This is a genomic window from Vibrio sp. FE10, from assembly GCF_030297155.1.
In the GTDB taxonomy this organism is placed as follows: domain Bacteria; phylum Pseudomonadota; class Gammaproteobacteria; order Enterobacterales; family Vibrionaceae; genus Vibrio; species Vibrio apostichopi.
Window position 1 is genome coordinate 576,716 of sequence record NZ_AP028067.1, and the last position, 115,343, is coordinate 692,058.

98 protein-coding genes, 3 tRNA genes, 3 rRNA genes, 1 pseudogene and 1 other annotated feature (2 of these 106 running past the window's edge) are annotated in these 115,343 nt (G+C 44.6%); of the genes and pseudogenes, 75 read left to right on the plus strand and 30 right to left on the minus strand.

Going from position 1 to position 115,343, the window contains the following annotated elements; all coding sequences use genetic code 11:
- From lgt to QUF19_RS02605, 4 genes are all read left to right on the plus strand, one after another.
- On the plus strand, positions 1-703 hold the 3' portion of the coding sequence (lgt, locus tag QUF19_RS02590; RefSeq protein WP_161686305.1) for a prolipoprotein diacylglyceryl transferase. 119 nt of this gene lie to the left of the window's left edge; 703 of the gene's 822 nt are visible here — the last part of the coding sequence; its start codon lies off the left edge, out of view; it ends in the stop codon at positions 701-703.
- 9 nt (positions 704-712) lie between these two features.
- A complete protein-coding gene (locus QUF19_RS02595) occupies positions 713-1,564 on the plus strand; it encodes a thymidylate synthase (protein WP_286295593.1) in 852 nt (283 codons plus the stop codon).
- Between the two features lie 124 nt (positions 1,565-1,688).
- Positions 1,689-3,077: a winged helix-turn-helix domain-containing protein gene (locus QUF19_RS02600; RefSeq protein ID WP_286295594.1), complete on the plus strand. Its 1,389-nt coding sequence runs from the start codon at positions 1,689-1,691 to the stop codon at positions 3,075-3,077.
- A 217-nt stretch (positions 3,078-3,294) separates the two neighbouring features.
- Positions 3,295-3,771 carry a hypothetical protein gene (locus QUF19_RS02605; protein ID WP_286295595.1) on the plus strand — a complete coding sequence of 159 codons (477 nt, stop codon included), beginning with the start codon at positions 3,295-3,297 and terminating at the stop codon, positions 3,769-3,771.
- Between the two features lie 299 nt (positions 3,772-4,070).
- On the opposite strand, the gene QUF19_RS02610 is transcribed toward QUF19_RS02605, so the two are convergent.
- Positions 4,071-5,216: a Na/Pi symporter gene (locus QUF19_RS02610; RefSeq protein ID WP_102434701.1), complete on the minus strand. Its 1,146-nt coding sequence runs from the start codon at positions 5,214-5,216 to the stop codon at positions 4,071-4,073.
- Positions 5,217-5,605: 389 nt separating this feature from the next.
- On the opposite strand from QUF19_RS02610, the gene nhaR reads away from it, so the two are divergent.
- Positions 5,606-6,496 (plus strand): transcriptional activator NhaR, encoded by an 891-nt coding sequence (gene nhaR, locus QUF19_RS02615; protein ID WP_017106778.1) that lies wholly within the window; start codon positions 5,606-5,608, stop codon positions 6,494-6,496.
- 101 nt (positions 6,497-6,597) lie between these two features.
- Complete coding sequence (locus QUF19_RS02620; RefSeq protein ID WP_009848443.1) at positions 6,598-6,891, plus strand: ArsR/SmtB family transcription factor; 294 nt, start codon at positions 6,598-6,600, stop codon at positions 6,889-6,891.
- Between the two features lie 227 nt (positions 6,892-7,118).
- On the opposite strand, the gene rpsT is transcribed toward QUF19_RS02620, so the two are convergent.
- Positions 7,119-7,379, minus strand: a complete 261-nt coding sequence (gene rpsT / locus QUF19_RS02625; RefSeq protein ID WP_012603273.1) for a 30S ribosomal protein S20 — start codon at positions 7,377-7,379, stop codon at positions 7,119-7,121.
- Between the two features lie 250 nt (positions 7,380-7,629).
- Between rpsT and murJ the strand changes: the two genes are divergently transcribed.
- The 6 genes from murJ to ispH all read left to right on the plus strand — a co-directional run bounded on the left by murJ (position 7,630) and on the right by ispH (position 15,501).
- Positions 7,630-9,192, plus strand: coding sequence for a murein biosynthesis integral membrane protein MurJ (gene murJ / locus QUF19_RS02630; RefSeq protein WP_353505920.1), 1,563 nt, complete (start codon positions 7,630-7,632; stop codon positions 9,190-9,192).
- A gap of 70 nt (positions 9,193-9,262) precedes the next feature.
- Positions 9,263-10,198: a bifunctional riboflavin kinase/FAD synthetase gene (gene ribF, locus QUF19_RS02635; RefSeq protein WP_016799151.1), complete on the plus strand. Its 936-nt coding sequence runs from the start codon at positions 9,263-9,265 to the stop codon at positions 10,196-10,198.
- 63 nt (positions 10,199-10,261) lie between these two features.
- Positions 10,262-13,120 (plus strand): isoleucine--tRNA ligase, encoded by a 2,859-nt coding sequence (gene ileS / locus QUF19_RS02640; protein WP_065113194.1) that lies wholly within the window; start codon positions 10,262-10,264, stop codon positions 13,118-13,120.
- Between the two features lie 161 nt (positions 13,121-13,281).
- Positions 13,282-13,782: a signal peptidase II gene (gene lspA / locus QUF19_RS02645; RefSeq protein WP_004739521.1), complete on the plus strand. Its 501-nt coding sequence runs from the start codon at positions 13,282-13,284 to the stop codon at positions 13,780-13,782.
- Positions 13,783-13,976: 194 nt separating this feature from the next.
- Positions 13,977-14,408 (plus strand): FKBP-type peptidyl-prolyl cis-trans isomerase, encoded by a 432-nt coding sequence (gene fkpB / locus QUF19_RS02650; RefSeq protein WP_017080268.1) that lies wholly within the window; start codon positions 13,977-13,979, stop codon positions 14,406-14,408.
- Between the two features lie 136 nt (positions 14,409-14,544).
- Positions 14,545-15,501: a 4-hydroxy-3-methylbut-2-enyl diphosphate reductase gene (gene ispH / locus QUF19_RS02655; protein ID WP_029222310.1), complete on the plus strand. Its 957-nt coding sequence runs from the start codon at positions 14,545-14,547 to the stop codon at positions 15,499-15,501.
- A 132-nt stretch (positions 15,502-15,633) separates the two neighbouring features.
- On the opposite strand, the gene btsR is transcribed toward ispH, so the two are convergent.
- From btsR to QUF19_RS02670, 3 genes are all read right to left on the minus strand, one after another.
- On the minus strand, positions 15,634-16,365 hold the full coding sequence (btsR, locus tag QUF19_RS02660; RefSeq protein WP_017106772.1) for a two-component system response regulator BtsR: 732 nt from the start codon (positions 16,363-16,365) through the stop codon (positions 15,634-15,636).
- Between the two features lie 104 nt (positions 16,366-16,469).
- On the minus strand, positions 16,470-18,140 hold the full coding sequence (locus QUF19_RS02665) for a sensor histidine kinase (RefSeq protein ID WP_102434703.1): 1,671 nt from the start codon (positions 18,138-18,140) through the stop codon (positions 16,470-16,472).
- Between the two features lie 284 nt (positions 18,141-18,424).
- The gene (locus QUF19_RS02670; RefSeq protein ID WP_286295596.1) at positions 18,425-19,918 is read right to left on the minus strand and encodes a carbon starvation CstA family protein; all 1,494 of its coding nucleotides are present in this window, start codon (positions 19,916-19,918) and stop codon (positions 18,425-18,427) included.
- A 376-nt stretch (positions 19,919-20,294) separates the two neighbouring features.
- On the opposite strand from QUF19_RS02670, the gene QUF19_RS02675 reads away from it, so the two are divergent.
- A complete protein-coding gene (locus QUF19_RS02675) occupies positions 20,295-20,645 on the plus strand; it encodes a DUF2799 domain-containing protein (protein WP_102434705.1) in 351 nt (116 codons plus the stop codon).
- A gap of 136 nt (positions 20,646-20,781) precedes the next feature.
- Here the strand turns inward: QUF19_RS02675 and murQ are convergent, their stop codons facing one another.
- Genes murQ through QUF19_RS02695 form a run of 4 tightly spaced genes read right to left on the minus strand, consistent with a single transcriptional unit; the run spans position 20,782 to position 25,337 of the window.
- Positions 20,782-21,702: an N-acetylmuramic acid 6-phosphate etherase gene (gene murQ / locus QUF19_RS02680; protein ID WP_286295600.1), complete on the minus strand. Its 921-nt coding sequence runs from the start codon at positions 21,700-21,702 to the stop codon at positions 20,782-20,784.
- A 45-nt stretch (positions 21,703-21,747) separates the two neighbouring features.
- On the minus strand, positions 21,748-22,860 hold the full coding sequence (locus QUF19_RS02685) for an anhydro-N-acetylmuramic acid kinase (protein WP_286295601.1): 1,113 nt from the start codon (positions 22,858-22,860) through the stop codon (positions 21,748-21,750).
- Positions 22,860-23,741, minus strand: coding sequence for a glucosamine kinase nucleotide-binding domain-containing protein (locus QUF19_RS02690; protein WP_286295603.1), 882 nt, complete (start codon positions 23,739-23,741; stop codon positions 22,860-22,862). Before QUF19_RS02690 ends, QUF19_RS02685 begins: the two co-directional genes overlap by 1 nt.
- Before the next feature lie 3 nt (positions 23,742-23,744).
- A complete protein-coding gene (locus QUF19_RS02695; protein ID WP_102434709.1) occupies positions 23,745-25,337 on the minus strand; it encodes a sodium:solute symporter in 1,593 nt (530 codons plus the stop codon).
- 247 nt (positions 25,338-25,584) lie between these two features.
- On the opposite strand from QUF19_RS02695, the gene QUF19_RS02700 reads away from it, so the two are divergent.
- The 4 genes from QUF19_RS02700 to tyrA all read left to right on the plus strand — a co-directional run bounded on the left by QUF19_RS02700 (position 25,585) and on the right by tyrA (position 29,999).
- Entirely contained in the window at positions 25,585-26,433 is an 849-nt protein-coding gene (locus tag QUF19_RS02700) for a MurR/RpiR family transcriptional regulator (RefSeq protein WP_353505924.1), read from the plus strand.
- Between the two features lie 11 nt (positions 26,434-26,444).
- A complete protein-coding gene (gene nagZ / locus QUF19_RS02705; protein ID WP_099167402.1) occupies positions 26,445-27,434 on the plus strand; it encodes a beta-N-acetylhexosaminidase in 990 nt (329 codons plus the stop codon).
- Positions 27,435-27,680: 246 nt separating this feature from the next.
- On the plus strand, positions 27,681-28,754 hold the full coding sequence (locus tag QUF19_RS02710; RefSeq protein ID WP_286295606.1) for a 3-deoxy-7-phosphoheptulonate synthase: 1,074 nt from the start codon (positions 27,681-27,683) through the stop codon (positions 28,752-28,754).
- Between the two features lie 117 nt (positions 28,755-28,871).
- Entirely contained in the window at positions 28,872-29,999 is a 1,128-nt protein-coding gene (gene tyrA / locus QUF19_RS02715) for a bifunctional chorismate mutase/prephenate dehydrogenase (protein WP_017072892.1), read from the plus strand.
- Between the two features lie 163 nt (positions 30,000-30,162).
- On the opposite strand, the gene QUF19_RS02720 is transcribed toward tyrA, so the two are convergent.
- From QUF19_RS02720 to ettA, 3 genes are all read right to left on the minus strand, one after another.
- Complete coding sequence (locus tag QUF19_RS02720; RefSeq protein WP_286295608.1) at positions 30,163-31,173, minus strand: M23 family metallopeptidase; 1,011 nt, start codon at positions 31,171-31,173, stop codon at positions 30,163-30,165.
- Between the two features lie 48 nt (positions 31,174-31,221).
- Positions 31,222-31,590: a PilZ domain-containing protein gene (locus QUF19_RS02725; RefSeq protein WP_004735041.1), complete on the minus strand. Its 369-nt coding sequence runs from the start codon at positions 31,588-31,590 to the stop codon at positions 31,222-31,224.
- Between the two features lie 90 nt (positions 31,591-31,680).
- Positions 31,681-33,348 carry an energy-dependent translational throttle protein EttA gene (gene ettA, locus QUF19_RS02730; RefSeq protein WP_017110510.1) on the minus strand — a complete coding sequence of 556 codons (1,668 nt, stop codon included), beginning with the start codon at positions 33,346-33,348 and terminating at the stop codon, positions 31,681-31,683.
- A gap of 264 nt (positions 33,349-33,612) precedes the next feature.
- On the opposite strand from ettA, the gene sltY reads away from it, so the two are divergent.
- Together sltY and trpR are read left to right on the plus strand one after the other, a co-directional pair.
- Positions 33,613-35,562, plus strand: coding sequence for a murein transglycosylase (gene sltY / locus QUF19_RS02735; protein WP_286295612.1), 1,950 nt, complete (start codon positions 33,613-33,615; stop codon positions 35,560-35,562).
- A gap of 173 nt (positions 35,563-35,735) precedes the next feature.
- Positions 35,736-36,029, plus strand: coding sequence for a trp operon repressor (gene trpR / locus QUF19_RS02740; RefSeq protein WP_017110512.1), 294 nt, complete (start codon positions 35,736-35,738; stop codon positions 36,027-36,029).
- Positions 36,030-36,191: 162 nt separating this feature from the next.
- Here trpR and yjjX read toward each other — a convergent pair whose 3' ends face one another.
- The 6 genes and pseudogenes from yjjX to QUF19_RS02770 form a co-directional block, all read right to left on the minus strand.
- Complete coding sequence (gene yjjX, locus QUF19_RS02745) at positions 36,192-36,713, minus strand: inosine/xanthosine triphosphatase (RefSeq protein WP_286295615.1); 522 nt, start codon at positions 36,711-36,713, stop codon at positions 36,192-36,194.
- Positions 36,661-39,054: pseudogene (locus QUF19_RS02750) on the minus strand (putative bifunctional diguanylate cyclase/phosphodiesterase). The gene yjjX and the pseudogene QUF19_RS02750 overlap by 53 nt, the downstream one beginning before the upstream one ends.
- Before the next feature lie 318 nt (positions 39,055-39,372).
- Positions 39,373-40,548: a prephenate dehydratase gene (gene pheA / locus QUF19_RS02755; RefSeq protein ID WP_017106762.1), complete on the minus strand. Its 1,176-nt coding sequence runs from the start codon at positions 40,546-40,548 to the stop codon at positions 39,373-39,375.
- A gap of 12 nt (positions 40,549-40,560) precedes the next feature.
- Positions 40,561-40,682: a sequence feature (Phe leader region), on the minus strand.
- Positions 40,683-40,792: 110 nt separating this feature from the next.
- Positions 40,793-41,128 (minus strand): ribosome hibernation-promoting factor, HPF/YfiA family, encoded by a 336-nt coding sequence (gene hpf / locus QUF19_RS02760; RefSeq protein WP_004735034.1) that lies wholly within the window; start codon positions 41,126-41,128, stop codon positions 40,793-40,795.
- 409 nt (positions 41,129-41,537) lie between these two features.
- On the minus strand, positions 41,538-42,962 hold the full coding sequence (locus tag QUF19_RS02765) for an MltF family protein (protein ID WP_339375377.1): 1,425 nt from the start codon (positions 42,960-42,962) through the stop codon (positions 41,538-41,540).
- Between the two features lie 157 nt (positions 42,963-43,119).
- Positions 43,120-43,848 (minus strand): outer membrane protein assembly factor BamD, encoded by a 729-nt coding sequence (locus tag QUF19_RS02770; RefSeq protein ID WP_102434718.1) that lies wholly within the window; start codon positions 43,846-43,848, stop codon positions 43,120-43,122.
- A gap of 137 nt (positions 43,849-43,985) precedes the next feature.
- Between QUF19_RS02770 and rluD the strand changes: the two genes are divergently transcribed.
- From rluD to QUF19_RS02825, 11 genes are all read left to right on the plus strand, one after another.
- Positions 43,986-44,960, plus strand: coding sequence for a 23S rRNA pseudouridine(1911/1915/1917) synthase RluD (rluD, locus tag QUF19_RS02775; RefSeq protein WP_009848467.1), 975 nt, complete (start codon positions 43,986-43,988; stop codon positions 44,958-44,960).
- A gap of 2 nt (positions 44,961-44,962) precedes the next feature.
- A complete protein-coding gene (pgeF, locus tag QUF19_RS02780; protein WP_286295627.1) occupies positions 44,963-45,703 on the plus strand; it encodes a peptidoglycan editing factor PgeF in 741 nt (246 codons plus the stop codon).
- A gap of 142 nt (positions 45,704-45,845) precedes the next feature.
- A complete protein-coding gene (gene clpB / locus QUF19_RS02785) occupies positions 45,846-48,419 on the plus strand; it encodes an ATP-dependent chaperone ClpB (protein ID WP_102434720.1) in 2,574 nt (857 codons plus the stop codon).
- A gap of 606 nt (positions 48,420-49,025) precedes the next feature.
- A 16S ribosomal RNA gene (locus QUF19_RS02790) occupies positions 49,026-50,580 on the plus strand.
- A 78-nt stretch (positions 50,581-50,658) separates the two neighbouring features.
- Positions 50,659-50,734: transfer RNA gene (locus QUF19_RS02795), tRNA-Ala, on the plus strand.
- A 328-nt stretch (positions 50,735-51,062) separates the two neighbouring features.
- Positions 51,063-53,956: ribosomal RNA gene (locus QUF19_RS02800) — 23S ribosomal RNA — on the plus strand.
- A gap of 97 nt (positions 53,957-54,053) precedes the next feature.
- A 5S ribosomal RNA gene (rrf, locus tag QUF19_RS02805) occupies positions 54,054-54,169 on the plus strand.
- The 16S, 23S and 5S rRNA genes sit together here with 3 tRNA genes alongside, the layout of an rRNA operon.
- Positions 54,170-54,236: 67 nt before the next feature.
- A tRNA-Asp gene (locus QUF19_RS02810) sits at positions 54,237-54,313 on the plus strand.
- Positions 54,314-54,348: 35 nt separating this feature from the next.
- A tRNA-Trp gene (locus QUF19_RS02815) sits at positions 54,349-54,425 on the plus strand.
- A 602-nt stretch (positions 54,426-55,027) separates the two neighbouring features.
- Positions 55,028-55,867: a penicillin-insensitive murein endopeptidase gene (gene mepA, locus QUF19_RS02820; protein WP_286298810.1), complete on the plus strand. Its 840-nt coding sequence runs from the start codon at positions 55,028-55,030 to the stop codon at positions 55,865-55,867.
- Between the two features lie 276 nt (positions 55,868-56,143).
- Positions 56,144-56,452: a hypothetical protein gene (locus QUF19_RS02825; protein ID WP_286295629.1), complete on the plus strand. Its 309-nt coding sequence runs from the start codon at positions 56,144-56,146 to the stop codon at positions 56,450-56,452.
- A gap of 42 nt (positions 56,453-56,494) precedes the next feature.
- Here QUF19_RS02825 and QUF19_RS02830 read toward each other — a convergent pair whose 3' ends face one another.
- The 3 genes from QUF19_RS02830 to rdgC all read right to left on the minus strand — a co-directional run bounded on the left by QUF19_RS02830 (position 56,495) and on the right by rdgC (position 59,321).
- The gene (locus tag QUF19_RS02830) at positions 56,495-56,749 is read right to left on the minus strand and encodes a YfhL family 4Fe-4S dicluster ferredoxin (RefSeq protein WP_102285860.1); all 255 of its coding nucleotides are present in this window, start codon (positions 56,747-56,749) and stop codon (positions 56,495-56,497) included.
- A gap of 32 nt (positions 56,750-56,781) precedes the next feature.
- A complete protein-coding gene (gene trhP / locus QUF19_RS02835; protein WP_017106506.1) occupies positions 56,782-58,200 on the minus strand; it encodes a prephenate-dependent tRNA uridine(34) hydroxylase TrhP in 1,419 nt (472 codons plus the stop codon).
- A 206-nt stretch (positions 58,201-58,406) separates the two neighbouring features.
- Entirely contained in the window at positions 58,407-59,321 is a 915-nt protein-coding gene (gene rdgC / locus QUF19_RS02840; RefSeq protein ID WP_017106505.1) for a recombination-associated protein RdgC, read from the minus strand.
- A gap of 193 nt (positions 59,322-59,514) precedes the next feature.
- Between rdgC and phoB the strand changes: the two genes are divergently transcribed.
- The 3 genes from phoB to QUF19_RS02855 are packed head-to-tail and all read left to right on the plus strand — an operon-like array spanning position 59,515 to position 62,510.
- Positions 59,515-60,204 carry a phosphate regulon transcriptional regulator PhoB gene (gene phoB / locus QUF19_RS02845; RefSeq protein ID WP_004735064.1) on the plus strand — a complete coding sequence of 230 codons (690 nt, stop codon included), beginning with the start codon at positions 59,515-59,517 and terminating at the stop codon, positions 60,202-60,204.
- Positions 60,205-60,237: 33 nt separating this feature from the next.
- A complete protein-coding gene (gene phoR / locus QUF19_RS02850) occupies positions 60,238-61,533 on the plus strand; it encodes a phosphate regulon sensor histidine kinase PhoR (RefSeq protein ID WP_102438002.1) in 1,296 nt (431 codons plus the stop codon).
- 20 nt (positions 61,534-61,553) lie between these two features.
- On the plus strand, positions 61,554-62,510 hold the full coding sequence (locus QUF19_RS02855; protein WP_286298812.1) for a PstS family phosphate ABC transporter substrate-binding protein: 957 nt from the start codon (positions 61,554-61,556) through the stop codon (positions 62,508-62,510).
- Between the two features lie 96 nt (positions 62,511-62,606).
- On the opposite strand, the gene ppx is transcribed toward QUF19_RS02855, so the two are convergent.
- Entirely contained in the window at positions 62,607-64,118 is a 1,512-nt protein-coding gene (ppx, locus tag QUF19_RS02860; protein WP_286295717.1) for an exopolyphosphatase, read from the minus strand.
- Positions 64,109-66,205 carry a polyphosphate kinase 1 gene (ppk1, locus tag QUF19_RS02865; RefSeq protein ID WP_286298814.1) on the minus strand — a complete coding sequence of 699 codons (2,097 nt, stop codon included), beginning with the start codon at positions 66,203-66,205 and terminating at the stop codon, positions 64,109-64,111. Before ppk1 ends, ppx begins: the two co-directional genes overlap by 10 nt.
- 201 nt (positions 66,206-66,406) lie before the next feature.
- Between ppk1 and QUF19_RS02870 the strand changes: the two genes are divergently transcribed.
- From QUF19_RS02870 to phoU, 4 genes are all read left to right on the plus strand, one after another.
- On the plus strand, positions 66,407-68,623 hold the full coding sequence (locus QUF19_RS02870) for an ABC transporter permease subunit (protein ID WP_286295720.1): 2,217 nt from the start codon (positions 66,407-66,409) through the stop codon (positions 68,621-68,623).
- Positions 68,624-68,730: 107 nt separating this feature from the next.
- Positions 68,731-70,443, plus strand: a complete 1,713-nt coding sequence (gene pstA, locus QUF19_RS02875) for a phosphate ABC transporter permease PstA (protein ID WP_286295721.1) — start codon at positions 68,731-68,733, stop codon at positions 70,441-70,443.
- A complete protein-coding gene (pstB, locus tag QUF19_RS02880; protein ID WP_004735071.1) occupies positions 70,444-71,262 on the plus strand; it encodes a phosphate ABC transporter ATP-binding protein PstB in 819 nt (272 codons plus the stop codon).
- 75 nt (positions 71,263-71,337) lie between these two features.
- Positions 71,338-72,036 carry a phosphate signaling complex protein PhoU gene (gene phoU, locus QUF19_RS02885; RefSeq protein ID WP_102438010.1) on the plus strand — a complete coding sequence of 233 codons (699 nt, stop codon included), beginning with the start codon at positions 71,338-71,340 and terminating at the stop codon, positions 72,034-72,036.
- 26 nt (positions 72,037-72,062) lie between these two features.
- Here the strand turns inward: phoU and QUF19_RS02890 are convergent, their stop codons facing one another.
- The 5 genes from QUF19_RS02890 to QUF19_RS02910 form a co-directional block, all read right to left on the minus strand.
- The gene (locus QUF19_RS02890) at positions 72,063-72,554 is read right to left on the minus strand and encodes a hypothetical protein (protein ID WP_286295723.1); all 492 of its coding nucleotides are present in this window, start codon (positions 72,552-72,554) and stop codon (positions 72,063-72,065) included.
- A 63-nt stretch (positions 72,555-72,617) separates the two neighbouring features.
- On the minus strand, positions 72,618-73,178 hold the full coding sequence (locus tag QUF19_RS02895) for a porin family protein (RefSeq protein WP_286295725.1): 561 nt from the start codon (positions 73,176-73,178) through the stop codon (positions 72,618-72,620).
- 119 nt (positions 73,179-73,297) lie between these two features.
- Positions 73,298-74,239 carry a LysR family transcriptional regulator gene (locus QUF19_RS02900; protein ID WP_286295727.1) on the minus strand — a complete coding sequence of 314 codons (942 nt, stop codon included), beginning with the start codon at positions 74,237-74,239 and terminating at the stop codon, positions 73,298-73,300.
- Positions 74,240-74,339: 100 nt separating this feature from the next.
- The gene (locus QUF19_RS02905) at positions 74,340-75,083 is read right to left on the minus strand and encodes a copper homeostasis protein CutC (RefSeq protein WP_286298815.1); all 744 of its coding nucleotides are present in this window, start codon (positions 75,081-75,083) and stop codon (positions 74,340-74,342) included.
- Between the two features lie 322 nt (positions 75,084-75,405).
- Positions 75,406-76,014, minus strand: a complete 609-nt coding sequence (locus QUF19_RS02910; RefSeq protein WP_009848275.1) for a peroxiredoxin C — start codon at positions 76,012-76,014, stop codon at positions 75,406-75,408.
- A 209-nt stretch (positions 76,015-76,223) separates the two neighbouring features.
- Here QUF19_RS02910 and QUF19_RS02915 point away from each other — a divergent pair, with 209 nt between their 5' ends.
- Positions 76,224-77,129, plus strand: a complete 906-nt coding sequence (locus tag QUF19_RS02915; RefSeq protein WP_017090958.1) for a hydrogen peroxide-inducible genes activator — start codon at positions 76,224-76,226, stop codon at positions 77,127-77,129.
- A 77-nt stretch (positions 77,130-77,206) separates the two neighbouring features.
- Here the strand turns inward: QUF19_RS02915 and QUF19_RS02920 are convergent, their stop codons facing one another.
- A complete protein-coding gene (locus tag QUF19_RS02920; protein WP_192890014.1) occupies positions 77,207-77,653 on the minus strand; it encodes a CBS domain-containing protein in 447 nt (148 codons plus the stop codon).
- Between the two features lie 335 nt (positions 77,654-77,988).
- Here QUF19_RS02920 and queA point away from each other — a divergent pair, with 335 nt between their 5' ends.
- From queA to secF, 5 genes are all read left to right on the plus strand, one after another.
- Positions 77,989-79,041, plus strand: coding sequence for a tRNA preQ1(34) S-adenosylmethionine ribosyltransferase-isomerase QueA (queA, locus tag QUF19_RS02925; RefSeq protein ID WP_065105028.1), 1,053 nt, complete (start codon positions 77,989-77,991; stop codon positions 79,039-79,041).
- Positions 79,042-79,269: 228 nt separating this feature from the next.
- Complete coding sequence (tgt, locus tag QUF19_RS02930; RefSeq protein ID WP_004735086.1) at positions 79,270-80,406, plus strand: tRNA guanosine(34) transglycosylase Tgt; 1,137 nt, start codon at positions 79,270-79,272, stop codon at positions 80,404-80,406.
- A gap of 110 nt (positions 80,407-80,516) precedes the next feature.
- Positions 80,517-80,846: a preprotein translocase subunit YajC gene (yajC, locus tag QUF19_RS02935; protein WP_010440492.1), complete on the plus strand. Its 330-nt coding sequence runs from the start codon at positions 80,517-80,519 to the stop codon at positions 80,844-80,846.
- 20 nt (positions 80,847-80,866) lie between these two features.
- The gene (secD, locus tag QUF19_RS02940; protein WP_102438021.1) at positions 80,867-82,723 is read left to right on the plus strand and encodes a protein translocase subunit SecD; all 1,857 of its coding nucleotides are present in this window, start codon (positions 80,867-80,869) and stop codon (positions 82,721-82,723) included.
- 14 nt (positions 82,724-82,737) lie between these two features.
- On the plus strand, positions 82,738-83,685 hold the full coding sequence (gene secF, locus QUF19_RS02945; RefSeq protein WP_017106487.1) for a protein translocase subunit SecF: 948 nt from the start codon (positions 82,738-82,740) through the stop codon (positions 83,683-83,685).
- Positions 83,686-83,936: 251 nt separating this feature from the next.
- Here secF and suhB read toward each other — a convergent pair whose 3' ends face one another.
- Positions 83,937-84,740, minus strand: coding sequence for an inositol-1-monophosphatase (suhB, locus tag QUF19_RS02950; protein WP_102279638.1), 804 nt, complete (start codon positions 84,738-84,740; stop codon positions 83,937-83,939).
- Between the two features lie 180 nt (positions 84,741-84,920).
- Here suhB and trmJ point away from each other — a divergent pair, with 180 nt between their 5' ends.
- From trmJ to QUF19_RS03110, 32 genes are all read left to right on the plus strand, one after another.
- Positions 84,921-85,649 carry a tRNA (cytosine(32)/uridine(32)-2'-O)-methyltransferase TrmJ gene (trmJ, locus tag QUF19_RS02955; protein WP_017110475.1) on the plus strand — a complete coding sequence of 243 codons (729 nt, stop codon included), beginning with the start codon at positions 84,921-84,923 and terminating at the stop codon, positions 85,647-85,649.
- A 116-nt stretch (positions 85,650-85,765) separates the two neighbouring features.
- Entirely contained in the window at positions 85,766-86,287 is a 522-nt protein-coding gene (iscR, locus tag QUF19_RS02960; protein ID WP_017110474.1) for a Fe-S cluster assembly transcriptional regulator IscR, read from the plus strand.
- Positions 86,288-86,314: 27 nt separating this feature from the next.
- The gene (locus QUF19_RS02965) at positions 86,315-87,529 is read left to right on the plus strand and encodes an IscS subfamily cysteine desulfurase (RefSeq protein ID WP_017074110.1); all 1,215 of its coding nucleotides are present in this window, start codon (positions 86,315-86,317) and stop codon (positions 87,527-87,529) included.
- A gap of 33 nt (positions 87,530-87,562) precedes the next feature.
- The gene (iscU, locus tag QUF19_RS02970; protein WP_004735094.1) at positions 87,563-87,940 is read left to right on the plus strand and encodes a Fe-S cluster assembly scaffold IscU; all 378 of its coding nucleotides are present in this window, start codon (positions 87,563-87,565) and stop codon (positions 87,938-87,940) included.
- 103 nt (positions 87,941-88,043) lie between these two features.
- Positions 88,044-88,367 carry an iron-sulfur cluster assembly protein IscA gene (gene iscA / locus QUF19_RS02975; RefSeq protein WP_004735095.1) on the plus strand — a complete coding sequence of 108 codons (324 nt, stop codon included), beginning with the start codon at positions 88,044-88,046 and terminating at the stop codon, positions 88,365-88,367.
- An 80-nt stretch (positions 88,368-88,447) separates the two neighbouring features.
- Positions 88,448-88,963, plus strand: coding sequence for a co-chaperone HscB (hscB, locus tag QUF19_RS02980; protein ID WP_009848288.1), 516 nt, complete (start codon positions 88,448-88,450; stop codon positions 88,961-88,963).
- A gap of 22 nt (positions 88,964-88,985) precedes the next feature.
- The gene (gene hscA, locus QUF19_RS02985; protein ID WP_286295762.1) at positions 88,986-90,836 is read left to right on the plus strand and encodes a Fe-S protein assembly chaperone HscA; all 1,851 of its coding nucleotides are present in this window, start codon (positions 88,986-88,988) and stop codon (positions 90,834-90,836) included.
- Positions 90,837-90,856: 20 nt separating this feature from the next.
- Positions 90,857-91,195, plus strand: coding sequence for an ISC system 2Fe-2S type ferredoxin (gene fdx, locus QUF19_RS02990; protein WP_004735098.1), 339 nt, complete (start codon positions 90,857-90,859; stop codon positions 91,193-91,195).
- A 92-nt stretch (positions 91,196-91,287) separates the two neighbouring features.
- Complete coding sequence (iscX, locus tag QUF19_RS02995) at positions 91,288-91,488, plus strand: Fe-S cluster assembly protein IscX (protein ID WP_017098072.1); 201 nt, start codon at positions 91,288-91,290, stop codon at positions 91,486-91,488.
- 207 nt (positions 91,489-91,695) lie between these two features.
- Positions 91,696-92,991 carry an aminopeptidase PepB gene (gene pepB / locus QUF19_RS03000; RefSeq protein WP_017098071.1) on the plus strand — a complete coding sequence of 432 codons (1,296 nt, stop codon included), beginning with the start codon at positions 91,696-91,698 and terminating at the stop codon, positions 92,989-92,991.
- 106 nt (positions 92,992-93,097) lie between these two features.
- Entirely contained in the window at positions 93,098-93,532 is a 435-nt protein-coding gene (ndk, locus tag QUF19_RS03005; protein WP_004735101.1) for a nucleoside-diphosphate kinase, read from the plus strand.
- A 446-nt stretch (positions 93,533-93,978) separates the two neighbouring features.
- Positions 93,979-95,121, plus strand: a complete 1,143-nt coding sequence (gene rlmN / locus QUF19_RS03010; RefSeq protein WP_009848292.1) for a dual-specificity RNA methyltransferase RlmN — start codon at positions 93,979-93,981, stop codon at positions 95,119-95,121.
- Between the two features lie 440 nt (positions 95,122-95,561).
- On the plus strand, positions 95,562-96,494 hold the full coding sequence (rodZ, locus tag QUF19_RS03015; RefSeq protein WP_286295774.1) for a cytoskeleton protein RodZ: 933 nt from the start codon (positions 95,562-95,564) through the stop codon (positions 96,492-96,494).
- Positions 96,495-96,501: 7 nt separating this feature from the next.
- Positions 96,502-97,623 (plus strand): flavodoxin-dependent (E)-4-hydroxy-3-methylbut-2-enyl-diphosphate synthase, encoded by a 1,122-nt coding sequence (gene ispG / locus QUF19_RS03020; protein ID WP_009848294.1) that lies wholly within the window; start codon positions 96,502-96,504, stop codon positions 97,621-97,623.
- A 70-nt stretch (positions 97,624-97,693) separates the two neighbouring features.
- Positions 97,694-98,962 (plus strand): histidine--tRNA ligase, encoded by a 1,269-nt coding sequence (gene hisS / locus QUF19_RS03025; RefSeq protein WP_065113443.1) that lies wholly within the window; start codon positions 97,694-97,696, stop codon positions 98,960-98,962.
- Positions 98,963-99,041: 79 nt separating this feature from the next.
- Positions 99,042-99,656: a YfgM family protein gene (locus tag QUF19_RS03030; RefSeq protein ID WP_017106479.1), complete on the plus strand. Its 615-nt coding sequence runs from the start codon at positions 99,042-99,044 to the stop codon at positions 99,654-99,656.
- A gap of 10 nt (positions 99,657-99,666) precedes the next feature.
- A complete protein-coding gene (gene bamB, locus QUF19_RS03035; protein WP_286295784.1) occupies positions 99,667-100,827 on the plus strand; it encodes an outer membrane protein assembly factor BamB in 1,161 nt (386 codons plus the stop codon).
- A 158-nt stretch (positions 100,828-100,985) separates the two neighbouring features.
- Positions 100,986-102,467 (plus strand): ribosome biogenesis GTPase Der, encoded by a 1,482-nt coding sequence (gene der / locus QUF19_RS03040; RefSeq protein ID WP_102438035.1) that lies wholly within the window; start codon positions 100,986-100,988, stop codon positions 102,465-102,467.
- A gap of 133 nt (positions 102,468-102,600) precedes the next feature.
- Positions 102,601-103,503, plus strand: coding sequence for an alanyl-tRNA editing protein (locus tag QUF19_RS03045; protein ID WP_286295788.1), 903 nt, complete (start codon positions 102,601-102,603; stop codon positions 103,501-103,503).
- Positions 103,504-103,792: 289 nt separating this feature from the next.
- Entirely contained in the window at positions 103,793-104,794 is a 1,002-nt protein-coding gene (locus QUF19_RS03050; protein WP_286295790.1) for a GGDEF domain-containing protein, read from the plus strand.
- A gap of 36 nt (positions 104,795-104,830) precedes the next feature.
- Positions 104,831-105,058, plus strand: a complete 228-nt coding sequence (locus QUF19_RS03055; protein WP_017056199.1) for a zinc ribbon domain-containing protein — start codon at positions 104,831-104,833, stop codon at positions 105,056-105,058.
- A 294-nt stretch (positions 105,059-105,352) separates the two neighbouring features.
- The gene (gene urtA, locus QUF19_RS03060; RefSeq protein ID WP_017629853.1) at positions 105,353-106,639 is read left to right on the plus strand and encodes an urea ABC transporter substrate-binding protein; all 1,287 of its coding nucleotides are present in this window, start codon (positions 105,353-105,355) and stop codon (positions 106,637-106,639) included.
- Positions 106,640-106,799: 160 nt separating this feature from the next.
- A complete protein-coding gene (gene urtB / locus QUF19_RS03065; RefSeq protein ID WP_286295795.1) occupies positions 106,800-108,428 on the plus strand; it encodes an urea ABC transporter permease subunit UrtB in 1,629 nt (542 codons plus the stop codon).
- Between the two features lie 10 nt (positions 108,429-108,438).
- Complete coding sequence (gene urtC / locus QUF19_RS03070; RefSeq protein ID WP_286295799.1) at positions 108,439-109,611, plus strand: urea ABC transporter permease subunit UrtC; 1,173 nt, start codon at positions 108,439-108,441, stop codon at positions 109,609-109,611.
- Positions 109,608-110,450: an urea ABC transporter ATP-binding protein UrtD gene (gene urtD, locus QUF19_RS03075; protein ID WP_102438049.1), complete on the plus strand. Its 843-nt coding sequence runs from the start codon at positions 109,608-109,610 to the stop codon at positions 110,448-110,450. The genes urtC and urtD overlap by 4 nt, the downstream gene beginning before the upstream one ends.
- A gap of 1 nt (position 110,451) precedes the next feature.
- Positions 110,452-111,147 (plus strand): urea ABC transporter ATP-binding subunit UrtE, encoded by a 696-nt coding sequence (urtE, locus tag QUF19_RS03080; RefSeq protein WP_102438051.1) that lies wholly within the window; start codon positions 110,452-110,454, stop codon positions 111,145-111,147.
- On the plus strand, positions 111,144-112,091 hold the full coding sequence (locus QUF19_RS03085; protein ID WP_286295810.1) for an urease accessory protein UreD: 948 nt from the start codon (positions 111,144-111,146) through the stop codon (positions 112,089-112,091). Before urtE ends, QUF19_RS03085 begins: the two co-directional genes overlap by 4 nt.
- 132 nt (positions 112,092-112,223) lie before the next feature.
- Positions 112,224-112,526 (plus strand): urease subunit gamma, encoded by a 303-nt coding sequence (ureA, locus tag QUF19_RS03090; RefSeq protein ID WP_004735119.1) that lies wholly within the window; start codon positions 112,224-112,226, stop codon positions 112,524-112,526.
- Positions 112,527-112,537: 11 nt separating this feature from the next.
- Entirely contained in the window at positions 112,538-112,873 is a 336-nt protein-coding gene (locus QUF19_RS03095; protein ID WP_017069302.1) for an urease subunit beta, read from the plus strand.
- Positions 112,874-112,914: 41 nt separating this feature from the next.
- Complete coding sequence (ureC, locus tag QUF19_RS03100) at positions 112,915-114,618, plus strand: urease subunit alpha (protein ID WP_286295834.1); 1,704 nt, start codon at positions 112,915-112,917, stop codon at positions 114,616-114,618.
- An 88-nt stretch (positions 114,619-114,706) separates the two neighbouring features.
- Entirely contained in the window at positions 114,707-115,159 is a 453-nt protein-coding gene (gene ureE / locus QUF19_RS03105; RefSeq protein ID WP_286295837.1) for an urease accessory protein UreE, read from the plus strand.
- Positions 115,160-115,232: 73 nt separating this feature from the next.
- On the plus strand, positions 115,233-115,343 hold the beginning of the coding sequence (locus tag QUF19_RS03110; protein ID WP_286295841.1) for a HupE/UreJ family protein. 486 nt of this gene lie beyond the right edge of the window; only the first 111 of its 597 coding nucleotides appear in the window; its start codon is at positions 115,233-115,235; the stop codon falls past the right edge of the window.

Genomic DNA, 115,343 nt, shown 5'->3' on the forward strand with positions numbered 1-115,343 from the left:
AGCAAACCGCCGAGCTGATCAACCGGATAGTGGTTGGACTCGAGAGCAAGTATCAGATCTGCTGTTTGCTGGCTTCCTTGGTGTGGTGCTTGGTGGTCGTATTGGCTATGTGCTTTTCTACAACTTTGACCTTTTCTTAGCAGACCCACTTTACCTCTTTAAGGTATGGACCGGCGGTATGTCTTTCCACGGTGGTTTACTTGGTGTTATCACTGCGATGTTCTGGTATGCGAAAAAGAACGGTCGAACCTTCTTTGGTGTCGCAGATATGATCGCGCCATTGGTTCCATTTGGTTTGGGCATGGGTCGTTTAGGTAACTTCATGAACAGCGAGCTTTGGGGCCGTGTGACTGATGTGCCATGGGCAATCGTATTCCCGAATGGTGGTCCACTTCCTCGTCACCCATCTCAACTTTACGAGATGGCGCTTGAAGGCATTGTGTTGTTCTTCATCTTGAACTGGTTTATCAAAAAGCCGCGTCCTCTTGGTTCTGTATCAGGATTATTCCTAGCAGGATATGGTACATTCCGTTTCTTAGTCGAATACGTACGTGAACCAGATGCTCATCTTGGCTTGTTCGGCGGATTTATCTCGATGGGACAAATCCTGTCATTGCCAATGGTTGTCATCGGTGTGCTGATGATGGTTTGGGCATACAAACGCGGTCACTACAAAGACGAATTACCACAACAAACGAAGTAAGGAATTGGTGTGAAACAGTATTTAGATCTCTGTCAGCGTATCGTTGATGACGGTACTTGGATTGAAAATGAACGCACGGGCAAGCGCTGCCTAACTGTGATCAATGCTGACCTTGAATATGATGTTGGTAATAACCAATTCCCACTGGTAACAACGCGTAAGAGCTTTTGGAAAGCAGCAGTTGCTGAACTGCTTGGCTATATCCGTGGTTACGATAACGCTGAAGATTTTCGCAAGCTAGGGACTAAAACTTGGGATGCGAATTCGAACCTGAACGAAGCATGGCTGAATAACCCTTACCGTAAGGGTGAAGACGACATGGGCCGTGTTTACGGCGTTCAAGGACGTGCATGGGCAAAACCTGATGGCGGTCATATCGACCAACTGAAGAAGATTGTTGATGATCTAACGAACGGTATTGATGACCGTGGCGAGATCTTAAACTTCTACAACCCAGGCGAGTTCCACATGGGTTGTTTACGCCCGTGTATGTACAGCCACCACTTCTCTCTGCTTGGTGACACTCTGTACCTAAACAGTACTCAGCGCTCTTGTGACGTACCTTTAGGCCTGAATTTCAATATGGTTCAAGTGTATGTGTTCCTCGCTATCATGGCGCAGATCACCGGCAAGAAAGCGGGTGTGGCTTACCACAAACTTGTTAACGCTCACATCTATGAAGATCAACTTGCACCAATGCGCGATATTCAGTTGAAGCGTGAGCCTCTAGCGGGTCCTACATTCCATATCAATCCTGAAATTAAGTCTCTAGAAGATTTAGAAACGTGGGTGACGATGGATGACTTCTGGATTGAAGGTTACGAATGCCACGAAGCGATTAAGTACCCATTCTCGGTGTAACCTAATTAGCTTTGTTTGATTGAAAGGCTGCCTCTGTGCAGCCTTTTTTATTTGTTATGCTTGGGTTGCTTACTATTTGTAAAACCAATAATCTTGTGTGGTCTTTTCTAACTACAGAACTACTATGACTCGCTCGCATTGCTTTGTATTGCAACACGACTTTCCTATTGCTTTCTACCCTGACAAAAATCAGTTGGTGGTTGATAGTGAAGCGATTCATTTAGAGCCATTACAGGCAAAGTTGCTCAGCTATTTCATCGAAAATCGCGGGCAAGTCGTGAGTACTCAACAGATAGCTGCTGATGTGTGGCAAAGAACTCAAGTGTCTGACAACTTGGTCAGGCAAGTCATCAGCTTACTGCGCAGTCAGCTTCAGGATAAGTCACGTCCGTATCGCATTATTCAGACTATTCCTAAGCAAGGTTACCTGTTCGATGTTGAGGTGACTCAGCCGAGTGTCGAATCAATTCCCGTCGAGAACGCCTCCCAACCTAAAGCTCTTGTCGCTAAGTCCAAAAAGAAAACCATCGCCCTGATTGCAACCGCAGTATTCTCGCTTGGCTTGATAGCAACTTGGGTATGGAAAATCAACGTCCCAACCAATGACACTACGGTTATTTCAGCCCATCAAAGTGATGTGATTCCCGTTTATATCCATGACATAACACTCGATTCTGCGAACGATTATGAGATGTCAGAAAGCGTCTACAACTATCTCTTCTATGGACTGAATTCGGCTAAAAACTTATCGGGTTACCATTTCTCTCAGCTTTCGAAGCAGAGTAAGCAATCACTTGCTAACAAGGGTGTTGAACTTAAAAGTTGGCTGAAACAGAAGGACGACGGTTATGTACTGAGCGTACTTGTGCAAAACAATCGCCAACCGAATCAAAGTCAGAAAGTGGAAAAGACCTTTAGCCAAGATAACTTCTTTGACGCTATTGGAGATGTCATTCTCGAGATCAAAGCCATTATTGCGCCAATGAATGCAGAGTACGGAGTGGCAAGCCATCGAGTGACTTCTATTGATAACTACGATGATTGGAGTGTTATTTCTGAGGGGATATCGTTGTTCTACCAAGGTAAAGGTGGTCAGCCATTTGAGGAAATAGCATTTCAGTTGGATACGATTCAACAACAAGGGCGAGATAATTATCTGGTTAATGCTTTACTGTCGTATTCGCAATCTTTGGCTTATTTACAAAGTCATGAGCAAGAAGATCGTGAACAAGCACTGCTATTGGCAAAGCAAGCCTTCGAGATGAACCCGCGTTGCGATATTGCCAACCTTACCTTAGGTCTTGCACTGCTAATCAACCAACATGCTAATCAAGCCTTCCCTTATCTCTCTTACGCTGCTGAAAGCACACCGAGCCCTATCAGCTTTTATCTGCTCAGCGTGGCTGACAAGTTGTCGGACAATCCCAAAGGGTCACAGTACAACTATCAGCGCTATACCGAAGTAAAAAAAGAACATACCGGTCAACTGTTTGATCTTATTGAATCTTTATAAAAAACAAACCTTTCCTAAACCACAAAATATGCTTTCAAGTGAAGGTATTGAGTGACAGCTAATGGCTACGGTATTTCCGCAAGGTTTCCTTGTGCTAACAGGCTTCTCAACATGTTTGATTATTGTTTGGACTTAGGCTCGATTGCCTTGCATCAAGCGTAAAAACATCGACTTCCACATACTGGTAACCAAATCATTTAATATTTGGGGTACACACATGTTGAAGAAGTTTGCTTTTCAGATCATTCCAATTCAGATCTTCTTATTCGTCTTTTGGTTCAAGAATGGCTTTATCGATAAAGTGATGGGCGTTTTATTGGGTATTGTTACGCCTGATTCCGCTTATGCAGGGGACACTTGGGCTGGCTGGAAAGGCTATATTGTCGGCACTTGGGATAAGAGCCAAGTCGGTCATGTTTTACTGAGCCCTACGTTCGATTTTATGTTTCCTATTCTGATTGCTTTGCAATGTTTACCCTTTTTATTGGTACTTCGCTCGGTGGTCGCAGGTGAGTTCATGGCAGGTAAAGAACGCCCGTGGTTACTCTATGCAGCTTTTTCTTCTCTGTTCGTGACAAGTTGTATGGCATTTACGCAAACCATGACAGGTGCAAGCGATGGGCAGTACTTATGGCAGTTTATCGGCTTTAGCATGGTTGCCATTATGTACCTGCGTAATGAGCAAGGTAAGTAAGCGTTTTTTTAGATGCGAGATAAGGGTAGATAGATGCGAGATACGAAGATCAAAAGCCCCCGTCATTCCCTAGACTGACGAAGAAAGGAGTAGGGAATCTCTGGGTGTTGTGTGTTGGGTAGATTCCCTATCACGCTCGTTCCTCGCTGTAAGGAATGACGATTTTTGTCTGCTTTTGCTTTTCGTTACTCGTTTACCCGAATCCCGTATCTTCTTTTTGCTTCTCTCATCTGCTCCTAAAAAGAAAAAGCCCGCAACCTAGGTTGCGGGCTTTGCTATAAGCGATGTTTGTTTTGCTATTAAGCAGTCAGTGCTAACACGCTACCCGGCAGTACAAGGAATACCGCAATAAGGTAACCAGCCACTACAGCTTTGTTTTTCACAGCCATGTCAGAAATGATATCAGCTGCTTTCACTGGAAGTTCACGTAGGAACGGAATACCGAAGATGAATACCGTTGCCATGATGTTGAACACCAAGTGTACTAGAGCAATCTGAAGTGCGAATACTGCGAATTCACCAGATACTGCTGTTGCTGCTAATAGAGCGGTAATACACGTACCGATGTTTGCACCCAGAGTGAATGGGTAAACGTCACGTACTTTAAGAACACCTGAGCCTACTAGTGGAACCATCAGGCTTGTTGTCGTTGAAGAAGACTGAACAAGGATAGTAACGATAGAGCCAGAAGCGATACCGTGGATAGGACCACGACCGATTGCGTTCTTTAGAATTTCACGAGCACGGCCAACCATTAGGCTCTTCATTAGCTTACCCATTACGGTGATAGCTACGAAGATAGTCGCGATACCTAGAACGATAAGCATGATACCGCCAACAGTGTCGCCAAATGTTGATAGTGGCTCTTTAATCGCACTGACTACAGGCTTAGTGATTGGCTTGATGAAGTTTAGTCCACCCATGCTCATATCACCTGTTGCTAGCATCGGTGACACTAACCAGTGAGAAATTTTCTCTAGAATACCAAACGCCATCTCTAGTGGTAGGAAGATAGCAACGGCTAATAGGTTAAAGAAGTCGTGAATCGTCGCACTTGCGAATGCACGTTTGAACTCATCTTTACAACGAACATGACCAAGGCTAACTAGCGTATTGGTTACTGTAGTACCAATGTTTGCACCCATGATCATTGGGATTGCTAGCTCAACAGGTAAACCACCTGCCACAAGGCCAACGATAATTGAAGTAACTGTACTTGATGATTGAATAAGTGCTGTTGCCACTAAACCAATCATTAAGCCTGCAACTGGGTGTGAAGCAAATTCGAAAAGAACCTTTGCTTGCTCGCCTGTTGCCCATTTGAAGCCTGTACCAACCATTGAAACTGAAAGTAATAGTAGGTAAAGCATGAATGCCAAGTTAGCCCAGCGTAGCCAACGAGTTGTGCTCGAGATAGGCGCTGCTGCAGTAGTAGCTTGGTTCATAATGTTTTCTCCATTGGACCGTTTAAGTCTGTGTTTGGTCTGTTTGTTTAATCTGAGCGTGATGTTAGAGGGGAAATATTTCAGTAATATTACATTTTGGTTTAGGTAAGACTTTTTTGTGATGATTTACTCTTTAAATATTCCCATAGCTAATGCGGGTATTTTAAGTGTATGTTTTTATTTGATTTTTAATGGTGTTTCTATAGGTGATATAGATCTTAAAAGTTAGGAAAAAATTGAAAATAATCGCTCAAATATTACATTATGAAATCACACACTTCGAAAAAATAAGTGGTAATAACCATTTAGGTTAGGTTTTTCCGAGTTTGTTGAGCGCAGGTGTCATATTTGATATAAAAGGTTATCTACTCTTTTACTACGGCGCACTTATGTCGCATCTCAACTATAACCATCTTTATTACTTCTGGATGGTTTGCAAACAAGGCTCTGTTACTAAAGCCGCAGAAGCTCTGTTTTTAACGCCACAAACGGTAACTGGCCAGATCAAGGCGTTAGAAGAACGTATGGATGGCAAGTTAACAAAGCGTAACGGGCGCAGTGTTGAGCCTACAGAGCTGGGCCAGTTGGTCTTCAAGTACGCCGATCGCATGTTTGGCCTGAGTTATGAGATGCTGGATATCGTGAATTATAGCCAGCATTCCAATATTCTATTTGATGTTGGCGTTGCGGATGCTCTGTCCAAAAGATTGGTCAGTAAGATATTGATGTCGACTATTCCGCCCGATAACAGCATTCATTTACGCTGTTTTGAGTCGACCCATGAAATGCTACTCGAACAACTCTCTCAACATAAACTCGATATGATTCTTTCCGACTGTCCCGTTGATTCAAGCCAAAGCCCAGGCCTTTTTAGTAAGAAACTGGGTGAGAGCGGAATGAGCTTCTTCTGTTCTGGCAAAGTAGAAGGGATTAGTTTTCCTGCTGTGTTAGAACAAAGGAAGCTTTTGATCCCCGGCAGTCGAACTTCTATGGGACGAAAAGTACTGCAGTGGTTTGATAGGCAGGGTTTAAAACCCGATATTTTGGGCGAGTTTGATGATGTTGCTTTGATGAAAGCTTTTGCGCGTTATCACCATGATGCCATTTTTCTTGCTCCTACTCTTTATATGTCTGAAGTGGAAGAAGACACTTCTTTGCAACTTTTGTGTGATATTGAAGAGTTAAAAGAAGAGTACTACGTCATATTTGCGGAAAGGATGATTCAACATCCAGCAGTAAAAAATGTATGTGACGCAGATTTTAGTAAATTGTTCGAATGAGTTAGTTTGTTAATGAATTGATATCGATTATCATACCCAAGCAATATGCCGTAAATACTGATAGCCCGTAGTTGGCGTAATAAGTCGTTGGGAGCCAGACTATGAACTTAAAAGAGATGGAGAAGAACTCGGCGCAGGCCGTTATTCTACTCAAAGCCATGGCCAACGAGCGACGTTTACAGATCTTGTGCTTATTGCATGGCACAGAACTGTCGGTCGGGGAGTTATGTGGCAAGTTAGAATTGAGTCAATCAGCGTTATCTCAACATCTTGCTTGGTTGAGAAGAGATGGCTTAGTCGAAACACGTAAAGAAGCTCAGACGGTGTATTACACATTGAGCAGTGAAGAAGTAAAAGCGATGATTAACCTACTGCATGGTATGTACTGCAAGTAGCTTATTGCTGGTGGATTAGCTCATTTCCTATCAGAAGTAAGATAGGCACAAGGAAGTGTCGCTATTTATTAGTGAGGCTTAAGAACCATTATTAGCTAGGTTTAGGCAGTTATTAGCAAGGCTTAGACACCTATTCGTAAGACTTCGAGATGTGTTCGCCAAATTTCAGATATAAAAAAACCGGCCGAGGCCGGTTTTTTTCGTTTTGCGTTGTAATCAAATTTCTATTAAAGAGCTTTGATTGCAGCAGCGAAACGAGACTTATGACGTGCAGCTTTATTCTTATGAATAAGGCCTTTAGTCGCCATACGGTCTAGAAGAGGTGTAACTTCTACAAGAGCAGCAGTTGCAGCTTCTTTATTGCCAGCTTCAATAGCTGCAATAGTTTTTTTCATGTAAGTGCGCATCATAGAACGACGGCTAGCATTGTGCTGGCGACGTTTCTCAGCTTGGATAGCGCGCTTCTTAGCAGATTTACTGTTTGCCAAGGTCTAACTCCCAAAAACTTAGTTCGGTGACAATTTAAGGGCGAGGACTATCCCTCATAGGCGCTTAATTGTCAAATGATTTGTGCAAAAACCAATCTCAGCCAAACAAATTTTGGTATGGAAAGGTCATCGCGGTTAAGATGGCGGGGATTCTAACAGCATTTTTAGACCAATGCTAATAATTATGCTTCTTAGGATAGGATAGTATTTATCCTTGCTTGAAAGTAATCAACCAGTGTCAGAGGTTTGTGTGAGTAAACGACTATTAAAGTCAGGGCTGATTGTCAGTGTAATGACTTTTTTTTCCCGTGTCTTGGGGCTAGTACGTGATGTCGTAGTAGCAAACTTAATGGGGGCAGGAGCAAGTGCAGACGTATTTTTCTTCGCCAATAAAATTCCTAATTTTTTACGTCGGCTGTTTGCCGAAGGCGCTTTTTCTCAAGCCTTTGTACCAGTATTAACGGAATATCACGCCGCAGGTGATAAAGATAAAACTCGAGACTTGATAGCAAAGGTGTCCGGTACACTCGGGGTGTTGGTTTCTATTGTTACGGTGCTTGGGGTATTAGGCTCTGGGGTTATCACCGCAATGTTCGGTGCGGGTTGGTTTATTGATTGGCTTAATGACGGCCCCTCGGCGCCTAAATTTGAACTCGCCAGCCTAATGCTGAAAATTACTTTTCCTTATTTATGGTTCATTACGTTTGTTGCTTTATCAGGTGCAATCCTCAATACCATGGGCAAATTTGCGGTTTCGTCATTTACGCCAGTGTTCTTGAACGTAATGATCATTGCTTGTGCTTGGTTTCTTGCTCCTAATTTAGAACAGCCTGAAATTGGTTTATCCATCGGCGTTTTTCTTGGAGGCTTAGTTCAATTCCTGTTCCAAATGCCTTTCTTGATTAAAGCGGGAGTATTGGTTAAGCCTAAATGGGGTTGGAGAGATCCGGGCGTGGTTAAGATCCGCACGTTAATGATCCCTGCTTTGTTTGGTGTGTCAGTGAGTCAAATCAACTTGTTGTTCGATACCTTTATTGCCAGCTTTCTAGCGACGGGCTCTATCAGTTGGCTGTATTACTCGGATCGACTACTAGAATTTCCACTCGGTTTGTTTGGTATTGCCATTGCGACGGTTATTCTTCCTGCTTTATCTCGTAAGCACGTTGATTCTGAAGGTGAAGGTTTTGCTCATACCATGGATTGGGGGGTGCGCATGGTACTGCTGCTAGGCATTCCTGCGATGTTCGGTCTTATCGTGTTAGCAAAACCGATGCTGATGGTGCTGTTTATGCGTGGCGAGTTTTCTCCTCATGATGTTAATCAGGCTTCCATGTCTTTGGTGGCGTACGCTTCAGGCTTGCTGAATTTCATGCTGATTAAAGTATTGGCTCCTGGCTATTACTCTCGTCAAGACACCAAAACACCGGTGAAGTACGGCATCATTGCGATGGTGACTAACATGGTGTTCAACGCAATCTTCGCTTATTTCTATGGTTATGTTGGTTTGGCGATCGCAACTGCGTTGTCTGCGTTCGTGAACATGACTCTGCTTTATCGTGGTTTGCATTTAGCGGGTGTTTATTGTTTAACCAAGACTACCTTGTTGTTTAGCCTTAAATTATTGATCTCAGGAACGGTAATGGTTGGCGTGATTTTATGGCAGCTAGACAATATGCAATTGTGGCTTGATTGGGGCTTTAACCAAAGAGCATTGACACTAACAGGGTTGATCGCACTTGGCGCCTTTGCTTATATTGTGTCGATACTGGTTTTAGGTATCCGAGTAAAACATTTAAAAGCAGCGACAGATTAATACTGATTAGTATATAATCCGTCGGTTTCACACAATAAATGATGCAAATAACAGGTTTTAGCTGATCACAATGGAACTGATCCGAGGTATACACAATATTAAAGCACAGCATCATGGCTGTGTATTAACCATAGGTAACTTCGATGGTGTGCATTTAGGGCATCAAGAGGTTCTGAGTCAGGTTTCTAAACAAGCTGCAGCATTAGGGCTCCCTTCTGTTGTCATGACGTTTGAGCCGCAACCTATGGAGTTGTTTGCCAAAGGTAAAGCACCAGCACGTTTAACTCGCTTACGAGATAAATACGTGCAACTGAGTAAGCTAGATATTAGTCGTTTATTGTGTGTGAATTTTAATCAGTATTTTGCAAGCTTGTCTGCGGAAGCGTTCATTAAAGACCTTTTGGTTGATAAGCTTGGCGTGAAATTCTTGGTTGTCGGTGACGATTTTTGCTTCGGTAAGGGTCGTACTGGTAATTTCGCTATGCTTCAAGAAGCGGGCGAGAAGTATGGTTTTGAGGTGGTGAGCACCCAGAGCTATTGCTTAAACCAATTACGAGTAAGCAGTACTGAGATACGAAATGCGTTAGCGGCCAATGATTTGGCTTCTAGTGCTACCATGCTAGGGCGTGACTACAGTATCAGTGGTCGTGTTTCTCATGGTCGTAAACTAGGGAGAACTATCGGTTTCCCTACCGCTAATATTCCATTAAAGCGTTGTGTTTCTCCTGTTTCGGGAGTGTATGTTGTTGAAGCATTAGATATCGACGGTGTTCCTGTCGGTGGTGTTGCTAATATTGGACAACGACCAACGGTTAATGGTGTAAGGCAGCAATTAGAAGTGCATTTTTTTGACTTTAAAGCCAATTTATATGGTAAACAGTTAGAAGTACGACTTTTGCACAAACTGCGCGACGAAATAAAGTTTGAATCGTTCGACGCATTAAAGAATCAAATAGAATTGGATGCTGAAGCCGCAAGGGTGTGGCTGCTTCAGCTAAAGAATTAGTCGGATGATTCCACCGATTAACATAATGTCTAACTTCGCCCAATATAACGGAATTAAGAATCGATGAGTGATTATAAAGATACCCTGAACTTACCAGAAACAGGGTTCCCAATGCGTGGCAATCTGGCAAATCGTGAACCAGAAATGCTTAAGCGTTGGTACAAAGAAGACCTTTACGGTGAAATCCGTAAGGCAAAGAAAGGTAAAAAATCTTTCGTGCTGCATGACGGCCCTCCATACGCGAACGGCGACATTCACATTGGCCACGCGCTGAACAAGATTCTTAAAGACATTATTATCAAATCTAAGACCCTTTCTGGTTTTGATGCACCGTACATCCCTGGTTGGGACTGTCACGGTCTTCCAATCGAGTTGATGGTTGAGAAGAAGAAAGGTAAGCCTGGTCAGAAGATTTCAGCTGCTGAATTCCGCGAAGAGTGTCGTAAGTACGCTGCGGGCCAAGTTGAAGGTCAGAAAGAGAGCTTCAAACGTCTTGGTATCATGGGCGAGTGGGACAAACCTTACCGCACTATGGATTTTGGCACAGAAGCGAACATCATTCGTTCTCTAGGTAAAATCGCAGACAAAGGTCACCTACTTAAAGGTTTCAAACCTGTTCACTGGTGTACTGACTGTGGTTCTGCTCTGGCTGAAGCTGAAGTTGAATACAAAGATAAAGTTTCTCCATCTATCGATGTGAAATTTTCTGCAGCTGACGAAGCGGCTCTACTAGAGAAGTTTACTCTAGCGGAAGGCCACGCGGGTCAGGGCGAAATCTCTATCGTTATCTGGACGACAACACCATGGACTCTGCCTGCTAACCGCGCAGTATGTCTACGTGATGATCTTGAATACGTGCTTATCCAAGTTGAAGCGAATGGCGAACAGCCTGCTCAACGTATTATTGTTGCTTCTGAACTAGCAAAAGACGTAATGGATCGTGCGGGTATCGAGCGTTTCCATAACCTTGGTTTTGCGACAGGTGCTGATCTTGAGCTTTCTCAGTTCAACCACCCGTTCTACAACTTTACGGTTCCTGCTGTTCTTGGTGATCACGTAACAACTGACTCTGGTACTGGTGTGGTTCATACCGCTCCTGGTCACGGTCAAGAGGATTTCGTGGTTGGTAAGAAGTACAACCTAGAAATCGCTAACCCAGTAGGCTCTAACGGCGTTTACCTGCCAGACACTGAGCTTTTTGCTGGTCAGCATGTATTCAAAGCGAACGATTCTGTTTTAGAAGTTCTAAAAGAGAAAGGTGCATTACTGCATCACCATGCTTACGAGCACAGCTACCCACATTGTTGGAGACACAAAACTCCAATCATCTTCCGTGCAACACCACAATGGTTCATCTCTATGGATCAAGCTGGCCTACGTGCAAAAGCACTAGAGTCAACGAAGAGTGTTGAGTGGATGCCAGAATGGGGTCAAAGCCGTATCGAAGGTATGATCGAAGGTCGCCCTGAGTGGTGTATCTCTCGTCAACGTACTTGGGGTGTGCCAATTGCTCTGTTCGTTCATAAAGAAACATCAGAACTTCACCCGGATAGCCCAGCGCTTATTGAAAAAGTAGCGAAGCTTGTGGAAGAAAAAGGCATTCAAGCTTGGTGGGATGTAGATGCTGCTGAACTGATGGGTGCTGAAGACGCTGACAAGTACGAAAAAGTACTTGATACGCTAGACGTATGGTTCGACTCAGGTGTAACGCACTTCTCTGTTGTGGATTCTCGTGAAGAGTACAACTTCCCGAATGAAGAAAGAACGCACAGTGCTGATCTTTACCTTGAAGGTTCTGACCAACACCGTGGCTGGTTCCAGTCATCTTTGATTTCATCTATCGCGATGAAAGACGAAGCACCATACAAGCAAGTGCTAACGCACGGTTTCGTGGTTGATGGTAACGGCCGTAAGATGTCTAAATCTATCGGTAACGTTGTTGCTCCTAAAGATGTAACGAACAAGCTAGGCGCAGATATTCTACGTCTATGGGTTGCTTCTACGGATTACACTAACGAAGTTGCGGTTTCTGACGAGATCCTTAAGCGTTCAGCTGATGCATACCGTCGTATTCGTAACACGGCTCGTTTCTTCCTAGCGAACTTGAACGGTTTCAACCCTGAAACTGACCTAGTTCCTGCTGAAGAAATGGTTGCACTTGATCGCTGGGCTGTTGGCCGTGCTCAAGCTGCACAAGAAGAGATCGTTAAAGCATACGGTGAGTACAACACTCACGGTGTGACTCAACGTCTAATGCAGTTCTGTTCTATCGAAATGGGTTCTTTCTACCTAGACGTAATTAAAGACCGTCAGTACACAGCGAAACAGGGCAGCCATGCTCAACGTAGCTGTCAAACGGCGCTTTACTACATCGTAGAAGCTCTAGTTCGTTGGATGGCTCCTATCATGTCGTTCACTGCAGATGAAATCTGGAACGAGATGCCAGGTGAGCGCGACACGTTTGTATTCACTGGCGAGTGGTTCGAAGGCCTATTTGGTCTTGCTGACGACGAAGAGCTAAGCAACGAATTCTGGACTGAAATCCAGTCAGTTCGTGGCGCAGTGAACAAGCTTCTTGAAGATGCTCGTAAAGAGAAAACAATCGGTGGTGCACTGCAGGCTGAAGTTACTCTATACGCTGACGATGCACTAGCGGCTAAAATCAACAAGCTAGAAGATGAGCTACGTTTCGTACTTATCACTTCTGCTGCTGTTGTTAAGCCACTTAGCGATAAGTCTGATACAGCTCAAGCGACAGACGTTGAAGGTCTGTACGTTGAAGTTGCAGCAACTGAAGCTGAGAAGTGTGACCGTTGCTGGCACCACACTCCAGATGTAGGCACAATTGAAGGTCACGAGAAAATTTGTGGTCGTTGTGTGTCGAACATCGACGGTGAAGGCGAAGTGCGTAAGTTCGCATAACGACTCAGAGAAAGACTGAACTTTTTGTAAAAATCATAGCCCCAGTATCAACTGGGGTTATTTTTAATTATAGGAAATGTGTTTAACCAAGCTGACTTCTCGTGTTCATTCTTGAGAGTGGATAATGAGATGATTTGACTGAGTAGATACTAGGAATAGAAATGAGTGAAGTTTCGTTAAAACAATCTGGTGTGCGTTGGTTATGGCTGGCTTTGCTGGTGTTCCTTGCTGATATCGGTATCAAACTCTTTGTCATGGACAACATGGGTTATGGCTGGGCAAACCGTATTGAGGTGTTGCCATTCTTTAACTTTTTGTATGTTCATAACTATGGTGCTGCATTTAGCTTTCTGAGCGATCAGAGCGGCTGGCAGCGTTGGTTGTTTACGGGTATCGCATTTGCGGTAACGGGTATGCTGACATACTGGATGAGCAAACTACCGGCGACAGAAAAGTGGAATAACATTGCTTATGCGATCATCATTGGTGGCGCGGTAGGTAACGTGTTCGACCGTGTTGTACATGGTTTTGTGGTTGATTACCTAGACTTCTACTGGGGTACTTACCATTGGCCTGCATTCAACTTGGCTGATATGGGGATCTGTATCGGTGCTGCGATGATCATCTTAGATGGCTTCCGCAAGAAAGATGAAAGCAAATAGGCGACTCAAGCATTAATGAGTATTAAGTAAATCGCTTTGAAATAGATTGCCCTAAAGTCAGTCTATGACTCACAGAATAGAATAGCCCTAAGCGCTGTCGGTTGATTCCGACGGCGCTTTTTTTTATGCTTCAGTCAACAAGGAAGCAAAGCACAGCGCATCCTCAAATAATAAAGAAATCTAAGGAAAGTAACGTGGCAGCAATTAAAAATGATTCAGCAGTAACTCTACATTTTACGATTAAAATGAAGGATGGTTCAGTTGCCGATAGCACCGAAAATATGGGTAAACCCGCTAAGTTCGTTATGGGTGATGGTAGCTTAAGCGAAAACTTCGAAGCGTGTTTGCTTGGACTTGAAGCGGGTACAGAAAAATCTATCGAACTGAAAGCACAAGATGCGTTTGGTATGCCTAACCCAGACCATATCCACCATATGGATAAAGCGAAGTTTGCTGGTGGTACTGATGTTGAAGTCGGTACTATCATGGCGTTCTCTGGCCCTGACGGTATGGAGATCCCGGGCATTATCACTGATATCGCAGGTGATTCAGTGACGGTTGATTTTAATCACCCATTAGCAGGCCAAGACGTTACGTTTGACGTCAACATCTTAGCGGTGGAATAGCTATCGTAACGATAGCATAACATCGCCTTACAGGTGTGACGCAACCCAGAGCTTCACTGTGTAGGCGCTTCACTGTAGAATGCGAACCTCGCTGACAGCGAACTCTATAGAAACAACCTTAGTACCGCGGTAAATGATGAGCAATGAAATGAAAATAATGTTAGCTAACCCTCGTGGCTTTTGTGCTGGTGTCGATCGTGCAATCAGCATCGTAGAACGCGCACTGGAAATGTATCAGCCACCGATCTATGTTCGCCATGAAGTGGTGCACAACCGCTTTGTTGTTGAGGGGCTCAAGCAGCGTGGTGCTATTTTTGTCGAAGAACTGAGTGAAGTGCCAGACGACAATATCGTGATCTTTTCTGCTCACGGTGTATCTCAAGCGGTTCGTAAAGAAGCGAAAGAGCGTGAACTCACGGTATTTGATGCGACATGCCCATTGGTAACCAAAGTACATATGGAAGTTGCTCGTGCGAGCCGCAAGCATATGGAAGTGGTTCTGATTGGTCACGCGGGTCACCCTGAAGTGGAAGGCACTATGGGCCAGTACGCTAGCCAAACGGGTGGTATGTACTTGGTTGAGAAACCAGAGGACGTACAGAACCTAGTGGTGAATGATCCAAGTAACTTGCATTATGTTAGCCAAACCACGTTGTCCGTTGATGAAACGGCGGATGTGATTGAAGAGTTACGCCGCGTGTTCCCTGAGATCCAAGGGCCACGTAAAGATGATATTTGCTACGCAACACAAAACCGTCAAGACGCAATTCGTGAGATGGCCGGTGATGTTGATGTTGTGATTGTTGTCGGTTCTAAGAACTCATCTAACTCAACACGTTTGAAAGAGCTGGCTGAGAAGCTAGGCACGCCAGGTTACCTAACCGATTGCCCTGAAGACATTCAAACAGAATGGGTTGAAGGCAAAAAGAAAATTGGTGTGACAGCGGGTGCTTCAGCGCCTGAAGAGCTAGTAAACCAAATCTTAGATCGTATTCGTGAGCTAGGTGCAACTGAAGTTGAAGAGATTCAAGGTCGTGAAGAGAACATGTTCTTCGAAGTACCAAAAGAGCTACAGATCAAGCAAGTCGACTAATCTCTATTGATTGGTGACATCATCGATTCGTGATACTAGCGATTCGCAAACACTATCGATTTGTAAACCGCAGGAAGCCAACGTTGATGCGTTGGCTTTTTTGATCGCGCTATATCTTGGCATTAAATGTGTTTACTGAAGACCGAGTTGCTCTTTTAAAGTCTTTAGGTAACGACGACTGACAGGGACTTCAAAGCCAGTCAGTGTGATGATCTCTGCTAATCCATTTTCTAACAATTTGATCTCTTGGATCGATTTTATGTTGATCAAATATTGACGATGACAGCGGATCAAATCGGTCTTTTCTTCTAGGATCTTCAAGGTTAACTGTGAAGTGGCGGTTTGTGATGAACTACGAACATGCACACCACTGATATCAGAATAGGCGCACTCGACCGTTTGGCTTGCCATGATCACAATGCGGTTGTGACCAATACACGGGATTTGTTCTAAGTGGCAGGGAGCAATCGCTGAGATGTTTTGTTCTGGCGCTTTCTGGTTCTGCTTGATGACTTTATTCAGACGACAAACACTCTTGTTTAATCGACAAGGTTCAACCGGTTTGAGTAGGTAATCAAAAGCATTGTCTTCAAAGGCTTGAATCGCATATTGATCGTAAGCGGTCACGAACACCACGTAGGGCATGGTGTCTGGGTCAAGCATGCTCAGCAATTCAATCCCTGTAACCTGAGGCATTTGGATATCCAAATACACCACATCCGGCTTGAGAAGGTTGATCTGTTTCAGTCCTTCGATCGCGTTACTCGCTTGGCCAATGATTTCTACTTCACCTGTTTCAGTCAGTAGTTCAATCAGCTCTTCACGAGCAAAAAGCTCATCATCGACAACTAATGCTTTTAACATCCTACAATCTTCATCTTGATTCTATCCCTGCTTGATTCACGCTTTTCTTTTAAATGTCAGCTTCTAAATGTTTCGACTCGAGCGATTCGTCTTCGAAAAACCCACTATTTTAGTATAGGTATGATAAAGCTCATTCGAGTAAATTGCTGTGGTTGAGATTCTATTTTTAGTGCAGAGTCTTGTCCAAAGAAATTAGTGAGTCGTTTATCAACAATTTCCATCCCTAAACCGACATGGTCTTGAGATGGCTTCTGATAGTTGCCTGCATTGTCTTCCACGATCAGCTTAAATCCACCCTCGAAAGCTTCGCTATAGATCTTCACTTGGCCGCCTTCCAACATGTTTGAAATACCATGCTTGATGGCGTTTTCAACCAGTGGCTGCAGGGTAAAGCTTGGCAGTTGCGACTCATACAATTGTGGGTCGATATCCCATTCCACTTCTAATCGGTCGGTAAAACGCGCCTTCTCAATAGTTAGGTACGCATTAACGTGTGCCAACTCGTCTTTGAGTTTCACGGTATTGATATTCTGCTTCAGGTTACTTCTAAAGAAGTGAGACAGATGTTGAATAAGCTCTCGTGCTTTATCAGGATCACGACGTGTAACGGCACTGATTGTGTTGAGTGCATTGAACAGGAAGTGAGGGTTAACTTGAGCGTGCAGCAGTTTGATCTCTGCTTGGGTGAGCAGTGTTTGCTGCTGCTGATAGTTGCTGAATAAGATCTGACTCGACAATAGCTGAGCGATACCTTCACCCATCGACATGTTGATGGTCGAGAACAGCTTTAGCTTTGGCTCATACAACTTGATGGTACCGACCACTTCATTACCCGCACGCAGTGGAATAATAAGCGCAGAGCCCAATTTACAATCTTGCGAAAGAGAGCATTGGTACGGGTTCTCTTTACCATCAAGGTAGATGATGTCGTTCTGTTCCATCGAGGTAAGAGTGCTCTGCGATGAAATCGGGGTGTTTGGAATATGATGTTCATCGCCAATGCCGACGAACGCGAGGATTTTCTCTCGGTCGGTAATTGCTACTGCACCAACATTGGTCTCTTCGTAAACGATACGTACGATTTTTTGTGCGTTATCCGAATTAAACCCACCATGCAGAATACCTACCGAACGTTCGGCGATGGTGAGTGCGCGGCGAGAGAAGGTCGCAGAGTATTTTTCGAAGATGGTCTTACGATCTTGGATGATACTCATGAACAGCGCTGCACCCACAGAGTTGGCGATGATCATTGGCGCGGCAATATCGGAGACCAGAGCGTAGGATTGCTCGAACGGTTTCGCGACGGCAAGCAAGATGATCATCTGAATAATTTCGGCAAACAGGGTCACAGAAAATACCACCAGAGGATTAAACAATTGGCTGGCTTTGTTCTTTCTCACTAGGTAAACGTGTAATAGACCGCCAATCAAGCCTTCTGCTGTGGTGGAAATCGCACAAGCTAGATCGGTGAATCCACCCAAAGAGTAACGATGGATACCGCCAGTAAAACCGACCGCAAAGCCGACCACCGGACCACCAAACAGACCGCCCATAACTGCTCCCATCGCACGGGTGTTGGCGATGGCATCATTGATCTGTAAGCCAAAATAGGTGCCCATAATACAGAACAGGGAAAACAGAACATAGCAGCTGATTTTATGACTTAAGCGCGAAGAGATGCTCAACAAAGGGAGAATCAGTGGAGTCTTACTGAGCATATAAGCAATCACTAAGTAGACACAGGTTTGTTGCAGCAGAGAGAGAATGAGTTCCATATTTTCACCTATTGAGACGCTTGTTAAGTGTAAAGCTCATTGCTTGGTAACGGTAGCTTTGCTTGTGTTTTCGTTGGTTATATCGAGCGAGGATTGCTTGTCAGGCTAAGTCCAATATTGATGTAACAATGCTGAGATACAGTAAAGCCCATCACAGTGGACGGGCTTTAGTCTTAATTTCCACGAATCACTGGGTGATTACGGGAGCAAGCGAAGTTGTGCTTGGCAGTTCTTTTGTCTCTTTCTATGAAGATTGGTCTCTTTTTCCAAAGAGCCTAAAAGAACTAGGCTGTTTTAGTCACCGGTTTTGACTCTTGATCTTGCTCGTCTTCAGCTAGGTCGATATCGCCTTTGCCTTTTGAAATCTTGATAACGTAAGCCGTAATCAGTAGAGATGAAACCACACCTACGATTGTTGAGATTTGCATAGGTAGACCAAAACCTAGTTGGCTGTTGTTCAGGATGAATGTGATACACACAGACGTCATGAAGATAGCTGGAACCGTTGTTACCCAGTGCAGTTTGTTGTGACGAAGTAGGTAGGCTGAAGCTGTCCACAGCATCATTACTGCCGTTGATTGGTTAGCAAAACCGAAGTAGCGCCAGATGATACCGAAATCTACTTGAGTCAGGATGCCACCAAGAACGAATAGCGGTAGAGCCATCAGTAGGCGGTTACGCAGTGTTTTCTGTTCCATGTTGAAGTATTCAGCAAGGATAAGACGGCTTGAACGGAACGCTGTGTCACCAGAAGTGATCGGTAGGATAACCACGCCAAGGAAAGCAAGGATACCGCCAAATACACCCAGTAGGCCAAATGAAGCGCTGTATACCACGTTACCTGGACCGCCGTTTGCAATCGCGTCAGACAGAGACTCAACTGAACCGAAGAACGACAGAGCAAGTGCACACCAGATTAGAGCGATGATGCCTTCACCAATCATTGCACCGTAAAATACGAAGCGACCGTTCTTCTCGTTTTCCATACAACGCGCCATCAAAGGAGACTGAGTTGCGTGGAAGCCAGAGATAGCACCACAAGCGATGGTGATGAATAGAGCAGGCCAAAGAGGTAGGTCATTCGGGTTCATGTTGGTGAACATGTCTTTCATCTCGAAGCCACCCATGATTTGGTGCTCGTCAGATAGACCAATCGCCGTGATTAGGCCAACAGACATAAAGATAAGTAGTGCACCGAACAGTGGGTAGAAGCGACCAATGATTTTATCGACAGGGACAATCGTTGCGATGATGTAGTAAGCAAAGATGATAACAACCATAGTGCTTGCAGACATCACGAAATCAGTTTGGTCGTTCACTAGGTTAGTGATCATGCCTGCTGGAGCAGAAACGAAAACCACACCAACAAGAAGCAGTAGAACAATGGCAAAGATGTTCATAAAGTGTTTTGCGCCATTGCCTAGGTAACGTCCAGTGATGGTTGGAACCGAAGCACCGCCATTACGGATAGATAACATACCTGAGAAGTAGTCGTGTACTGCACCTGCGAAGATACAACCTAGTACAATCCAAAGCATTGCTGCTGGGCCGTAAAGGGCACCCATGATAGGACCGAAGATTGGACCGACACCTGCAATGTTAAGCAGTTGAACTAGGTAAACCTTTGGCGTCGACATTGGAACGTAGTCCACGCCGTCTTGCTTGGTATGAGCAGGTGTTTGACGCTTTTCATTGATACCGAAGATCTTCTCGATAAAGGCACCGTAAATAAAGTAGCCACCAATGAGTGCTGCGACGCAGGTAAGAAACCACATCATAATTTGTTATCCCTGAATGTATTAATTAAGTCAGGGTGTATATTAAAGGAGTCTATGAGAAGAAACTTCCGTTACTGGAGTGAGTGGTCGAATAGCCAATTTAGTGGTGCTATAACTGGTTGAGTGGTTTGTCATCTTTACGGAGTGGTTGATTCTTTGTATCGAACGGCTTATTTACCGAGTAGACAGGTTGATTGACCTAGCAGAGAGGTAGATAGAAGCTGTGAGTGGTAGGTTACTGTTCTTGAGTGGTCTGTATCAGTCTCAAGCGGAGAACATGAGACAATGAGTGGACATCGACAGGCGTTCAGCGGAGAATCACCACAAAGGCAGCGCTTCGTCAGGAAGTGGTGAAGTAACAATATAAAGGATTGAAATGAAAAAAATAATAACACTATTCGCCGTGGCATTTAGTCTTGCAGGATGCAGCGCTAATGTTCAAGATTTAGCAGCAGAAGGTAACTGGCAAGAGATCGGTTATCGTGATGGTATCAAGGGCAACACTCAGCGTTCTTATTCAGAAATGACAGCGCTTGGTGCGGTTGATCAAGCCAGTTATACAGAAGGGTATCACTTAGGTGTGACTGAGTTCTGTAATCCTAACCATGCCTATCAGATTGGCTTGTCTGGTCAGGTGTATGAAGGTGTGTGTTCTGGTACGGAAGACGCTCAACGTTTCCGTATGGAATGGCAACGTGGCTGGGATGAGTTCTCAAACGACTATTAATCCGGCCTGTGGTTAATTATTGATTTCGTTAAATAAAAAGCTCGTTAACTAAAAAACCAGTACCTCGTGTGTACTGGTTTTTTTGTATAACGCCGAATCAATAACGCTTAATCAATATGAGAGCCTACCTGTCGGTTTATTGATTATTCTCTACCGCTTTTCTTAAGAAGCCGTGTTGTTGATCAAGTTGAGCTTTGGCCGATTCAAAATCGAGCCCTGTCAGGATCATCAAAATCGCCAGCTTCACGTCATAATCGGTGGTTTTCAGCGTCGATACTGCCAGTGATTTATCGCATTCTGTTGCTTGGATAACGATACGAGCAGCGCGTGCAACCAACTTCTCATTGGTCGCTTTCACATCGACCATCAGGTTTTGATAGCTCTTACCAATACGAATCATACTCGCAGTGGTGAGCATATTAAGTACCAGCTTTTGTGCTGTCCCTGATTTTAAACGAGTTGATCCTGTTAAGGCTTCTGGGCCAACGACTGGGCTAATTGCGATTTGAGCAATCTCAGCAATAGGAGAGCCTGGGTTACAAGACAGCGCAACCGTCACCGCACCAATCTGATTCGCATAGTTGAGCGCACCAATCACGTAAGGTGTGCGACCACTGGCTGCGATACCTACCACGACATCATTTTCTGTAAATTGAATGGCTTTCAGGTCTTCAATACCGAGAGTCAGCGAATCTTCCGCTCCCTCTTTGGCTTTTAAAATCGCTTCTGGTCCGCCAGCGATTAAGCCAATAACCATTTTGTCTGAAACACCGAAAGTCGGAGGGCACTCTGAGGCATCTAAAACACCTAGTCGGCCACTGGTGCCTGCACCCATATAAATCAGTCGACCACCGTTTTGAAAGGCATAAGCGATCTTATCAACCGCTTTCGCGATCTGTGGCAGTTCCGCTTCGATCGCCAGTGGTACCTGTTTGTCTTGTTGGTTAATCTTTTCAACCACTTCGAGAGAGGTGAGTAGATCAATATCCATAGTGTCAGGGTTTCTCCCCTCCGAAACGAGGTGCGAGAGCGCTGATATGAGAGCGTCGTTACTCATAATGATCCTTAAATGGTGATTCTAAAATGATGGTTCTAAAGTTGTTTAGTCAGCACGATAGAGAACGCCTAGAGAGGCAGGTCTACTTGCGCCAGTCACTTCTGGTAAATTACTTGGCAGTTGATGAACATGACGTTGAGCAAGCCACGCAAAGGCCATGGCTTCCATGTAATCGGCATCAACGCCTTTACTGGTGGTCGACTCAACCTCCCAGCTAGGAAGCAGTTCCGCTAGTCTCTTCATCAACAATGGATTTCTCGTACCACCGCCACACACATACAGTGCAGGTTGGTTACCCAGGCGATAAGTCTCCACTTCATTGGCTATCGTTAATGCGGTGTATTCACAGAGTGTGCGCTGAACATCTTCTGCTGCAAGGTCTTTAAATTCTGTTAATTGTTGCTCTAGCCACGGTAGATTAAACAGCTCTCTGCCAGTGCTTTTCGGTGGCATTTGAGATAGGTAAGATTCATTCAACAGCTGTTCGAGTAAGGCTTGATTTAGTTGGCCTTTTAGCGCGAACAGTGCATCACGGTCAAACTTCTCGCCCGTGTGTTTATCTACCCAAGCGTCCATCAACATATTGCCCGGGCCAGTATCATAACCAAGAGTTGGCTGATTCGGGCGTAGCACTGAAATATTAGAGATACCACCAATATTCAACACTACTACCGAGCTGTCTTGCGGGTGAAAGATCGTATGGTGAAACGCTGGTACTAATGGTGCACCTTGCCCGCCAAGCGCCATGTCTTTGCGTCTGAAATCGGCGACAGTTTGTATCTCTGTTTTCGCGGCAATGATATTGGCGTCACCTAACTGCATGGTAAATGGCGAATCACCGGTTGGCTGGTGGAATACCGTTTGGCCATGGTTACCAATCGCAGTCACGGATGATGCAGGTGTACCTGACTTATCGAGAAGTTGTAGAACCGCATCAGCAAATAGATGACCAAGCTGGTGGTCGAGTTCACCAATGGCAATCAAATCCGTTTTCTGACCAATACAAACCTCAAGCAAACGCGCTTTGATATCATCAGGCATAGGGAACTCATCGTGAGCGAGTAACGTGATACCAGTGTCTTCTATCGAAACTAAGGCCGTATCAACGCCGTCCATGCTCGTTCCCGACATCACACCAATGTATAACTCTGACTTCATTACGAGTCTCCTAAATTGAGCTGATTAATCTTCTGGTTAGCCAATACTTCTGCGCCATCCAGAGCGTTACCTTGAACATGTAAACTACGATCTTGAATCGCTGGTGAGAGACGCTCACGATAGAACTGCCCTAAGCTACCCAAGAACATAATAGGTAGCGTGTTGTTATTAGAACAAGCCTGAGTGAGCTGCTCTATTTGAGTGGTACCTTGTTCTATAATCGATTTTGCTGTTTGGCATTGTGATTCTATGTCGACCAGAGCTCTTGCAAATTGAGCATAGTCAGTGGCGTTCGCTTGGCTAATCCATTCTAATATTTGGCTACGTTTACTACCGATTTTCTTCATAACTAAATCACGAGTCAAAGATGCCCTCTGACTGTCGAACTCGGTGAGGGTTTGTTGAACCGCTCGAAAGCCAAGCCAAGCGCCACCGCCTTGGTCGCCAATTGGAAATCCCCACCCGCCAAATTGCAGGGTCTCATGTAGGTAGTTCAATTGGATGGCAACTGACCCCGTCCCTATCGCGATACAATTGACGCCTTGTCCTGCATTGGCACCAAATACTGATGCTTCTGCATCGGTTGTTATGTACAGGTGAGGACAATGCGCTAAAGCGGACTTTAACTTGGACTTTAACTGCGTATTGCCCGCTCCCGCGACACCTAACACAATATAACATTGTTTCGGTATTATCTGGTTTGTCGCTAGAATGTCATCAATATAATGAGTGAGTTGAGTCACCGCTGCTTCACCGTATAGGGTCAATGAAGTCGCCGGTAAAATGAACTCCTCAATCACTATTGATGTGGGCTCTATTTTCTTAAGCCTGACGGCGGTTTTTGTACCGCCGCCATCGACTGCCAAGGTGTGTGTAATCATCCACTAGACCGTTTGTAGCTTGTTGACTTCTTGAGTCTGTTTTTTACCTGCTAAGCAGACAACCAACGAAACAAAGGTGCCAATACATAATTGATAAGGGAAAGCCAATCGAACACCAACCCAGTCAGCGTTAATCACGCCCATCACGCTATCCCACACGTAAGCCTGCATCAACAATGTCGTTAAGAAACCGGCGATAAGGGCTAGAGCAACCGAGGTTTCGTTGCCACGTTCAGTAAAGATTGCAGTGAAGTACACGCCCAGTAAACCTGTGTAGGCAAACACCATCACACTCAGTGCAAATGATAACAGTGGCATGTCGGTGTATTGCTGCCAGTAGTAACACAAGATGCCCATGCTACCCAAAGCGATTGCTGCTACAGCCATACCAACACGTCCAGCTTTCACGTAATGGAAGTCATCTTGCTCTCCTTTACGAGCTTCTAACCAAGGCTTGTAGATATCTTGCACCGCAACTGAAGACATAGAGTTTAAGCCGGAGTTTAACGTTGAAAGCGCTGCTGCGACGACACCAACAGTTACTAAGCCACGAAGACCCGCAGGCATTTCATTCAGCACGTAGTACATGAAGATCGTGACGTTTTCGCCATTAAAGTTTTGCACGACTTCTTTGCCTTCAACGCCCATTAGCTCTGGTCTTTGATAGAAGACATACAGCAGTAGACCAATAGACATGAATACGAGCACAACTGGAATCGAGAAGATGATTGAGTTGATCATCGCTTTTGAACCTTGCTTGGCATCTTTACAGGTCAACACACGTTGAGTCATGTCTTGATCAAGACCAAATGCACCGATGTTTAATAGGACAAAACCAGTGATACACGCCCAGAAACTAAAGGTACCAGCAGGGCTAAAGTCGAGAGTGAAATCGAGTAGGGTCAGCTTAGACGATTGGCCTTCGCCAGGGTTTGCGAGTACTTGAGCTATTTGGCTGAAGTCGGCTGGAATTTGTCCCAGTAAATAGATGATCACAGCAATGGCTGCGCCGACATAAACCACAAGTTGGATTAGATCGCTCCAAATTACCGAGCGAATGCCACCCATGTAGGTATAAGCAAGGCCGACGGCTACTAAAATGACAACCGAAGTCACCACACTGCTAGGGTCAATGTTGGTAAACAAAATCATAGAAACTGCAATCGCAGCCATGTAGAGGCGGGCACCTGAAGCAAATACTCGACCGACCAAATACATCACGCCTGCACGCTGCTTAGTTTTCTCGCCAAAGCGCACTTTTAGCAGCTCATAAACGGTTGAGACTTTGTTTTGGTAGAAGCGAGGGATAAGTACCAAGGCAACGAAGATGGCACCAATAATGCCGCCAATGTTGGTCGCTAAGTAGGTTAAGTCACCACGGTAGCTAGATTCTGGCCCGCCTAAGAACGTCGCAGCAGATTGTGATGTCGCGAGCACCGAGATAGCCACGACCCACATTGGCATCGAATTACCACCTAAAAAGTAGTCCTTAGTGCTCGTTATTTTTGTTCGGCTGAAGTGCCAACCTGTAAAAGCAATAATGGCGAAATATATCGCAAATACGGCCCAGTCCAGTGAGGTAAATAGTGAATTCATAGCAGCTCCGTAGCATGAATAGGGTAGAGGGTACTTATAATTATTTTTTCAGAATGTCAGTTTGAATAATGAGTTTCAAAATCTATTACTTGGTGGAATAGTGACCAATGCTTTTCTTTGACCATGCTCCCAGAAGGGGGTGTTAGCTATTCCATATAGGAGAATCCGAAGGAATAATTATTCCAATGAAAATACAAAACTCGTTATGATAGAAAAGAACTGGCAGAAGGAAGGGGAAGGGCATTTAGTGAAAGGCATTGCGAAAGTAAAAGCGCTGTTACCCAAGCTGTCTCCATCTGATGCGTTGGTGGCGCGATATGTTCTTGACCACCCACAACAGGTGAAGCAATTATCTTCACCCGAGTTGGCCAAAGCGGTCGGGGTGAGTCAGTCAACGATAGTGAAGTTTAGTCAGAAGCTTGGTTATAAAGGGTTTTCAGAAATGAAGGTCAAACTCTACCAAAGCGACATGACTTATCAGCCCGTATCTCAACGTGGCATACATGGCACGATCACTCGTAAAGATCCGCCCGACATGGTGATGGACAAACTTCTTGCAAGCAAAACACAATCGCTTGAGCGCACTGTGTTATTAAACGAAGGTGAGCAGCTAAACCATGCAGCAGATATTTTGCATTTTGCGCGTAAGGTGCAAATCTCAGGCGTAGGCGCCTCATCGTTGGTAGCGAAAGATCTTGCTTATAAGCTGATGAAAATAGGCCACGCCGCCAATGCAGAGCAAGATGCCCATATTCAAATTGCCAATGCCGCTTCTCTTTCTGAAAATGATGTGTTGATTGCGATTTCTTATTCTGGAAACACCAGAGAAGTGGTGAAGGTTGCCCAGCTAGCTAGATCGAAAAAAGCCAAGGTGATTGTGATTAGTCAATTATCATCTTCTGCTTTAGACAAATACGCTGATATTAAGTTGATATCAGCAGCCGACGAAAATCATATTCGCAGTTCATCTATAACTGCTCGTGATAGCCAACTTTTTATTACTGACTTGTTGTTCATTGCGTTAACTCAGCAGGAAGAGCAAGCCGACCAATTAATTGAACAAAGCAAATCTGCAGTAGCAGAATTTAAGCAATAGAAGGATATTGTATGGGACCGTTGTGGGTAGATGTTGCGGGCTATGAGCTAACAGCTGAAGACAGAGAAATTTTAGAGCACCCAACCGTTGGTGGTCTCATCTTATTTGCTAGAAACTACCACGATAGCAAACAGCTATCGGCGTTAAATAAAGAGATCCGCAAAGTCGCAAAACGTCCTATTTTAATCGGTGTTGATCAAGAAGGTGGCCGAGTTCAACGCTTCCGCGACGGTTTTTCAATTATCCCGGCAGCCCAAGAATTTGCGACCAAGAATAATGGCGAACAATTAGCAGAACAAGCGGGTTGGTTGATGGCGGCAGAGTTGATTGCCCATGATATTGATCTGAGTTTTGCGCCTGTGTTAGACAAAGGCCACGACTGTAAAGCGATTGGTAGCCGAGCGTTTGGTGAAGATATTGATACCATCGTTCGCCACAGCAGTGCTTTTATTAAGGGCATGAAATCGGTTGGCATGGCGACAACAGGAAAGCATTTCCCAGGACACGGCGGCGTGATTGCTGACTCACACCTTGAAACGCCTTACGATCCTAGAGACGACATCTTTGAAACTGATATGGCGATCTTCAAGGCTCAAATTGAAGCAGGAATATTAGATGCGATGATGCCTGCGCACGTGGTTTTTTCTCACTATGATGATCAGCCAGCGAGTGGCTCTGAGTATTGGCTGCAGAAAGTATTAAGACAGCAACTTGGATTTAAAGGCCTAATCTTCTCTGATGACTTAACCATGGAAGGCGCTGCGATTATGGGGGGGCCAGCCGATAGAGCGAAGGCTGCTCTGAATGCAGGTTGCGACATGGTGTTGATGTGTAATAAACGAGATGCACAAATTGAAGCTCTTGATCACTTAGCGATTCAAGAGGTGCCTTTAGCCAACTCATTGCTTAAAAAGCACAGCTTTGACTTACCGACTCTTCACTCGGATAGCCGATGGAAAGAGGCCTCAGAGCAAATTAAGCGAATGTTAAACGCTGGGTGATAAATAAACACTCTATAAGTTTTAAGAAGGCGATATGAAAAATATCGCCTTTTTTGTATGTGCTAGACGTGGTTTAGGCCTATTTGTGCCTCAGAACGAACTAAAGATGGGGTGTAAATTTATTTTTACATCAAATGTTTTTTATTGTTTACACTTGCAATCGTTTTTGTAGCTGTTATTGTGTTTTTAAAGATTGTTAGCCCAAATGGAAATGTTGGGTGTAAAAATAAATATACAGGTTGAGTTATGCAAAAAAGTGAATTAAGCAATGTCAATATCATCGACGAACAGGTACTGATTACTCCAGAGGAGTTAAAAGCGAAATTACCTTTGAGCGATAATGCTCGTCGTTTTATTCAAGAGTCTCGTGAAACGATTGCGAATATCATTCATAAGAAAGATCACCGTATGCTAATCGTGTGTGGCCCATGTTCTATTCATGATCTAGAAGCTGCGAAAGAATACGCCAAGCGTCTTAAAGCACTTTCTGAAGAACTGAGCGACCAACTGTATATTGTTATGCGTGTTTACTTTGAAAAGCCTCGTACCACTGTTGGTTGGAAAGGTTTGATCAATGACCCACATCTAGATGGTACGTTCGATATTGAGCATGGTCTGCATGTTGGTCGTGAGCTTTTAGTTGAGTTAGCTGAGATGGAAATCCCACTAGCGACCGAAGCACTAGACCCAATAAGCCCACAATACCTAGCAGATACATTCAGCTGGGCTGCGATTGGCGCACGTACGACTGAATCTCAAACTCACCGTGAAATGGCAAGTGGCCTTTCAATGCCAATCGGCTTTAAGAACGGTACTGACGGTAACTTAGGTACTGCAATTAATGCGATGCAGGCTGCTTCTTCTAGTCACCGTTTCATGGGTATCAGCCGCGAAGGTGAGGTTGCACTGCTAACGACTCAGGGTAACCCAAACGGTCACGTTATTTTACGTGGCGGTAAGCAAACGAACTACGATTCAGTATCAGTACATGAGTGTGAACAAGAGCTGGGTAAATCTGGTTTAGAAGCTGCGTTGATGGTTGATTGCAGCCACGCAAACTCTCGTAAAGATTTCCGTCGTCAACCATTGGTTGCTGAAGACGTTATCTATCAAGTGCGTGAGGGCAATAAATCAATTATTGGCCTGATGATTGAGAGCCACATTAACGAAGGTAATCAGCCGTCAGATATTCCTCTAAATGAGATGAAATACGGCGTTTCTATTACCGACGCGTGTATCAATTGGGAGTCAACTGAGGCACTATTGAAACATGCACATACGGAGTTAGTCCCGTTTTTAGAGAACCGTCTGAAAGGTTAGTCAGAGTTTAAATTTAAGTGCCTCATCTAATGGGGCATTTTAAGATCTGCCGCTAACGAACCTGCGTCAGTGCGGGCTTTTAGATTAGCGCGGGCTTATAGATTAGTAAGGAATAAAATGGCCGTTGAACTGAACGAATTACGCGACCAAATCGATGCTGTCGATAAACAAATGTTGGATTTACTGGCTCAACGACTGGCTCTAGTAGAGAAAGTCGGCGAAGTAAAAAGTGAACATGGTTTACCTATTTATGTACCAGAACGCGAAGCTGCGATGCTGGCGTCTCGCCGTCAAGAAGCCGAGAAAATAGGGGTTCCGCCACAGTTAATCGAAGATATTTTGCGTCGTACTATGCGTGAGTCTTATGCCAGTGAAAAAGATTCTGGTTTTAAGTGTCTTAACCCAGAATTGCGTTCAGTGGTTATCGTTGGTGGTAATGGTCAACTTGGCGGTCTGTTTGGCCGTATGTTCAAGCTTTCTGGCTACGAAGTGAAAATCCTTGGCAGCCAAGATTGGGATAAAGCCGATGAGATCTTAGATAATGCTGGCCTTGTGGTTGTTACGGTTCCAATTCACCTGACGGAAGGTGTGATTGCGAAGCTGGGTAACCTACCAAGCGATTGTATTCTTTGTGATTTGACGTCGATTAAATCAAAACCTCTACAAGCCATGATGAACATGCACCAAGGCCCAGTGGTTGGGTTACACCCAATGTTTGGTCCTGATGTTCCAAGCCTTGCGAAACAAGTGATTGTTTACAGTGATGGACGTGGTTCTGAAAGCTACCAATGGTTGCTGAATCAATTTGGTATCTGGGGCGCGAGCCTGTGCCAAATGGATGCTGCTGAACACGACCATGGTATGACTTTGATTCAAGCACTTCGCCACTTCACCTCTTTTGCTTACGGATTGCACCTGAGTAAAGAGAACCCGAACATTGATCAGCTTCTGAAGCTAAGCTCACCAATCTACCGACTTGAAATTGCGATGGTTGGCCGTCTGTTTGCTCAAGACCCGAACTTGTACGGTGATATCATTCTTTCTTCGGATGAGAATATTGAGATGATTCGACGTTTCCACAGTCGTTTCGGTGAAGCATTAGAGATCTTGGATGGGAAAGATAAAGCCAAGTTTGTTGATAGCTTTAATCAAGTCAGTGATTGGTTTGGTGATTACTCGCAGCAGTTCTTGCAAGAGAGCCAAAACCTTTTAAAGCAAGCACATGACTCGATTCATCGTGGCTAATCACTATTGGAAATCATAAAAAAGAGCGACCTGATGGTCGCTCTTTTTTTATCTAATTCAGGACTAAAAGTAGTTGGCCTACAGTAGGCTAAAAGCAATTAGATCATCATAAGCCAAACCAACTGGCCCTAATAGCTAACAACTAATAATTAATGGTTAATAACTAGTTAGTCGTGATAGGTTTCTTGCTCTCTTCGCTCGATACGGTGTCGATGGTCGAGCTAATGTAAGGCACATTCGTCAGGTTGATCTGCAAGCGAACCACATTATCAATCAGCTGAACCAGTGGGCCCCACTTAACCTTTTTCTCTTTCTCGAACACGTAGTTGAAGTTTTCCGGTGTCCAATCCATCAAGTATTGAGGGTTCAATGAACGACCAAGGAAGCGTACTTCATAATGCAGGTGTGGCCCGGTTGAGTTACCTGAGTTACCACAACTCGCAATCACATCACCTTTACTAACAAACTGCCCGCTGCGAACTTTGAATTTTTGTAGGTGCGCGTAAGAACTCATGAAGCCGAACGAGTGACGCATAGTAATAAAGTTACCGAAGCCTTTTTTACTTGGGCGTACCGTCTCAATAACCCCATCTGCGGGCGCGACAATATCTTCACCACGCTTACACGTCAGGTCGATACCAGTATGTACATGGCGTTTACCTGAAATAGGGTTAGTGCGGCTACCATAAGAAGAAGAGATACGTTGATAAGCCATAGGGTTGTCGTTTGGAATCAAGCGAAACATCGTGGCTCTTACTGCTGAATCTACCGCCGCAGCATCAATGCGATCTTCTAAAGAGACATCATCGGTAAGCAACTCTTCATCGGCAAGACCAAGTACTGATTCCACATCAAAGACACGCTTACCAAGCAGTTGAATGGTGCCTTCTTTCTCGGTGAGTGTTTGCGATAACGAGTGATTGGTTTCTACCTGCTCGGCGTAAAGAAACTCGGTTTGCTCTTTTTCAACAATCAGCGTTTCAATCAACTGTTGTGCATCGCCTGCTTGCATTGCGAGCTCTTGTTTACCTTCGACGTGCATGTATGCAGCTCCGCCAATTAACAGCGGTACTGAAAAAATTGCAGTGGTGCACATGAGCACGGCTTTTCGGCCGAAGTAAAACGTCTGTTCCCCATTGTTAGAGGGAATAGTAATGGAAATTTTTTTAGACATGGTTCTGTATTAACTAAATGCTTCTAATAGAAAAAGGTAATGGAGATATTATTCCTTACCCAAATCGGTAAGGTGTTCAATCTCTCTATAAAGCAGTTCATCGTCGCCGACATTAAGCTCAACAAGGCGCTTAAGGTGGCTAATACTATCAATATCTAAATGCTCTATGCGTAAACGCATTGAGGTATTGATGGTAGAGACTATCGTTGCTTCTAACTGAATATTGATATCACTGTTGGTGAGCTTAAAGCTGACTTGAACAGGAGCATCGTGGCTGAGTTGCTGCCATTTATCACATTGAATGAGTAAACCATGGAGAGATAAGTCTTGCACTGAGCCGGATACATTTACTTGTCCTTGTGAGATCTCAGTCGGGACTTGATAAATAACTCGTGAAAATTGACGTCTTTCAAGCATAGGTAATTTCTCTATATCAATAGGTAAATAGTAAGCCAGATATATCAAAGGCCGCTATTATCGCGGCCTTTGTTCAAAATACAAGCTAATTTACTTAGTAATACGCTTGTACTTGATACGGTGCGGTTCAGCCGCTTGTGCGCCCAGAGTCTTCTTCAGCCACTCTGTGTACTCAGTATAGTTACCTTCGTAGAAGTTAACTTGACCTTCATCACGGTAGTCTAAGATATGGGTCGCAATACGGTCAAGGAACCAACGGTCATGCGAGATAACCATTGCACAGCCAGGGAACTCAAGCAGCGCTTCTTCAAGTGCACGCAGAGTTTCGACATCAAGGTCATTGGTAGGCTCATCGAGTAGCAGTACGTTACCGCCCGCTTTTAGTAGTTTCGCTAGGTGAACACGGTTACGTTCACCACCAGAAAGCTGACCGATGATTTTCTGTTGGTCGTTGCCTTTGAAGTTGAAGCGAGAGCAGTATGCACGAGCAGGGATTTCGAAGTTGTTGATCTTAATGATATCAGCACCTTCAGAGATCTCTTGGAATACTGTTTTGGTGTCATCCATGCTGTCACGGAACTGATCAACAGAAGCAAGCTTAACCGTTTCGCCAAGTTCAACTGTACCTGAATCTGGCTGTTCTGCGCCGCTTAGCATCTTGAATAGTGTTGATTTACCTGCACCGTTGGCACCAACGATACCGACGATAGCGCCTTTAGGCATGCTGAAAGATAGGTCGTCGATAAGAACGCGATCACCAAATGACTTAGTTAGATTCTTAACTTCAAGTACCTTGTCACCTAAACGCTCACCTGGCGGGATGAACAGTTCGTTAGTTTCGTTACGCTTCTGGTATTGGCCAGTCGTTAGTTCTTCAAAACGAGCCATACGAGCTTTAGACTTAGCCTGACGTCCTTTAGGATTCTGACGAACCCATTCAAGTTCTTTCTCGATGGTTTTTTGACGTGCGCTTTCGCCTGATTTCTCTTGCTTCAGACGCTCATCTTTCTGTTCTAGCCAAGATGTGTAGTTACCTTCCCATGGAATACCTTCACCACGGTCAAGTTCTAGAATCCAGCCAGCAGCGTTGTCTAGGAAGTAACGGTCGTGGGTAATTGCCACAACAGTACCGCTGTAATCAACAAGGAAGTGCTCAAGCCAAGCCACTGATTCTGCATCCAAGTGGTTGGTTGGTTCATCAAGAAGCAGCATGTCTGGCTTCTCTAGAAGTAGACGACAGATCGCAACACGACGACGTTCACCACCTGATAGGAATTCGATTTTTGCATCCCACTCAGGAAGGCGAAGTGCATCAGCAGCACGCTCTAGAGCTGTCTCTAGGTTGTGGCCATCTTTTGCTTGGATAAGTGCTTCAAGCTCGCCTTGTTCTTTAGCAAGAGCATCGAAATCTGCATCTGGTTCAGCGTAAGCCGCGTAAACAGCATCAATACGCTTAAGTGCGTCAGCAACATCAGAAACCGCTTCTTCTACGATTTCACGCACTGTTTTTGATTCGTCTAGTACAGGCTCTTGCGGTAGGTAACCGACTTTAAGACCTTGTTGTGCACGAGCTTCACCATCAATATCAGTATCAATACCAGCCATGATACGTAGTAGGGTAGATTTACCTGAACCATTTAGACCCAAAACACCGATTTTAGCGCCAGGAAAAAAGCTAAGAGAAATGTCTTTAAGAATTTGACGCTTAGGTGGAACAGTTTTGCTCACCCGAGACATGGTATATACGTATTCAGCCATTGCCGATCGATCCTAATTTATTGTTCAAAATTGTCTGCTATTTTATACCAATATCCCCAAAGATGTTACTCCTAGGACAGAAAAGCCATTCTTGAACTAATCCTTACCTATTATTGTCACATTAGTCATTAAAACTATATTTAATGAGCTTCTGAGGCGAAGTGTTAAATATTAATAATATTTACACTCAAACTCTTTACATTTGATGTAATGTCGGGCGTAAATAGACTTCACGTATTCATACACGCACTAAGGAAAGAGCGAATGTTTTTCCGCATTGGTAATACGAAAATTGCTGTCGCTGCATCGGCAATTTTGTCTTCATTTTCACTGGCTCCGATGGCTTTGGCGAGCAATGCATCTGAGCTTGAAATGCAGCGTGATGTTTATGACAGAGCGCAAGAGGTTTTAGACAACCGAGATCTAAAAGCCTACTCCGCGCTGCGCAACAAAATTCAAACATACCCTCTCACGCCTTACACGGATTATCGTGCCTTTCTCATAGACCTAGGTGATCGCACACCTGCTGAAGTGGATGCTTTTATTGAAGAGAATAAAGCCCTGCCATTTTCGAATCGTATGCGTGCGCCTTACTTAGATTCATTAGCCTCTCAAAAGCAATGGCAAACGATCCTTGAATTTCAAACCCAAGAGCCTGTTGGTGAAAAATACCAATGTATCTATTACCGAGCGCATTATGAGCAAGGTAATCAAGAGATCGCCTTCAAAGGGGCGAAACAGCTTTGGTTAAGTGGCAGTGGAGTTGATGACGCCTGTGACCCACTTTTTGAAGGATGGGATAAAGCCGGTTTAAGAACGGATGATCTGATACTCGAAAGGATGCTATTAGCGTTTGAAGGCCGTAACGGTAAGCTGATGACCTATCTGATTAAGCAATTAGATCATGATGAGTCAATTGCTCAAGCTAAGCAGATGAAGGCGTTGTACAACAAGCCTGAAAATGTGCTCGCGTTTGCTAAGAAGCACCCTGCGAATGAATTCTATCAAGCTCAAACCGAGTTTGGTTTTGAGAAACTGGCAAGGAAGTCAGCAAGCAGCGCTCAAGAGATTTTTGATGATGTTGTGAAAGCTCAAAAGTTATCTAAAGAAAAATCTCAAGAGTTAGCAGATTACCTCACGTTTCGTTTGATCAATACCGATTCTGAAGAGTTGATGGCGTGGCGAGACAAAATGCTCGCGAGCTCATCAAAGCAAGTGCTGCTTGAGCGACGTGCTCGTTTAGCGATTCAACATGCCGATTGGACTGGCTTGAAAGAGTGGATTGCGCGCTTAGATGATAAACATCAAGCTTCGCTTCGCTGGCAATATTGGCAAGGTAGAGCTGAGATAGCACTAGGCGATACTGCAGAAGGTAACAAGCGACTATCAGATATTTTGGGTCAGCGAAATTTCTACAGTGTGGCGGCGGCTAAGCAATTAGGTAAGCCGGTTAGCTATCCCACGTCGACACTTAAATACAATGCCGAAATGGTGAAGCCGTTCGACACCTCTTTGGTTCGTATTGGCGAGCTGATTGACCGAGATAAAATAGCGGCAGCGAAAAGTGAATGGCGTTGGTTACTAACCAATGCTGATAAAGATCAGAAATCAATGCTTGCCGCTCATGCTGCGACACAGCGTTGGAATCACTTTACGGTAACGGCGAGTATCTCAGCGAAGATGTGGGACAACATCGCGTTACGTTTCCCTGTCGCCCACAAGTGGTGGTTTAACTTCTATGCTGAAAAGCACGATATCGACCCGATCACCTTGATGTCTTTAGCGAGACAAGAGAGTGCAATGGATTCAGAGGCTCGTTCTCCTGTTGGGGCTCGCGGTATCATGCAAATCATGCCGAAGACGGCTCAATATACGGCGAAGAAGCATCAGATTAAGTATCAAGGTAGCGATGATCTTTACGATGTGAGCAAGAACATTGAGATTGGCAGTCATTACCTTGATGGATTGCTGTCTCAATATGATAACAACCGTATTTTTGCTTTCGCTGCATACAACGCAGGTCCGAGCCGAGTGAAACAATGGCGTTCACGCAGTGATGAAAAGTTAGATGCGTACGCCTTTATCGAAATGATCCCATTCAAGGAGACTCGTGGCTATGTTCAGAACATCTTGATGTTTGAGACTTACTATCGAGATATCTTGGGTGAGAAGGGAACGTTTTTAGCGCCGCATGAGGCAAAAACGAAATACTAAGGTCTCGGCGCTTTGTCCGAAACTGAGTAAATATTAAAGGCAGTGAGTGCGAACCATTTCCACTTACTGCCTTTTTACATTGGATCACAGCGAGTGTTTCGGTATAAAGTGTTGAACGCTTTCAATCGTTAAGCGACTCTTTCAAGTCAGAATTTAAAAGTAAGTGTAGAAATATGGCATCACAACCTGAATATGATAATTGGCAACAACTAATGGATTTGGTAAAAACAGCCGCTGAAAAAGATCAGCATGAGCTGTTGTTGACCATGATGATGACATCTGATGAACGCGATGCTTTGGTTGCTCGAGTTAATATTCTTTGTGAATTGATGAAAGGCGAGATGTCTCAGCGACAAGTGAGTCAAATGCTGGGAGTAGGTGTTGCGACGATCACCAGAGGCTCTAATGAGCTCAAGGCTAAATCTGAACAAGAGAAAGCGGCCATCGCCGAGTTACTGCTTAAGTAGACCCACTTATTAAGCACTGAAGTTTGATAGAAACGCTAACAATCCGTTAGCGTTTTTTGTTTCTGCTGTACTGGTTAGGCTTTCAACGAGATAACTTAAACTAAACCTATGAAAAAACATGTCTTTGAAAAACCGTGTCTTTGAAAAACTGTGTCTTTAAAGCTAAGCGGGGAAGTGCTCAGGATTAACGAAAGGGATAAGCGCTAAGATCAAAGCTTGATCATATACCGAACTGCGCGAGAGTTGGTTGTGTGTCAGTAGGCCAATCGCCCCACCTTTTTGCTTGATGTTGTCCGTTCCGAAGACTTCATCCATCACATCCCCTAACTCATTCGCATACTGGAGCTTATCAAGCACAACGGGTGGCAGCATCAGGCTTGCCGAACGAGATTCCCCACGTTGACCATTTGCTTCAATTATCATCCAAGCAAAGGTTACGTTACCTTCAATTCCAGATTCTAATCCAACATGAAAGTCTGCATTTGGCAGCTCTTGAATCGCATTGCTTACACGGTTCACTGCACCTTGATAGGTTTCATCATTGCTCATGGGTTGATCGGCAACCCCGCTGGGTACGCTAACCCCGATGAATTCGAATTCAGTATTAGGGAAAGCTGACAAGAACGCACTTTTAACGGCGTTGATTTTTGCTGGGTTGAGCGATGCAATGACTACGGATTTCATGAATGAGTTCTTATTGTTGTTGGTTAAATTGCAATTGATGTTCTCTGTACCAATCACTTAGGTCTTCAAGTGGCATCGGTTTGCCAAAATAGTAGCCTTGCAGCATATCGCACTGCGCCTCTTGTAACCATTGATGCATGCGTTTGGTTTCGATGCCCTCAGCGGTGACCTTTTTTCCTTGTGCATGGCACAAACTTATCACTGGTTTTACTATGTTCTGATTGTCTGTTTCGATCAAGGTTTCTAAAAAGCCCTTATCCAATTTGATTTTTTGAGTCGGATATTGAACCAACTGGGTTATCGATGTGTAACCAGAGCCAAAGTCATCAATCGCTAAGCGGTAGCCCATCCGAGAGAGCTCGTTCAATAATGGAAACCCTTGTGAGTTTGAGTAGAAGGTCTCGGTGATTTCAAAATCAATTAAGCTCGGCGGAATACCATTGATCTTGGCGTGTTCACCAATGAAAACAGCAAGGTGAGTCGTTTCTATTCCTGCAGAAGATAGATTGATAGAGAGCTGAATTGAATGATCAAACTGAGCTTGAAGCTTATGGAACGAAGCAAAAGCATGTTGGATTACCCAGCGATCGACCAGTTCGAATAACCCGGTTTGTTCGGCAATCGGAATAAACTCATCCGGCGGTACTGAACCTAGTTGTTGCGAGTCCCAACGTAACAGCACCTCAACACCAATGACCTGACTTCCTGTTGAATCCATGTATGGCATATAAACGAGTTTGAATTCCTCATCAAAGTTCTTATGTCTCAGAGCCTGTTCAATGCTTGCCTGTCGCTGAATGGTTTTGTCTAAGTCTGAAGAGTAATCAGCGTACTGGTTCTTACCAGCTCGTTTGGCTTGGTACATAGCCGTGTCTGCATTTGAAAGCAGTTTTTCTATTGAGTGACCGTCATTAGGATAGGTTGCAATGCCGATACTGACCGTAATCGGATAGTTGCCAGATTCAGTGATAAACCCTTTTTGCAGAGGTGCCAATAATGTATCTGAAAACTTATGTGCGATATTCCCATGGCGAGCCGGTGCATTGATGTAAACAACGAACTCGTCACCAGAGAGTCGAGCGGGCATGCAATGGGCGTCGTAATCCGTTTGGTATAGGGCACCGATCTCGGAAATACGTTGAGCGAAAGAGACTAAGATCGAGTCGCCAATTTGATGACCATATTTATCGTTCACAAACTTAAAATTATCTAAATCTAGATAGAGTACCCACGTGTATGTTTTCGAGTTTGTTTTCGGGAGTGATTGCTCAATAAAGGTTTGGAATTGACGTCGATTGGCGATCTTAGTCAGTTGGTCATTTTCAGCTAAAACTTTGGTCTGTTGATAGGTGTTATCCAACTCTTGGTACATGTCATAAAAGCGATGCGATAAGCGGCCCAATTCGTCATTCGTTTTTAAGCGCTCAATGTTCTTTCTTTGTTTTTTCTCTACTTGCTGTAATTGTCGGTCTAGCCTAGAAATTGGGCTAATGACACAGCGAGAGAGCAGCATAAGCAGTAAGGCAACCGTTACTAAGGCTGATAGTGCAAACGACAGGCTCAGTTTATTCCAGATAGAGTCGAGCTTATTGTTTAAAAGAAACTGAGCAGGATCGACCGTCGCGTAAAGCTCAGGTGCCAACTTCACTGACTGTGTTAAATCATTTTCCAAAGAGATGGCGGTTGGCGTGAAAAACAAACTGGTCTGATAGTCGAACTCGATCTGCTTTCGCAATGTATTAAATTTGTCGAGAGAAACAGAAACCACCACAAAAAAAACATCACTAGGTTGATAGCTTACAGGGGGCGAAACCGTTTTTTTATCGAGTACTTCGTAGTGAACTAACATCCCTTCGCCTTGAGAGTTTTGGACGTAATTGGTGCTCGACTCTTCTAAAGTCTTTTGATACTGACGATCAATAAACTCAAGAATTTTAGGGTCCATTTTCGCGAGTGAGTCACTAGTATTGTCTGCGTAATAACTGAGTTTTCGTTCACCATCAAGCAGTGCTAGCCCTGTAAAACTCTCATCCCCATCTTGTAAGAAATGTATGGTTTCTCGAAGGTTATTGATCAGTTCAAGTTCACGATAAGGATTGTCATCAACTAAAAAATAACGTCGCACCAAGTCACTTTTAGTAAGAGTGTAAGAATAACTATTTAGAAAGGAGCGGGATTGGCGAAAATACCCAGCCAACTTTTCCATATTCAGTTGCAGTACGTTGTCTTCGCGTTTGATGAAGCTGCTTTTTTGCGTTGAGTAAATGATATAGCTAGAAGCTGCGGTACTAATCAGTATAACAGGGGCTATTAGAAGTAATATTTTAGTACTGAGCTTCATTGTTACATACAACACTATTTATAATTTTGTGCGTAAGTTTATGTTACTTACTGATAGCTCGCTATCAATTACACGTTGTTAGATGATTTCCTGTGAAGGCAATAAGGTTTTGTCTTTATTGATAAAAATATGATTAGTGGGGTTTTATTATGTTGATAATGATTTTAGGAGAGGGGTGTGAAGAGATAGCAAACGGAATAACAATTTAGTAGCCAGCAGTACTTATTTTTGCGTATTACTGAGTTCGATTGTTATTCCGTTTGCGTTAATTTTTACTGTTTGGCCTATGATAGGCGCATTGCTTTTGGCAACCCAAACTTACGACAACTTAACTTGAGTCGCTTTAATATTCTCACTTGGGTAGCAACCTAGAACTTTTAAGTGACGAGTAATGGCCGTCAGTTCCGTGATCGCTTGTTGCATGTTATCCGCATTCAAGTGTGCTTCTAAATCAACATAGAACATCTCTTCCCATGGGTTACCCATAATTGGACGAGATTCCAGTTTCGTCATATTGATGCCCAAGCGTTGCAGAATCAGTAGGGTTTCAACCAAAGAGCCCGCTTCTTGAGAGGTCGACATGATGAGTGTCGTTTTCGCTGGGATCTGAGTCGAGACTTCAACCGGTTTACGCGCCACAACGATGAAGCGAGTGTGGTTCTCGGTTTGATTAGCAATGTTGCCTTGAATTGCTTGAAGTCCATACAGTTTGCCACTTGAAGCGTTACCAATGGCCGCTACATCATCACTATCCAGCTCTTTCACTTTCTTCATTGCGTCAGCGGTGCTTGCACAAGACTCAAGGCTGACACCTTTAAGACGGCTCAAGAACTCACTGCATTGCTGATGAGGTTGTGGGTGCGAATAAAGCGTCTTAATGTTTTCTAATCGAATGTCACTTTTAGCAACTAAGCAGTGTTCAATAGGCTGAGACAGCTCACCCACGATGTAGAGCGTTGTGTGTTGCAGGAGATCGTAAACTTCGTTGATTGAACCTGAACTGGTGTTCTCAATCGGCAGCACACCATAATCGGCATGACCAGATTCCACTGTCGATGCGACTTCTTTGAAGTGATTGCAGTTAAGCTCTATCAATTCCATATTCTTGCGACTGAAATATTCACGGCTAGCAAGATGAGAATATGAACCTTTAGAACCTAAGAACGCAACGCGAGCCAGTGGCTTACGGCTTTGTGGGTTCGCAAGGTTTTGCAGGTATGACTGTTGCAGCAGAACCGAATCTTCAATGATGGTATGAAACAACTTAGTAATGTACTGCGCATCAAGCTCGTATTTATCTTTACCGTTGTTAATCAGCTTAACCAGAAGCTGCTGCTCACGAACGGCATCGCGTACAGGCTTTGATGTCTCTACTTTACTTTTCGCAACTTCGATACTGAGTTTGCGGCGTTCTGAAAGTAAACTCAGCAGTTCGTCATCTAAATCATTGAGACGAAGGCGGATATCATCCAGTGAAATTGAGCGGTCAGTCATAAATGTGTCCTTATAAAAAAGCCTCCCTAGTGTGGGAGGCTTCTTGTTCGTTTTTGACTTGTTTTTCTAAAACGACTCAGCCTCCGATTTACGGAAGAAAAAAGAAGTCAAAAATAAACAAAGATTGAGTGTGCATAAAAAGTGATTGTTTTATGAATGTTTAAACACAATAAGCAAGCGAGCAACGAGCGTCAAGAAAAAAAATAGCGCCCTGAGGCGCTATTTTTTAATCTGTTCTTTTTCCTTATTCTACTTCAGCTTCTAGCTCTTCGATTTCAGGCTTTTCAGCGCGGCGCGCTTCAGGTTTATGGCGTAGCTTGTTGAGTTGACGCTCTAGTTTTTGTTCTACTTCGTTGATAGCTACGTAGAGGTCGTCATGGATTGATGAAGCAACAAGTTGTCCTTTTGGCACCGTTAGAACGGCTTCGAATTTTTTCTTCTTGTTTGGTTCTTCGCTAAAGCTCGCTTGGCAGCCAATGATGTCTACTTGCCATTTATCCAGCTTTTTAAATTTGCTTTCTATGTGATCACGGATTGCAGAGGTAATGTCGATATTTTTACCAGTGATGTTCATTTTCATAGAAGTTTTCCTCTGTTGTATCCCTCATGGGTTAACTTCAGATTACGACTTTTAGGAATAAAGAATGTGATCTGGATCTTGTTTTGGTTGGGTGGGATAAGCATTAAAATCAAATGTGATCTCACGCAAGTCTTGGTATCTTTTTGTCGAAAAATGCTTGTTATCCCTATGAAAAACGATAAGTTGGAGGCAAGGCTTCGCTAAAAATTAAACCAGTTTTTAGGGGCGTTCTACAGCTTTTTGAAAGTGTCTGATGAAAATTTACGCAATATACTTTCGTGATTTAAGTCACACCAAAGAACGATCCGAATTTGATAAGCAAAAGCCGCATAAGTTTCCTTATGCGGCTTTTGTGTTTTTAGTCCAGCCTTAGGCGTTCACTGCTTAAGCTCATAATGATAAACAGCAGCTAATCGTTGGTTTGCAGTAGCCTTGCTGTTCCGTTCTCTCGAGTGGCATTAATCGCCGCCAATTGTTTATAAATAACAAAGTAGCGATTGATGTTGGCGACATACGTGACGGGTTCTTTGCTGACATATTTTCGCGTAACGATTTCGACGTTTTTAAACCAGATGTTAGGGTTGTAGCCTTTCTTCTTCGCGAGGGATCTCATTTTTCTTATTTTAGCTGGGCCTGCGTTATAAGACGCCAACGTAAAATAGATCTGGTTGTCAGCCGTTATGGCAGGGTCATTAAAATATCGGTCTTTGATAAAACGCATATATTTCACACCGGCATGGATGTTGTTATCCACTTTGTGAATATTTTTGATATTAACGTTTTTGTCTTTGGCCGTACTTGGTAAAACCTGCATGACGCCAATCGCCCCACGATGAGAGACTTGACTCTGATCGAGCCCTGACTCTTGGAACCCTTGAGCAGACATCATCAAAGGATCAAATTCGTACTTGCTGGAGTATTTCTCAAATACGTCAGCGAGCTTGGCAACCCTGTCGACTTTGTTTGGATTGAGAGCTCGACCTAACCAACGTGTATTATCGATATATTTTTGGTAGATCACGTTGCCCAGTAAAGTACCTGATCGGGCTTTCTTGACGTACTTGTTGATTTCTTTCTTGAGAAGAGGGCTATCCTTTCTCAGTGCCCAAGCTATTTGACTGTTTTCACGCAGCGGCAACTCAGTATGCACCTGTATATTTTCCATCACATCAGTCCATAACTTCGCTTTGTGGCTATCTAGAATCGTTCCTTGGATATAACCTTGGTTAACGAGCTCTATCAGCTCATAGTCTTGCAGCGACTCTTCGATAAAATGAACATGCAGTGGTGGCAGGCCCATTTTATTGAGCTCTTTATTCACTTTTTGCACACTCTCGAAGTAACTAGAACTCGCACGGATCCACACTTCTTTGCCGCTCAATTGCTTGATTTCGGTAATAGGGTCTGAGTTTTTTCCGGTAATAATGAGTTCTTGTCCGTCTTTGATCATTGGATCTGAAAAGTCGATCACGCTTAATCGCTTATCGGTAATCGTGAGATTTGCTACCGCGACATCACCGTATCCAGATTCTAGTGAAGGAAGGAGATCATCTCGCTGAACCGGAATGATTTGCACATTAAGATAGGGGTGTTTCTTGCGAAGGCTTTTCTCAAAGTGATAGAGCATTTCTGCCACAATACCTTTTGGCTTGCCATCTTCTATGTAGTAAAAACCGAGATCAGCCGATACCAATACTCTCACTGTTCCTTTTGTTTTGAGTACGTCTAAGTCGCCCATGTAAGGCTGATTGCTCAATGGGGATAGTTCTAACGCGTTGGAAAGTGGGCTAAATAACCCGATCCAGATAAATAATAACATCCTGCTCACATCCACACTCCATGTTGATGTTTTGTTAAAAGTTATCTATTGAAGATACTGCTTATGCTGCCATTCATCAAGTTTACCAGACGAAGTTCAAAAAAAATCGCGCTAACAAATTAGCGCGATTTTGAAGTGATTGTTTTAGTAAACAACGAGTGTGATTCGTTGGCTAAGGCAGTGGGTTAAGCTCAATCAAGGCTTCTGTTCTTTTCACTGCGTCTTCTAATCCAAGCTGCTCGTAGGCTTCTAACTGTATTTTCAGAGATTTACGCGCTGCAATCGTGTCAGGGTAAGTCTTTTGTAATTCCTGTGAACGATTCACAGCTGCAATCCACGCTTCACGGCGTAGGTAGAAATCAGCCGTTGCTAAGTCATACTCCGCTAGGCGGTTTTTCAGTGCGAACATGCGTTTTTGTGCATCTTCTGCGTATGGGCTTGCAGGGAAACGTTCTAACAGTCGTTTGAAATCAGCAAACGCTAGCTTCACTGGTTCTGGATCTCGGTCGCTACGGTCGATATTAAAAATATCGTGCATGAAGTTTCGATCTTGAGCCATGTGTGTCAGGCCACGCATGTAAAGAACCCAATCCTGTTTTTCATGAGTTGGGTTTAAGCGTAGGAATCGTGAAATGGTGGCAAGGCCTAACGCCAAGTCATCATTTTTGTAGTACGCGTAAATCAGATCCAGTTGTACTTGTTCAGAATAGGCGCCGAATGGGTAACGAGAGTCTAAGGCTTCTAGCTTTTCGATTGCCGAAAGCCAGCTACCACTCTGCAGTGATTCTTGGGCGTCAGAGTAAAGAACCGATGGCGGTACATCCGGTACTATTTCTTCACTACTTGAACAACCAACTAAGAGTGATACGGCTAATAGACCCGATAAAGTAAGGTGTTTCATGTCAGGCGTCGATTCCTTGAATTAAATATTTCGTAAGCTTCCGTTACTTTCTAACCAGTAACAGATACAATGATGCAATTATTCTATTTTATCCATACTAATGGGTATTAGTCTCACGGTTTTTAAAAAAGTTCGATATGGCTCAGCAGATAACATTAACAGACACAGTAAAAAGCAGCCAGTTAGGTCAACGTTTAGACCAAGCTGTCGCTGAACTATTTACCGATTTTTCTCGCTCTCGTATTAAAGAGTGGCTTCTTGACGGCAAAATCCAAGTGGATGGCGAAGTTATCACTAAACCGCGCACCATAGTTTTGGGCGGTGAAGCGATCATCTTACAAGCGGAGCTTGCGGATGAAGAGCGCTGGGAAGCACAAGATATTCCGTTAGACATTGTCTATGAAGATGATGATTTATTGGTTATCAATAAACCTCGCGATCTGGTTGTACACCCAGGCGCAGGTACGCCGGATGGAACCATACTAAACGCATTGCTTTTCCATTACCCTCAGATTGCTGAAGTACCTCGTGCGGGTATTGTGCACCGTCTTGATAAAGACACAACAGGTCTTATGGTTGTGGCTAAAACGGTTCCAGCTCAAACTCGTCTTGTGCGTGCTCTTGCTAAACGTCGTATTACTCGTGAATATGAAGCAATTGCAATTGGCAAAATGACTGCGGGTGGTGTTGTTGAGAAAGGCATTAGCCGTCATGCAACGAAGCGTACGTTAATGGACGTTAATGAATTGGGTAAGCCTGCGGTAACTCACTACCGTGTTGCGGAGCACTTCCGCGAACATACTCGTATTCGTCTGCGTCTAGAAACGGGTCGTACTCACCAAATCCGTGTTCACATGTCATACCTTCAGCACCCGCTGTTAGGTGATATTGCGTACGGTGGTCGTGCACGTATTCCTAAAGGTGCATCTGAAGAGCTGACGACAATGATTCGTTCTTTTGATCGTCAAGCGCTACACGCGGTTATGCTGAAATTTGTTCACCCGATTACTGGTGAAGAAGTTGAGTTCCACGCACCTGTGCCAAATGACATGGTTGTGATGGCTGAAGCGTTGCGTGTTGATGCTCGCGAAAACATTGAAGACGACATTTAATCATGTCAATGATCATCCCTGACTGGAATGCTCCTCAAAACGTGAAGGCATTTGCTTCGACTCGTTTTGATGGTTGTTCTACAGGTGCTTATCAAGGGTTAAACCTCGGTATGCACGTTGGGGATGATGCTTCGCTTGTTGAAAGCAATCGAGCGTGGCTAAAGCAACAATCTAAGATGCCTACTGCTCCGGTATGGCTAAATCAGACTCACTCAACGGATGTCGTTACGGTTTTAGAACCTGTGGCGAATGTGCTTGATGCGGATGGTGCATTTACCACTGCAACGGGTGTTGTTTGTTCTGCGATGACAGCCGATTGCTTACCGGTCATCCTTACCGATACCAAAGGTACTCAAGTTGCTGCAGTTCATGCGGGTTGGCGTGGTCTTGCTAGTGGTATTCTTGAAAATGCCGTCGCAAAGTTTTCAAACCTAGATTCAGATAACTCGATCATTGCGTGGCTTGGCCCTGCAATTGGTAAAGATGCATTTGAAGTTGGCGACGATGTATTGGACGCTTTTGTTCGTTTTGACCCTCAAGCGAAATTAGCATTTAAAGCCAAATCTGAACCGGGCAAGTGGTTAGCAAACATGTCTCAACTTGCGACTCAACGACTAATGAAAGTTGGCGTGACTTCGGTGACGGATTCGAATCTATGTACATACGCAGATTCAGATGCTTTCTATTCTTATCGTCGTGATGGTGTCACTGGGCGTCAGGCGACATTTATTTGGTTAGAGTAATCTCTGACTAGCACAACCACTCATCCAGCTCATTTATATTTTCATATAAGCTCTATTCTTCATTCTTATCCCTTGAAAATCCGCGTTACCGTATCCATCTTCTAATCATAAGATAAACATATCTAAGAGTAGGAAGGTTGGCATGCGTCTCGATCGATTCACTAGTAAATTCCAAATTGCGATATCTGATGCTCAGTCGCTCGCATTAGGTCGTGATCACCAATATATAGAACCTGTACACCTAATGGTGTCTTTGCTAAATCAAGATGGTAGTGCAATTCGCCCATTGCTCACCATGCTAAATATTGATGTTGTTCAATTGCGTTCTAAATTAAGCGAAATATTAGACCGAGTGCCAAAAGTAAGTGGTATCGGTGGTGATGTTCAGCTCTCTAACGCAATGGGAACGCTATTCAATCTATGTGACAAGGTCGCGCAAAAGCGTCAAGACAGTTACATATCTTCAGAAGTATTCCTACTCGCTGCAATTGAAGACAAAGGTCCTTTAGGAAACTTACTTAAAGAGCTAGGTCTTACTGAGCAAAAACTATCTCAAGCTATCGAGCAAGTGCGCGGTGGTCAAAAAGTTGATGACCCGAATGCAGAAGATAGACGCCAAGCATTAGAGAAGTTCACTATTGATCTGACTGAAAGAGCAGAGCAAGGCAAACTCGACCCTGTGATCGGTCGTGATGATGAAATTCGTCGCACGATTCAAGTCCTTCAACGTCGAACTAAGAACAACCCTGTCATTATCGGTCAACCCGGCGTGGGTAAAACCGCGATTGTTGAAGGTTTGGCTCAGCGTATTATCAATAATGAAGTTCCTGAAGGCTTAAGAGGTCGACGAGTGCTTTCATTAGATATGGGTTCATTGGTAGCGGGTGCTAAGTATCGTGGTGAATTCGAAGAGCGTCTAAAATCGGTGCTTAACGAATTATCGAAAGAAGAAGGCAATGTCATTCTCTTTATCGATGAAATTCATACGATGGTCGGTGCAGGCAAAGGCGAAGGCTCTATGGATGCGGGTAACATGCTGAAACCAGCATTAGCTCGTGGTGAACTGCATTGTGTCGGAGCAACAACGCTCGATGAATATCGCCAATATATAGAGAAAGACCCTGCGTTAGAACGTCGCTTCCAAAAAGTGATCGTGGATGAACCAACAGTAGAAGACACAGTCGCTATTCTTCGTGGTTTGAAAGAGCGTTATGAACTTCACCATCATGTAGAAATTACCGATCCCGCTATCGTAGCTGCAGCAACGTTATCTCACCGATATGTTTCAGATCGTCAGTTACCAGATAAGGCGATTGATCTCATTGATGAAGCGGCTTCGAGTATTCGAATGCAGATAGATTCAAAACCTGAGTCACTAGATAAGTTAGAGCGCAAAATCATTCAGTTGAAGATCGAGCAACAAGCCCTGACGAATGAAAATGATGAGGCCAGTGAAAAACGCCTGCGTACGCTACAAAGCGAACTTTCTGAGAAAGAGCGAGATTTTGCAGAGCTCGAAGAAGTTTGGAACGCTGAAAAAGCGGCTTTGTCTGGCACGCAACATATCAAGTCAGAGTTAGAACAAGCTCGGATGGATATGGATTTTGCACGACGTGCTGGTGACCTTAACCGTATGTCTGAATTGCAATATGGTCGAATCCCAGAGTTGGAGAAGCAGTTAGATCTCGCGACTCAAGCTGAAATGCAAGAAATGACCTTGTTACGTAATAAGGTGACTGACGCTGAGATTGCCGATGTCCTTTCAAAACAAACCGGCATCCCGGTTTCTAAAATGCTAGAAGCAGAGAAAGAGAAGCTTCTGAAAATGGAAGGTGTTCTGCATAAGCGGGTTATCGGTCAAGCGGAAGCGGTTGAAGTTGTGTCGAATGCAATTCGTCGTAGCCGTGCTGGTTTGTCTGATCCTAATAAGCCGATTGGTTCGTTCTTGTTCTTAGGGCCAACAGGTGTCGGTAAAACGGAACTGTGTAAAACATTGGCGAACTTTATGTTCGATAGTGAAGATGCCATGGTGCGTATCGATATGTCTGAGTTTATGGAGAAACACTCTGTTGCTCGTTTAGTTGGTGCTCCTCCGGGTTATGTGGGTTATGAAGAAGGTGGATATTTAACCGAAGCCGTTCGTCGAAAACCTTATTCTGTGATTCTACTTGATGAGGTAGAGAAAGCTCACCCAGATGTTTTCAATATTCTATTGCAGGTTTTAGATGATGGACGATTAACTGACGGACAAGGTCGCACGGTCGATTTTAGAAATACCGTGGTAATCATGACATCGAATCTAGGTTCAACCCGTATTCAAGAGAACTTCAATACATTGGATTACCAAGGGATTAAAAATGAGGTTATGGAAGTGGTGGGTAAACATTTCCGACCTGAGTTTTTGAACCGTGTTGATGAAAGTGTCGTGTTCCATCCATTAGGCCAAGAGCACATCGAATCAATTGCTGCTATTCAGCTTGAGCATTTGAAAAAGCGAATGGAAGACAATGGGTATGAACTCGAAGTTTCAGAAAAAGCGCTCAAGCTAATCTCTCAAGTTGGTTTTGACCCTGTATATGGTGCAAGGCCTCTTAAAAGAGCAATTCAACAAACTGTAGAAAACCCATTAGCGAAAGCGATACTGGCTGGAAAAATAAATCCAGATAAGAAAGTGCAGCTATTAGTGAATAACGACCGAATTATTGCTCACCAATAATCAAACTATGAATAATAAGTACGATTAGCCGAAATTAAGGCTTAATCGTACCTATTTTGAACGCTTTGTGTGAATAGTGTCCGAACGATCGCCTGCGGCGGTTTTTTTTCGTTTTTGGTCTTGTGCAAAGGGGGATTCTCTCTATAATGCGCCTCCGTTGCCAGGGATAACCAAGCGGTTTGAACTAAGTAACGAGACGACATTAAGCATTTAAGATGCTTTGAAAAATTAGCTGGAAAAAGTGTTTGACACTGGAACCCAATTCGCTAGAATGGCCGTCCACTTAGAGAGGCTCCTTACTAAAAGGAACGCTCAATAAGTAAAGCTCTTTAACAATTTAAACCTATCAATCTGTGTGGGCACTCGTTGATGAATATCAAAACGTTTTATCGTTAGATAAAACAGATTCTTCGGAATCAAAATTGATTTCAATGAACTGAGTGACCAATACGAAATTAAGTTTACTTAATTTTGGCACAGTCAATTCATTACCATTCTGTTGGAATGGTAATAGCTTTAAAATTACATGTTCATGTTTACATGAATATTAGTTTTGAAGTCAGTATTCGTTGAGTCACACCTATTAATTTAGGTAATCAAAACTTTAAATTGAAGAGTTTGATCATGGCTCAGATTGAACGCTGGCGGCAGGCCTAACACATGCAAGTCGAGCGGAAACGACATTATTGATTCTTCGGAGGATTTAATGGGCGTCGAGCGGCGGACGGGTGAGTAATGCCTAGGAAATTGCCTTGATGTGGGGGATAACCATTGGAAACGATGGCTAATACCGCATAATGCCTACGGGCCAAAGAGGGGGACCTTCGGGCCTCTCGCGTCAAGATATGCCTAGGTGGGATTAGCTAGTTGGTGAGGTAATGGCTCACCAAGGCGACGATCCCTAGCTGGTCTGAGAGGATGATCAGCCACACTGGAACTGAGACACGGTCCAGACTCCTACGGGAGGCAGCAGTGGGGAATATTGCACAATGGGCGAAAGCCTGATGCAGCCATGCCGCGTGTATGAAGAAGGCCTTCGGGTTGTAAAGTACTTTCAGTTGTGAGGAAGGGTGTGTAGTTAATAGCTGCATATCTTGACGTTAGCAACAGAAGAAGCACCGGCTAACTCCGTGCCAGCAGCCGCGGTAATACGGAGGGTGCGAGCGTTAATCGGAATTACTGGGCGTAAAGCGCATGCAGGTGGTTCATTAAGTCAGATGTGAAAGCCCGGGGCTCAACCTCGGAACTGCATTTGAAACTGGTGAACTAGAGTGCTGTAGAGGGGGGTAGAATTTCAGGTGTAGCGGTGAAATGCGTAGAGATCTGAAGGAATACCAGTGGCGAAGGCGGCCCCCTGGACAGACACTGACACTCAGATGCGAAAGCGTGGGGAGCAAACAGGATTAGATACCCTGGTAGTCCACGCCGTAAACGATGTCTACTTGGAGGTTGTGGCCTTGAGCCGTGGCTTTCGGAGCTAACGCGTTAAGTAGACCGCCTGGGGAGTACGGTCGCAAGATTAAAACTCAAATGAATTGACGGGGGCCCGCACAAGCGGTGGAGCATGTGGTTTAATTCGATGCAACGCGAAGAACCTTACCTACTCTTGACATCCAGAGAAGCCAGCGGAGACGCAGGTGTGCCTTCGGGAGCTCTGAGACAGGTGCTGCATGGCTGTCGTCAGCTCGTGTTGTGAAATGTTGGGTTAAGTCCCGCAACGAGCGCAACCCTTATCCTTGTTTGCCAGCGAGTAATGTCGGGAACTCCAGGGAGACTGCCGGTGATAAACCGGAGGAAGGTGGGGACGACGTCAAGTCATCATGGCCCTTACGAGTAGGGCTACACACGTGCTACAATGGCGCATACAGAGGGCAGCAAGCTAGCGATAGTGAGCGAATCCCAAAAAGTGCGTCGTAGTCCGGATTGGAGTCTGCAACTCGACTCCATGAAGTCGGAATCGCTAGTAATCGTGAATCAGAATGTCACGGTGAATACGTTCCCGGGCCTTGTACACACCGCCCGTCACACCATGGGAGTGGGCTGCAAAAGAAGTGGGTAGTTTAACCTTTCGGGGAGGACGCTCACCACTTTGTGGTTCATGACTGGGGTGAAGTCGTAACAAGGTAGCCCTAGGGGAACCTGGGGCTGGATCACCTCCTTATACGAAGATAGTCACGATGAGTGTCCACACAGATTGATTTAGGTTTAAAAAGTTAAGAGTAGAAATACTTTTCCAGATGGGGCTATAGCTCAGCTGGGAGAGCGCCTCGCTGGCAGCGAGGAGGTCTGCGGTTCGATCCCGCATAGCTCCACCATCTTTAAGTGTTTTTCTTTGAAAATATTTAAAAATGGTTCCCTTCTTTTAATAGAAGATGAATCAAGCTCTTTAACAATTTGGAAAGCTGACTGATTTGATTACTTACGAGTAATTCAAATCAAATTTAAAAGTTCTCAATGTTTATCTGCTCTTATTTAATAAGAACGGTATAAACACAACAAACACATTCAAGTGTCTTGTATTCGAATCAAACTTAGTTTGATTCACAATTGAGTCCGGCAAACAGTCATTGAGAATTAACCCTTCTTGATGACAACCAAAAACCTTGGTTAGTTGCCATACACTAAGACCCTTTCGGGTTGTATGGTTAAGTGACTAAGCGTACACGGTGGATGCCTTGGCAGTCAGAGGCGATGAAAGACGTAATAACTTGCGATAAGCCCAGATTAGGTAGTAATAACCTTTTGAGTCTGGGATTTCTGAATGGGGAAACCCACGTGCATAAGCACGTATCCTGTTGTGAATACATAGCAACAGGAGGCAAACCGGGGGAACTGAAACATCTAAGTACCCCGAGGAAGAGAAATCAACCGAGATTCCGAAAGTAGCGGCGAGCGAAATTGGATTAGCCCTTAAGCTTTTAATGATGCAGGTGAAGCCTCTGGAAAGTGGCGCAACAAAGGGTGATAGCCCCGTAACCGACACATCATAATCAGTGAAATCGAGTAGGGCGGGACACGTGATATCCTGTCTGAATATGGGGGGACCATCCTCCAAGGCTAAATACTACTGACTGACCGATAGTGAACCAGTACCGTGAGGGAAAGGCGAAAAGAACCCCTGTGAGGGGAGTGAAATAGAACCTGAAACCGTGTACGTACAAGCAGTAGGAGCACCTTCGTGGTGTGACTGCGTACCTTTTGTATAATGGGTCAGCGACTTAATTTTAGTAGCAAGGTTAACCGTTTAGGGGAGCCGTAGGGAAACCGAGTCTTAACTGGGCGTACAGTTGCTAGGATTAGACCCGAAACCAGGTGATCTAGCCATGGGCAGGTTGAAGGTTGAGTAACATCAACTGGAGGACCGAACCGACTAATGTTGAAAAATTAGCGGATGACTTGTGGCTAGGGGTGAAAGGCCAATCAAACCTGGAGATAGCTGGTTCTCCCCGAAAGCTATTTAGGTAGCGCCTCGGACGAATACTACTGGGGGTAGAGCACTGTTAAGGCTAGGGGGTCATCCCGACTTACCAACCCTTTGCAAACTCCGAATACCAGTAAGTACTATCCGGGAGACACACGGCGGGTGCTAACGTCCGTCGTGGAGAGGGAAACAACCCAGACCGCCAGCTAAGGTCCCAAAGTATAGCTAAGTGGGAAACGATGTGGGAAGGCTCAGACAGCCAGGATGTTGGCTTAGAAGCAGCCATCATTTAAAGAAAGCGTAATAGCTCACTGGTCGAGTCGGCCTGCGCGGAAGATGTAACGGGGCTAAGCTATACACCGAAGCTGCGGCTACGTACCTTAGGGTATGTGGGGTAGGGGAGCGTTCTGTAAGCCGTTGAAGGTGGTCTGTAAGGGCTGCTGGAGGTATCAGAAGTGCGAATGCTGACATGAGTAACGATAAAGGGAGTGAAAAACTCCCTCGCCGGAAGACCAAGGGTTCCTGTCCAACGTTAATCGGGGCAGGGTAAGTCGACTCCTAAGGCGAGGCCGAAAGGCGTAGTCGATGGGAAACGGGTTAATATTCCCGTACTTCTTACAATTGCGATGGGGGGACGGAGAAGGCTAGGTGGGCCTGGCGACGGTTGTCCAGGTTCAAGTACGTAGGCGGAAAGTTTAGGTAAATCCGGACTTTCTTTAACGCTGAGATACGATGTCGAGCTACTACGGTAGTGAAGTCATTGATGCCATGCTTCCAGGAAAAGCCTCTAAGCTTCAGATTGTAAGGAATCGTACCCCAAACCGACACAGGTGGTCGGGTAGAGAATACCAAGGCGCTTGAGAGAACTCGGGTGAAGGAACTAGGCAAAATGGTACCGTAACTTCGGGAGAAGGTACGCTCTTATCAGTGAAGTCCCTTGCGGATGGAGCAGACGAGAGTCGCAGATACCAGGTGGCTGCAACTGTTTATTAAAAACACAGCACTGTGCAAAATCGTAAGATGACGTATACGGTGTGACGCCTGCCCGGTGCCGGAAGGTTAATTGATGGGGTTAGACTTCGGTCGAAGCTCTTGATCGAAGCCCCGGTAAACGGCGGCCGTAACTATAACGGTCCTAAGGTAGCGAAATTCCTTGTCGGGTAAGTTCCGACCTGCACGAATGGCGTAATGATGGCCACGCTGTCTCCACCCGAGACTCAGTGAAATTGAAATCGCTGTGAAGATGCAGTGTACCCGCGGCTAGACGGAAAGACCCCGTGAACCTTTACTACAGCTTGGCACTGAACATTGAACCTACATGTGTAGGATAGGTGGGAGACTATGAAACCGCGTCGCTAGATGTGGTGGAGTCGTCCTTGAAATACCACCCTTGTAGTTTTGATGTTCTAACGTTGGTCCCTGAATCGGGATTACGGACAGTGCCTGGTGGGTAGTTTGACTGGGGCGGTCTCCTCCCAAAGAGTAACGGAGGAGCACGAAGGTGGGCTAAACACGGTTGGACATCGTGTGGTTAGTGCAATGGCATAAGCCCGCTTGACTGCGAGAATGACAATTCGAGCAGGTGCGAAAGCAGGTCATAGTGATCCGGTGGTTCTGAATGGAAGGGCCATCGCTCAACGGATAAAAGGTACTCCGGGGATAACAGGCTGATACCGCCCAAGAGTTCATATCGACGGCGGTGTTTGGCACCTCGATGTCGGCTCATCACATCCTGGGGCTGAAGTCGGTCCCAAGGGTATGGCTGTTCGCCATTTAAAGTGGTACGCGAGCTGGGTTTAGAACGTCGTGAGACAGTTCGGTCCCTATCTGCCGTGGGCGTTGGAAAATTGAAAGGGGCTGCTCCTAGTACGAGAGGACCGGAGTGGACGAACCTCTGGTGTTCGGGTTGTCATGCCAATGGCATTGCCCGGTAGCTAAGTTCGGAATCGATAACCGCTGAAAGCATCTAAGCGGGAAGCGAGCCTTGAGATGAGTTTTCCCTGGCACTATAAGTGTCCTAAAGGGTTGTCGTAGACTACGACGTTGATAGGCAGGGTGTGTAAGTGCTGCGAGGCATTGAGCTAACCTGTACTAATTGCCCGTGAGGCTTAACCATACAACACCCAAGGGGTTTTGTGGACTCAGATGTACCAGACCTTGAATGCGTTTGAAGAGAAATACTTTTAGATAAGCTTTCCGAATTTTAAAATTTGCTTGGCGACCATAGCATTGTGGACCCACCTGATTCCATGCCGAACTCAGAAGTGAAACACAATAGCGCCGATGGTAGTGTGGGGTTTCCCCATGTGAGAGTAGGACATCGCCAGGCTTTAAATTAAATCTTTAGGTTGACCGACCTGAAGATATGGACGCTCACTTAGTGAGTTGACCACTGCGGAGTGGTAGTTCAGTTGGTTAGAATACCGGCCTGTCACGCCGGGGGTCGCGGGTTCGAGTCCCGTCCACTCCGCCACTTATTCAGAGTTTCAGCTCTTTAAAACTGAAAATAGGGGTGTAGCTCCAATTGGCAGAGCAGCGGATTCCAAATCCGCGTGTTGGGAGTTCGAATCTCTCCACCCCTGCCATATTTAAGGCTCTAGCAGAAATGCTAGAGCCTTTTTGCTTTCTGAATCTGATATACATCATTAGCAGAGCAGCGGATTCCCCCGACTTACCAAAACAGCGCGTGTTGTAGTCTAATAAACCTCTACTCCTGCCATATACAAAGCCTCAGCAGAAATACTGGGGCTTTTTTACGTCTTTTTTGTTTCTGCGAAGCGATGTTGGGAGAACTAGGCGAACCCCCTGATTCGCCAGCTCGGTCGAATCTCCGGAGTGCTAGTTCAGTCCACCCCTGCAATATTTAAGGCTCTAGACTGCGCGTCCCGGTAGAAAGGCTACAGCCTTTTTATTTTCTGCTCATATTTAAATTTCGTCTATAAGGCGATGAATTAACGCTGTTAATCGTTAAGGTGCAGTGAATAACCGTTATATGAAATTCAAACATCAGTGACTAGTTTGAGAGCTTTACGTCTCTTCAGTTAGCCAATAGTAGTGGTGAAAGTTAACCGATAAGACGCGTTGCTTGTTATTTTCATTTAATGCCCCGAAAAACTTACTACTTATATGCCCCAATTCCTCAATGACAGCTAGTATAAATACTAAAGACAAATCATTTAGGATCGTTATGAGGTTACTTTGCGCTGCGGCTACTGTGTTATGTTCATTCGTAGCCATAGCAACGCCTTGGGAAAAGGCTAAGAGCCCGACAATCAACTCAACATCATCTATTGGCAGTTATGCTAATGGCTGTCTAGACGGTGCACAGGCTTTGCCTATTAACGGGGAGGGTTATCAAATTATTCGCCCTCAGCGAGAACGCTACTATGGCCATACCGAGGCCATTCAGTTTATTGAAAGGCTAGGTGTCATTACAAGCGAGCAACTCAACACTAATTTATTAGTTGGCGATATTTCGCTACCTCGAGGTGGACGCTTCTCATCTGGTCATTCAAGCCACCAGACTGGGTTGGATATTGATATATGGTTGAGGCTCACTGATGAGAGACTTTCCGTGAATGAACTCGCTGTTCCTAAGCCAATAAGTGTTGTCGACCTTACCAACTACAAATTACGTAAATCAAATTGGACCGATGATCATTTTCAAGTGATTCGCTATGCAGCCAAAGATGAAAAAGTGGTACGAATCTTCGTCCATCCTGTCATTAAACAAACTCTTTGTGACCAAGAAAATTCTGATGCCAATGAGAGAGCTTGGTTAGGTAAAATCAGGCCTTGGTGGGGACATCATTCTCATTTTCATGTTCGCTTAAAATGCCCTCAAGGCAGTTCTAACTGTATCGCTCAAGCAAACCCGCCAAAAGGTGATGGTTGTGGAGATGAACTTGCAAGTTGGGCTCCGCAGACCATTCCAGTTCCTCCACCTAAAAAAGTGGCTAAAAGTAAGAAAAAAAAGAAAGTTAAAGTGATGCCGAGTCAGTGTTTAGCCTTGATATCAGATAAGTAATCGTACTTGTCGAGGCTCCTTACAGTGGTAATGCCACTGTCTTTCTCGTCTCTAAAACTGGAGAAATGTCACACTTTTGTCTAGAGTTTATAAACACGTAATTAAGAACATCGTTTGATATCAAAACAAACGAATAACGACAATAGCAAAAACAACGACGAATTTGATAATGCTTAGTCAGGGATGGCGTGTTTCTTGGGTGAAAGATGCGGCTTATGTGCAGTATATGAAAATCAGAGTCTGATACCCGTCTATAAAAATTCCAAGGATAAGACAATGACTATGATTTGTGCGAGGGAATTCTCTCAATGGTTAAGACATAGATTCAGTAATGAGAATGTCGGTATTTCAATTTCTAGAGAAGATATAAGCCAGCTAACAGGTCGACAACGGTTAGACCCTAGCTTTGTTAATGATGTTCATTATGAACTGATGCAGCATGGAATGGCGTTTGTCACTGATACCAGTCGGGAGAGCTTTTATCTAGTACCGGTGTCTCAAGCTAAAAACTGGCGAGAGCAACTTGAATATCAATTTGAGAAAGAGATGTTCTGTAACATATATCCCATTGAGAAATCGGGTTAAAAAAAAGGTTCAACTTGATGATTAAGTTGAACCTTTTATCTTTTAGGTCAAGCCTTGAATGATGACAAACTTTTCTAATAATTCGTCATCGGTTTCAATATGTTTAGGGTCAGTAATGATGCATTTAGTAATTGGGCATACTGACTGACATGTTGGCTTCTCATAGTGACCTTTACACTCAGTACATAAATCAGGATCTATTTCGAAGATACTGTCACCCATAGTGATTGCGCCATTTGGGCATTCTGGGTCACACATATCGCAGTTTATGCACTTGTCAGTTATTAACAGAGCCATTGCTTTCTTCTCAGTAGAGTTTCTAGGTAAAGTTATTTACCTGAAGCGTTACGTGTATCTTGTCCTGCGCTCAAGTTACGCATTAACAAACCAAATTCTAGGTCAAGATCAGCAGGTACTGGAATAAAGACAAAGTGACCGTTACCTTTTGCGTCTTCTACTGGCTGAGATTTACGGTTCTCCATAACTTCTAATTTGAAAACGATGTTACCTTTTGGTGTCATCATTTCTAAGCTATCGCCAACTAGGAATTTGTTCTTAACTTCGACTTCTGCTAAGTCACCACGGCGATTACCAGTGAATTCACCAACAAACTGTTGAGTATCAGAGATAGAGTAACCGTACTCGTAGTTTTGGTATGTGTCGTGAGTGTGACGACGCAAGAAACCTTCAGTGTAACCACGGTGAGCTAGGCTCTCTAGCGTACCCATAAGGCTCTCATCGAATGGTTTGCCTGCAACAGCGTCGTCGATAGCTTTACGGTAAACCTGTGCTGTACGTGCACAGTAGTAGAAAGACTTAGTACGGCCTTCAATCTTCAATGAGTGAACACCCATCTTAGTTAAGCGCTCAACGTGTTGGATTGCGCGAAGATCTTTCGAGTTCATGATGTAAGTACCATGCTCGTCTTCAAACGCCGCCATTTTCTCTTCAGGTTTGTGTGATTCAGAAAGTAAAACGACTTCATCCGTTGGTTTACCAAGGCCTAGTGTGTTGTCTGGGCGCTCGTCTTGAACTTCAATACCTTGAGTTTCTACTTCTTGAATAGCAACACCTGTTGGGTTTGCTTCAACGATCTGACCGTTTTCGTCTTCTTTCGCAGCTTCGGTTTTGTATTCCCAACGACAAGCGTTAGTACAAGTACCTTGGTTTGGATCGCGTTTGTTCATGTAACCAGAAAGTAGGCAACGACCTGAGTAAGCCATGCATAGTGCACCGTGAACAAAGATCTCTAGCTCTGTTTCTGGGCAGTGTTCGCGAATCTCTTCGATCTCTTCAAGTGATAGTTCACGAGATAGGATCACACGCTCAACGCCTTGAGTAGACCAGAATTTTACAGTCGCCCAGTTTACAGCATTGGCTTGAACAGAAAGGTGGATCGGCATTTCAGGGAACGATTCACGTACCATCATGATAAGACCAGGGTCTGACATGATAAGAGCATCTGGGCCCATCTCAACAACAGGCTTAAGGTCGCGAATGAATGTTTTTAATTTAGAGTTGTGCGGCTGAATGTTACATACAACATATAACTTTTTGCCTTGAGCATGAGCTTCATCGATACCGATTTGTAGGTTTTCGTGATTGAACTCGTTGTTACGAACACGAAGGCTGTAACGTGGCTGGCCTGCGTATACTGCATCTGCGCCGTAGGCGAATGCGTAACGCATGTTTTTAAGGCTTCCTGCCGGTGATAATAGTTCAGGTACAAATGGTTTTTGTGTCGTCATTGCTTCGTTCTCTAATCTGATCTCAAGTCAGGTTGATACCACCAAGTGATATCAAAGGGGCGCAAATTTTACGCTAAAACGAGTTTGGTTGATAGCCCTAAAGATAACAATGGTATTAAGAAGCGAGTTGATAGGTATTGATAAAGGGGAGCAGGGAAGAAAACAAGCTCAGATATCGTCGACACCTGAGCTTCAAATCGGAACAATTAAGCGTTAGGTTGAGTTAACCCGCCTAATGATTCAAATAGGTTTGGTAGGAAAACACTGAATTCACCACATAGCAGTGAGAAGTCTGCATCAAAGCGCGCTGCTTGATCTTCGCGAGGAATGTCGTCGTTCTCATCTTTTAGTTCATCACTGAATTTCAGGCGCTTGATGCTGCCATCTTCAGCAAGAATGAACTCAATGCGATCTTGCCAGTTGATCAGAAGTTTAGTCACAACTTTATTGGCTTCGATGTGGTTTTTAATCTCATCAGCTTCTAGTTCTTGCTTCTTAACTCGGACAATACCGCCGTCTTCTTGGATTGATTTAAGCTCTGCTTCATCGAGCATAGTGATACCTTTAGGTGTATCACCTGATTTTACCCACTCTGTCAGAGTCGTATCAATCGCTTGCTCTGGAATAGCAGGCACTACTGGCAAGCTACCCATTGTTTTACGTAGTAATGCTAGTACGTCTTCTGCTTTTTTGTAGCTGCTAGCATCAACAACAATAAAGCCTTCTTTCGGCATGATCAGTGCGTAAGTGAAGTTACTGCGACTGAAAGCACGAGGAAGAAGATCGATGATGATGTCTTCTTTTAGGCTGTCTTTCTCTTTCTTTTTCAGAGGAGTACCAGACTCTGCTTCAAGCGTTTCTACTTTTGCATTCAATGAATCTTTGATCACAGAAGCTGGAAGCATTTTCTCTTCTTTCTTTGCACAGATGAGAATGCGGTTTTCTGATACGTGCGTCATCATATCGCCGTGTCTACCCATCGCATTTACCCAACCAAACTTCTGTTTGTCTTGGCTGCCACAAGGGGTAAAACGGAACTCTTCAAGTTGTTTCTCTAGCTGATCTGCGTTGAAGTCTATATCACGATTAAAGCGATAGACGAGGCAATTCTTAAACCACATAAATATTTCTCATACCTTTATCTGAAGACGCTCATCATAGGAGATTTCGATCCATTTGTCTTATACCTGCAATAAAAATTAAAAGTGAAATGTTTGAGACAGTTATATGAAAATTTGTTTTCAAAGGTCACAAAAGTGTCATAATTAAACCAGATAATGCAATGCGTTGATTAAATACTAAGGCTATTCAATTATGTCGAGAAGGATTCTGGTCGTTGAAGATGAAGCACCTATTCGTGAGATGCTGTGTTTTGTACTTGAACAAAAAGGCTACCAAGCAGTAGAGGCTGAAGATTACGATACAGCGGTAAACAAGCTATGTGAACCTTTCCCAGATCTAGTATTACTAGATTGGATGCTACCTGGTGGTAGCGGGATAAACTTTATCAAGCACATGAAGCGTGAAGAGTTAACTCGCAACATCCCAGTGGTGATGCTGACGGCTCGTGGTGAAGAAGAAGATAAGGTTCGCGGTTTAGAAGTTGGCGCTGACGACTACATTACCAAACCTTTTTCGCCAAAAGAGTTGGTCGCTCGTCTGAAAGCGGTTATTCGCCGTGTAACACCAACGGCATTGGAAGATGTGATTGATGTTCAAGGGCTTAAATTAGACCCTGTATCTCACCGTGTTACAGCAAGCGAAGGTCCAGTTGATATGGGACCAACTGAGTTCAAAATGCTGCATTTCTTTATGACTCACCAAGAGCGAGTATACAGCCGAGAGCAACTGTTAAATAACGTTTGGGGTACCAACGTTTACGTTGAAGATCGTACGGTTGATGTTCATATTCGACGTCTACGCAAAGCACTTGAATCTGCAGGTCATGATAAATTAATTCAAACGGTTCGCGGCGCAGGCTACCGTTTTTCTACAAAGGCTTAATGTGGCTTCACTGCCCAGTTTATGGAGTCCTGAATGGTTGAGAAGTTAACCTGGAAAAAGCTAGCTTGGGAGCTGGCTTTTTTTTACGCACCATGGGTTTTAGTCGGATGGATATTCGGTTACCTACCTTGGTTACTGCTGGCTGCTACGGTATTGCAGCTCGGCTGGCATTTACACAATCAAATGCGTTTGTCCGCATGGTTGTGGGATGAGAAGCGTCTAACACCACCTTCAGGCTCAGGAAATTGGGAATCTCTGTTTAACGGTATCTATCGTATGCAGCAGAGACAGCGTCGCAAGCGCAAAGAATTGACCAACCTTATCCGCCGTTTCCGAAACGGTGCTGAATCCCTTCCCGATGCCGTTGTGGTGTTTCGCGGTGAAGGCAATATTGTTTGGTGTAACAAGCTTGCTCAGTATTTACTGGGTTTTCGCTGGCCAGACGATTCAGGTCAACCGATCTCGAATTTGATCCGAACTCCGGATTTTATCAAGTACCTCAATAAACAAGATTTCTCCGAGCCGTTAGAAATGCCATCGCCACTCAATGTGGAACGTATGCTTGAGCTGCGTATCGTGCCTTACACCGAAGGTGAGCACTTGATGGTAGTACGTGATGTTACTCAGCTGAAACAGCTGGAAGGCATGCGTCGGAATTTCTTTGCTAACGTTTCTCACGAGCTACGTACTCCTATGACCGTACTTCAAGGTTACCTTGAAATGACGGAAGACCCAGACATGATTGTTGGCCCAATGTGGACGAAAGCTCATGGTGTGATGACTGAGCAATTGAATCGCATGAACAGTTTGGTCAATCAGCTGCTAACGCTTTCAAAGATTGAAGCGGCGCCAATGCATGAATTGGATGAGGTGGTTAACGTTCCTGCGATGTTAGAAGTTCTTGAAAAAGAAGCGGCTAGCCTAAGTGGGGATCGTGAACATAAGCTGGAGTTTGATATTGATAAGAGCCTGCGCGTATTAGCTGATGAAGATCAGATGAGAAGTGCGATATCGAATCTGGTTTATAACGCGGTTAAGTACACTCCGCCTGGTGCAACCGTCAAGGTCCGTTGGTATCAAACCAGTCAAGGTGCGTGTTTGGATGTGTCAGACACCGGTGATGGCATAGAACCTCAGCACTTGCATCGACTCACCGAACGTTTCTATCGTGTTGATAAGGCGCGCTCTCGTGATACGGGGGGCAGTGGTCTAGGGTTAGCTATCGTTAAACACGCACTTAGCCACCATGACTCACACTTAGAAATTCAAAGTGAAGTCGGTGTTGGTAGCCGTTTCCATTTTACACTTCCAAGCCGATTGACTGTGTAATGAAAGCGCTGATACGCACAATGCGTCTTCCTATTGTTTCTGCGCTCGCGTTGGCTATAACTCACTACGCTTATGCGGAGCAGGGTGTAGAGTCGCTTCCTGATTACTCTAAAGTTCCGGGTATTTCTGGCAGCTTGTTGTCTGTTGGTTCCGATACCTTAGCGGGAATGACGACGTTATGGGTTGAAGAGTTTAAGTCTTATTACCCGAACGTGAATGCTCAAGTTCAGGCGTCTGGTTCTTCTACTGCACCTCCTGCATTAACGGAAGGTACTGCGCACCTCGGGCCGATGAGTCGTCCGATGCGCTTACGTGAAATTGAAGCATTCGAAAGAGAGCATGGATATAAACCCACAGCCCTTCGAGTTGCAATCGATGCCATAGGCTTGTTTGTACACCGTGATAACCCAGTTGAAGGGCTTAACTTTCGACAAATCGATGGGATCTTTTCTCAAACATTACGCTGCGGTGCAACGAAACCACTCAATAGTTGGCAAGATCTAGGTATTGAACAGCCTTGGGCTAAACATCGATTCCAACTGTTTGGCCGAAATTCGGTTTCAGGGACTTACGGCTATTTCAAGCAAAATGCCTTGTGTGGCGGCGATTTTAAGAACCGAGTGAATGAACAGCCTGGCTCTGCATCTGTGGTTCAATCCGTGGCCTCTTCCATTAGTGGTATTGGCTATTCTGGAATTGGTTATCGCGTTGCAGGTGTGAAATTGATACCGATCGCTGAACAAGGTTCTGATTATGTAGAGCCTACTAGAGCTAACATCTTGAGTGGCGATTACCCACTATCTCGTTTTCTGTATGTCTACGTAAACAAGCATCCAGATAAGCCACTTTCACCAGTTGAGAGAGAATTCCTTACTTTTGTTTTTTCAAAGCAAGGGCAGGAGTTGGTGGAAAAAGATGGTTACTTGGCAATACCATCTGAGTTCGCAGAACAAGAATTAGCGAAGATAGGGCTATGACACAGTCGTTATAGAACGATAAATAAATGCTCCATCAGCCATGATAATAACGCCCTAACAGCTTGCTAATGCAGGCTGTTTTCATTTTGGTTATGGTTAATTTAACACTAACGTCCAACCCACACTTTTCCAGCGTTCTTGCTCTTCTGTAAGTTCATAGCTAATTAGCTGATGCTCTGTTAGCCAGTCAAGATTACTTCCGGTCAAAGACCAACACTCTCCTGTTTCGATCCTTAAGTGTATCTCTGGGATTGGGGATTGGCTTCGTTGTCGGTTAAGAATAATCGCCAGTCTCAGAACTCTAATGAGCAGTGTTACTTGGTCTTCGGTAAATAAATAGAGTTCTGGCAACTCGCGAAGCTTAATGGCTTTTCTTTGATTGCGAGCTAAAAGCGACAACAAGCGTTGTTGTTCAGCATTAAAACCGGGCATCGTCGTATGTTTAAGCAAGTAAGCTGAATGGCGATGATAACCTTGGAATGAGATACTTTGTCCGGCCTCATGAAGCAGTGCTGACCAACCCAAAAGATCAAGCAACTCGCGATGCACAGGTATGTTGATTTGAGATTGAGCTTGTTTCAACAAGGTGACGGCTAGTTTTTTTACTCTTTCCCCATGAGTTAAATCTACGTGATAGCGAGATATGAGTGTTTCGGCTGTTCGAGTGCGGATATCAATATCTTTAAACCTTTCTTCCATATCATAAAGAACCCCTTCTCTTAATGCGCCATCAGAAAAATGAAGCTCCTTGATATCGAGAGTATCCATGACGGCAGATAGAATTGAAACTCCTGCGGCAAATACGGCCTTTCTCTCGTCACTCAAACCTGAAAGGTTGATGTCATCAGAGGTGTCAAATTCGCATAATCGATTTTTGAGGTAGCTAAGCCGCTGTGGAGTTACATAGCCGTCAGTAAACCCTAATCCAATTAAGACCTCTTTTATTGATTTCGCTGTGCCGGAAGAGCCGAAAGCGATCTCCCAAGTGACGCCGCGATATTCATTTACTACAGGCTCAATTAAACGAATCGCTGCGGTGCTAGCAATGGCGAATTTTTCAGGCTTTAATATTTTATCTGCGAAGAAGCGTTGGGTAAAATTGACACAACCCATAGGTAAGCTATGCATAGTTGTTGGTGTAAAACCTTGCCCAGCGACGATTTCTGTACTGCCGCCACCAATGTCGATAACGAGTTTACTGTTAGAGGTGGCTTGAGTATGTTCGACACCGTTGTAGATGAGTCTGGCCTCTTCCTTGCCTGCGATTATTTCTATCGGAAAGGGAAAAACCTTTTTTGCCCGATCCAGAAAAACTCTGGAATTTTTTGCCTTCCTGAGTGTATGGGTAGCAACGACTCTCACATCATCGAGTTCAAAATCGGTCAGTCGTTCAGCAAAGAGTTCAAGACAGTCTAAACCCCGTTGAATGGCACTTTCTGATAGGTGTAGGTTAGCGTCGAGCCCGTCACCTAATCGTACTTTTTGTTTGTGGCGACTCACTAATTGTAAGTGCTGCTCAAAGACCTGAGCGACAACCATATGGAAGCTGTTCGAACCCAAATCGATGGCGGCAATACGTCTTGAACGTTTATGATCGATTAGCTGCATGATTTTTTCTCTTTCTTATGTTTTTTACGTGCGTGCTTCTCTATACGTTTAATATAGTGGTATGTCGCCAGTTGTGACGTCGAGTAATCAAGCGGCTCTGAAGGTGGCGCTAAGTAAAGGTTGCTCATTGCCTGGTCAAGGCTTCTCGCTTTGTTGTAATCATCAAAGTGAAACTCTGTGATATCGATGATCGTTTGCTTGGCTTTGGGATCTAAGATCGGCGCCGCAACTTCGATTCGATGGTCAAAGTTTCGAGTCATCCAGTCGGCAGAAGATATGTATACCCTAGGCTTTCCATCATTATGAAAGATCATCACTCTAGGGTGTTCAAGGAAACGATCGACCACACTAATTATCTCAATATTGTCGCTGATGTTTGGTATTCCTGGAACTAATGAGCACATACCTCGAATGATCATTTTTATGGTAACGTTGGCTTGGCTAGCTTGATAGAGTTTTTCAATGATCTCACGGTCGACTAAATTGTTGAGCTTGAGGGTTATGCTGGCTGGTTTGTTCTCAGTGGCATTCTGAATTTCATTATCAATCAACTGATACAGGCGTTTTCTGGTGTTTTTTGGGGAGACAATCAGCTGTTTAAATTGAGACTTTTGATGTGGGCTTTCAATATATTTAAAGACCTGTTTAACCTCTTGTGTGATCTCTTCTCGTGCCGTCAGCAGAGAAAAGTCCGTATAAACACGAGCGGTCACTTCATGAAAATTGCCAGTCCCTATATGAGCATAATGCTCGAGCGCTTTTCCATTTTTTCTTGTGATCAGTAGAAGCTTAGAATGCACCTTTAAACTTGGAATACCATGGATGACTTTTACTCCGGATTTTTGAAGTGTTTTCGTCCATTGGATATTTGCCTGTTCATCAAAACGAGCTTGAAGTTCAACAGCCACGGTCACCTTTTTCCCGTTGTGCGCTGCATCAATAATTGAGCTGAGTAGTTTGGAACCTTCTGCAACACGATAAACATTTATTTTGATGACCGTTACTTTAGGGTCGAATGACGCCTGCCTGACGAGTTCAGTGATATGCTCGAAGGTGTGGTAAGGGTAGTGTAATAAGATATCGCGAGCTTTAATCGCCTCAAAATAGTTGGGGTACCAGCCGAACTGAGCACATTTGATTGGCGGTAAAGGGCGGTGGACCAATTCACGACGGCTGAGGCTTGGAAACTCAGAAAAGTGTTTAAAGTTATGGTAACGACCTCCAGCAATGACGCTGTCATAGTCGGATAGCTGGAGCTTTCTGCGCAAAAAATCCAGCATTTCAAGAGGCATTTCTGATTCGTAAATGAGGCGAATAGGAAGTGCTGTGAGCCGTTGCTCTAGTCCTAATGACATGGCCTCTAGTATGTTACTGTCATTCCCTTCTTGAAGCGCGTAGTCCGCATCGCGAGTCATTTTAATCGCATAGCAGCTCAAAGAGTCGTATTCAAAGAACCCTTTTAACAGGTCATCTAAACAGAACCGAACTATATTATCTAATAAGATCAGAGTCGTACGTTGTGAATCTGAGTTGTCAGGAAGTTTCACAAAACGAGGAAGGTTCTCTGATGGGATCTCGAGCAACACGTATTGAGAGCTATCTTGATGCTTTATATCGATGGCGAGATAGCTTTGTTCGTCTTTTAGAATGTTGAGCAATGGACTTTCGTCGTTCAACAAGAATGGCGTTAGGTGTGGCAGTACTTTCTTCTTGAAGTATTTTCTTACCCATTCACTTTGATCTGCATTGATTTGCTGTTCATTGATGAGAAAAATCCGGTTACGTGCCAGTTCTAACAGTAAGTCGTTATAGAGTTCATTAAAGCGAAGATCCAGCTCGCTTGCCTTACTTTGCATTCGCGCCAATAACGTTTTCGGTGAATGAGGTGAGGGTTGTGGATCTTGAAGGATGATCTTTCGTTTAACGTCAGCAAAGCGAACTTTGTAAAACTCATCGAGATTATTGGAGTAAATACCTAAAAAGCGGACTCTTTCGATCAACGGAACAGACTTGTCAGCGGCTTCTTGTAGGACTCTTTCATTGAACGATAACCAGCTAAGTTCTTTAGTAACATAGTCTTTTTCCATCGTCATGCTTATTCCTTGGGCGCTGGTTATAGAGTTTGTTACTTTAAGTGAGAACGTGGCTATTCACAAAAACAATGATCTTATTTTAAGAAATATGACGAAGAAACTTGTTATTAGTTTCAGTTGTTTAAAGTAACTTGTAATATAATTGTCATCTAACGTACATATTATGTCAGTAGCTAAAAAAAGGTAGATAAACAGATGGCTTCAGCCCAATTTTCATTGAAAGAGCGCGACAAAAAAAGATGGTTGAAAGATCGTCTCGTCCGTTTTTCGGTGACATGTGGCGGTGTCAGCGTTTTAGCTTGTTTGGTTTTGATCTTTGTTTACCTTGCTATGGTCATTTTACCGGTATTTTCTGATACTGGACTTCAGACCGACCAAGTCGTTAAAACCGTTGATGTTGAGCAGCCCATTGCTTTATCTGTTGATGAATATGGTCAACATGCCTTTACTATCGAAAAGTCCGGCTTAGTGCAATTTTGGGATTTAGACGCTCAAAATACACAGTCTTACTTTGAACGTGATGTTTTCGATGACCCAATAGCATTCTCTCGTAACACCCCATCTGAAAACTGGTTTGCTTTTGCTGACAGCGCCAGCAACATGACCTTCTTTTATCCAGAGTATAGTGCGCCTGTGCTTCAAAAGGACAGCGTTGTACAACCTAAGATCACACAGATCGAATTACCTGAACCGTTTTTGAAGAGTGACGAATCGAACGGAGCGATCATCGATCAATTCGCATTTTCTAAGAATGCGCGTGGAATTACCGTTGTTGCGCAGTTAAGTGATCAACGAGTTATCGTTAAGTGGTATCAAAGCGATCTTGCTGGTGACTATGTATTTAAGAACAGCCAGTGGTTATCGGACAAACTAGGTTTACAGCAGCAACTCATAGTCACTCCGGATGGAAGAACGATATACCTTAGATCTCAATCGGATCTAGCGGTGTTGAAGCTGTCTGACACTGGTTTCAATGTTCGCGAAGTGATCGATCTTAGTTTGAATGATGAGAAACACTCGGTGAAAAGCATCGACTTGTTGTCGGGCGCCTATTCTCTATTGGTGACGCATGAAGATGGACAGGTTTCTCAATGGTTTGATGTGCTTAAAGATGAACAGCGTAGCCTGACACACATTCGAGACTTCCAGCTCGCGGAAGAAGTGCAATTTATCTTGCCAGATACCTATAGAAAAGGTTTCTACAGCTTCTATAAAAATGGCACGTTGCAAAGCCATTATACGACCAGTGAAAAGCTATCCCTATTCGAACGAGCATTTGATAAGTCACCACAATTGGCGGCAATGTCGGCTAATGAACTGCATCTTGCGACGCTTATTGATGGCGAAATCAGCGTGGCTAAAGTCGACAATGAGTATCCTCAGATTTCATTCTCATCGTTGTGGCAAAAGGTGTGGTATGAGAGCTACCCAGAACCTCAATATGTTTGGCAATCCACGTCCGCTAATGACGATTTTGAAGAAAAATTCAGCTTAGTCCCTATTACTTTTGGCACTATTAAAGCGGCCTTGTTTGCGATGATGTTTGCCGTGCCTGTGGCGGTATTAGGCGCTATTTATACCGCTTACTTTATGTCGCCTCGAATGCGTAGAGTGGTTAAGCCTTCAATCGAACTGATGGAAGCATTGCCGACTGTGATCATCGGCTTTCTGGCTGGCCTTTGGTTCGCCCCTATTGTAGAGACGCACCTCACTGCTGTTTTCTCTTTAATGGTGATGTTGCCATTAAGTACTTTATTGACCGGATTAGCTTGGTTCTGTTTACCTAAAGTCATCACGAGCCGTTTTGCTAATGGTTGGCATGCCTTGATATTGATTCCGGTATTAATCATTACCGTGATTACGGTATTTGCAGGCGGAAACGGTATTGAAGCCTTATTGTTTGATGGTGATATACGCACTTTCCTTGCTAGCTATGGCATCGACTTTGACCAACGTAATGCGCTGGTGGTTGGATTTGCGATGGGCTTTGCGGTTATTCCTACCATCTTTACGATTGCAGAAGATGCGATTTTCTCTGTACCAAAGCACCTATCGGACGGTTCATTAGCTCTAGGCGCAACAGCGTGGCAGACTCTGATTTATGTTGTGTTGCTCACCGCAAGTCCAGGTATATTTTCAGCCGTTATGATGGGACTTGGACGAGCTGTGGGTGAAACCATGATTGTGTTGATGGCAACCGGTAACACCCCAATTTTGGATTGGAATATCCTTGAAGGGATGAGGACACTTTCTGCTACGATTGCCGTCGAATTACCAGAGTCAGAAGTTGGCGGCTCTCATTTCCGATTACTGTTCTTAGCGGCACTGTTGCTGTTTATTTTCACGTTCGCAGTAAACTCTGTCGCAGAGTGGGTAAGACAAAGATTAAGAGATAAATATCGTGCTTTGTAGTGTTGAAGTTATGTCTCATTGTCTTGCTAATATGGCTGAATCATCGGTTTGTGTCTGTCATGAAAGCACGTGTTGCCTAGCTGATACAGTTAAAGGGCAGGTGAATCATGTTTAACAAACTCAAATCATTATTATCTTGGGTTAAATCTGGTTCCCCTTGGATCTGGTTAACTGGCGGTGCGGTGAGTATTAGTATGCTCTCAGTACTTGGCCTAATGCTGCTGATCGGTTGGAAAGGTTTAACCTATTTTTGGCCTGCTCCTCTTTATCAATGGCAAGTTGATTCTAAAGATCTATCGTTAGTTGTCGATCTTGATGAAACGGTCTCACAGCAGGATGTGTTGATTGGTCAACTTTACGAACGAAAGTACATCCCGATAGAGCAAGTGCCACAAGCTCATGACTTACTGTCGCCTCAAAATATTGCCACGGGGTTAATTCAACGCTTAAGTATCAAAGTCGCTAATAGAGAGCTTTACCCAGCCGATTTTGTTTCAATACTTGATGTGAATCTGCGTGAACCGACCACTCCGTCAGAATGGGCTGTGATCGAGCGCAGTCGTGGTGGTTATTTCTTTGGGAAACCGGTTGGCTTTAAAACGGCTTCAGGGACATACCAAACCAACATAGACCAAAAACTCCAAGAAGGCTTGGCGTTTGCCGATACCTTACGGGAAGAAACGTCACGAGTTGTGGATCAAGAAATTCGCAATATCAGTTGGCAGTTGGAAAACCTGCGTTTAGAAAAGCGCAAACTCGAGCTCAATGAGTCGGTCAGTGATGAATATCTTAAAACCTATACTAAGACTAAGCTTGAGTTAAACAGTCAGCTTGGTGATGCTGAGATTAAACTCGAGCACCTTAGAACGCAGTTAAATGTGGAAAGCTTGTTGGTTGAAGATATGACGGGTGAGCAGGTCGAGATATCGCTCAGTCATATTCTTGATTACTGGTATCCCAATAACATGTCATACCCTGAAAAGGTTGTGCATTGGGGGAAACAGGTTTGGAAGTTCTTATCTGAAAACCCTCGAGATTCTAACTCGGAAGGTGGTGTTTTTCCGGCAATTTTCGGTACTGTATTACTCGTAATATTGATGTCGATTGTGGTGATGCCTCTTGGGGTTGTTGCCGCGATCTATTTACACGAGTACGCAAAAAATAATGCACTGACACGCTTGATTCGCATTGCGGTGATTAACTTGGCGGGTGTTCCGTCGATTGTGTATGGCGTATTCGGCTTAGGTTTCTTCGTGTATACCATCGGTGGCTCGATCGATTCATTGTTTTATGCCGAGCGATTGCCAGCTCCGACATTTGGTACGCCAGGTCTGTTATGGTCCGCACTGACCTTGGCTGTTTTAACTCTTCCCGTTGTGATTGTCACCACGGAAGAAGGCTTAACACGTATACCTAGCGCGGTGAGACATGGTTCTCTAGCACTGGGAGCGACTCAATTTGAGACCCTGTGGCGCATTGTTTTACCTATGGCAAGCCCTGCGATTATTACTGGCTTAATATTGGCTATCGCGAGGGCGGCAGGTGAAGTTGCACCATTGATGCTGGTGGGCGTCGTTAAATTAGCATCAAGCCTGCCAGTTGATAGCCAATTTCCATACATACATTTGGATAGAAAGTTCATGCATTTAGGCTTTCATATCTACGATGTTGGATTCCAAACGTCGAACATAGAAGCGGCCCGCCCATTGGTGTACGCGACTTCATTTCTATTGGTTACCGTTATCGTCGGCTTGAATTTAACGGCAATCAATATCCGTAATAACTTACGTGAAAAATACCGAACCTTAGGACAAGATTAGATGTTCTCGATTAATGAAACCTTGGGCTACCAAGCGCCACTTGATGTTCACAACCTGAAGGATGAGCAAATTGCTATCTCGATTGAAGGGCTGAATCTCTATTATAAAGAGAGCCAAGCACTTGATGATATCTCTATGCAGATCCCTAAAGGGCAGGTGACGGCTTTTATCGGCCCATCGGGTTGCGGTAAGTCGACATTGCTACGCTGCATTAATCGAATGAACGATTTAGTTGAAGGCTGTAAGGTTTCTGGGAAAGTGAAGCTTCATGGTAAGAACGTGTATCACCCTAAGGTTGATGTCGCGACTCTACGACGTCGTGTCGGCATGGTATTCCAACGCCCGAATCCTTTTCCTAAATCCATCTATGAAAATGTAGTTTATGGATTGAGACTGCAAGGCGTAAGCAATAGCCGAGATCTTGATGATGCGGTTGAGCGCTCTCTGCGCGCAGCTGCGTTATGGGATGAGGTTAAAGACCGACTGCATGAAAACGCATTTGGATTATCTGGTGGCCAACAGCAGCGCTTGGTGATTGCTCGTGCGGTCGCGATTGAACCTGAAGTGTTGTTGTTGGATGAGCCGACATCGGCACTCGATCCGATTTCGACACTGACGATTGAAGAGTTGATCAACGAACTGAAAACTCAATACACCGTTGTTATTGTTACTCATAACATGCAGCAGGCTGCTCGCGTGAGTGACCACACCGCTTTTATCCATATGGGTAAGTTGATCGAGTACTCAGATACCGATTCTATATTTACTTCGCCATTGAAAAATCAAACAGAAGACTACATTACAGGTAGATATGGCTAACGTCTAAGTTCGTGCCATCTAGAGCTAAGTCACTCTTAAATAAATGACTTTATTCATTTCTTTTAAGGAGCTGACATGCATTTTGGTCGCCACATCTCAGGACAGTTTAATGTCGAATTGGAATCTATCCGTACCCACGTATTAACCATGGGTGGGTTGGTAGAGCAGCAGTTGTCCTTTGCGATGCAAGCGCTTCATAAAGATGATGCGGAACTGGCCAAAAAAGTGATTCGTGATGACCACAAAGTGAATGCGATGGAAGTTTCAATCGATGAAGCATGTACTCGTATTATCGCTAAGCGTCAGCCGACCGCAAAAGATCTACGTTTGATTATGGCGATCATCAAAACCATTACCGATCTTGAGCGAATCGGCGATGTTGCCTCAAAAATAGCGCAAGGTGCTATCGAGATCCCTTCAACGAAAGAGCAGAAATTCCATGTATCGCTAGAACCACTGTGTCGACAAGCGATCACTATGCTTCATCAAGTTTTGGATGCTTTTGCGCGAATGGATGTAGATGCCGCGGCAGAAGTACACAAGCTAGATGACAAGCTTGATGCGGAGTACGAAGCGGTGATTCGTCAGCTGATGACATACATGATGGAAGACCCTAAGAACATCCCTAACATCTTACAAGTGATGTGGTCTGCGAGGGCGATTGAACGAGTGGGCGATCGTTGTCAGAATATTTGTGAATACATCATCTATTTCGTGAAAGGCAAAGATGTTCGCCACCTAGGTGATCAAAGCTTAGATGACGTTTTACGATAGTTGTAATTCTTAAAATCCTACTCAATCTAGAAGCTTACTATCGCACCTAGGTTGATGTTGACGGTGGTGTTATAAGGCACGAAAGTCTTATTGTGATCAAACATATTTACGTCTGCACCCGCTCTCAAAGCCAAGAATGAATTGGCTTGATACACATAAGCACCACCCAAACTCAAACCCGTCGCTGTTTTCTTTTCAGTGATACCAGAACGTGTCTTTTCACCATCATAATCAGCAAAACCAATCTCAGCCTGGAATCCGTGTATTTGCTTTGCACCAAACATGTTTTGGATTCCAACGCGATATGAATTCACTGTTTCATCATAACGACCACTTTCATACCAAATATCCGAGTAGCTCAAATAGATTGCTCCAAGCTCAGCAACCTGAGTCATTCCAGCTTGAATACCAAAGCCATGATAGGCCCCGACTTTTATTTCGGGAGAAAGATGAAGCCCACTTGCCGAAACGGAAGAGGAAAGGAGGGTAAGTAAAAGCAGGGGAGTTTTTATCTTCATAACAATACCTAGAGCATATAGCCGTCCGTGGCTGCAATGAATTTTGATTCTAATAGATTGGTCTTAGAACTTGTAACCAAAGGTGATGGACAGTTGATCGATATCGTAATCGTCCATCATGATGAAGTTGAAGCGAAGATCGCTGTATAGACCAAAATCAAAATTTGCTCTAACACCAGTACCGAGCAAAAGTGATGTCTCTGTATTTTTGAGGTTAATATTGCCTCCTGGCTCTTTTAAAGTGAGCTTTTCCTCGACACGAGCAATACCAATAGCACCGTAAGGTTTAATGTTAAATCCATCTAGTAAAAATGCGTAACCAATATCTGAGTCAATTTTCAGCGTTGATACTTTAGAGTCGTATCCATAGCCATATCCATAATTCTCATCGTCTTTGCTTGTGTCCATCGATATATTCACACCAACAATTCGGTTGATGTCATAGCCGTACTCTAACTTCAGGCCATTGCCTAAGTCGCTGTTAGAGTAATCGGAATCAAGGTGGTCAACTTCACTAGAGGTAAAACCTAGTCCCACACGATGACCCGAGTAGTCTGTGTTTGCATAAGCTGCGGTCGCTGTAGATAGGGCAATGATTGTCGTAGCAATTTTAAATAACTTCATAACACTCTCAATAAACTTGATATTGAGCATCCTTACTATGGTTGAATTGATTGACTCCGTGTCTATGAAGTAAATATTAAACAGTGTTTTATTGTTATTCTAAGTAGGTGTTTATATACCTATAATAAGTAATTCTTATTAATCTGTTTCTCCAATGCGGTTTGAATAACATTGAATAACCAGTGAAAAAGCGGGTTGTTCCGATTTTTGGTATGGATATGGCTGTAGACAGCAACTTTCTTATATTCATCTGCAATTAAGATATCAATGGCTCTAAGGCTAGGGTAGCTGTCTATGGGGAATAAGTTTGAATGTGGTAAGTACATATCTGAGTGGTTTAAAACGTCGATAATGGCCATCACGATCTCAGAGCGAAAACCTATTTTATGAGGGACAGAAAGGTCGTCTAAAATCTGTGAAGCTCGACTGAAGTTATCGTTCCAACCCGGTGATATCATCGATGCGATATCGTAGCCCGCCAAATCTTGTGGTGTTACCAAAGATTGTTTGATTGGGTGATCTTTTCTCACTATCAAACGGCCCGTTACTTCAACCATTTGCTTGGCATAGATTTCCTTCGATTGGTTTGGCAGTTGATACGCAACCCCGAGTAAAACTTCCCCTTTTTGAATATCTTCGGCTGACGATGTCGTCCAGCTTGTAAGCTCTAGCTTTGAGTTCGGAGCTTGGGTCATGATCTCTTTGTACAAGGTGCCAGATAAGCAAGAAAGTACGACTGGAGATAAGGCTATTTTTATCGGGTAATCAATGGCTTTTGGATCGAATGCTGTTGAGGAGTTAACGGCTGTCATCAAACCGTCTAAATGAGGGGTGATCTCATTGGCTAGCTGATCGCTAAAGGTCGTTGATTGCAATCCACCATGGACTTTAACAAACAGATCATCGGAGAAATGATAACGTAGCTTTTGCAGAGCTTGGCTAACCGCTGGCTGAGAAACGAATAAACGCTCCGCAGCCTTTCTGGTATTTTTCTCTTGGTAAACAATCAGAAAGGTACGTAACAAGTTTAAATCGAGAGAGCTGAATAGATCCTTAGCCATAACGTTCCATATGTCGCTATATTGAACCTACCAATATACTTGAGTTCCCTGTTTTTACTAGGGGCGCAATTTCAGTGTTTAGTCAGCTCTCGGAGACTCTCTACTTATCGATGGTCGCTCTGAGTTCTTTAATCTTTTGACTACTCGTGATCGGAATTAAGTAGTCGTCCACGTCATCGTGTCCCATCTGAGCTTTTGAAGCTTGTGTCATTAGACTCGGCCTTGTTGATTTTGCAGACAAGTGCAGAGCCTGAACCTTGGCATGCTTAAGAATTTCATAACCATTGTCAGCGGTAACACCGGCCCCAGCCATGATATCTAATCGTCCTTGGCTGAGTGATACCATCTCTTTTAGAATGTTTTTCCCTTGCTCTGCGTTGCTCGCTAACCCAGACGTCAAGACACGCTCACAACCAAGCTCAATAATCTGTTCTAATGCTACTTTATAATCCTGAAGTTGGTCGATTGCTCGGTGAAAGGTGATGCCTAGTTTGAGTTGATGAGCCTTGGTTGCTAGGGTTTGCATCGAAGGCATGTCAATCTCCCCTTCGGGTGTTAATACACCGAGTACCACGCCATTTAAACCAGCATCGGCAGTGGCTTGGATATCGTCAAGCATACACAACACATCATCATCATCGAAAATGAAGTCGCCTTGCCTTGGGCGTATCATAGCGTATACCGGAACCGAGGAAATTCGAGACGCTTGCTTCATCATTCCAAAGCTCGGTGTTAGTCCACCTAATGCCAATGACGAACAGAGTTCGATTCTATTCGCGCCGCCAGATAGTGCGTTATGGAGAGATTCTAGGTTATCGATACAGACTTCAATTTCGGTATTCATCATATTTACTCGTTCTAAGAGATACTGATGAAATAATAGCAATCTAGATACGAATCTGAATAGGTGTCGGTAGCGGAAAATAGGGGTAAAGTTTGAGTTTGCAACTACCTCAATTGCGCATCCGTAGAGACAAGTGAGTGTGAAAGGAAATACGCTGGAGATATAAAAGAAAAAAGCCCGAAGCGTTAACTTCGGGCTTTTAATAGGACTTTACTTCTTAACTGATTGGCGGTGCGCTTTGCGCTATTAGCTTATGCTTTATTTCTCTTTATAGAGAGTCTTCCAACCATTAACCTGAGTTGAGTTCAGGCTTAAGAGGTAATTACTTGCTTAGGTCGTCAGCGTGCTCAGATAGGAATGCTGCAACACCTTGTGGAGATGCGTCCATACCAGATTTACCTTCTTCCCATTGTGCAGGACAAACTTCACCATTCTTCTCGTGGAAGTTTAGTGCGTCTACCATGCGTAGCATTTCGTCGATGTTACGACCTAGTGGAAGATCGTTAACTACTTGGTGACGTACAAGGCCGTCAGCATCGATTAGGAAAGAACCACGGAAAGCAACGCCTGCTTCTGGGTGCTCAACATCGTATGCTTTGCAGATCTCGTGCTTAACGTCAGCAATTAGAGGGTATTTAACTTGACCGATACCGCCATCAGCGATAGCAGTGTTACGCCATGCGTTGTGAGAGAATTGTGAATCGATAGAAACACCGATTACTTCAACGCCTTTAGCTTGGAAATCTTCTAGACGGTTGTCGAAAGCGATTAGCTCTGAAGGACAAACGAAAGTGAAGTCTAGTGGGTAGAAGAAAACTACAGCTTTCTTACCTTTAGTGAATTCTGCGAAGTTGAAGTTATCAACGATCTCACCGTTACCTAGAACAGCTGCTGCAGTAAAGTCAGGGGCTTGACGACCTACTAGTACCATTTGGAATCTCCTAAAAAATTAGTTGGCCCAACACATCTTTGTTTGGGCTCCGTTTCTACGGGACAAACTATAGTACAATCGGTACTATAGAAAAAAGCGAATTAAATAGATTAAGTTAATCGAAAAAAGCGATGAGCTTAATCTTTGCCCAGTCCTTAGGTCTGCTGACCTTTACATAACTTATCCTACTCATATTACAAAGTAATTTCATGAATAAATGGCCAAGTCTTAAGCAGCTTCACTATCTTGTTACCCTTCACGAAACTCGTCACTTTAGTGATGCAGCGGATCGCTGTTTCGTGAGTCAATCGACACTAAGTAAAGGCATTCAAAACCTCGAAGAGCTGATTGGTTGTCCGCTATATGAGAAGAAAGATAAAAAGAGCCCATTGGTTTTCACTCAAGCGGGTGAGCTGGTAGTTAAGCACGGTCGAGAGTTATTGGCGAAAGGTCAAGACTTGGTTGAGCTCGGAAATCTATGCAATGGTGATGCGATGCAAGGTCAGCTGCGAGTGGGGTGTATTCCTACCATAGCACCATTCCTTTTATGTGATTTGGTCCAAGAAGCCAACCATCGTTTCCCGCAGCTAAACTTACTATTGCGTGAAGACACGACGACCAACTTATTGGCTGCACTGCGTCATGGTGAGTTAGATGTGTTGATTCTGGCTCTGCCTGTCGATATCGACAACATGGAGAGTAAAGTTGTAGGGCAAGACCCTTTCCGTATGGTGATCAGTCGCAATCAAGCCGATGGTATTCGTGTCCCAATTAAATATGACGACCTGCCGGATGAATCTGTTTTTCTATTAGAAAATGAACACTGCTTAACCGAGCACGCGGTATCAGCTTGTAAGTTAACGGATAAAGAGAAGATAAACCCATTTACCGCGACAAGCCTACACACATTGGTGCAAATGGTAGCAAATGGTTTAGGAACCACCTTTATTCCGCAGATGGCTATTGACCACGGTTTATTGGAAAACCAAAATCTAGTGGTTATTGATCCCCCTGGTCAGCAAGCGTACCGAGATATCGGCCTTGTGTGGCGACCAAGTTCATCACGTCGCGAAACCTTCCATCAACTAGCCGATGTGGTTTCTGAGTTGCTGTAAAAACTGTCGTAGACACCTACGTATTCCCCCTACCTTTGAGCGGCTATTTAAGCCGCTCTTTTTGTAGCTTCCGAGCGTTACTCTACTTCAGCTTCTTCCGGCTCTACTTCTTCTTGCAGTTCCAACAAATTGATCGCTATTGTGACGAAATCGCTGTCTGTAATAATCCCCACTAATTCGTAGTTTTCTACAACAGGTAAACAGCCCACTTTGTGTTTCTGCATATAGATAGCCGACTCTTTTAATCCTGCACGCGGCTCTACTGACATAACGCTTTTGTGCATGATGTCGTTGAGTGGTGTTGAGAGAGTAAAAGATTGAGCTTGTGGGATATTTTGTAGGCTGGATTCTTGAGCGGCAAGAACGTCTCGTTGTGTGACGACGCCAAGTAGCTTTCTGTCGGCATCAACGACTGGGATATGGCGGATATCAAGCGCTTCCATCATGTGCTTAGCGTCGGCCAGTGAATGTGAGCGCAATAGAGTATGAGGGTTGCGAGTCATCATATCTTCAACCTTGATCATACGAACCTCCTTATTTTTTAATTTGTTGCTATTACTATAGTTTTTTATCCAAAAAATAACTGAGAGCTGACGCATTTTTGGGGGAGTTTTATGCAACTAATTCTCGAACTTTAAGAGGTGAATCGGTAGCATTATTTTACGCCTCTTTACAATAATCCATGGCTGTAAACCTTGCTATTGCGGCTCGTGTGCCTATACTAGCCCACTGCGAAATTTTTAGTCGCGCCTGTGATATGTTTACGGTAGCTATTTCCTTACGGTAACGGTTTATTGGCGGCAGCGATTTATGATTCGTCAACGATACAAACCTCATCAACTAAGACAAGATTAGACACATGCAAGTTTCAGATTTTCACTTTGACCTACCAGATGAACTTATTGCTCGCTACCCTCAAGAAGAGCGTACAGCAAGCCGACTGCTTAAATTAGACGGTAATAATGGCAACCTAGCTGATGGTTCGTTTAAAGACGTTTTAGACTTGGTTGAACCAGGTGATCTTGTCGTTTTCAATAACACTCGTGTTATTCCTGCTCGCGTATTCGGTCGTAAGGCATCAGGCGGTAAGCTTGAAGTGCTTGTTGAGCGTATGTTGGATGAGAAAAGCATTCTGGCGCATGTTCGTTGTTCTAAATCACCAAAGCCGGGCACTAAGTTGTTCCTTGGTGAGAACGATGAATACGAAGCTGAAATGGTGGCGCGTCATGATGCGTTATTTGAAATCCATTTCACATCCGATCAAAGCGTTTTAGATATTCTAAACAATGTCGGTCACATGCCATTACCGCCTTATATCGATCGTCCAGATGAAGACGCCGATAAAGAGCGCTACCAGACTGTCTATAATGAAAAGCCAGGTGCAGTTGCTGCGCCAACAGCTGGCCTTCATTTTGATGACAAGTTAATGGCTGGCATGAAAGAAAAAGGTGTTGAGTTTGCTTACGTGACACTCCACGTTGGTGCTGGCACATTCCAGCCCGTTAAAGTGGACAACATCAATGATCACCACATGCATGCAGAGTACGTTGAAGTGCCGCAAGAAGTGGTTGATGCCGTAGCGGCTGCAAAAGCTCGTGGCGGACGTATCATTGCTGTTGGTACAACATCTGTGCGTTCACTAGAAAGTGCAGCGCAAGACGCATTGAAAAAAGGCACTGAGCTCGTTCCTTTCTTTGGTGATACAGAAATCTTCATCTTCCCTGGCTATGAATATCAGCTAGTGGATTGCTTGATTACCAATTTCCACTTACCAGAATCAACACTGATTATGTTGGTGAGTGCATTTGCTGGTTATGACAATGTGATGGGCGCATACGATCACGCAGTGAAGAGCGAATATCGTTTCTTCAGCTACGGTGATGCCATGTTCATCAACAAGAAAACAGCATAATTTATAGCTTTGGTCTTAAAGCTCAAAGCTTGGTGAGCTAATAGATTCACCATTAGCTCCAAAATATTTACGGGTGCTAGCAGTAGGCTAGGAGTCGGGCAGGTCACTGTCTAATCTCTCGCAAGGAATACGCGACCGCTCCTCATAGAACTCGCTAGATTGAACTTATGTTTAGCTTAAGGTTCTGAATTATCAGTCAGATTGTTTCTCTGGCATATTGGAGGCTTCGTGAAATTAAAATACGAACTTAAAAAAACAAACAGCGGCGCACGTCGTGGTCAACTTCAGTTTGAACGTGGTAGCGTTGAAACACCAGCATTCATGCCAGTAGGTACTTACGGTACGGTTAAAGGCATGACTCCTGAAGAAGTGAAAGACACCGGTGCTGAAATCCTACTAGGTAATACGTTCCACCTATGGTTACGCCCTGGTCAAGAAATCATGAAACTGCACGGTGACTTGCATGACTTCATGAACTGGAAAGGCCCGATTCTGACTGATTCAGGCGGTTTCCAAGTATTCAGCCTAGGTGCTACACGTAAAATCACTGAAGAGGGTGTTCACTTCCGTAACCCTGTAAACGGTGACAAGATCTTCATGGACGCTGAAAAGTCGATGGAAATCCAAAAGGATCTAGGTTCAGACATCGTAATGATCTTTGACGAATGTACGCCTTATCCTGCGACGCATAAAGAAGCTAAAGACTCAATGGAGATGTCTCTTCGTTGGGCTCAGCGTTCACGCAATCACTTTGATAAGCAAGAAAACCCGAACTCACTATTCGGTATCGTTCAAGGTGGCGTATACGAAGACCTTCGTGATGTATCCGTTAAAGGCCTAACAGAAATTGGTTTTGATGGTTACGCTGTTGGCGGCCTAGCAGTAGGCGAACCAAAAGAAGACATGCACCGTATTCTTGAGCACACATGTCCTCAACTACCTGAAGATAAGCCACGTTACCTAATGGGCGTAGGCAAACCTGAAGACTTAGTTGAAGGTGTTCGTCGTGGTATCGACATGTTTGACTGTGTTATGCCAACGCGAAATGCACGTAACGGCCACTTGTTTGTGACTGAAGGTGTGATCAAGATCCGTAATGCGAAGCATAAAACCGATACAACACCACTAGATTCAGATTGTGACTGTTACACTTGTAAGAACTACAGTAAGTCTTACTTACATCATTTGGATCGCTGTAATGAAATCCTAGGTGCAAGACTAAACACTATCCATAACCTGCGTTTCTACCAACGAATCATGTCAGACATTCGTCAATCTATTGATGAAGACCGTTTTGAAGAGTTCGTTGCTGAGTTCTACGCAAGAATGGGGCGTGAAGTGCCACCACTAGGTAAAGAATCTTAGTATTTCTTTTTTGCGAGCCCTATCTCTCTTCCGAGTGATGGGGCTTGAAAATAAAGGGATGCAACCCAATTAGACAAACAATTACTAAAATATAATAGAGGATGTTTTTAATGTTTATTTCTCAAGCTCACGCAGCAGCAGAAGGTGCACCAGCAGGCGGCGGTTTCGAAATGCTTATCATGCTAGGTATGTTCGCTGTGATCTTCTACTTCATGATCTACCGTCCACAAGCTAAGCGCGTAAAAGAGCATAAGAACCTTATGTCTTCTATGGGCAAAGGCGATGAAGTTCTAACGAGCGGCGGTCTGATTGGTAAGATCACTAAGATTGCAGAAGACAGCGACTACGTTGCTATCGAACTGAACGCAAACAACGAAGTTGTTATCAAGAAAGACTTCGTTACAGCAGTGCTACCAAAAGGTACTCTGAAATCTCTATAAACAGCTAGAGGATCCTCGCTGTGCTAAACCGTTATCCGTTATGGAAGTATTTGATGGTGATGTTTGCCATCGCTATCGCTGCGTTGTACGCACTTCCAAATATATACGGTGAAGATCCGGCAGTTCAAGTTACAGGGGCGCGCGGCGCCTCTGTAGATCTGTCTACGCTGGATGCTGTCACCGACGCTCTTGAAGCAAAGAGCCTTTCTACTAAATCCGTTGCTCTAGAGAACGGTTCCATTCTTGTTCGCTTTAACGATACAGATACGCAAATCAGTGCCCGTGATATCATCACAGAAGCACTAGGCGATGACGTTATCGTTGCTTTAAACCTAGCTGCTTCAACTCCTGATTGGCTCGAGTCTATTGGTGCTGCACCAATGAAACTGGGTCTTGACCTGCGTGGTGGTGTTCACTTCTTAATGGAAGTGGATATGGACGCTGCAATGGAAAAGCTCGTTGGCCAACAAGAAGAAGCGTTCCGTAGCGAACTTCGTGAAGAAAAAATCCGTTACCGTGCTATTCGCCCATCGGGTAAAGATGCCGTAGAAGTGATTCTGCGTAACGAAGAGCAGCTTGCTGAAGCGAAATCGCTACTGCAATCTAAGCACCAAGATATGACGTTCGTAGATTCAGAATCTAACGGTCGTTTCTCTTTGATTGCTAACTTCACTGAAACTCGCCTTCAAGAAATCCGCAACTACGCGGTAGAGCAAAACATTACCATTCTACGTAACCGTGTTAACGAACTTGGTGTTGCTGAACCTTTGGTTCAACGTCAAGGCGCTAGCCGTATCGTAGTGGAATTGCCAGGTGTTCAAGACACGGCTCGTGCTAAAGAAATTTTAGGCGCAACCGCAACTCTTGAATTCCGTGAAGTGGACAGCAGTGCCGATTTGGCCGCTGCAGCTTCTGGTCGTGCTCCTGCTGGTAGTGAAATCAAGCAAGACCGTGATGGTCGCCCTGTGGTACTCAAGAAACGCGTTATCTTAGGCGGTTCTAGCATTACAGATGCAAGCTCAAGTGTTGATGAATATGGTCGCCCACAAGTTAACATCTCGCTAGACAGCGAAGGTGGTAGCAAGATGTCTACGTTCTCTCGTCAAAATATCGGTAAGCTAATGGCAACCGTATTTGCAGAGTACAAAGACAGCGGTCGTAAAACACCTGAAGGCCGAGTGATCCTAAGTAAGCACGAAGAAGTGATTAACCAAGCGACGATTCAATCTGCGCTTGGCCGTAACTTCCGTATTACAGGTATCGATTCAACGGCTGAAGCTCATAACTTGGCACTTCTACTGCGTGCTGGTGCATTGATTGCTCCTATCTCGATTGTAGAAGAACGTACGATTGGTCCATCTATGGGTCAACAAAACATCGATATGGGTATCATGGCGATGGTTTGGGGTATGGCTGCAGTAATGCTGTTTACACTGCTTTACTACCGTACTTTCGGTTTGATTGCGAACGTCGCTCTGATGGCTAACTTGGTGTTGATTATTGGTGTGATGTCGATGATTCCTGGCGCGACAATGACGCTACCAGGTATTGCCGGTATCGTATTGACGGTCGGTATGGCAGTCGATGCCAACGTTCTTATCTTTGAGCGTATACGTGAAGAACTTCGAGATGGACGCAGTCCACAGCAAGCGATTCACCAAGGTTATGCAAACGCATTTAGTACAATCGCCGATGCCAACATCACCACACTACTAACAGCAATCATTCTATTTGCTGTCGGTACAGGTGCGATTAAAGGCTTCGCGGTAACGTTATCAATCGGTATCTTGACTTCAATGTTTACAGCTATTATCGGAACACGTTGTATCGTGAACCTGATGTATGGCGGTAAACGTGTTAAGAAACTGTCGATCTAAGGCTAGGAATTAATATGTTTCAGATTCTAAAAGCAGAAAAAATGATCGACTTTATGCGTTGGTCAAAGGTTGCCTTTGTATTCTCTATCTTGATGATTGGTACGGCTATCTTCACCCTAACAACGAAATCGTTGAACTGGGGTCTAGATTTTACCGGCGGTACTCTGATTGAAGTGGGTTTTGAGGAGCCAGCAAACCTACCTGACATTCGAAGTGCACTAGAAGCAGAAGGCTTTGGTGATGCTACGGTTCAGAACTTTGGTTCTGCGCGTGAGGTAATGGTTCGTCTACGTCCACGTGATGGTGTTGCGGGCGAAACGCTTGGTAACCAAATCCTGTCTGCAATTAAAGATGGTACTGGTGAGCAAGTTGAGATGCGTCGTATCGAGTTCGTTGGTCCAAACGTGGGCGATGAACTAACAGAAGCTGGTGGTCTTGCGATCTTAGTTTCTCTGATCTGTATCTTGATCTACGTATCAGTGCGATTTGAATGGCGATTGGCCGCAGGTGCTGTATTAGCCCTAGCGCACGACGTTATCATCACATTAGGTGTGTTCTCTCTAATGCAAATTGAGGTAGACCTTACTATCGTGGCAGCCTTGCTGACGGTGGTCGGTTACTCCCTCAACGATACCATAGTGGTATTTGACCGTATTCGTGAGAACTTCCGTAAGATGCGTAAAGGCGAAGCGCCTGAAGTGTTGAACAGCTCAATCACGCAAACATTGAGCCGTACTTTGATTACTTCTGGTACGACGTTGTTCGTGGTTATCGCTCTGTTTGTACAGGGTGGTGCTATGATTCACGGCTTCGCGACTGCACTTCTATTGGGCATTACGGTTGGTACTTACTCTTCTATCTACGTTGCATCAGCACTAGCTATGAAGTTGGGTATCACGCGTGAACACCTAATGCCACCACAAGTGGAAAAAGAAGGTGAAGAGTTTAACGAGATGCCTTAAGCCTTGGCTTAAACTGTTTCGATAAACCAAAAAAACCGCTAGGCAACTAGCGGTTTTTTTACATCTGTATTTTGTGGTTGAGTTCAATACAATTTAACGTTGAAGTGATAACTAAGCGCCATCCTACTCGTAGCTCGTAGCTCGTAGCTCGTAGCTCGTATCTCGAAGAGCAGATACAAAAAAGCCCCGCAATCGCGAGGCTTTAGAATTTCTACGCTCTGCTATAAGAGAGCTCTAACGTAAGGCCTGAATTACTTCAGCATACCTTCGTTTGCGTTCTCACGAACGTGCTTAAGAATAGACTTAACACCGCGTGCGCTTGAAGCAACAACATTACCAGAAGTCATGTAATCAGTACCGCCAGCAAAGTCAGTCATGATAGCACCAGCTTCACGAGCGATTAGATCGCCAGCTGCTAGATCCCATGGCTTAAGGCCTAGTTCTAGGTAACCGTCAACACGGCCAGCCGCTAGGTAACATAGGTCAAGAGCTGGAGAGCCAGTACGACGGAAGTCAGCACAGTCAACGAATAGACCAGTGATGATTTTCATGAAAGATTCAGAATGTTGTTTTTGCTTGAATGGGAAGCCAGTAGCAAGAACAGTACCTTGAAGGTCTTTAAGTTGAGTAACACGCATACGAGCGTTGTTAAGTTGTGCGCCAGCGCCACGTTGAGCTGTGAATAGCTCGTTTAGCATTGGATCATAAACACAAGCAACTTCTGTACGACCGTTCATGCGAACAGCGATAGATACTGAGAAGTGAGGGAAACCTTTTACAAAGTTGTTGGTGCCATCTAGTGGGTCAACGATCCATTGTACGTCAGAGTCTTTACCTTCAGTTAGGCCTGACTCTTCAGAAATAATGCTGTGCTCTGGGTAAGATGATTTGATTGTCTCAATAATCATGTACTCAGCTTCTTGAGCAATGTTAGTAACGTAATCGTTGTTACCTTTTAGAGATGTTTCGATCTTATCAGTTGTTTCTAGAGATTTAGCAATATGGTTGCCAGCTTTACGCGCAGCGCGTATCGCAATGTTTAGCATTGGATGCATAGGTTTTTCCCACAAGATGTTAAAGAACAGTTTAAAGCGGCGGCGAGTATACCAAATTTTTTGCAAAAGGGAAGTGGTTGTTTTTTGAACTCTTGAATTCACATTACGAGAAGGGTCTGACCATTTTACTTAGCTATGTGTTAATATCTCGCGATTATTTTTAAAGTGGTGTCATATAGCATGTTAGACAATGTAAAAGTCGTTCTGGTTGGTACGTCTCATTCGGGAAATATCGGATCAGCAGCTCGCGCAATGAAAGTGATGGGTTTGAGTCAATTGGTTCTTGTCGATCCTCAATGTGAAGTTGACGAGCAGACCTTAGCACTGGCAGCGGGTGCAGGTGACATCGCAGAAAATGCGACGATTGTTTCTACACTGGATGAAGCAGTAAAAGATTGTGGTTTGGTGGTAGGTTCGAGTGCGCGTTCACGTACGCTCGAATGGCCAATGCTTGAGCCGCGTGAATGTGGTGAAAAGTTTGCAGTTGAAGGTCAAAAACACCCGGTAGCGTTAGTCTTTGGCCGTGAACGTACTGGTCTAACAAATGATGAACTGCAAAAGTGTCATTACCATGTATGTATCCCCGCGAATCCTGAGTACAGTTCACTGAACCTAGCTATGGCGGTACAAACGCTAAGCTATGAAGTTCGCGTGGCACACCTTGATATGGTTGCTAGCCAATATCAGCCGCAGCAACAAGATGACTATCCTCGTCACGAAGAACTAGAAATGTTCTACGAACACCTTGAAAAAGTGATCATCGATACCCAATTTATCTCTAAGGACAAGCCTGGTCAGGTGATGAACAAGCTACGTCGTCTATTCAGTCGAGCTCGTCCAGAACTGCAAGAGATCAATACTCTACGTGGTATTTTGACCTCAATTGAGAAGAGTAATAAAGATAAATAAAGCCCATGCAATAGGTAGGGGTGAATACCTGACTAAAATAGTCAACTAAATACTTGACCAATTTAGTCGGGTATGGGAAAATTCCAACCACATAAACAATGTGGATACGGTGTGATATGAAACTTACATCTAAAGGAAGATATGCGGTAACAGCTATGCTAGATGTAGCACTGCATTCGCAAAAAAGCCCAGTTCCTCTGGCTGACATTTCAGAGCGACAGGGTATTTCGTTATCTTACTTAGAACAGCTATTTTCTAAGTTACGTAAAGCTGGCTTAGTTGCTAGTGTTCGTGGTCCTGGTGGTGGTTACCGCCTAGGTGCTGAAGCGGGCGACATCGCTGTCGGAACTGTGATTGCTGCAGTAGACGAATCAGTTGATGCAACTAAGTGTCACGGTAGAGCAGATTGCCAAGGTGGTAGTCGTTGTTTAACTCACACCTTATGGCGTGATTTAAGCTCCCGTATTAGCAGCTTCTTAAATGACATTACGCTCGGTGAGCTAATGAAAGATAACGAAGTCTTACAGATTTCTGATCGTCAAGATATCGATCTTGCGGTTAATAATGGTTTTGCACAAAAAAATACGAGCACTACAACGATTAGTGCAGCACCTCACGGTGTTAATGCCCGCTCTTAGCGGTCAGTTTTTACATTGGAGTAGAAAATGAAACTGCCTATTTACTTTGACTATTCAGCTACATGTCCAGTCGATCCACGTGTTGCTGAAAAGATGGTTCAGTGTATGACGATGGATGGTAACTTCGGTAACCCTGCGTCTCGTTCACACCGTTATGGCTGGCAGGCAGAAGAATCAGTAGATAATGCTCGTGAGCAAATTGCCGATCTACTAAATGCAGACCCACGTGAAATTGTTTTCACGTCAGGTGCTACAGAGTCAGACAACCTTGCGATTAAAGGTGCAGCGCACTTTTATGAGAAGAAAGGTAAGCACGTAATCACTTGTAAAACAGAACATAAAGCGGTTCTTGATCCATGTCGCCAACTAGAGCGTGAAGGTTTTGAGGTTACATACCTTGAGCCAGAAGCTAACGGCATCATCGATCTAGACAAGCTACAAGCTGCAATGCGTGAAGATACAGTTCTTGTTTCTATCATGCACGTGAACAACGAGATTGGTGTAATCCAAGATATCGCTGCAATCGGCGAGTTATGTCGCTCACGCAAGATCATCTTCCACGTTGATGCGGCTCAGTCTGCGGGTAAAATCCCACTAGACGTAAAAGAGATGAAAGTAGACCTTATTTCATTTTCTGCGCACAAAGCATATGGCCCTAAAGGCATCGGTGCTTTGTACGTTCGTCGTAAGCCACGTATTCGCCTAGAAGCGCAAATGCACGGTGGCGGTCATGAACGTGGTTTCCGTTCTGGTACGCTTGCTACTCACCAAATCGTGGGTATGGGCGAAGCTTTTGCAATCGCTAAACAAGATATGCAGAAAGATTACGATCACGCACTAGCTCTTCGTGAACGCCTACTTAAAGGTGTTCAAGATCTAGAAGCAGTAACCGTAAACGGCGACTTAGACCAACGTGTACCACACAACCTAAACGTGAGCTTCGCTTTCGTTGAAGGTGAGTCTCTGCTTATGTCTCTAAAAGACCTAGCAGTATCATCAGGTTCTGCATGTACATCAGCAAGCCTAGAGCCTTCATACGTTCTACGTGCTCTTGGTCTTAATGATGAACTGGCACACAGCTCAGTACGTTTCTCATTCGGCCGTTTCACAACGGAAGAAGAAATCGACTACGCGATTGCACAAATCCGTGTAGCGGTAAACAAATTACGCGACATGTCTCCTCTATGGGATATGTATAAAGAAGGGATTGATTTGAACACTGTTGAGTGGGCTCATCACTAATCTCACGGAAATAGAGGATTCGAGGTAACTATCATGGCATATAGCGAAAAAGTAATTGATCACTACGAAAACCCACGTAACGTAGGTTCGTTTGATAAAGAAGACCCAAGTGTAGGTAGCGGCATGGTTGGCGCACCGGCTTGTGGTGACGTAATGAAACTGCAAATCAAAGTATCTGCAGAAGGTATTATTGAAGACGCAAAATTCAAGACTTACGGTTGCGGTAGCGCAATCGCTTCTAGCTCACTAGTTACAGAGTGGGTTAAAGGCAAAAGTATTGATGAAGCAGCTGCTATTAAAAACTCTGAAATCGCAGAAGAGCTTGAGTTGCCACCAGTGAAAGTTCACTGTTCAATTCTTGCTGAAGATGCGATCAAAGCAGCTGTTGCGGATTACAAAAAGAAGCACTAATCGCTTCAATACCGTAATCACGTCGACAAAATAAGTAATATTTGGGAGCACCCTTTGTGCTCCCACCTGAGTTCTCAATTTATATAAAACACAAGGTTGTAGTATGGCCATCACCATGACAGATACGGCAGCAAGCCGAGTTCAAGCTTTCCTAGATAACCGTGGTAAAGGTCTCGGGTTACGCTTAGCAGTAAAAACTACTGGCTGTTCGGGTATGGCGTATGTACTGGAATTCGTTGACGAGCTCAACGAAGAAGACGAAGTGTTTGAGCACTCAGGTGTTAAGGTCATCATTGATCCAAAGAGCCTAGTATACCTAGACGGTACTGAGCTTGATTATGTAAAAGAAGGCCTAAACGAAGGTTTTGAATTCAACAACCCGAACGCGAAAGGCGAATGTGGTTGTGGTGAGAGCTTCAATGTTTAAACGCTTGAATCGTTAAGCGTTGTAAGCGAAGAATAAAATTAGGCTCTGAACAAAGAGCCTAAACTTAGGACCACCTTTACATGAATCATTTCGAATTATTTGGGCTACCACTTCAGTTTCAACTGGATGGTAGCCTTCTTTCTTCTCAGTTTAGAGATCTGCAACGCCAATTCCATCCTGATAAATTTGCGATAGCTTCTGAGCGTGACCGCTTATTAGCCGTGCAAAAAGCGGCACAAATCAACGATGCGTACCAGGTCTTGAAGAATCCAATCAGCCGAGCAGAATACCTGTTGGTTCAACACGGAGAAGACATTCGTGGTGAACAACAAACCATGCAAGATCCGATGTTCCTGATGGAGCAAATGGAATTGCGTGAAGAGCTGGAAGACATCGCAGACAGTTCTGATCCTGAAGATGCACTATTTGCATTTGAAGGCAAGGTTAGCAAAATGTATAAACAACAATTAAGTGCTATCCAACAAGAACTCGAAAGCGAAGCTTGGCTAGAAGCTGCAGACCGAGTAAGAAAGCTTAAGTTTATTGCAAAATTAAAGAATGAAATCGAATTAGTTGAAGATCGTTTGATCGGCTAGTTTGTATAACAAGGACACATCCATGGCACTACTTCAGATTGCAGAACCAGGGCAAAGCGCCGCTCCTCACCAGCACAAGCTTGCAGTGGGTATTGATTTAGGTACAACAAACTCGTTGGTTGCTGCAGTACGCAGTGGCGAGGCGAGCACACTCGTTGATCAACAAGGTCGAAGCATTTTACCTTCAGTTGTTCACTACCAGTCGGAATCTTATACGACTGGCGATGAAGCTCGTGCTAACGCGCAGACTGACCCTAAAAATACCATTATCTCAGTAAAGCGATTAATTGGTCGCTCACTGTCGGATATTCAACAGCGATACCCGTCTCTGCCATATCAGTTTGAAGAAAGTGATAATGGTCTACCTGTGATCCGTACAGAACAAGGCAACAAGAACCCAATCCAGGTTTCTGCTGATATTCTACGAGCGCTTGGCCAACGTGCTGAGTCTACGCTAGGCGGTGAATTATCTGGCGCCGTGATTACGGTTCCTGCGTATTTTGATGATGCACAGCGTGCGGGTACGAAAGACGCGGCTCAACTTGCTGGTCTTCACGTGTTGCGTCTTCTTAATGAACCTACTGCGGCGGCGATTGCTTACGGTTTGGATTCAGGCAAAGAAGGCGTGATTGCGGTTTATGACCTTGGCGGTGGCACGTTTGATATCTCTATCCTACGCCTGTCTAAAGGTGTCTTTGAAGTATTAGCAACAGGTGGTGACTCTGCATTAGGCGGAGACGACTTTGACCACTTGATCGCAGAACACTTCCAAGAGCAAATGGGCTTAACAGAGCTTACAGCAGAACAGAACCGTATCCTTTTGGATGCAGCAACAGACGCTAAGATTGGTTTATCTGAAACTGAAAGCGTTGATGTAGAAGTGCTAGGTTGGTCTGGCTCGTTAACTCGTGAAGAGTTTGAAGGCATCATCAAGCCACTGGTTAAGAAAACACTGCTTTCGTGCCGTCGTGCATTGAAAGATGCCGAAGTTGACGCGGATGATGTTCTAGAAGTCGTGATGGTCGGCGGTTCAACTCGTACCTTGCTTGTACGCGAAATGGTCGGTGACTTTTTTGGTCGTACGCCATTAACCAGCATTAACCCAGATGAAGTGGTTGCGATTGGTGCTTCTATCCAAGCGGATATCTTAGTCGGCAACAAGCCTGACTCTGAAATGCTACTGCTTGATGTTATCCCGCTTTCCCTAGGTATCGAAACTATGGGTGGCTTGGTCGAAAAGATCATTCCACGCAATACCACGATCCCTGTTGCTCGCGCACAAGAATTTACCACGTTCAAAGACGGTCAAACTGCAATGACAGTGCACACCGTGCAAGGCGAACGTGAGATGGTTGATGACTGTCGTTCATTGGCTCGTTTTGCTCTGAAAGGCATTCCACCAATGGCGGCTGGCGCGGCGCATATTCGCGTGACTTACCAAGTGGATGCTGATGGCCTGCTATCGGTTACCGCTATGGAGAAGAGCACAGGTGTTCAAGCTGAAATTCAGGTTAAACCGTCTTACGGCTTAAGCGATAATGAAGTGGCGAACATGCTGAAAGATTCGATGACGTTTGCTAAAGAAGACATGCAAGCGCGTGCTCTAGCTGAACAACGTGTAGAAGCGGATCGTGTTATCGAAGGCCTTATTGCAGCAATGCAAGCTGATGGTGATGAGCTACTTGATGAGCAAGAAAAGCAGCAACTTCTGCAAGCTATTGAGGCACTGATTGAAGTGCGCAATGGCGAAAGCGCTGATGCCATCGAACTAGAAATTAAGAATACCGACAAAGCGAGCCAAGACTTTGCTTCTCGTCGTATGGATAAATCAATTCGAGCTGCACTGTCAGGTCAGTCAGTCGATAATATTTAATAGTTAGAGAATAGATAAACATGCCAAAGATTATTGTTTTACCTCACGAAGATCTATGTCCAGAAGGCGCTGTTTTAGAAGCAAAAACTGGTGAGACGGTTCTTGATGTTGCATTGAAGGCCGGTATTGGTATTGAACACGCATGTGAGAAGTCGTGTGCATGTACTACATGTCACGTCGTGATTCGTGAAGGTTTCGACTCATTAGAAGAAAGTGATGACCTAGAAGACGACATGCTTGATAAAGCATGGGGTCTGGAAATGGAATCTCGCCTTGGTTGCCAAGCTAAAGTCGCTGATACTGACCTAGTAGTTGAAATTCCAAAGTACACACTGAACTTAGCTTCTGAAGAGCACTAAGAACTCAGCTCGACTAAACGTGTTAGTAAAACTGGCATAGAATATAAATCATTAAGATGACAAATCGTCGCTGATAAAGATAAGGAAGTGTTATGAGCTTGAAATGGATTGATTCGCGAGATATTGCGATTGAGCTATGTGATTTATACCCAGAGACTGATCCTAAAACCGTACGTTTTACGGACTTGCATCAATGGGTGTTAGATCTTGAAGATTTTGATGATGAGCCGAATCACTCGAATGAGAAAATTCTAGAGGCCATTATTTTATGCTGGATGGATGAGATGGACTAACCCTCTTGTTCTATAATTTGGCCGTTGGTTGGAATTTACCCAATATAAAACACAGCCAAGTTAACAATTCTTACTAAAAAAAGCGGACCTTATGGTCCGTTTTTTTATCAAAATGACATTTTACTTCTACATAATGCTAACATCAGAGCGCTAATGAAAAATAATCAGAATCACTCACTCAACGTGGTTCAAAGACAAGGAGAAATCATGTCTACACAGATGTCAGTATTTTTAAGTCAAGAAGCTGCCCAGCCTCAGTGGGGAGCAAGAGCTATCTTATCGTTTTCGGAAGCCGGAGCGACAATTCACATTGGTGAAGGCCACGATTTAGGTGCGGTTCAACGTGCTGGTCGTACGCTTGACGGACAAGGTATCGCATTGGTTGCACTTAGCGGTGAAGGCTGGGATCTAGAAAGTGTTTGGGCTTTTTACCAAGGCTACCGTGGACCAAAGAAAAAGAATGCATTGGAGTGGGATGCTCTAGCTGAAGCTGATCAAGTTGAATTAGAAGCACGTATCCGCGCGACAGATTGGACTCGTGACATCATCAACAAAACGGCTGAAGAAGTTGCCCCTCGTCAATTAGCGACAATGGCAGCTGAATACATCAAGTCAGTGGCACCAGCAGGCACTGTTAAAGCGAAAATCGTTAAAGACAAAGATCTCCTAACTGAAGGTTGGGAAGGCATCTACGCGGTAGGCCGCGGCTCTGAACGTACTTCAGCAATGCTTCAACTGGACTTCAACCCAACTGGCGATGAAAACGCACCCGTGTTTGCTTGTCTTGTGGGTAAAGGTATCACTTTCGACTCAGGCGGTTACAGCATCAAGCCAGGTCAATTCATGACAGCAATGAAGGCTGACATGGGTGGCGCAGCAACTATTACGGGTGGTTTAGGTCTAGCGATTGAACGTGGCCTGAATAAGCGTATCAAGCTTATCCTATGTTGTGCAGAGAACATGATCTCTGGTCGTGCATTGAAGCTTGGCGACATCATTACTTACAAAAATGGTAAGACTGTCGAGATCATGAATACCGATGCGGAAGGTCGCTTAGTTTTGGCTGATGGCCTGATGTTCGCAAGCGCGCAGAATCCAGAGTTGATCATCGACTGTGCAACGCTAACTGGCGCGGCTAAAAACGCATTAGGTAACGACTACCACGCACTATTGAGCTTTGATGATGAGTTATCTCACCAAGCACTAACAGCTGCAAACCAAGAGAAGGAAGGCCTATGGCCATTGCCTCTTGCTGATTTCCACCGTGGTATGTTGCCTTCAAACTTTGCTGATCTTTCAAACATCAGCTCTGGTGATTACACACCGGGTGCAAGTACAGCTGCTGCGTTCCTTTCTTACTTTGTAGATGACTACAAAAAAGGTTGGATTCACATGGACTGCGCGGGTACTTACCGTAAGTCATCAAGTGACAAGTGGGCTGCAGGCGCGACTGGTATGGGTGTTCGTACACTGGCTCGTCTTCTTATCGACCAAGCAAAATAATAATAAGAGTGAGCGGTATTTCGATACCGCTTATTCAAAAACTCAGATCGAATGATCTTAGTAATTTCAGTATTTAATAACAAAAAAATGAAGTGAAGGAATCCCTATGGCTCTAGAAAGAACGTTCTCAATTGTTAAGCCGGATGCAGTTAAGCGTAACCTTGTCGGTGAAATCTACCACCGCATTGAAAAGGCTGGCCTACAGATTATTGCCGCTAAAATGGTTTCTCTTACAGAAGCACAAGCAAGTGGCTTCTACGCAGAGCATGAAGGTAAAGAGTTCTTTGGACCACTTAAAGAGTTCATGACTTCTGGTCCTATCATGGTTCAAGTACTTGAAGGCGAAAACGCGATTGCTCGTTACCGTGAACTAATGGGTAAAACTAACCCTGAAGAAGCGGCATGCGGCACTATCCGTGCTGACTACGCAATCAGCATGCGTTACAACTCAGTACACGGCAGCGATAGCCCTGAGTCTGCGGCTCGCGAAATCGAATTCTTCTTCCCAGAATCTGAAATTTGCCCGCGTCCAGCTGAATAAGCAGACAACAGCAAGTATCAACAAAGGCTTCACTTCGGTGAAGCCTTTTTCGTTTCTGGTGAGTTTTAGTGTCATTCGGTAGTGACTAGGAACGTGGTTGGGAATCTGAGAGTGTTGTCGGAGATTCCAGATACCTCGTTTCTGGAATGACGAGCAAGTAGCGTTAGTTGGAAGGCTGAGAAGGTAACGAATAACGTAAGCTGGAGGTCGGAGAAAGGCGCGAATATTAGGTGGTTTAAGACCGTCACTTCCGAAAGCGACGGAGGAGCGTAATCGGAATTTCGCTTTGAATTGGTTAAACTTAAGCAGGTAAATTTGGCTGTGTGAATTTTAATCACTTAAGTTTGAATGTCTTAGTAAACACAAGGTTTTACAGTGCTTGTTGAAGTTGCGTAAAGGCTGTACAATTCGCGCCCTTAATTATTGTTCCGTCATTGAGAGGCATCATGACCACAGCTAAAGTCAATCTACTCGATTTTGATCGTAAAGGTCTTCGTAAATTTTTCACAGAAGAACTGAATGAGAAAGCGTTTCGAGCAGAGCAAGTGATGAAGTGGATTTATCACTTCGGTGTCGATGACTTCGAACAAATGAACAACATCAACAAAAAATTACGTGAGAAACTGCTGCATCGCTGTGAGATTGTTGCACCTATCGTTTCTGAAGCTCAGCACTCTGCGGATGGCACCATTAAATGGGCTATGAGCGTTGGTGACCAAGACGTTGAAACGGTATACATCCCAGATGGTGACCGTGCGACGCTATGTGTATCTTCGCAAGTAGGTTGTGCGCTTGAATGTAAATTCTGCTCTACCGCTCAACAAGGCTTCAACCGTAACCTGAAAGTTTCAGAGATCGTTGGTCAAATCTGGCGTGCTGCACGTGAAATCGGTTTAGAGAAAGAAACGGGTCGTCGTCCAATTACTAACGTCGTAATGATGGGTATGGGTGAGCCTCTGCTGAACATGAAGAACCTAATTCCATCATTAGAGCTGATGCTTGATGATCTAGGTTTCTCACTGTCTAAGCGTCGTGTAACAGTATCAACATCTGGTGTTGTTTCTGGTCTTGATCAGATGACAGACAATATCGATGTAGCTTTGGCGATTTCTCTACACGCACCAAACGATGCACTACGTAGCCAAATCATGCCAATCAACGACCGTTGGGATATCCAAGATTTCCTAGCATCGGTTCGTCGTTACATTGCTTCTTCAAATGCTAACCGCGGTAAAGTAACGGTTGAGTACGTTCTATTGGATCATGTGAATGATGATATGGACCATGCTCGTGAACTTGCTGAGTTAATGAAAGATACGCCTTGTAAGATCAACTTGATTCCATTTAACCCTTATCCGGGTTCGCCTTACAAGAAGCCAAGCAACTCTCGCATTGATCGCTTCCAAAAAACGCTGATGGAATACAACTACACAGTAACTGTTCGTAAAACTCGTGGTGATGATATTGATGCCGCATGTGGTCAGCTGGTTGGTGATGTTATTGATAGAACCAAGCGTACTAAAATGCTGAAAGCCGCCTCTGAAGCTAACTTAATCGCAGGTGATGTGATTCAAGTAAAAGCGGTTTAAATACCATTTAGAACGAAACAAGCCAGAAGGATTCCTTCTGGCTTGTTGCTTTTCTGGAAGGTGAATTTCCAAGAATTGGATTTTTTCCCCACGCTTTCTTACATTTTTCGTTAAATTTTGGACAAAACCATGAGCTGACGGTAAATTTTGTCGAAAGTGTTTTTGCCTTGTAATGGCATTAGCTTATGATTAAATAATCTTAAATTAATTTAAGTGCTCGCTTGTTACCCGAAAATCGTCAATGTGTCTATTTAGGTTGGCTACTTGATAAACTAGCTTCCTGAGAAAATCGCTCACCAACAGCGTGTGGTTTTCTACTTTAAGGGTTGATGAACTGGGTTGCAGGAAAAATTCCACATAGTAGGTTGTAAGATTGAGCTTAAACGAAAATAAAAAATGCTCTCATCAACCTGCGATAATTATTTAGAAGTTCACTCTCTATGAACACAGAACACGAAACACAAGCACAACCGAAAGAAACTGTCGCTCCAGCAATTGAAGCGGGAACGCTGCTCAAAAATAAACGAGAATCTCTGGGTTTAACACAAAAGCAGATCTCTGATCGTTTGAAGCTGCGCGTTACGTTGATCCAGCAAATTGAAGAAAACCAATTCGAGTCCGATCAGGTTGCCACCTTTATGCGTGGTTACATTCGTTCATACGCGAAATACGTTAATCTTGATGAAAAAGTGGTGTTGAACGCGCTTCATCATTCTGGTGATGCTCAACATCAAGAACAAGAAATGCTGAGTTTTTCTCGTAAGACAAAAACAGAGAAACATAACAGCCGTATTATGATCCTTACATGGAGCATCTTTGCTGTGATTGCGGGTATCTCATCACTTTGGTGGTGGCAGAACCAGCAGCAAGACACCTTATCTCAATCTCTCTCCAATACAGAAAGCTCAGAAGAGCTTGTGGTGGAAGAGTCTCTAGAGCCAGAATTTACGTCATTAGAAGTGATTGAAGCTGAGCAAAACACTGTGGAGCCTTCAGCGACTGAAAGTACGGATGAACTTGCAGTGGTTAGCGCGGCTGAGGCTTCAGAGAATATCGAGCAAGCAGAACAGACACAAGACGTTGCAGAGGTTACCCCTGTAGCGGCTGAATCAGAGACAGTGACGCCTGAACCTGTAGCCAACGAGCTCGTGATGCAGTTCTCTGCAGACTGTTGGATCCAAGTTAAAGATGCGGCAGGCAAGACTTTGTCTACTGGTATCAAAAAAGCAGGTCAGACACTTAATCTTTCAGGAACTGCGCCATACAAAGTGATTCTAGGTGCGCCAGAGGGCGTATCAATGACATTTGCAAGTGAACCCGTTGACCTTTCTGGGTATACTTCAGGCAAAGTAGCTAGAATAACCTTACCTTAGAGTTTATATGCAACACGAATCTCCTATTATTCGTCGCAAATCAACCCGTATTTATGTGGGTGATGTGCCGATCGGTGATGGTGCACCAATTGCTGTGCAATCCATGACCAACACAAGAACAACTGATGTCGCCGCGACCGTTGCTCAAATTAGAGCTTTGGAAAAAGTTGGCGCTGATATCGTTCGCGTATCTGTACCGACTATGGATGCCGCTGAAGCATTTAAGCTAATCAAGCAGCAGGTTTCTGTTCCTTTGGTGGCTGACATTCACTTCGACTACCGTATTGCCCTTAAAGTGGCAGAGTACGGTGTTGACTGTCTGCGTATTAACCCAGGTAACATCGGTAACGAAAGCCGCATTCGCTCTGTTGTGGATTGTGCTCGTGATATGAATATCCCGATTCGTATTGGTGTTAACGGCGGTTCTCTTGAAAAAGAGATCCAAGAGAAATACACAGAGCCGACAGCAGAAGCACTGGTTGAATCCGCAATGCGTCACGTAGATATCCTAGACCGTTTGAACTTTGATCAATTTAAAGTCAGCGTTAAGGCTTCTGATGTATTCCTAGCCGTCGGTTCTTACCGTTTGCTGGCTAAGCAGATTGATCAACCTTTGCACCTTGGTATTACCGAAGCGGGTGGTGCTCGTGCTGGTTCTGTGAAATCAGCGGTAGGTTTGGGCATGCTTCTTTCTGAAGGTATCGGCGATACGCTGCGTATCTCGCTAGCGGCTGACCCTGTTGAAGAGATCAAAGTTGGTTTTGATATTCTTAAATCTTTGCGCATTCGCTCGCGTGGCATCAACTTCATTGCGTGCCCGAGCTGTTCTCGTCAAGAATTCGATGTTATTAACACCGTTAACGCTCTTGAAGAGCGCTTAGAAGACGTTATTACTCCAATGGATGTATCAATCATCGGTTGTGTGGTGAACGGCCCTGGTGAAGCTGAAGTGTCTCACTTAGGTTTAGCGGGTAGTGCACGCAAGAGTGCCTTCTACGAAGACGGTAAACGTCAGAAAGAGCGTTTTGACAACGATGACCTTGTCGACAAGCTTGAAGCGAAGATCCGAGCAAAAGCATCGGTGCTTGATAAAGCAAATCGCATTGATGTAGAAAACTTAGAAGATTAATACAACGCGATGGGGTGTGATTGTCTATTCGCACTAACACCTGGTCGTGAGAAATTACGGAATAAATACTGTGGCTAAAAATATCCAAGCAATTCGAGGCATGAACGATTGCCTTCCAACTCAATCACCACTGTGGCAGAAAGTAGAAAGCGCAGTTAAAAGTGTGGTGAGCGCATACGGTTACAACGAAGTACGTATGCCTATCGTTGAAGAAACGAACTTATTTAGCCGTGCGGTTGGTGAAGAAACTGACGTTGTTTCAAAAGAGATGTACACCTTTGATGACCGTAATGGCGATAGCCTAACGCTGCGTCCAGAAGGCACAGCAGGTTGTGTACGTTCATGTATTCAAAACAGCCTTATCAACCGTGATGAACAGCGCCTATGGTACATGGGTCCAATGTTCCGTCACGAGCGTCCTCAAAAAGGTCGTTACCGTCAATTCCACCAATGTGGTGTGGAAGTGTTTGGCCTAGATGGTCCAGACGTTGACGCTGAACTGATTATGATGACTGCACGTCTATGGCGTGAGCTAGGCATCGACAAGCACGTTCGCCTAGAGCTGAACTCAATCGGTTCTCAAGAAGATCGCGTAAGCTACCGCACTGCGTTAGTGGCTTTCCTTGAGCAACACATTGATGTATTAGATGAAGATTGTAAACGTCGTATGCACACCAACCCGCTTCGTGTACTGGATACTAAGAACCCAGACGTTCAAGCTATCTTAGGTGACGCACCTCGACTATCTGAATATCTAGGTGAAGAGTCAAAGCAACATTTTGCTGGTTTGTGTGAACTTCTTGACGCTGTTGGTATCGAATACCAAGTTAACGAGCGTCTAGTACGTGGCCTAGATTACTACAACCGCACAGTATTTGAGTGGATCACTGACAGCCTCGGCGCGCAAGGTACAGTATGTGGCGGTGGCCGTTACGATGGTCTTGTCGAGCAACTAGGCGGTAAAGCAACTAATGCTGTTGGTTTTGCAATGGGCCTAGAGCGTCTAGTTCTAATGATGGAAACGCTAGAACTTACAGAAGTTCGTCGTAGCGTTGACGTATACATGGTTGCTGCTGGCGAAGGTACAATGATCGCGGGCATGCAGTTAGCGAATCAATTACGTGACACCGTTAAAGGCGTACGCGTGATGAACCACTTCGGTGGTGGTAGCTTTAAGAAGCAATTCAAGCGTGCTGACAAAGTAGGTGCTGTTGTGGCGCTAGTGCTTGGTGAGAACGAAGTTGCTGACAATACAGTTGTGCTAAAAGATTTGGTTGGCGGCGTGCAAGAAACCGTGTCTCAAACGGAAGTTGCAGAGAAAGTAGCTGCGCTAATCTAGTTAGCCATTGAGCAAACGCTCATCATGAATATTAACGTCAGCACTATGCTGGCGTTTAAAGAATTAAAGAGGACAGGAAGTGGAACTTTACGATAGCGAAGAGCAACAAGTTGAAGCCATTAAAGATTGGTGGAAAGAGAACGGTAAAGCCGTAATCTTTGGTGCGGTTATTGGTTTAGGTGGTCTATTTGGCTGGCGCTATTACCAAGATTCAGTCGTTGAAGCGCGTGAAGCAGCTTCAGAAAGCTACACCTCTGTAATTTCAGCTCTTGATACTAAGGGCGTTGATGCTCAATCTGATATTCAAGCTTTCATCGACGCAAACAAAGACGCTGAATACTCTGTTCTTGCTGCTATGCAGTTAGCTAAAGCACAAGTTCAAGCAGGTGATCTTGCTGCAGCTCTTGAACAGCTTGAGTGGGCAAAATCGGCAACTAAGGATGCGGCATTAGCGCCACTACTGACTTACCGTGTTGCTCGTATCAAAGCTGAGCAAGGTGAATTTGATGCAGCGTTGACTGATCTTGAAGCGATGACTGACGAATCTTGGAAAGGCCGTGTTGCTGAACTACGTGGTGATATCTCACTTCGTAAAGGCGACACAGATGCGGCTTACAGTGCTTACTCTGAAGCTCAACAAGCTGCTGATGCAAGCCAAACGCTTCAAATCAAACTTGACGACCTAGCTAAATAAGGCGCTTTGAATGAAGAAGATGTTTCCAAAAGCGGCGTTGTGTGCGATTGCTCTTGGCCTGTTAGCGGGTTGTGCGGGTGAAGAAGACACCGTAATCATGGCTCCAGTACCTACAGTAAACAGCGAGTTCACTCCTAAGCAGGAATGGTCTACGTCGGTTGGTGATGGTGTTGGTCATTACTTTTCAAAATTAACGCCAGAGCTTGCTTACGACAAAGTATTTGTCGCGAGTCGCGAAGGTATTGTTAAAGCGCTTGACCCTGAAACGGGTAAAAAGCTGTGGGAAACCGATCTTGAAAAAGAAGTGCTCGCACGCTTATCAGGCGGCCTAACAGCGGCTTACGGCAAAGTGTTCCTAGGTTCTGAAAATGGCGAAGTGATCGCGTTAGACGAATCGACCGGTGAAGAACTGTGGCGTGTATCAGTCAACGGTGAGGTGCTTGCATCTCCTGCAACTGAAAGCAACATGGTACTGGTTCATACCAGTCGCGGCATGATGATCGCTTTGGATCAAGAAAGCGGCGAACAGAAGTGGACGATTAGCACTGAAGTTCCAAGCCTAACATTACGTGGTGATAGCGCTCCTGTTGCTGTTTCTGGTGGTGTTTTCTGGGGAACGGCAAATGGTCGTTTGGCTGCTGCTATCGTTGACCGTGGTCAGCTGATTTGGCAACAACCGGTTGGCACGCCAAAAGGCGCAACGGAAATTGATCGCTTGGTTGATGTTGATGCGTCACCTGTTGTTCTTGGCGGCACCTTGTATACCGTTGGTATCAATGGTCAGTTGATTGCAATCGATCTTCGTTCTGGTAAGCCAGTTTGGAAGCGTAACTACTCGTCAGCGATTGATTTGGCGAGCGATGGTAGTCGTTTGTTCGTAGTAACAGACAAAGACCACGTGGTTGCAGTCGATGCGCGTAGCGGCACTGAACTATGGAGCACTCCATTGTTGGAAAACCGCTTACTGACCGCACCTGCTATTATTAATGGTTATGTAGTCGTTGGTGATACTGAAGGTTATCTGCACTGGTTAGATCGTTCATCGGGTGAGTTTGTTGCCCAGCAGTTAGTTAACGATAGCGGCTTTGCGGTTGCGCCTATTGAACTGCCTGAAGGCTACTTAGTGACTACTCGCAATGGCGATGTAAAGAAACTAACGATTAGCCAATAAAAGCGTGATACAATTCACAGTCGGCTCCTGGTTGGTAACAGCTAGGAGCCGTTTTGTTGTTATAAATTAATAAACCATGTGGTTATAGGTAAGAGTTTAAACTTGCGAACAAGTGCTTACCTATAACTACATTTAGAGAAGAAATTGTAGAGGTTGTTATGGTACCTGTTGTTGCTCTAGTAGGGCGTCCGAACGTAGGTAAATCTACGTTATTTAACCGATTGACTCGAACTCGTGATGCATTGGTTGCGGATTTCCCTGGCTTAACGCGTGACCGTAAATACGGCCATGCTCATTTTAGTGAGCATGACTTTATTGTTATCGACACTGGTGGTATCGACGGTACCGAAGAAGGTGTTGAAACTAAAATGGCTGAACAGTCGCTAGCGGCGATTGATGAAGCTGATGTCGTTCTGTTTATGGTAGATGGTCGTGCGGGTCTAACACCTTCAGACGTGGCTATTGCTAAGCATCTTCGTCAACTAGAAAAGCCTTCAATGCTAGTAGTAAACAAGGTTGATGGTATCGACCCTGATGCTGCAAGTGCTGATTTCTGGCAGTTAGGCGTTGAAGACATGTATCAAATCGCAGCGGCGCATGGTCGTGGTGTAACCGCACTGATTGACCTTGCACTGAACCCATTCGCTGAAGCGCTAAAAGCTGAGAATGGTGAAGTAAGCGATTTGACTGAGTTTGAAGACGAAGAAGAAGAGCAAGTTGATTTCACTGAAGAAGAAGCGGAAGAAGAATTCAAGCGCCTTCAAGATCAACCGATTAAGCTAGCGATCATTGGCCGTCCCAACGTAGGTAAATCAACACTAACTAACCGTATTCTTGGTGAAGAACGTGTTGTTGTTTACGATATGCCAGGTACAACTCGTGATTCTATCTACATTCCGATGCAGCGTGATGAGCGTGAATACGTTCTGATTGATACTGCGGGTGTTCGTCGTCGTAAAAACATCAATGAAACCGTAGAGAAGTTCTCTGTAGTTAAAACACTGAAAGCGATTGAAGACGCTAACGTTGTATTACTGCTTATTGATGCTCGAGACAACATCTCTGATCAAGACTTAAGCTTGCTAGGCTTTGCGTTGAATGCTGGTCGTTCAATCGTGATTGCAGTAAACAAGTGGGATGGTCTAGACAGCGATGTTAAAGATCGCGTTAAGAAAGAACTAGACCGCCGTTTAGGTTTCGTTGATTTCGCACGTATTCACTTTATCTCTGCACTTCACGGTACTGGTGTTGGTCATTTGTTTGAATCTGTTCAAGAAGCTTACAAATCAGCGACAACGCGTGTTGGTACTTCTGTTCTGACTCGTATCATGAAAATGGCAACCGATGATCACCAACCACCTATGGTTCGTGGCCGTCGTGTGAAACTAAAATACGCGCACGCTGGTGGTTACAACCCACCTATTATCGTTATCCACGGTAACCAAGTTCGTAACTTGCCAGATTCGTACAAACGATTCCTAATGAACTACTACCGTCGTTCACTAGAGATCATGGGTACACCGATTCGCATTCAATTCCAGAACAGCGAAAACCCGTTTGAAGCGAAAACAAACAAGCTAACGATTTCTCAGGAACGCAAACGTAAGCGTATGATGAGCATGATGAAAGGCCGTAAATAACCCTTTCTAATCGATTTGATACCCGAGCCTGTCTCGGGTATTTTTTTAAGCAAAATTTACGTTAAGCCATAACTTCATGTCTCCATAGTGTTATGGATTAACGAATCAGACTCGATTTCAAAAGAAGAACAATATGACAACTACCGATTTGATTACATCTGTGCAAGCAATCACACCAACCCTCACTCAATTCTGTCACCAGGCTTGGCAGCTTAATGCGAAAGCGCTTTATGTTGAGAGCAATGATAGTCAGAGCTACTTGATCACCGATGTCACGCCTTTTCACCCTGTTAGTCATATTTGGCCCGATCACCCTGCAGACCGAGGCTTTGTCAGCGTAAATGGTGAACAGTATATTGTTGAAGATTGTCTTGTTGGTGCAATAGAACAATCTACTGGCAAACTTTGTATCGCAGCAGATATTCCTGTTAAGCGTGATACGGAAGGGTGGGCGTTTGTGGTTGTTCACCAACTACCTGCATCAGCTTCTATGATTAATATTGGCGATAAAGTTGAGTTATCGGTTGATAAAGAATACCAAGCAAGCTTGAGCCGTGGGCATAGTGCTGGTCATATCGCTTTCTTAGCGTTGAATAAAGTCTTGGCTGAGAGTTACTGGCGCAAAGATGCGGATAGAAAAGATCCACTTGGTAGTTACGACTTCAATAGCTACGCACAAGTCACAAGCTTTGTGACCCCAGAACTATGTACCGACAAGTATCGTTTGGGCAAAACCTTGAAGAAGCGCGGCTTGAACGTCGCAGACATGCTAGCAAACCTTGAAGGGGTTGAAGCCGACATCAATCAAATGATTGCAGGCTGGCTAACCGAGTCTACTTCAGTCGCAATGAGACTGGAAGGCGAGGCATTAACGGACTCTCGTTACTGGGAATGGCAGCTGAATGCAGACACTCTCGTGTCTATTCCGTGTGGTGGTACTCACATTGAGAATACGTCAGAGCTTAAGGCATTATCAGTTAAGTTAACCCAGTTAGATGACCAACATATTGAAATGCTGACGCATGTAATTCGATGATTTAGGTTACAGATCGAAATGGCTTGTGCTGTTTATTCTATTTTATGATGTAACTTTTGATATAAATGACCATTTAAAATTGAAATGCAGCACATGTAACTTATGCTTTCGGTGTGTGGTGATATAAATATTCTTTTTGGGGTAGATCGCTGATCAAAATAGATAAAGCGAAAGATCAACCTATGATCTTCGGTTGTGTGTCGTACTAATTTAGTGTGTTATTATTAACCAATAACAAGCTTGCATAAGAACAAGCTGTACCCGATTACACAATTGAAAGCTTTAGTGAATGGAACAACAATTTTTATTAGAAGGCCACCGAGCAGTCAACAGTTTGCTTCGAAAGCTTGCTCTTGGGATGGATCGTAAAGATTTAAACCATAGGATTATTCAGCTTACCGAGCAGCTTTTTGGGCAGCGCATGGCTTCAATTTTACTGCTCAACTCAAAATCAAAGACTTTGCACCTTGAACATGCCCCGAACCTGCCTGATTTTTATAATCAGCAGATAGAAGGTGTAGAGATTGGTGCTGGGGTTGGTTCTTGTGGCGAAGCCGCGGCTCTCAAAAAAGCCGTTATGATCTCCAATATTAATGCACACCCGAATTGGGCACCTTTCTTAGCCTTAACCAATCAAGCTAATCTTCATGCGTGTTGGTCAGTACCAATCATCTCTTCACATGGCCATGTGTTAGGTACCTTTGCGATTTACAGCAAATACATCTCTGAACCCCATGAATTTGAACTCGAGATCTTAGAGTTATTGGCTTCCTTATATTCTGTGGCGTTAGAGAAATATGAGTTGGAGAATCAACTCAACTTTTTTGCCAATCGAGATTCCCTGACACACAGTTTGAATCGCCGAGCACTGCTGAGAGAAGCTGAGCAGGTGTTAACCAAGCGCTGCTTTGCTGAAAAAGTGATGGCGTGTCTGTTTGTCGATGTCGATCAATTTAAGTTGATCAATGATACCTACGGCCATAGTTTTGGTGATGATGTGTTGTTAGCGGTTGCAAAAGTGCTCGATGAGGCAACGACAGCCTGCGCCAAGATCGGGCGTTATGGTGGCGATGAGTTTGTGGTGTTCTCTTGCTTCGACGATAAAGAAAGCATTTTTGGCTTTTACCGCAGCTTAGAAAGAGCCTTGGAACAAGCCCTTTTTATCAACGATACTCAGTTCACCGTCAGTGTTGGACTTTTTTATGAGAAAGATCCGGAGTCATTAGAAACCTTGATCGCACAAGCTGATAAGAACATGTACCAAATCAAGCAAGCCAAGTCTCAGCGGTAGTAGATTGTAAAAATAGTAGTGAATTAGGAAATGCTAATGAGTGAAAATATCTGCCCTAAGTGTCAGTCTGAACTGGCTTGGGATGGTAAGTACCACTGTGAAAGTTGTCAGGCTCACTTTACCAAAGTTGGGTTTTGCCCTGAGTGCAGCAGCCAATTAGAGAAACTTCAAGCCTGTGGTGCTGCCAGCTATTTTTGTAATGGCGATTGCAACGAGCTTAAATCGAAGTCGAGAGTAAAGTTCGAATTCCAACCTGCGGAATAGTCTTAAGCCCGAGCGCTTAAATGACTGTCAGTGATGTTATACCAGAGGCTCAATACTAAAGTATTGGGTCTTTTTTGTATCTGATGAATAGGTATGTGTCATCTTGGTTCATTCTTATCGCTACTGCACCAGTATGAAACATAGTTACATGATTGCTATGCACTCTATTGGTGTGATTTGTTTTTAAATACTATCAATACAATGACTTATAAATTTAGTAGTTAATTTTTAAGTTTGGCACTCTTCTTGTAACTCTGTAATTGAATAACAAAAATACAATTATGGAGTAATATCATGAACAAGGTGTTCAATTTATCGCTAGCTGCACTGTGTACAACACTTTCATTTTCTTCTGCATCAGTGCTTGCGGCTGACGAGACCATCAAGGTCGGCGTTCTACATTCACTGTCCGGCACTATGGCGATCAGTGAAACAACGCTAAAAGATACCGTGCTGATGCTCATTGAAGAGCAGAACAAAAAGGGCGGCTTGCTTGGTAAAAAGTTAGAGCCTGTGGTTGTTGACCCAGCATCTAACTGGCCTCTATTTGCTGAAAAAGCGCGTGAGCTTATCGAGAAAGAGAAAGTTGATGTGGTTTTCGGTGGTTGGACATCGGTATCGCGTAAATCCATGCTGCCAGTATTTGAAGAGCTCAACAGCATCCTCTTCTACCCAGTTCAGTATGAAGGTGAAGAGTCTTCGAAAAACGTTTTCTACACCGGCGCTGCGCCAAACCAACAAGCGATCCCTGCAGTGGATTACTTGATGGAAGAGCTTGAAGTTGAACGTTGGGTACTAGCAGGCACCGATTACGTTTACCCACGCACGACCAATAAGATCCTTGAAGCCTACCTAAAAGATAAAGGTGTCGCAGAAGAAGACATCATGATCAACTACACGCCATTTGGTCATTCTGATTGGCAATCTATTGTGTCAGACATCAAAAAGTTCGGTGAAGCAGGCAAGAAAACTGCAGTGGTTTCTACCGTGAATGGCGATGCGAACGTACCTTTCTACAAAGAGCTTGGCGCTCAAGGCATTTCATCTGAAGACATCCCAGTTATCGCGTTTTCTGTTGGTGAAGAAGAGCTATCAGGTATGGACACAGAACCACTGGTTGGTCACCTAGCGGCTTGGAACTACTTCATGAGTGTTGATACCGAAGCCAATGAAGAGTTCGTTGAAACGTGGCAGTCGTTCATCAAGAGTGAAAAACGCGTTACCAATGACCCAATGGAAGCGCACTATGTTGGCTTCAACATGTGGGCGCAAGCAGTAACCAACGCGGGTACAACCGATCCTGAATCTGTACAAGATGCCTTGATTGGCGTGTCTGTTCCTAACCTTTCTGGCGGCTACTCCACCATGCTGCCAAACCACCACATCACTAAACCTGTCCTGATCGGTGAAATCCAAGACGATGGTCAATTCGATATTGTTTGGGAAACCACAGGCCTTGTTGCGGGTGATGCTTGGTCGAGTTACTTACCTGAATCAGCGAAGCTGTTCTCTAGCTGGTCGAAGCCATTCTCATGTGGTGCGTTTAACGTCGAAACTAAGAAGTGTTCTGGCGGTAACTAGATCGTTAAGTCAGGAATACTGAGCCTTCCTGTTTGGGAAGAACGCCTCTGTATAAGGGGTGAAGCGAACGGAGGGCTCATCGTTTCAGGTAACAACCACTATCCACACATCCTCCAAGTAAAAATAACAATATCTAACTTGGTTGGTTAAGGAAGCAGGGATGAAAAACGTATTGAACGTATTTAAGGCGCTATTGCTCATGGCAGTCAGTGCTCAGTTGGCTTTTGCTGGAATAACGGATGAAGCTAGCTTTACCAAGGCGCTAGTTGGTAAGAAAACATCGGATAAAGAATTAGCTATTGATTGGGTGATTGAGGCACAGACGGGAGATGTGTCGAAACCTATTTTGGATGGCTGGTTAAACGGTAATCTCTATTACTTTAATGACAAACAGAGCGAGCAGTATCAACAGCTCTATCTGATTCAAAGTATTAAAACGGCAACCTCGGCCCAGTCGGTATGGGATGAATCAAGCCTCAGTATCGAGAATGCTAAGCTGTTTAAAAAGGTTCGCGTGAACAACAAACTGCGCGGCATCTTACGTGGGGAAATTGCGTCGATTGGACTTAATAGCAGTAACACAGACGTGCGTTATAAAGCGGTTGTGGATCTGTTAGGAACCAAAGATCCTGCCATCATCGAACGACTAACTGAACTCAGAACAAATGAATCAGAGGACAAAGTGGCCGAGCTAATGGACTTGTCGTTAGCCATTTTCACCTCTCTTAATAACAGTGCCACCACTGAAGATCGTGTGGCTTCAATTGAACGAGTTGGCGACTTCAAACATTCCGTGGTTCTGAAAACATTGAATAAACTGCTGAGCAGTGAGCAAGATCCGAAAGTCTTAGCTGCAGCTGAGCGTGCGATGGACGATTATCAACAAAGCCAAGCACTTTACTCGGGTGTTGAGACCGTATTCTTTGGCTTGAGTTTAGGTTCGGTATTGGTGTTGGCAGGAATTGGCTTGGCGATCACCTTTGGTGTGATGGGCGTGATTAACATGGCCCATGGCGAGCTAATCATGATTGGCGCTTACACCACCTATGTATTGCAATTGTTGATGCCCAATCACATTGGTTTGGCACTGATACTTTCTATTCCAGCGGCGTTTATTGTGTCTGGCTTGGTCGGTATTGTGATTGAGCGAAGCGTGATTCGTCATCTTTACGGTCGCCCATTAGAAACCTTACTCGCCACCTTCGGTATTAGCTTGATCCTCCAGCAAGCCGTTCGCTCTATTTTCTCTCCATTGAACCGCTCGGTAAGTACGCCTGAATGGATGTCTGGCGCACTTCAATTAAACCCAATGTTGTCTCTGACCTACAACCGCTTATATATCATCTTGTTCTGTGGTTTGGTGTTTATGGGCTTATTGATGGTTCTGAAAAAGACACCACTAGGTTTGCAAGTTCGTGCGGTTTCTCAAAACCGTGGTATGGCGCGAGCGATGGGTATTCGTTCTGAACGTGTCGATGCAATGACCTTTGGCTTAGGTTCCGGCGTTGCGGGTGTCGCAGGTGTAGCACTGTCTCAATTGACCAATGTTGGCCCGAATATGGGGCAAGCGTACATCATCGATTCGTTCATGGTGGTGGTGTTCGGCGGAGTCGGTAACTTGTGGGGAACACTCGTCGCAGGTCTGAGTCTTGGTTTGTTCAATAAGATCTTAGAGCCTTGGGCTGGCGCAGTACTCGCCAAGATTCTAGTACTGGTTTTCATCATTCTATTTATTCAAAAACGCCCACGCGGACTGTTCCCGCAACGTGGTCGTGCGGCTGAAGGTTAAGGACAACATCATGCAGTCTAAATCATTTGTACTTTCGGCGATGCGTGGTGATAAAGGTGGGCAACTGACCATCCTTGCCATTCTTGCGGCCGTGATTCTTATCCCACTGGCTAATACCATGCTGCCAAGTGGACACCCGCTCCATGTTGAGACTTTCACTATCTCACTAATGGGCAAATACCTGAGCTACGCAATGTTGGCATTGGCACTCGATCTTGTGTGGGGTTATCTCGGAATACTGAGCCTAGGCCATGGCGCTTTCTTTGCGCTTGGTGGCTATGCCATGGGTATGTACTTAATGCGCCAGATTGGTGACCGTGGGGTTTATGGTGATCCAGTCCTACCTGACTTCATGGTGTTCCTTGATTGGTCTGCGTTGCCATGGTTCTGGCAGGGCTTCGATCAGTTCTGGTTTGCTTGTTTAATGGTGGTGTTGGTGCCGGGTGCATTGGCTTATTTATTCGGTTATCTGGCTTTCCGCTCTCGAGTGTCTGGGGTTTATCTTTCAATCATGACTCAAGCGTTAACTTACGCTTTGATGCTGGCGTTCTTCCGCAACGAGATGGGCTTTGGTGGCAACAACGGACTCACGGACTTTAAAGACATCATCGGTCTGAGCTTGCAGAGTGATGCGGTTAAGATTGGTCTGTTTGTCGCGACAGGTATCTCACTCATCCTAAGTTACATCGCGTGTCGCCTGGTAGTGACCAGTCGATTAGGGCGTGTGGCATTGGCGATTCGTGATACCGAGTCACGCACTCGCTTTATGGGTTACGACGTCGATGGCATCAAGCTATGGGTATTTGTACTGTCTGCGGTTATCGCGGGTATTGCTGGTGCTTTATATGTTCCTCAAGTCGGCATCATCAACCCTGGTGAGTTTGCACCGCTTAACTCGATTGAGATTGTGGTTTGGGTTGCCTTGGGCGGTCGTGCCACTCTGTTTGGCGCTATCGTTGGGGCGCTGATCATCAACTACGCCAAGAGCTGGTTTACGGTTGAATTCCCTGAAGTGTGGCTATTCGCCCTAGGTGGACTATTCGTACTTTCAACCATGTACTTCCCGCAAGGTGTGATTGGCTTTGTCAGTGAAAAATGGCAACAGCTACGCAAAGCATCGAATTCAAAAGGCGAAGGGCAAGATAAGGATGATCAGCACAAAGCCAAGGAGGTGATCGCATGACCACATTTAATAGCGTAAAGGAATCGGTTCAGGCGTTCACTCGTCGAGATGAAGTGTTTGATTACCTTAAACCTGATGTTCATCCTGCCATCGATACCCGTCACAACGTGTTGTTGTATGTGGAAGGCGTTAATAAAAGCTTCGATGGTTTCCAAGCGATAAACGATCTTAACCTTTATATCAAAGAGGGCGAACTACGCTGCATCATCGGCCCTAATGGCGCAGGTAAAACCACCATGATGGATATCATCACCGGGAAAACTAAGCCGGATACTGGTGAAGTGTGGCTAGGTTCGAACATCAATCTACTCAAGATGAACGAAGCTGAAATTGCTAATGCAGGTGTTGGACGCAAGTTCCAAAAGCCGACCGTGATTGAATGTTTAACCGTGTGGCAGAACCTTGAATTAGCCATGGCGGGCGACCGCTCGGTGTGGGCAACTTTCACTGCCGTGATGTCTGGCGAACAGAAAGACAAACTGACCTCGGTACTTGAGTTGATTCACCTCAAAGACGAAGCCGCGAATTTGTCGGGTAATTTGTCTCACGGACAAAAGCAGTGGTTAGAGATCGGCATGTTACTGATGCAAAACCCTAAGTTGTTGCTGGTGGATGAACCTGTCGCAGGCATGACTCACCAAGAGATGGATCGCACCTCTGAGCTACTCAACTCACTGGCAGGCAAGCACTCGGTGGTTGTGGTTGAACACGATATGGATTTCGTTCGTTCGATCGCTAGCCATGTAACCGTGCTTCATCAAGGTCACGTGTTGGCAGAAGGCACCATGGATCAAGTGCAGGCTCACCCTGAAGTTAAACAAGTTTATCTCGGAGAATAGGATGTTAGAGGTTAAATCAGTTAATCAATATTACGGTGAGAGCCACACCTTGTGGGATTTGGATATGCAGATCCCGGAGGGCAAATGCACGGTGTTAATGGGGCGAAACGGTGTTGGTAAAACCACCTTGCTGCAATGCATTATGGGGCTGGTTAAGGTTGAAAGTGGTGACATCTCTTTATCGGGCGAGTCACTTTTGAAAACCGATGCCGAGGATCGTTCTCGCCAAGGGATCGGCTATGTGCCACAAGGTCGCCAGATATTCCCGATGCTTAGCGTTCAAGAAAACCTAGAAGTTGGCTTACCGATTAGAGAGAAGGGCGATCGTAAGATCCCCGAGTTCATCTTCGATATCTTCCCAGTGTTAAAAGAGATGTTGCATCGCCGTGGTGGTGACTTATCCGGTGGTCAGCAGCAACAGCTTGCGATTGGTCGAGCGCTGGTGGTTAATCCCAAGCTATTGATCTTGGATGAGCCGACCGAAGGTATTCAGCCCAATATTGTGCAAGAGATTGGCGACATCATTCGCATGCTCAACGAGAAGATGGGGCTTACGGTTCTGTTGGTTGAGCAGAAGCTGCCATTTGCGAGAAAGGTCGGTGACCGTTTTTGTATTCTCGATCGTGGGCGTCAGGTGGCTGAAGGTGAAATGACAGGGCTCGATGAGTCCTTGATTAAGGAGTACCTAACCGTATGAATTCTCTATTTTCTCCGAATGAAGTCAGGAACGCTTCTTTAGTTGAAGCCTTATCTTTGAATGACACCATCGAACAAGATATTCGAGACGGTTGGCAAGCGAGCTTAAACCTCACCTTTGTCGACCGCGGTGACAAAACCGTATTAAAGAATCGTCAGCAGTCTGGTCCGCTTGCGGTGCAACGCCCCTTGTATCCTGATGGGGAAACGTGTCACACCTACTTACTCCATCCCCCCGGCGGAGTAGTGGGTGGCGACACTCTCAATATTGAGGCAACTGTAGAAAGCGGCGCTCATACGTTGATTACCACACCCGGCGCGACCAAGTTCTATCGTTCTAACAACAAGTACGCCAAGCAGAAGCAAACCCTTCGAGTGAAGCAAGGTGCGCGCTTAGAATGGATGCCGCAAGAGAACATCTTTTTTCCCAATGCACACGTTCGTTTAGACACAGAAATTCGTCTTGAAAAGGGTGCACAGTTTTGGGGTTGGGAGATGCACTGTTTTGGGCGACCTGCACAGAATGAGGGATTTGAGCATGGTCACCTCGTTGGGAAAACAGAAATCTATCTTGATAATCAAAGGCTTCTGACTGAAGGTTTTAATTTTCATGGTGGCGATAAGTTAATGATAAATATGGGGTTACTTGATTTCTCAATGATGGGGACTTTTTATCTCGCCTCAAATGAGAAGCAAGATTTAGAGTTGGTACAGAGCTTGCTCTTATCTATTACACAGCAAGCTTCACAGCAATCAGTTACATCAAAAATGTCGAGTGAACCTACATTAATAATGGGCGCGACGCAGATAGAAGGATTGATTGTAGTGCGAGCCTTGGGTAATTGGAGTGAAGACATCCTCCAGGCCTTTGGTCAGATATGGCAAGCAACTCGCTCTCATTTATGTGGTACGACTCCGGATTTACCAAGGATTTGGGCGACTTAGCGATTAGCCCTTTTGTACCTAGGGTGACTTCCGGCTCTAGGTACATTTTTTCAAGCTTGCTGTGTTTGAATCCCACTTACTGCTCATGCGTTTCTGAGCAATAAGAAAACAACACTAACAGCGGGCGGCTAAATGGAATTAACACCAAGAGAAAAAGATAAGCTACTTATCTTCTGCGCAGGAATGCTGGCACAGCAGCGCAAACAAAAAGGCTTAAAACTCAATTACCCAGAATCTATTGCGCTGATCAGCAGTGCCATTCTTGAAGGTGCCCGTGAGGGTAAAACCGTTTCGGAATTGATGGATTTTGGACGCACACTGCTTACCGTCGATGACGTAATGGAGGGGATCCCTTCCATGATCCCAGATGTACAAGTCGAAGCTACTTTTCCTGATGGCACCAAGTTGGTGACCGTTCATGAACCTATCGTGTAGGGAGAAGAAGTATGGCTGGCTCCACCAAACAATATTCAGGCTTAGTTCCCGGAAAAGTAGAAACCGCTCCCGGAGACATCACTCTAAATGAAGGCCGAGATACGACGTCCGTTAAGGTTCAAAACATTGGCGACCGTCCCGTGCAAATTGGCTCTCATTACCACTTCTATGAAGCAAACCCTTCGCTGATCTTTGACCGAGAAGCCACTAAAGGCTTCCGACTCAATATCCCCGCAGGTACCGCCACCCGTTTTGAACCGGGTCAGTCTCGCAGCGTCGAGTTAGTGCGTTACGCCGGTAAGTTAGAGATCTACGGCTTCCAAGGAAAGGTGATGGGCAAGCTTTAAGCGCTCTTCACGGAAACAATTAAAACAACAAAGGATTGATCATGGCGACGATATCCAGACAGGCTTACGCCGAAATGTTTGGCCCAACAGTCGGTGACCGAGTGCGTCTTGCTGACACCGATTTATGGCTAGAAGTTGAAAAGGATTACACCGTATACGGCGATGAAGTGAAGTTCGGCGGCGGTAAAGTGATTCGTGATGGACAAGGGCAAAGCCAACGACCAAGTGCCGAAACGCCTGACTTGGTGATCACCAACGCGATTGTGTTGGACTACTGGGGCATCGTAAAAGCGGATGTCGCAATCAAAGATGGCCGAGTTCAAACATTGGGTAAAGCGGGTAACCCAGACGTTCAACCGGGCGTTGATATTGTTATTGGTCCGGGCACTGAAATATTGGCGGGTGAGGGTTCTATTCTCACGGCTGGTGGTATCGATTCACATATCCACTTTATATGCCCGCAACAGATTGAAGAAGCTTTGGCGTCGGGTGTGACAACCATGATTGGCGGTGGTACTGGGCCAAACACGGGTACCAATGCAACCACGTGTACACCGGGCCCTTGGAACATGCATCGCATGCTGGAATCGCTCGATCAATTCCCGATGAATTTTGGTTTGTTAGGCAAAGGCAATGCCAGTCAGCCAGAAGCTCTACGCGAACAAGTAGCGGCAGGTGCAGTGGGTTTGAAGTTACACGAAGATTGGGGAACAACCCCTGCTTCAATCGATACCTGCTTGAGTGTTGCTGACGAGATGGACGTACAAGTCGCGATTCACACGGATACTCTGAACGAGTCTGGTTTTGTTGAATCAACACTTGGCGCAATCGGTGATCGCGTGATTCATACCTATCACACCGAAGGTGCGGGCGGTGGTCATGCTCCCGATATTATTCGCGCTGCAGGCGAACCGAACGTTCTGCCTTCTTCGACTAACCCAACACGACCTTACACTATCAACACGGTAGACGAGCATTTAGATATGTTGATGGTGTGTCATCACCTGTCACCGTCAATTGCTGAAGATGTCGCGTTCGCTGAGTCGCGTATTCGCCGTGAAACCATTGCCGCAGAAGACATTCTTCATGACTTAGGTGCATTCTCGATGATCGCATCGGACTCGCAAGCGATGGGTCGTGTAGGCGAGGTAGTAACCCGTACTTGGCAAACTGCGCACAAGATGAAAGTGCAGCGTGGCAGCCTAAAAGAAGATTCAGATTACAGCGATAACTTCCGCTTAAGACGCTATGTCGCTAAGTACACCATCAACCCTGCGATCACTCATGGCATGTCTCATGAAATCGGTTCTATAGAAGCAGGGAAATTAGCTGACCTAGTGTTGTGGAAGCCCGCCTTTTTTGGTGTAAAGCCAAGTGTGATTTTGAAAGGCGGCATGATCGCCATGGCACCGATGGGCGATCCAAACGCTTCAATCCCAACCCCTCAGCCAGTTCACTATCGCTCTATGTTTGGTAGCTACGGTAAAGCATGTCAGAACACATCGATGCTGTTTGTCTCTAAAGAAGCCAAAGCGCAGAACATTGATAAGCAATTGGGTTTACAGAGCTTGATTGGCGTAGTGAGTAACTGCCGAAACATCAGTAAAGCCGACATGAAGTTGAACGATTGGATGCCAAAAATTGAGGTCGATTCTCAGACGTATCAAGTGCGCGCCGATGGGGAACTGCTGACATGTGAGCCAGCTGAAGAGTTGCCAATGGCTCAGAGATATTTTCTATTTTAATAGCTCGGCAGAGGCTCTTGTTTTAGCTCTTAATTGAGGGCTCTTATTTTGAACGTTATAAATCTCACAAGGAGATTGAGGTAATAGCATGATTGAACTGACTCAACTGAATACTCAAATACAAAATGCACCGGACGGCTACTTAAGCCTGCCGATCGATAGCCGCATTAAAAGCCGTCTTAAGGTGATGCTTGATGATGGGCGCAATGCCGGACTGTTTCTACCACGAGGTCATATCTTGCGTGGTGGTGAACAACTCTCAAGTGAATGCGGTTTAGTCGTCGAAGTGAAAGCGGCACCAGAAACCGTTTCGACTGTTTACTGTGAAGACATGCTCCTGTTAACACGAGTGGCTTACCACCTTGGTAACCGTCATGTTCCGTTGCAAGTGGAGGCGGGCTGGGTGCGTTATCAACATGACCATGTTTTGGATGAAATGGTTGAAGGTTTGGGCGCTAAAGTGACGACCGAGAAACAACCCTTTGAACCTGAAGGTGGCGCTTATGGTGGTCGCTCAGGTGGGCATCATCACCATCATTAATCGAGTCATTTGAGACTCACCCATTTATAGATACAACCACGATATTAATAACTATAAACGCAAGGAACACGCGATGAACTTTAAAACAGCTGCAGGCTTATGCACTTTCACAATAGCTTCTCTAACAACATCAACATTGGCTTTCGCTCACCCAGGACATGGAGCGCATTCGGTTCATGAGTCT

What these genes read in the sequence shown, in the direction of transcription:
- QUF19_RS02600 (WP_286295594.1), top strand. Translation starts at nt 1,689, where the DNA reads ATGACTCGCTCGCATTGCTTTGTATTGCAACACGACTTTCCTATTGCT.
- QUF19_RS02605 (WP_286295595.1), top strand. Translation starts at nt 3,295, where the DNA reads ATGTTGAAGAAGTTTGCTTTTCAGATCATTCCAATTCAGATCTTCTTA.
- QUF19_RS02610 (WP_102434701.1), bottom strand. Translation starts at nt 5,216, where the DNA reads ATGAACCAAGCTACTACTGCAGCAGCGCCTATCTCGAGCACAACTCGT.
- nhaR (WP_017106778.1), top strand. Translation starts at nt 5,606, where the DNA reads ATGTCGCATCTCAACTATAACCATCTTTATTACTTCTGGATGGTTTGC.
- QUF19_RS02620 (WP_009848443.1), top strand. Translation starts at nt 6,598, where the DNA reads ATGAACTTAAAAGAGATGGAGAAGAACTCGGCGCAGGCCGTTATTCTA.
- ribF (WP_016799151.1), top strand. Translation starts at nt 9,263, where the DNA reads ATGGAACTGATCCGAGGTATACACAATATTAAAGCACAGCATCATGGC.
- ileS (WP_065113194.1), top strand. Translation starts at nt 10,262, where the DNA reads ATGAGTGATTATAAAGATACCCTGAACTTACCAGAAACAGGGTTCCCA.
- lspA (WP_004739521.1), top strand. Translation starts at nt 13,282, where the DNA reads ATGAGTGAAGTTTCGTTAAAACAATCTGGTGTGCGTTGGTTATGGCTG.
- ispH (WP_029222310.1), top strand. Translation starts at nt 14,545, where the DNA reads ATGAGCAATGAAATGAAAATAATGTTAGCTAACCCTCGTGGCTTTTGT.
- btsR (WP_017106772.1), bottom strand. Translation starts at nt 16,365, where the DNA reads ATGTTAAAAGCATTAGTTGTCGATGATGAGCTTTTTGCTCGTGAAGAG.
- QUF19_RS02665 (WP_102434703.1), bottom strand. Translation starts at nt 18,140, where the DNA reads ATGGAACTCATTCTCTCTCTGCTGCAACAAACCTGTGTCTACTTAGTG.
- QUF19_RS02670 (WP_286295596.1), bottom strand. Translation starts at nt 19,918, where the DNA reads ATGATGTGGTTTCTTACCTGCGTCGCAGCACTCATTGGTGGCTACTTT.
- QUF19_RS02675 (WP_102434705.1), top strand. Translation starts at nt 20,295, where the DNA reads ATGAAAAAAATAATAACACTATTCGCCGTGGCATTTAGTCTTGCAGGA.
- murQ (WP_286295600.1), bottom strand. Translation starts at nt 21,702, where the DNA reads ATGAGTAACGACGCTCTCATATCAGCGCTCTCGCACCTCGTTTCGGAG.
- QUF19_RS02685 (WP_286295601.1), bottom strand. Translation starts at nt 22,860, where the DNA reads ATGAAGTCAGAGTTATACATTGGTGTGATGTCGGGAACGAGCATGGAC.
- QUF19_RS02690 (WP_286295603.1), bottom strand. Translation starts at nt 23,741, where the DNA reads ATGATTACACACACCTTGGCAGTCGATGGCGGCGGTACAAAAACCGCC.
- QUF19_RS02695 (WP_102434709.1), bottom strand. Translation starts at nt 25,337, where the DNA reads ATGAATTCACTATTTACCTCACTGGACTGGGCCGTATTTGCGATATAT.
- nagZ (WP_099167402.1), top strand. Translation starts at nt 26,445, where the DNA reads ATGGGACCGTTGTGGGTAGATGTTGCGGGCTATGAGCTAACAGCTGAA.
- QUF19_RS02710 (WP_286295606.1), top strand. Translation starts at nt 27,681, where the DNA reads ATGCAAAAAAGTGAATTAAGCAATGTCAATATCATCGACGAACAGGTA.
- tyrA (WP_017072892.1), top strand. Translation starts at nt 28,872, where the DNA reads ATGGCCGTTGAACTGAACGAATTACGCGACCAAATCGATGCTGTCGAT.
- QUF19_RS02720 (WP_286295608.1), bottom strand. Translation starts at nt 31,173, where the DNA reads ATGTCTAAAAAAATTTCCATTACTATTCCCTCTAACAATGGGGAACAG.
- QUF19_RS02725 (WP_004735041.1), bottom strand. Translation starts at nt 31,590, where the DNA reads ATGCTTGAAAGACGTCAATTTTCACGAGTTATTTATCAAGTCCCGACT.
- ettA (WP_017110510.1), bottom strand. Translation starts at nt 33,348, where the DNA reads ATGGCTGAATACGTATATACCATGTCTCGGGTGAGCAAAACTGTTCCA.
- sltY (WP_286295612.1), top strand. Translation starts at nt 33,613, where the DNA reads ATGTTTTTCCGCATTGGTAATACGAAAATTGCTGTCGCTGCATCGGCA.
- trpR (WP_017110512.1), top strand. Translation starts at nt 35,736, where the DNA reads ATGGCATCACAACCTGAATATGATAATTGGCAACAACTAATGGATTTG.
- yjjX (WP_286295615.1), bottom strand. Translation starts at nt 36,713, where the DNA reads ATGAAATCCGTAGTCATTGCATCGCTCAACCCAGCAAAAATCAACGCC.
- pheA (WP_017106762.1), bottom strand. Translation starts at nt 40,548, where the DNA reads ATGACTGACCGCTCAATTTCACTGGATGATATCCGCCTTCGTCTCAAT.
- hpf (WP_004735034.1), bottom strand. Translation starts at nt 41,128, where the DNA reads ATGAAAATGAACATCACTGGTAAAAATATCGACATTACCTCTGCAATC.
- QUF19_RS02770 (WP_102434718.1), bottom strand. Translation starts at nt 43,848, where the DNA reads ATGAAACACCTTACTTTATCGGGTCTATTAGCCGTATCACTCTTAGTT.
- rluD (WP_009848467.1), top strand. Translation starts at nt 43,986, where the DNA reads ATGGCTCAGCAGATAACATTAACAGACACAGTAAAAAGCAGCCAGTTA.
- pgeF (WP_286295627.1), top strand. Translation starts at nt 44,963, where the DNA reads ATGTCAATGATCATCCCTGACTGGAATGCTCCTCAAAACGTGAAGGCA.
- clpB (WP_102434720.1), top strand. Translation starts at nt 45,846, where the DNA reads ATGCGTCTCGATCGATTCACTAGTAAATTCCAAATTGCGATATCTGAT.
- mepA (WP_286298810.1), top strand. Translation starts at nt 55,028, where the DNA reads ATGAGGTTACTTTGCGCTGCGGCTACTGTGTTATGTTCATTCGTAGCC.
- QUF19_RS02825 (WP_286295629.1), top strand. Translation starts at nt 56,144, where the DNA reads ATGACTATGATTTGTGCGAGGGAATTCTCTCAATGGTTAAGACATAGA.
- QUF19_RS02830 (WP_102285860.1), bottom strand. Translation starts at nt 56,749, where the DNA reads ATGGCTCTGTTAATAACTGACAAGTGCATAAACTGCGATATGTGTGAC.
- trhP (WP_017106506.1), bottom strand. Translation starts at nt 58,200, where the DNA reads ATGACGACACAAAAACCATTTGTACCTGAACTATTATCACCGGCAGGA.
- rdgC (WP_017106505.1), bottom strand. Translation starts at nt 59,321, where the DNA reads ATGTGGTTTAAGAATTGCCTCGTCTATCGCTTTAATCGTGATATAGAC.
- phoB (WP_004735064.1), top strand. Translation starts at nt 59,515, where the DNA reads ATGTCGAGAAGGATTCTGGTCGTTGAAGATGAAGCACCTATTCGTGAG.
- phoR (WP_102438002.1), top strand. Translation starts at nt 60,238, where the DNA reads ATGGTTGAGAAGTTAACCTGGAAAAAGCTAGCTTGGGAGCTGGCTTTT.
- QUF19_RS02855 (WP_286298812.1), top strand. Translation starts at nt 61,554, where the DNA reads ATGCGTCTTCCTATTGTTTCTGCGCTCGCGTTGGCTATAACTCACTAC.
- ppx (WP_286295717.1), bottom strand. Translation starts at nt 64,118, where the DNA reads ATGCAGCTAATCGATCATAAACGTTCAAGACGTATTGCCGCCATCGAT.
- ppk1 (WP_286298814.1), bottom strand. Translation starts at nt 66,205, where the DNA reads ATGGAAAAAGACTATGTTACTAAAGAACTTAGCTGGTTATCGTTCAAT.
- QUF19_RS02870 (WP_286295720.1), top strand. Translation starts at nt 66,407, where the DNA reads ATGGCTTCAGCCCAATTTTCATTGAAAGAGCGCGACAAAAAAAGATGG.
- pstA (WP_286295721.1), top strand. Translation starts at nt 68,731, where the DNA reads ATGTTTAACAAACTCAAATCATTATTATCTTGGGTTAAATCTGGTTCC.
- pstB (WP_004735071.1), top strand. Translation starts at nt 70,444, where the DNA reads ATGTTCTCGATTAATGAAACCTTGGGCTACCAAGCGCCACTTGATGTT.
- phoU (WP_102438010.1), top strand. Translation starts at nt 71,338, where the DNA reads ATGCATTTTGGTCGCCACATCTCAGGACAGTTTAATGTCGAATTGGAA.
- QUF19_RS02890 (WP_286295723.1), bottom strand. Translation starts at nt 72,554, where the DNA reads ATGAAGATAAAAACTCCCCTGCTTTTACTTACCCTCCTTTCCTCTTCC.
- QUF19_RS02895 (WP_286295725.1), bottom strand. Translation starts at nt 73,178, where the DNA reads ATGAAGTTATTTAAAATTGCTACGACAATCATTGCCCTATCTACAGCG.
- QUF19_RS02900 (WP_286295727.1), bottom strand. Translation starts at nt 74,239, where the DNA reads ATGGCTAAGGATCTATTCAGCTCTCTCGATTTAAACTTGTTACGTACC.
- QUF19_RS02905 (WP_286298815.1), bottom strand. Translation starts at nt 75,083, where the DNA reads ATGAATACCGAAATTGAAGTCTGTATCGATAACCTAGAATCTCTCCAT.
- QUF19_RS02910 (WP_009848275.1), bottom strand. Translation starts at nt 76,014, where the DNA reads ATGGTACTAGTAGGTCGTCAAGCCCCTGACTTTACTGCAGCAGCTGTT.
- QUF19_RS02915 (WP_017090958.1), top strand. Translation starts at nt 76,224, where the DNA reads ATGAATAAATGGCCAAGTCTTAAGCAGCTTCACTATCTTGTTACCCTT.
- QUF19_RS02920 (WP_192890014.1), bottom strand. Translation starts at nt 77,653, where the DNA reads ATGATCAAGGTTGAAGATATGATGACTCGCAACCCTCATACTCTATTG.
- queA (WP_065105028.1), top strand. Translation starts at nt 77,989, where the DNA reads ATGCAAGTTTCAGATTTTCACTTTGACCTACCAGATGAACTTATTGCT.
- yajC (WP_010440492.1), top strand. Translation starts at nt 80,517, where the DNA reads ATGTTTATTTCTCAAGCTCACGCAGCAGCAGAAGGTGCACCAGCAGGC.
- secF (WP_017106487.1), top strand. Translation starts at nt 82,738, where the DNA reads ATGTTTCAGATTCTAAAAGCAGAAAAAATGATCGACTTTATGCGTTGG.
- suhB (WP_102279638.1), bottom strand. Translation starts at nt 84,740, where the DNA reads ATGCATCCAATGCTAAACATTGCGATACGCGCTGCGCGTAAAGCTGGC.
- trmJ (WP_017110475.1), top strand. Translation starts at nt 84,921, where the DNA reads ATGTTAGACAATGTAAAAGTCGTTCTGGTTGGTACGTCTCATTCGGGA.
- iscR (WP_017110474.1), top strand. Translation starts at nt 85,766, where the DNA reads ATGAAACTTACATCTAAAGGAAGATATGCGGTAACAGCTATGCTAGAT.
- QUF19_RS02965 (WP_017074110.1), top strand. Translation starts at nt 86,315, where the DNA reads ATGAAACTGCCTATTTACTTTGACTATTCAGCTACATGTCCAGTCGAT.
- iscU (WP_004735094.1), top strand. Translation starts at nt 87,563, where the DNA reads ATGGCATATAGCGAAAAAGTAATTGATCACTACGAAAACCCACGTAAC.
- iscA (WP_004735095.1), top strand. Translation starts at nt 88,044, where the DNA reads ATGGCCATCACCATGACAGATACGGCAGCAAGCCGAGTTCAAGCTTTC.
- hscB (WP_009848288.1), top strand. Translation starts at nt 88,448, where the DNA reads ATGAATCATTTCGAATTATTTGGGCTACCACTTCAGTTTCAACTGGAT.
- hscA (WP_286295762.1), top strand. Translation starts at nt 88,986, where the DNA reads ATGGCACTACTTCAGATTGCAGAACCAGGGCAAAGCGCCGCTCCTCAC.
- fdx (WP_004735098.1), top strand. Translation starts at nt 90,857, where the DNA reads ATGCCAAAGATTATTGTTTTACCTCACGAAGATCTATGTCCAGAAGGC.
- iscX (WP_017098072.1), top strand. Translation starts at nt 91,288, where the DNA reads ATGAGCTTGAAATGGATTGATTCGCGAGATATTGCGATTGAGCTATGT.
- pepB (WP_017098071.1), top strand. Translation starts at nt 91,696, where the DNA reads ATGTCTACACAGATGTCAGTATTTTTAAGTCAAGAAGCTGCCCAGCCT.
- ndk (WP_004735101.1), top strand. Translation starts at nt 93,098, where the DNA reads ATGGCTCTAGAAAGAACGTTCTCAATTGTTAAGCCGGATGCAGTTAAG.
- rlmN (WP_009848292.1), top strand. Translation starts at nt 93,979, where the DNA reads ATGACCACAGCTAAAGTCAATCTACTCGATTTTGATCGTAAAGGTCTT.
- rodZ (WP_286295774.1), top strand. Translation starts at nt 95,562, where the DNA reads ATGAACACAGAACACGAAACACAAGCACAACCGAAAGAAACTGTCGCT.
- ispG (WP_009848294.1), top strand. Translation starts at nt 96,502, where the DNA reads ATGCAACACGAATCTCCTATTATTCGTCGCAAATCAACCCGTATTTAT.
- bamB (WP_286295784.1), top strand. Translation starts at nt 99,667, where the DNA reads ATGAAGAAGATGTTTCCAAAAGCGGCGTTGTGTGCGATTGCTCTTGGC.
- der (WP_102438035.1), top strand. Translation starts at nt 100,986, where the DNA reads ATGGTACCTGTTGTTGCTCTAGTAGGGCGTCCGAACGTAGGTAAATCT.
- QUF19_RS03045 (WP_286295788.1), top strand. Translation starts at nt 102,601, where the DNA reads ATGACAACTACCGATTTGATTACATCTGTGCAAGCAATCACACCAACC.
- QUF19_RS03050 (WP_286295790.1), top strand. Translation starts at nt 103,793, where the DNA reads ATGGAACAACAATTTTTATTAGAAGGCCACCGAGCAGTCAACAGTTTG.
- QUF19_RS03055 (WP_017056199.1), top strand. Translation starts at nt 104,831, where the DNA reads ATGAGTGAAAATATCTGCCCTAAGTGTCAGTCTGAACTGGCTTGGGAT.
- urtA (WP_017629853.1), top strand. Translation starts at nt 105,353, where the DNA reads ATGAACAAGGTGTTCAATTTATCGCTAGCTGCACTGTGTACAACACTT.
- urtB (WP_286295795.1), top strand. Translation starts at nt 106,800, where the DNA reads ATGAAAAACGTATTGAACGTATTTAAGGCGCTATTGCTCATGGCAGTC.
- urtC (WP_286295799.1), top strand. Translation starts at nt 108,439, where the DNA reads ATGCAGTCTAAATCATTTGTACTTTCGGCGATGCGTGGTGATAAAGGT.
- urtD (WP_102438049.1), top strand. Translation starts at nt 109,608, where the DNA reads ATGACCACATTTAATAGCGTAAAGGAATCGGTTCAGGCGTTCACTCGT.
- urtE (WP_102438051.1), top strand. Translation starts at nt 110,452, where the DNA reads ATGTTAGAGGTTAAATCAGTTAATCAATATTACGGTGAGAGCCACACC.
- QUF19_RS03085 (WP_286295810.1), top strand. Translation starts at nt 111,144, where the DNA reads ATGAATTCTCTATTTTCTCCGAATGAAGTCAGGAACGCTTCTTTAGTT.
- ureA (WP_004735119.1), top strand. Translation starts at nt 112,224, where the DNA reads ATGGAATTAACACCAAGAGAAAAAGATAAGCTACTTATCTTCTGCGCA.
- QUF19_RS03095 (WP_017069302.1), top strand. Translation starts at nt 112,538, where the DNA reads ATGGCTGGCTCCACCAAACAATATTCAGGCTTAGTTCCCGGAAAAGTA.
- ureC (WP_286295834.1), top strand. Translation starts at nt 112,915, where the DNA reads ATGGCGACGATATCCAGACAGGCTTACGCCGAAATGTTTGGCCCAACA.
- ureE (WP_286295837.1), top strand. Translation starts at nt 114,707, where the DNA reads ATGATTGAACTGACTCAACTGAATACTCAAATACAAAATGCACCGGAC.